This is a genomic window from Enterobacter cloacae complex sp. 2024EL-00227, from assembly GCF_043945315.1.
Classification (GTDB): domain Bacteria; phylum Pseudomonadota; class Gammaproteobacteria; order Enterobacterales; family Enterobacteriaceae; genus Enterobacter; species Enterobacter roggenkampii.
In genome coordinates this window covers 57,672-171,207 of record NZ_JBIMQP010000011.1, presented here as the reverse complement: position 1 = coordinate 171,207, position 113,536 = coordinate 57,672, and the positions used below count along the sequence as shown (strand labels likewise).

Annotated in this window: 107 protein-coding genes and 1 pseudogene (2 of these 108 only partly in view); 52 read left to right on the top strand and 56 right to left on the bottom strand. The window is 58.0% G+C overall.

Annotation, left to right across the window (positions count from 1 at the left end; all coding sequences use genetic code 11):
* Together ACHH0Z_RS18860 and fkpA are read right to left on the bottom strand one after the other, a co-directional pair.
* On the bottom strand, positions 1 to 236 hold the start of the coding sequence (locus ACHH0Z_RS18860) for a transcriptional regulator (protein ID WP_395149558.1). The gene continues 487 nt to the left of window position 1, outside the view; only the first 236 of its 723 coding nucleotides appear in the window; its start codon is at positions 234 to 236; its stop codon lies beyond the left edge, outside the window.
* Between the two features lie 166 nt (positions 237 to 402).
* Complete coding sequence (gene fkpA / locus ACHH0Z_RS18855; protein ID WP_008503008.1) at positions 403 to 1,221, bottom strand: FKBP-type peptidyl-prolyl cis-trans isomerase; 819 nt, start codon at positions 1,219 to 1,221, stop codon at positions 403 to 405.
* 238 nt (positions 1,222 to 1,459) lie between these two features.
* Between fkpA and ACHH0Z_RS18850 the strand changes: the two genes are divergently transcribed.
* Positions 1,460 to 1,678 (top strand): protein SlyX, encoded by a 219-nt coding sequence (locus ACHH0Z_RS18850; RefSeq protein WP_008503009.1) that lies wholly within the window; start codon positions 1,460 to 1,462, stop codon positions 1,676 to 1,678.
* A 51-nt stretch (positions 1,679 to 1,729) separates the two neighbouring features.
* Here the strand turns inward: ACHH0Z_RS18850 and slyD are convergent, their stop codons facing one another.
* From slyD to kefG, 4 genes are all read right to left on the bottom strand, one after another.
* Entirely contained in the window at positions 1,730 to 2,320 is a 591-nt protein-coding gene (slyD, locus tag ACHH0Z_RS18845) for a peptidylprolyl isomerase (protein ID WP_008503010.1), read from the bottom strand.
* A gap of 94 nt (positions 2,321 to 2,414) precedes the next feature.
* Positions 2,415 to 2,615, bottom strand: a complete 201-nt coding sequence (locus ACHH0Z_RS18840) for a YheV family putative zinc ribbon protein (protein WP_008503011.1) — start codon at positions 2,613 to 2,615, stop codon at positions 2,415 to 2,417.
* Between the two features lie 13 nt (positions 2,616 to 2,628).
* Complete coding sequence (gene kefB, locus ACHH0Z_RS18835) at positions 2,629 to 4,434, bottom strand: glutathione-regulated potassium-efflux system protein KefB (RefSeq protein ID WP_045409174.1); 1,806 nt, start codon at positions 4,432 to 4,434, stop codon at positions 2,629 to 2,631.
* Positions 4,434 to 4,988 (bottom strand): glutathione-regulated potassium-efflux system ancillary protein KefG, encoded by a 555-nt coding sequence (gene kefG / locus ACHH0Z_RS18830; RefSeq protein ID WP_065365756.1) that lies wholly within the window; start codon positions 4,986 to 4,988, stop codon positions 4,434 to 4,436. The genes kefB and kefG overlap by 1 nt, the downstream gene beginning before the upstream one ends.
* A gap of 135 nt (positions 4,989 to 5,123) precedes the next feature.
* Between kefG and ACHH0Z_RS18825 the strand changes: the two genes are divergently transcribed.
* Entirely contained in the window at positions 5,124 to 7,028 is a 1,905-nt protein-coding gene (locus ACHH0Z_RS18825; RefSeq protein ID WP_045409173.1) for an ABC transporter ATP-binding protein, read from the top strand.
* Positions 7,029 to 7,041: 13 nt separating this feature from the next.
* Positions 7,042 to 7,974, top strand: coding sequence for a LysR family transcriptional regulator (locus ACHH0Z_RS18820; protein WP_021242218.1), 933 nt, complete (start codon positions 7,042 to 7,044; stop codon positions 7,972 to 7,974).
* Between the two features lie 84 nt (positions 7,975 to 8,058).
* Here the strand turns inward: ACHH0Z_RS18820 and mdcH are convergent, their stop codons facing one another.
* From mdcH to mdcA, 8 genes are all read right to left on the bottom strand, one after another.
* Entirely contained in the window at positions 8,059 to 8,955 is an 897-nt protein-coding gene (gene mdcH / locus ACHH0Z_RS18815; protein WP_045409170.1) for a malonate decarboxylase subunit epsilon, read from the bottom strand.
* Positions 8,955 to 9,572, bottom strand: coding sequence for a malonate decarboxylase holo-ACP synthase (locus ACHH0Z_RS18810; protein WP_045409166.1), 618 nt, complete (start codon positions 9,570 to 9,572; stop codon positions 8,955 to 8,957). The genes mdcH and ACHH0Z_RS18810 overlap by 1 nt, the downstream gene beginning before the upstream one ends.
* A gap of 2 nt (positions 9,573 to 9,574) precedes the next feature.
* Positions 9,575 to 10,534, bottom strand: coding sequence for an AEC family transporter (locus ACHH0Z_RS18805; RefSeq protein WP_023294710.1), 960 nt, complete (start codon positions 10,532 to 10,534; stop codon positions 9,575 to 9,577).
* 122 nt (positions 10,535 to 10,656) lie between these two features.
* Complete coding sequence (gene mdcE / locus ACHH0Z_RS18800; RefSeq protein ID WP_025910348.1) at positions 10,657 to 11,457, bottom strand: biotin-independent malonate decarboxylase subunit gamma; 801 nt, start codon at positions 11,455 to 11,457, stop codon at positions 10,657 to 10,659.
* Positions 11,457 to 12,290, bottom strand: coding sequence for a biotin-independent malonate decarboxylase subunit beta (locus ACHH0Z_RS18795; protein WP_045409163.1), 834 nt, complete (start codon positions 12,288 to 12,290; stop codon positions 11,457 to 11,459). The genes mdcE and ACHH0Z_RS18795 overlap by 1 nt, the downstream gene beginning before the upstream one ends.
* On the bottom strand, positions 12,283 to 12,582 hold the full coding sequence (gene mdcC, locus ACHH0Z_RS18790; RefSeq protein ID WP_023294711.1) for a malonate decarboxylase acyl carrier protein: 300 nt from the start codon (positions 12,580 to 12,582) through the stop codon (positions 12,283 to 12,285). Before mdcC ends, ACHH0Z_RS18795 begins: the two co-directional genes overlap by 8 nt.
* Before the next feature lie 9 nt (positions 12,583 to 12,591).
* On the bottom strand, positions 12,592 to 13,449 hold the full coding sequence (locus ACHH0Z_RS18785; RefSeq protein WP_023326217.1) for a triphosphoribosyl-dephospho-CoA synthase: 858 nt from the start codon (positions 13,447 to 13,449) through the stop codon (positions 12,592 to 12,594).
* The gene (gene mdcA / locus ACHH0Z_RS18780; protein ID WP_021242210.1) at positions 13,449 to 15,104 is read right to left on the bottom strand and encodes a malonate decarboxylase subunit alpha; all 1,656 of its coding nucleotides are present in this window, start codon (positions 15,102 to 15,104) and stop codon (positions 13,449 to 13,451) included. The genes ACHH0Z_RS18785 and mdcA overlap by 1 nt, the downstream gene beginning before the upstream one ends.
* A gap of 228 nt (positions 15,105 to 15,332) precedes the next feature.
* Between mdcA and ACHH0Z_RS18775 the strand changes: the two genes are divergently transcribed.
* Genes ACHH0Z_RS18775 through ACHH0Z_RS18765 form a run of 3 tightly spaced genes read left to right on the top strand, consistent with a single transcriptional unit; the run spans position 15,333 to position 17,470 of the window.
* The gene (locus ACHH0Z_RS18775; protein WP_021242209.1) at positions 15,333 to 16,355 is read left to right on the top strand and encodes a hydrolase; all 1,023 of its coding nucleotides are present in this window, start codon (positions 15,333 to 15,335) and stop codon (positions 16,353 to 16,355) included.
* Positions 16,352 to 16,570, top strand: a complete 219-nt coding sequence (locus tag ACHH0Z_RS18770; protein WP_008503016.1) for a YheU family protein — start codon at positions 16,352 to 16,354, stop codon at positions 16,568 to 16,570. The genes ACHH0Z_RS18775 and ACHH0Z_RS18770 overlap by 4 nt, the downstream gene beginning before the upstream one ends.
* 30 nt (positions 16,571 to 16,600) lie before the next feature.
* Positions 16,601 to 17,470 carry a phosphoribulokinase gene (locus ACHH0Z_RS18765; protein WP_008503017.1) on the top strand — a complete coding sequence of 290 codons (870 nt, stop codon included), beginning with the start codon at positions 16,601 to 16,603 and terminating at the stop codon, positions 17,468 to 17,470.
* An 85-nt stretch (positions 17,471 to 17,555) separates the two neighbouring features.
* On the opposite strand, the gene ACHH0Z_RS18760 is transcribed toward ACHH0Z_RS18765, so the two are convergent.
* The gene (locus ACHH0Z_RS18760) at positions 17,556 to 17,960 is read right to left on the bottom strand and encodes an OsmC family protein (RefSeq protein WP_045409157.1); all 405 of its coding nucleotides are present in this window, start codon (positions 17,958 to 17,960) and stop codon (positions 17,556 to 17,558) included.
* Positions 17,961 to 18,271: 311 nt separating this feature from the next.
* Between ACHH0Z_RS18760 and crp the strand changes: the two genes are divergently transcribed.
* Together crp and ACHH0Z_RS18750 are read left to right on the top strand one after the other, a co-directional pair.
* The gene (gene crp / locus ACHH0Z_RS18755) at positions 18,272 to 18,904 is read left to right on the top strand and encodes a cAMP-activated global transcriptional regulator CRP (RefSeq protein ID WP_000242758.1); all 633 of its coding nucleotides are present in this window, start codon (positions 18,272 to 18,274) and stop codon (positions 18,902 to 18,904) included.
* A 57-nt stretch (positions 18,905 to 18,961) separates the two neighbouring features.
* The gene (locus tag ACHH0Z_RS18750) at positions 18,962 to 21,049 is read left to right on the top strand and encodes a YccS/YhfK family putative transporter (RefSeq protein WP_023345020.1); all 2,088 of its coding nucleotides are present in this window, start codon (positions 18,962 to 18,964) and stop codon (positions 21,047 to 21,049) included.
* On the opposite strand, the gene ACHH0Z_RS18745 is transcribed toward ACHH0Z_RS18750, so the two are convergent.
* The 4 genes from ACHH0Z_RS18745 to ppiA form a co-directional block, all read right to left on the bottom strand.
* On the bottom strand, positions 21,046 to 22,266 hold the full coding sequence (locus ACHH0Z_RS18745; RefSeq protein WP_186436486.1) for an aspartate aminotransferase family protein: 1,221 nt from the start codon (positions 22,264 to 22,266) through the stop codon (positions 21,046 to 21,048). The two genes, ACHH0Z_RS18750 and ACHH0Z_RS18745, sit on opposite strands and share 4 nt — an antisense overlap.
* 86 nt (positions 22,267 to 22,352) lie before the next feature.
* Positions 22,353 to 22,916, bottom strand: a complete 564-nt coding sequence (gene pabA, locus ACHH0Z_RS18740) for an aminodeoxychorismate synthase component 2 (RefSeq protein ID WP_008503021.1) — start codon at positions 22,914 to 22,916, stop codon at positions 22,353 to 22,355.
* 30 nt (positions 22,917 to 22,946) lie between these two features.
* Positions 22,947 to 23,531 carry a putative adenosine monophosphate-protein transferase Fic gene (locus ACHH0Z_RS18735; protein WP_045409151.1) on the bottom strand — a complete coding sequence of 195 codons (585 nt, stop codon included), beginning with the start codon at positions 23,529 to 23,531 and terminating at the stop codon, positions 22,947 to 22,949.
* A 105-nt stretch (positions 23,532 to 23,636) separates the two neighbouring features.
* Positions 23,637 to 24,209 (bottom strand): peptidylprolyl isomerase A, encoded by a 573-nt coding sequence (gene ppiA / locus ACHH0Z_RS18730; protein WP_014885514.1) that lies wholly within the window; start codon positions 24,207 to 24,209, stop codon positions 23,637 to 23,639.
* Between the two features lie 278 nt (positions 24,210 to 24,487).
* Here ppiA and tsgA point away from each other — a divergent pair, with 278 nt between their 5' ends.
* Complete coding sequence (gene tsgA, locus ACHH0Z_RS18725; protein WP_045409149.1) at positions 24,488 to 25,672, top strand: MFS transporter TsgA; 1,185 nt, start codon at positions 24,488 to 24,490, stop codon at positions 25,670 to 25,672.
* A gap of 18 nt (positions 25,673 to 25,690) precedes the next feature.
* On the opposite strand, the gene ACHH0Z_RS18720 is transcribed toward tsgA, so the two are convergent.
* Positions 25,691 to 26,992, bottom strand: a complete 1,302-nt coding sequence (locus ACHH0Z_RS18720) for a cytosine deaminase (RefSeq protein WP_045409176.1) — start codon at positions 26,990 to 26,992, stop codon at positions 25,691 to 25,693.
* Between the two features lie 239 nt (positions 26,993 to 27,231).
* Between ACHH0Z_RS18720 and nirB the strand changes: the two genes are divergently transcribed.
* From nirB to ACHH0Z_RS18700, 4 genes are all read left to right on the top strand, one after another.
* Positions 27,232 to 29,775, top strand: coding sequence for a nitrite reductase large subunit NirB (gene nirB / locus ACHH0Z_RS18715; RefSeq protein ID WP_045409147.1), 2,544 nt, complete (start codon positions 27,232 to 27,234; stop codon positions 29,773 to 29,775).
* The gene (gene nirD, locus ACHH0Z_RS18710) at positions 29,772 to 30,098 is read left to right on the top strand and encodes a nitrite reductase small subunit NirD (protein ID WP_045409145.1); all 327 of its coding nucleotides are present in this window, start codon (positions 29,772 to 29,774) and stop codon (positions 30,096 to 30,098) included. Before nirB ends, nirD begins: the two co-directional genes overlap by 4 nt.
* A 134-nt stretch (positions 30,099 to 30,232) precedes the next feature.
* A complete protein-coding gene (cysG, locus tag ACHH0Z_RS18705; protein ID WP_023326222.1) occupies positions 30,233 to 31,606 on the top strand; it encodes a siroheme synthase CysG in 1,374 nt (457 codons plus the stop codon).
* Between the two features lie 137 nt (positions 31,607 to 31,743).
* A complete protein-coding gene (locus ACHH0Z_RS18700; RefSeq protein WP_008503029.1) occupies positions 31,744 to 31,914 on the top strand; it encodes a YhfL family protein in 171 nt (56 codons plus the stop codon).
* Between the two features lie 143 nt (positions 31,915 to 32,057).
* On the opposite strand, the gene trpS is transcribed toward ACHH0Z_RS18700, so the two are convergent.
* From trpS to pilM, 12 genes are all read right to left on the bottom strand, one after another.
* On the bottom strand, positions 32,058 to 33,062 hold the full coding sequence (gene trpS, locus ACHH0Z_RS18695) for a tryptophan--tRNA ligase (protein ID WP_024907925.1): 1,005 nt from the start codon (positions 33,060 to 33,062) through the stop codon (positions 32,058 to 32,060).
* The gene (gene gph / locus ACHH0Z_RS18690; protein ID WP_045409142.1) at positions 33,055 to 33,816 is read right to left on the bottom strand and encodes a phosphoglycolate phosphatase; all 762 of its coding nucleotides are present in this window, start codon (positions 33,814 to 33,816) and stop codon (positions 33,055 to 33,057) included. Before gph ends, trpS begins: the two co-directional genes overlap by 8 nt.
* Positions 33,809 to 34,486 (bottom strand): ribulose-phosphate 3-epimerase, encoded by a 678-nt coding sequence (rpe, locus tag ACHH0Z_RS18685; RefSeq protein ID WP_008503032.1) that lies wholly within the window; start codon positions 34,484 to 34,486, stop codon positions 33,809 to 33,811. Before rpe ends, gph begins: the two co-directional genes overlap by 8 nt.
* Positions 34,487 to 34,527: 41 nt before the next feature.
* Positions 34,528 to 35,340: an adenine-specific DNA-methyltransferase gene (dam, locus tag ACHH0Z_RS18680; RefSeq protein WP_008503033.1), complete on the bottom strand. Its 813-nt coding sequence runs from the start codon at positions 35,338 to 35,340 to the stop codon at positions 34,528 to 34,530.
* Positions 35,341 to 35,407: 67 nt separating this feature from the next.
* Complete coding sequence (gene damX / locus ACHH0Z_RS18675; protein WP_023294719.1) at positions 35,408 to 36,709, bottom strand: cell division protein DamX; 1,302 nt, start codon at positions 36,707 to 36,709, stop codon at positions 35,408 to 35,410.
* 92 nt (positions 36,710 to 36,801) lie between these two features.
* Positions 36,802 to 37,890 (bottom strand): 3-dehydroquinate synthase, encoded by a 1,089-nt coding sequence (aroB, locus tag ACHH0Z_RS18670; RefSeq protein WP_021242200.1) that lies wholly within the window; start codon positions 37,888 to 37,890, stop codon positions 36,802 to 36,804.
* Positions 37,891 to 37,947: 57 nt separating this feature from the next.
* The gene (gene aroK / locus ACHH0Z_RS18665; RefSeq protein WP_003861630.1) at positions 37,948 to 38,469 is read right to left on the bottom strand and encodes a shikimate kinase AroK; all 522 of its coding nucleotides are present in this window, start codon (positions 38,467 to 38,469) and stop codon (positions 37,948 to 37,950) included.
* Positions 38,470 to 38,755: 286 nt separating this feature from the next.
* Positions 38,756 to 39,994 (bottom strand): DNA uptake porin HofQ, encoded by a 1,239-nt coding sequence (gene hofQ / locus ACHH0Z_RS18660; RefSeq protein ID WP_045409139.1) that lies wholly within the window; start codon positions 39,992 to 39,994, stop codon positions 38,756 to 38,758.
* Entirely contained in the window at positions 39,906 to 40,310 is a 405-nt protein-coding gene (locus ACHH0Z_RS18655) for a HofP DNA utilization family protein (protein ID WP_045409136.1), read from the bottom strand. The genes hofQ and ACHH0Z_RS18655 overlap by 89 nt, the downstream gene beginning before the upstream one ends.
* Positions 40,300 to 40,755: a hypothetical protein gene (locus ACHH0Z_RS18650; protein ID WP_045409133.1), complete on the bottom strand. Its 456-nt coding sequence runs from the start codon at positions 40,753 to 40,755 to the stop codon at positions 40,300 to 40,302. Before ACHH0Z_RS18650 ends, ACHH0Z_RS18655 begins: the two co-directional genes overlap by 11 nt.
* Before the next feature lie 3 nt (positions 40,756 to 40,758).
* A complete protein-coding gene (locus ACHH0Z_RS18645) occupies positions 40,759 to 41,253 on the bottom strand; it encodes a PilN domain-containing protein (RefSeq protein ID WP_045409130.1) in 495 nt (164 codons plus the stop codon).
* Positions 41,250 to 42,026, bottom strand: a complete 777-nt coding sequence (gene pilM / locus ACHH0Z_RS18640) for a pilus assembly protein PilM (protein ID WP_045409128.1) — start codon at positions 42,024 to 42,026, stop codon at positions 41,250 to 41,252. Before pilM ends, ACHH0Z_RS18645 begins: the two co-directional genes overlap by 4 nt.
* Positions 42,027 to 42,146: 120 nt before the next feature.
* On the opposite strand from pilM, the gene mrcA reads away from it, so the two are divergent.
* The gene (gene mrcA, locus ACHH0Z_RS18635) at positions 42,147 to 44,699 is read left to right on the top strand and encodes a peptidoglycan glycosyltransferase/peptidoglycan DD-transpeptidase MrcA (protein WP_023326230.1); all 2,553 of its coding nucleotides are present in this window, start codon (positions 42,147 to 42,149) and stop codon (positions 44,697 to 44,699) included.
* Positions 44,700 to 44,779: 80 nt separating this feature from the next.
* Here mrcA and nudE read toward each other — a convergent pair whose 3' ends face one another.
* A complete protein-coding gene (nudE, locus tag ACHH0Z_RS18630) occupies positions 44,780 to 45,340 on the bottom strand; it encodes an ADP compounds hydrolase NudE (protein WP_008503041.1) in 561 nt (186 codons plus the stop codon).
* 324 nt (positions 45,341 to 45,664) lie between these two features.
* On the opposite strand from nudE, the gene ACHH0Z_RS18625 reads away from it, so the two are divergent.
* From ACHH0Z_RS18625 to pckA, 5 genes are all read left to right on the top strand, one after another.
* Positions 45,665 to 47,800 (top strand): intracellular growth attenuator family protein, encoded by a 2,136-nt coding sequence (locus ACHH0Z_RS18625; protein ID WP_008503042.1) that lies wholly within the window; start codon positions 45,665 to 45,667, stop codon positions 47,798 to 47,800.
* A 68-nt stretch (positions 47,801 to 47,868) separates the two neighbouring features.
* Entirely contained in the window at positions 47,869 to 48,552 is a 684-nt protein-coding gene (gene yrfG, locus ACHH0Z_RS18620; RefSeq protein WP_045409125.1) for a GMP/IMP nucleotidase, read from the top strand.
* Positions 48,549 to 48,950, top strand: a complete 402-nt coding sequence (gene hslR / locus ACHH0Z_RS18615; RefSeq protein WP_008503044.1) for a ribosome-associated heat shock protein Hsp15 — start codon at positions 48,549 to 48,551, stop codon at positions 48,948 to 48,950. Before yrfG ends, hslR begins: the two co-directional genes overlap by 4 nt.
* A gap of 18 nt (positions 48,951 to 48,968) precedes the next feature.
* Positions 48,969 to 49,853 carry an Hsp33 family molecular chaperone HslO gene (gene hslO / locus ACHH0Z_RS18610; protein ID WP_161958630.1) on the top strand — a complete coding sequence of 295 codons (885 nt, stop codon included), beginning with the start codon at positions 48,969 to 48,971 and terminating at the stop codon, positions 49,851 to 49,853.
* Positions 49,854 to 50,204: 351 nt separating this feature from the next.
* Complete coding sequence (pckA, locus tag ACHH0Z_RS18605) at positions 50,205 to 51,824, top strand: phosphoenolpyruvate carboxykinase (ATP) (RefSeq protein WP_021242192.1); 1,620 nt, start codon at positions 50,205 to 50,207, stop codon at positions 51,822 to 51,824.
* A gap of 66 nt (positions 51,825 to 51,890) precedes the next feature.
* On the opposite strand, the gene envZ is transcribed toward pckA, so the two are convergent.
* Together envZ and ompR are read right to left on the bottom strand one after the other, a co-directional pair.
* Entirely contained in the window at positions 51,891 to 53,237 is a 1,347-nt protein-coding gene (envZ, locus tag ACHH0Z_RS18600; RefSeq protein WP_008503047.1) for a two-component system sensor histidine kinase EnvZ, read from the bottom strand.
* On the bottom strand, positions 53,234 to 53,953 hold the full coding sequence (gene ompR, locus ACHH0Z_RS18595) for a two-component system response regulator OmpR (RefSeq protein ID WP_001157751.1): 720 nt from the start codon (positions 53,951 to 53,953) through the stop codon (positions 53,234 to 53,236). Before ompR ends, envZ begins: the two co-directional genes overlap by 4 nt.
* Positions 53,954 to 54,181: 228 nt before the next feature.
* Here ompR and greB point away from each other — a divergent pair, with 228 nt between their 5' ends.
* The 5 genes from greB (at position 54,182) to feoC (ending at position 60,222) form a co-directional block, all read left to right on the top strand.
* Positions 54,182 to 54,655: a transcription elongation factor GreB gene (gene greB, locus ACHH0Z_RS18590; protein WP_008503048.1), complete on the top strand. Its 474-nt coding sequence runs from the start codon at positions 54,182 to 54,184 to the stop codon at positions 54,653 to 54,655.
* A gap of 88 nt (positions 54,656 to 54,743) precedes the next feature.
* Complete coding sequence (locus tag ACHH0Z_RS18585) at positions 54,744 to 57,074, top strand: Tex family protein (protein ID WP_021242190.1); 2,331 nt, start codon at positions 54,744 to 54,746, stop codon at positions 57,072 to 57,074.
* A gap of 319 nt (positions 57,075 to 57,393) precedes the next feature.
* Positions 57,394 to 57,621: a ferrous iron transporter A gene (gene feoA, locus ACHH0Z_RS18580; protein ID WP_008503050.1), complete on the top strand. Its 228-nt coding sequence runs from the start codon at positions 57,394 to 57,396 to the stop codon at positions 57,619 to 57,621.
* A gap of 30 nt (positions 57,622 to 57,651) precedes the next feature.
* A complete protein-coding gene (feoB, locus tag ACHH0Z_RS18575; RefSeq protein ID WP_021242189.1) occupies positions 57,652 to 59,970 on the top strand; it encodes a Fe(2+) transporter permease subunit FeoB in 2,319 nt (772 codons plus the stop codon).
* Between the two features lie 12 nt (positions 59,971 to 59,982).
* Positions 59,983 to 60,222, top strand: a complete 240-nt coding sequence (feoC, locus tag ACHH0Z_RS18570; protein ID WP_008503052.1) for a [Fe-S]-dependent transcriptional repressor FeoC — start codon at positions 59,983 to 59,985, stop codon at positions 60,220 to 60,222.
* Here the strand turns inward: feoC and bioH are convergent.
* Positions 60,194 to 60,976, bottom strand: a complete 783-nt coding sequence (bioH, locus tag ACHH0Z_RS18565) for a pimeloyl-ACP methyl ester esterase BioH (protein ID WP_008503053.1) — start codon at positions 60,974 to 60,976, stop codon at positions 60,194 to 60,196. The two genes, feoC and bioH, sit on opposite strands and share 29 nt — an antisense overlap.
* A gap of 35 nt (positions 60,977 to 61,011) precedes the next feature.
* Between bioH and gntX the strand changes: the two genes are divergently transcribed.
* From gntX to gntT, 3 genes are all read left to right on the top strand, one after another.
* Entirely contained in the window at positions 61,012 to 61,695 is a 684-nt protein-coding gene (gntX, locus tag ACHH0Z_RS18560) for a DNA utilization protein GntX (RefSeq protein ID WP_021242187.1), read from the top strand.
* Between the two features lie 61 nt (positions 61,696 to 61,756).
* Positions 61,757 to 62,332, top strand: a complete 576-nt coding sequence (gene nfuA, locus ACHH0Z_RS18555; RefSeq protein WP_008503055.1) for a Fe-S biogenesis protein NfuA — start codon at positions 61,757 to 61,759, stop codon at positions 62,330 to 62,332.
* Positions 62,333 to 62,648: 316 nt separating this feature from the next.
* Positions 62,649 to 63,965, top strand: coding sequence for a gluconate transporter (gene gntT, locus ACHH0Z_RS18550; protein WP_013099097.1), 1,317 nt, complete (start codon positions 62,649 to 62,651; stop codon positions 63,963 to 63,965).
* Between the two features lie 87 nt (positions 63,966 to 64,052).
* Here the strand turns inward: gntT and malQ are convergent, their stop codons facing one another.
* On the bottom strand, positions 64,053 to 66,131 hold the full coding sequence (gene malQ / locus ACHH0Z_RS18545) for a 4-alpha-glucanotransferase (RefSeq protein WP_008503057.1): 2,079 nt from the start codon (positions 66,129 to 66,131) through the stop codon (positions 64,053 to 64,055).
* Between the two features lie 9 nt (positions 66,132 to 66,140).
* On the bottom strand, positions 66,141 to 68,534 hold the full coding sequence (gene malP / locus ACHH0Z_RS18540; protein WP_045408600.1) for a maltodextrin phosphorylase: 2,394 nt from the start codon (positions 68,532 to 68,534) through the stop codon (positions 66,141 to 66,143).
* A 588-nt stretch (positions 68,535 to 69,122) separates the two neighbouring features.
* Here malP and malT point away from each other — a divergent pair.
* Positions 69,123 to 71,828 carry an HTH-type transcriptional regulator MalT gene (malT, locus tag ACHH0Z_RS18535; protein ID WP_008503059.1) on the top strand — a complete coding sequence of 902 codons (2,706 nt, stop codon included), beginning with the start codon at positions 69,123 to 69,125 and terminating at the stop codon, positions 71,826 to 71,828.
* Positions 71,829 to 71,913: 85 nt separating this feature from the next.
* On the opposite strand, the gene ACHH0Z_RS18530 is transcribed toward malT, so the two are convergent.
* The 3 genes from ACHH0Z_RS18530 to glpE are packed head-to-tail and all read right to left on the bottom strand — an operon-like array spanning position 71,914 to position 73,899.
* The gene (locus ACHH0Z_RS18530; protein ID WP_008503060.1) at positions 71,914 to 72,672 is read right to left on the bottom strand and encodes a DeoR/GlpR family transcriptional regulator; all 759 of its coding nucleotides are present in this window, start codon (positions 72,670 to 72,672) and stop codon (positions 71,914 to 71,916) included.
* 16 nt (positions 72,673 to 72,688) lie between these two features.
* Positions 72,689 to 73,519: a rhomboid family intramembrane serine protease GlpG gene (glpG, locus tag ACHH0Z_RS18525; RefSeq protein ID WP_023345039.1), complete on the bottom strand. Its 831-nt coding sequence runs from the start codon at positions 73,517 to 73,519 to the stop codon at positions 72,689 to 72,691.
* 47 nt (positions 73,520 to 73,566) lie between these two features.
* Positions 73,567 to 73,899 (bottom strand): thiosulfate sulfurtransferase GlpE, encoded by a 333-nt coding sequence (glpE, locus tag ACHH0Z_RS18520; protein WP_008503062.1) that lies wholly within the window; start codon positions 73,897 to 73,899, stop codon positions 73,567 to 73,569.
* Positions 73,900 to 74,087: 188 nt separating this feature from the next.
* Here glpE and glpD point away from each other — a divergent pair, with 188 nt between their 5' ends.
* The gene (glpD, locus tag ACHH0Z_RS18515) at positions 74,088 to 75,596 is read left to right on the top strand and encodes a glycerol-3-phosphate dehydrogenase (RefSeq protein WP_032664751.1); all 1,509 of its coding nucleotides are present in this window, start codon (positions 74,088 to 74,090) and stop codon (positions 75,594 to 75,596) included.
* Positions 75,597 to 75,682: 86 nt separating this feature from the next.
* Here glpD and glgP read toward each other — a convergent pair whose 3' ends face one another.
* The 6 genes from glgP to asd all read right to left on the bottom strand — a co-directional run bounded on the left by glgP (position 75,683) and on the right by asd (position 86,403).
* Complete coding sequence (gene glgP / locus ACHH0Z_RS18510; protein ID WP_008503064.1) at positions 75,683 to 78,130, bottom strand: glycogen phosphorylase; 2,448 nt, start codon at positions 78,128 to 78,130, stop codon at positions 75,683 to 75,685.
* Between the two features lie 18 nt (positions 78,131 to 78,148).
* Positions 78,149 to 79,582, bottom strand: a complete 1,434-nt coding sequence (glgA, locus tag ACHH0Z_RS18505) for a glycogen synthase GlgA (protein WP_008503065.1) — start codon at positions 79,580 to 79,582, stop codon at positions 78,149 to 78,151.
* Positions 79,582 to 80,877 carry a glucose-1-phosphate adenylyltransferase gene (gene glgC / locus ACHH0Z_RS18500; protein WP_008503066.1) on the bottom strand — a complete coding sequence of 432 codons (1,296 nt, stop codon included), beginning with the start codon at positions 80,875 to 80,877 and terminating at the stop codon, positions 79,582 to 79,584. Before glgC ends, glgA begins: the two co-directional genes overlap by 1 nt.
* Positions 80,878 to 80,894: 17 nt before the next feature.
* Complete coding sequence (gene glgX / locus ACHH0Z_RS18495) at positions 80,895 to 82,868, bottom strand: glycogen debranching protein GlgX (protein ID WP_045408607.1); 1,974 nt, start codon at positions 82,866 to 82,868, stop codon at positions 80,895 to 80,897.
* The gene (gene glgB, locus ACHH0Z_RS18490) at positions 82,865 to 85,051 is read right to left on the bottom strand and encodes a 1,4-alpha-glucan branching enzyme (RefSeq protein WP_045408609.1); all 2,187 of its coding nucleotides are present in this window, start codon (positions 85,049 to 85,051) and stop codon (positions 82,865 to 82,867) included. Before glgB ends, glgX begins: the two co-directional genes overlap by 4 nt.
* Before the next feature lie 248 nt (positions 85,052 to 85,299).
* Positions 85,300 to 86,403 (bottom strand): aspartate-semialdehyde dehydrogenase, encoded by a 1,104-nt coding sequence (gene asd / locus ACHH0Z_RS18485; RefSeq protein ID WP_021242179.1) that lies wholly within the window; start codon positions 86,401 to 86,403, stop codon positions 85,300 to 85,302.
* Between the two features lie 177 nt (positions 86,404 to 86,580).
* Here asd and yhgN point away from each other — a divergent pair, with 177 nt between their 5' ends.
* Complete coding sequence (gene yhgN / locus ACHH0Z_RS18480; RefSeq protein WP_003861574.1) at positions 86,581 to 87,174, top strand: NAAT family transporter YhgN; 594 nt, start codon at positions 86,581 to 86,583, stop codon at positions 87,172 to 87,174.
* A 129-nt stretch (positions 87,175 to 87,303) separates the two neighbouring features.
* Here yhgN and ACHH0Z_RS18475 read toward each other — a convergent pair whose 3' ends face one another.
* Both ACHH0Z_RS18475 and tusA read right to left on the bottom strand, forming a co-directional pair.
* Positions 87,304 to 87,564, bottom strand: coding sequence for a hypothetical protein (locus ACHH0Z_RS18475; protein ID WP_045408612.1), 261 nt, complete (start codon positions 87,562 to 87,564; stop codon positions 87,304 to 87,306).
* Between the two features lie 44 nt (positions 87,565 to 87,608).
* On the bottom strand, positions 87,609 to 87,851 hold the full coding sequence (tusA, locus tag ACHH0Z_RS18470; protein ID WP_017693840.1) for a sulfurtransferase TusA: 243 nt from the start codon (positions 87,849 to 87,851) through the stop codon (positions 87,609 to 87,611).
* Positions 87,852 to 88,018: 167 nt separating this feature from the next.
* On the opposite strand from tusA, the gene ACHH0Z_RS18465 reads away from it, so the two are divergent.
* Entirely contained in the window at positions 88,019 to 88,684 is a 666-nt protein-coding gene (locus ACHH0Z_RS18465) for a 7-cyano-7-deazaguanine/7-aminomethyl-7-deazaguanine transporter (RefSeq protein ID WP_008503072.1), read from the top strand.
* A 72-nt stretch (positions 88,685 to 88,756) separates the two neighbouring features.
* Complete coding sequence (locus ACHH0Z_RS18460; RefSeq protein ID WP_008503073.1) at positions 88,757 to 89,314, top strand: DcrB family lipoprotein; 558 nt, start codon at positions 88,757 to 88,759, stop codon at positions 89,312 to 89,314.
* A gap of 4 nt (positions 89,315 to 89,318) precedes the next feature.
* Here the strand turns inward: ACHH0Z_RS18460 and ACHH0Z_RS18455 are convergent, their stop codons facing one another.
* On the bottom strand, positions 89,319 to 90,536 hold the full coding sequence (locus ACHH0Z_RS18455; protein WP_023326240.1) for an MFS transporter: 1,218 nt from the start codon (positions 90,534 to 90,536) through the stop codon (positions 89,319 to 89,321).
* 145 nt (positions 90,537 to 90,681) lie between these two features.
* Here ACHH0Z_RS18455 and ACHH0Z_RS18450 point away from each other — a divergent pair, with 145 nt between their 5' ends.
* The 20 genes and pseudogenes from ACHH0Z_RS18450 (at position 90,682) to acpT (ending at position 107,769) form a co-directional block, all read left to right on the top strand.
* The gene (locus tag ACHH0Z_RS18450; protein WP_008503075.1) at positions 90,682 to 91,731 is read left to right on the top strand and encodes an AI-2E family transporter; all 1,050 of its coding nucleotides are present in this window, start codon (positions 90,682 to 90,684) and stop codon (positions 91,729 to 91,731) included.
* A gap of 336 nt (positions 91,732 to 92,067) precedes the next feature.
* Complete coding sequence (locus ACHH0Z_RS18445) at positions 92,068 to 92,457, top strand: hypothetical protein (RefSeq protein ID WP_008503076.1); 390 nt, start codon at positions 92,068 to 92,070, stop codon at positions 92,455 to 92,457.
* Positions 92,458 to 92,526: 69 nt separating this feature from the next.
* The gene (locus ACHH0Z_RS18440; RefSeq protein ID WP_008503077.1) at positions 92,527 to 93,591 is read left to right on the top strand and encodes a class I SAM-dependent methyltransferase; all 1,065 of its coding nucleotides are present in this window, start codon (positions 92,527 to 92,529) and stop codon (positions 93,589 to 93,591) included.
* A 68-nt stretch (positions 93,592 to 93,659) separates the two neighbouring features.
* Entirely contained in the window at positions 93,660 to 94,382 is a 723-nt protein-coding gene (locus ACHH0Z_RS18435) for a beta-ketoacyl synthase chain length factor (RefSeq protein WP_008503079.1), read from the top strand.
* Positions 94,379 to 95,194 carry a 1-acyl-sn-glycerol-3-phosphate acyltransferase gene (locus ACHH0Z_RS18430; RefSeq protein WP_008503080.1) on the top strand — a complete coding sequence of 272 codons (816 nt, stop codon included), beginning with the start codon at positions 94,379 to 94,381 and terminating at the stop codon, positions 95,192 to 95,194. Before ACHH0Z_RS18435 ends, ACHH0Z_RS18430 begins: the two co-directional genes overlap by 4 nt.
* Positions 95,175 to 95,432 (top strand): phosphopantetheine-binding protein, encoded by a 258-nt coding sequence (locus ACHH0Z_RS18425; protein ID WP_008503081.1) that lies wholly within the window; start codon positions 95,175 to 95,177, stop codon positions 95,430 to 95,432. The genes ACHH0Z_RS18430 and ACHH0Z_RS18425 overlap by 20 nt, the downstream gene beginning before the upstream one ends.
* A 12-nt stretch (positions 95,433 to 95,444) precedes the next feature.
* Positions 95,445 to 95,696: an acyl carrier protein gene (locus ACHH0Z_RS18420; protein ID WP_008503082.1), complete on the top strand. Its 252-nt coding sequence runs from the start codon at positions 95,445 to 95,447 to the stop codon at positions 95,694 to 95,696.
* Positions 95,697 to 95,750: 54 nt separating this feature from the next.
* The gene (locus ACHH0Z_RS18415) at positions 95,751 to 96,290 is read left to right on the top strand and encodes a hypothetical protein (protein ID WP_023294735.1); all 540 of its coding nucleotides are present in this window, start codon (positions 95,751 to 95,753) and stop codon (positions 96,288 to 96,290) included.
* Positions 96,283 to 97,645: pseudogene (locus ACHH0Z_RS18410) on the top strand (AMP-dependent synthetase). The gene ACHH0Z_RS18415 and the pseudogene ACHH0Z_RS18410 overlap by 8 nt, the downstream one beginning before the upstream one ends.
* Positions 97,632 to 97,985 (top strand): hydroxymyristoyl-ACP dehydratase, encoded by a 354-nt coding sequence (locus ACHH0Z_RS18405; protein WP_008503085.1) that lies wholly within the window; start codon positions 97,632 to 97,634, stop codon positions 97,983 to 97,985. The pseudogene ACHH0Z_RS18410 and the gene ACHH0Z_RS18405 overlap by 14 nt, the downstream one beginning before the upstream one ends.
* Positions 97,976 to 99,667 (top strand): glycosyltransferase, encoded by a 1,692-nt coding sequence (locus ACHH0Z_RS18400; protein WP_045408615.1) that lies wholly within the window; start codon positions 97,976 to 97,978, stop codon positions 99,665 to 99,667. The genes ACHH0Z_RS18405 and ACHH0Z_RS18400 overlap by 10 nt, the downstream gene beginning before the upstream one ends.
* Positions 99,668 to 99,670: 3 nt before the next feature.
* A complete protein-coding gene (locus tag ACHH0Z_RS18395; protein ID WP_008503087.1) occupies positions 99,671 to 100,093 on the top strand; it encodes a thioesterase family protein in 423 nt (140 codons plus the stop codon).
* Positions 100,090 to 100,695: an outer membrane lipoprotein carrier protein LolA gene (locus ACHH0Z_RS18390; RefSeq protein WP_045408618.1), complete on the top strand. Its 606-nt coding sequence runs from the start codon at positions 100,090 to 100,092 to the stop codon at positions 100,693 to 100,695. Before ACHH0Z_RS18395 ends, ACHH0Z_RS18390 begins: the two co-directional genes overlap by 4 nt.
* On the top strand, positions 100,664 to 102,988 hold the full coding sequence (locus tag ACHH0Z_RS18385; protein ID WP_045408620.1) for an MMPL family transporter: 2,325 nt from the start codon (positions 100,664 to 100,666) through the stop codon (positions 102,986 to 102,988). The genes ACHH0Z_RS18390 and ACHH0Z_RS18385 overlap by 32 nt, the downstream gene beginning before the upstream one ends.
* Positions 102,985 to 103,563: a DUF3261 domain-containing protein gene (locus ACHH0Z_RS18380; RefSeq protein WP_008503090.1), complete on the top strand. Its 579-nt coding sequence runs from the start codon at positions 102,985 to 102,987 to the stop codon at positions 103,561 to 103,563. The genes ACHH0Z_RS18385 and ACHH0Z_RS18380 overlap by 4 nt, the downstream gene beginning before the upstream one ends.
* A gap of 1 nt (position 103,564) precedes the next feature.
* Entirely contained in the window at positions 103,565 to 104,734 is a 1,170-nt protein-coding gene (locus ACHH0Z_RS18375; RefSeq protein WP_008503091.1) for a beta-ketoacyl-[acyl-carrier-protein] synthase family protein, read from the top strand.
* Positions 104,731 to 105,204, top strand: coding sequence for a 3-hydroxy-fatty acyl-ACP dehydratase (locus ACHH0Z_RS18370; protein WP_008503092.1), 474 nt, complete (start codon positions 104,731 to 104,733; stop codon positions 105,202 to 105,204). Before ACHH0Z_RS18375 ends, ACHH0Z_RS18370 begins: the two co-directional genes overlap by 4 nt.
* Positions 105,201 to 105,932, top strand: a complete 732-nt coding sequence (locus ACHH0Z_RS18365) for a 3-ketoacyl-ACP reductase FabG2 (RefSeq protein ID WP_008503093.1) — start codon at positions 105,201 to 105,203, stop codon at positions 105,930 to 105,932. Before ACHH0Z_RS18370 ends, ACHH0Z_RS18365 begins: the two co-directional genes overlap by 4 nt.
* Positions 105,929 to 107,158, top strand: coding sequence for a beta-ketoacyl-ACP synthase (locus ACHH0Z_RS18360; RefSeq protein ID WP_021242168.1), 1,230 nt, complete (start codon positions 105,929 to 105,931; stop codon positions 107,156 to 107,158). The genes ACHH0Z_RS18365 and ACHH0Z_RS18360 overlap by 4 nt, the downstream gene beginning before the upstream one ends.
* 2 nt (positions 107,159 to 107,160) lie before the next feature.
* A complete protein-coding gene (gene acpT / locus ACHH0Z_RS18355; RefSeq protein ID WP_021242167.1) occupies positions 107,161 to 107,769 on the top strand; it encodes a 4'-phosphopantetheinyl transferase AcpT in 609 nt (202 codons plus the stop codon).
* On the opposite strand, the gene arnF is transcribed toward acpT, so the two are convergent.
* The 6 genes in view from arnF to arnC are tightly spaced (each overlapping or abutting the next) and all read right to left on the bottom strand, a layout consistent with a single transcriptional unit that may run on beyond the window.
* Complete coding sequence (gene arnF, locus ACHH0Z_RS18350; protein ID WP_045408622.1) at positions 107,726 to 108,106, bottom strand: 4-amino-4-deoxy-L-arabinose-phosphoundecaprenol flippase subunit ArnF; 381 nt, start codon at positions 108,104 to 108,106, stop codon at positions 107,726 to 107,728. The two genes, acpT and arnF, sit on opposite strands and share 44 nt — an antisense overlap.
* Positions 108,103 to 108,438: a 4-amino-4-deoxy-L-arabinose-phosphoundecaprenol flippase subunit ArnE gene (arnE, locus tag ACHH0Z_RS18345; protein WP_023326251.1), complete on the bottom strand. Its 336-nt coding sequence runs from the start codon at positions 108,436 to 108,438 to the stop codon at positions 108,103 to 108,105. The genes arnF and arnE overlap by 4 nt, the downstream gene beginning before the upstream one ends.
* Complete coding sequence (gene arnT / locus ACHH0Z_RS18340; protein ID WP_045408624.1) at positions 108,438 to 110,093, bottom strand: lipid IV(A) 4-amino-4-deoxy-L-arabinosyltransferase; 1,656 nt, start codon at positions 110,091 to 110,093, stop codon at positions 108,438 to 108,440. The genes arnE and arnT overlap by 1 nt, the downstream gene beginning before the upstream one ends.
* Positions 110,090 to 110,992, bottom strand: coding sequence for a 4-deoxy-4-formamido-L-arabinose-phosphoundecaprenol deformylase (gene arnD / locus ACHH0Z_RS18335; RefSeq protein ID WP_008503099.1), 903 nt, complete (start codon positions 110,990 to 110,992; stop codon positions 110,090 to 110,092). The genes arnT and arnD overlap by 4 nt, the downstream gene beginning before the upstream one ends.
* Positions 110,989 to 112,971, bottom strand: coding sequence for a bifunctional UDP-4-amino-4-deoxy-L-arabinose formyltransferase/UDP-glucuronic acid oxidase ArnA (arnA, locus tag ACHH0Z_RS18330; protein ID WP_008503100.1), 1,983 nt, complete (start codon positions 112,969 to 112,971; stop codon positions 110,989 to 110,991). Before arnA ends, arnD begins: the two co-directional genes overlap by 4 nt.
* Positions 112,968 to 113,536, bottom strand: partial view of an undecaprenyl-phosphate 4-deoxy-4-formamido-L-arabinose transferase gene (gene arnC, locus ACHH0Z_RS18325; protein ID WP_008503101.1) — the 3' portion only. Its footprint extends 415 nt past the window's final position; only the last 569 of its 984 coding nucleotides appear in the window; its start codon lies off the right edge, out of view; it ends in the stop codon at positions 112,968 to 112,970. Before arnC ends, arnA begins: the two co-directional genes overlap by 4 nt.

Here is a 113,536-nt window from a genome sequence, read left to right as displayed (position 1 = left end):
GTAATTGGCGAGCCAATTTTACGGCCAGTATGCTCACCATTCGCAATGCGGATGGCGGAACACTTCAGATCTTGCAGGGAGTGCAATACGATTTCGCAGTGGGAGCCAATGAGCATCGCTAACCCGTCCACTACCGCTTCATAGGATTTCAGAATATCGAAGTCGGTCTGGTCAAAAGGACGTTGATCCAGCAAATCAAGTTCACTGGTTTCGTTGGTTAAAAGCGACCTGGACATGAAAAAAACACTCCTTTTCAGGAGCCTGTCGTTAGGTTTTCAGGGCAGGCTCATTATCTACACGGACAACTAAATTAATACAGCGTGCCTAACGCTTTCCAGTGTTAATTATATCTGCCCCACAATAAAAAACCGCCGCCTTAAAGGCGGCGGTTTTTTTTCAGCATTACTTCTTAGCAGCAGCGGCTTTATCGTCAGCCGGTGCGTCTGCTTTGGCATCCGCTTTCGGTGCCGGTTTGATGTCCAGCAGCTCTACGTCAAAGACCAGCGTAGAGTTGGCAGGGATCCCCGGAACGCCGGTTTTGCCATAGGCCAGATCCGGTGGGATGACCATCTTGATCTTGCCGCCTTTCTTGATGTTTTTCAGGCCTTCAGTCCAGCCAGGGATCACACCATCCAGACGGAAGGAGAGCGGCTCACCACGGGTGTAAGAGTTATCGAACTCTTTACCGTCGATCAGCGTACCTTTGTAGTTCACGACAACCGTGTCGCTGTCTTTAGGTGCATCGCCGGTGCCTTCTTTCTCAACTTTGTATACCAGGCCAGTCGAAGAGGTTTTCACACCCTTCTCTTTAGCGAAGGCATCGCGGTAGGCTTTGCCTTTCGCTTCGTTGTCTTTAGCGTCCGCGTCCATCTTAGTCTGCGCGGCGCCCTTCACACGCGCTTCGAACGCCTGCAGAGTCTGTTCAATTTCCTGGTCAGACAGCTTGCTCTTATCGGCAAATGCGTCCTGAACGCCTGCGATCAGCTGAGCTTTATCCAGTTTGATGCCCAGTTTCTCTTGTTCTTTCAGAGAGTTTTCCATGTAACGACCCAGAGATGCGCCCAGTGCGTAGGCGGATTTCTGGTCGTCATTTTTGAACGCTGCTTTGCTGTCTGCAGTGGCAGCAGGCTTCGCAGCAGTATCAGCAGCGAATGACAGCGGCGCGTTCAGCGCAACAGCCATCGTCGTCGCCAGCAGCGTTACTTTAAACAGTGATTTCATCCATATCTCCAGGGCCTGGGGACTCTCACCCCAGCGTTAAACGTAAATGAGTGACGTACTATAAAACGTTGCAGAAGAAATCTACAGACAGACACGTCCAATTCTCGCCACTTTTCAGACTATTTTTGTTTAAATAAGTTTCTTGCCAGAGGGATGCGAACTGTACTTAAGGATAAACTCAGTTAAACTGCGCCGCCGCTGGGCCATTATGGCGAATCTGAAATAAACGAGGTGAATGATGAAGGATACAACGATAGAAGCGAGAATGGCTGAGCTGGAAAGCCGCCTGGCTTTTCAGGACATCACCATCGAAGAGCTAAACCAGACCGTGACCGCACATGAGCTCGAAATGGCGAAACTGCGGGATCATATGCGCCTGCTGACGGAAAAGCTGAAGGCTACGCAGCCGTCGAACATCGCCTCTCAGTCAGAAGAGACGCCACCGCCTCATTATTGAGGCGTAAAAAAAGCGGGATAATCCCGCTTTTTTATTTTCCGCATGACGGAATTAGTGGCAGCCGCAGCCGCCGTTACCGCAACCACCTTTACCGTGGCCGTGGTCATGACCATGGTCGTGGCCGTGACCACCGCAGCAGCCGTCGTGGCCGTGATCGTGGTCATGGTCGTGACCGTGCGCACCGTGAACGTGGCCATGAGCCAGCTCTTCTTCGGTCGCCTCGCGGATCGCAACAACTTCTACGTTGAACTTCAGGTTCTGGCCAGCCAGCATGTGGTTGCCGTCAACCACGACGTGGTCATCTTCCACTTCGGTGATTTCAACTGGAACCGGGCCCTGGTCGGTTTCCGCCAGGAAGCGCATGCCAACCTGCAGTTCGTCAACGCCCATGAACACGTCTTTAGGAACGCGCTGAACCAGGTTGTCGTCATACTGACCGTAAGCGTCGTTCGCGCCTACAGCAACGTCAAATTTGTCGCCAACTTCATGACCTTCCAGCGCGTTTTCCAGGCCGGAAATCAGGGAACCGTGACCATGCAGGTAGTCAAGCGGCGCACTCACCGGAGACTCATCAACCAACACACCGTCTTCTGTACGTACCTGATAGGCCAGGCTGACCACCAGGTCTTTTGCTACTTTCATGATATCTCCTGAGCGTGGGAAAATTGCTGGCGCAGATTGTAGCGGAAATCTGCACCCGTGTACCCTTTAGCTTAAAAAAACTCAGGGCATATCGCTAGTCCGGATGAAAAATCCCGATAACTTGCTCTTCTTTGCGAACGTGCTCGCGCGCCTCTTTGTCGGCCTCACGCATCTGGTGACCGCACTTAACACACTCAACAACATCAATATTATTTTCCCGCCACATCGCCAGGGTGTCTTGCGCCTGGCAGGTCGGGCATTTTGCACCCGCGATAAAGCGTTTACGTACAGCCATCTTTCGTTACCCTTTATTCAAATTCATCCCAGCCATCGAGCTGGCGTCGTTCCTGCTGCATCTCGCGCTGGAAGATCTCCTCCAGCTCGCGACGGGCTTCCCGCACGCGGGAGATCTGCGCCGTATCGGTATGGACCGGCATCAGCTCGCGCAGCATCCGCATATCCAGCCGGCGGAAGTGCATCTGGGCGCGCTGCGCCTGATGCGGATGCATGCCAAGCGAGATCAGCGCCTTGCGCCCCAGCTCCAGCGCACTGGAGAACGTCTCACGGGAGAAGTGTTTCACACCCGCCTGCAATAATTCGTGAGCTTCAACACGTCCCCGCGCACGCGCCAGAATATGCAGATGCGGGAAATGCTGCTGGCAGAGATCCACCAGCTTCATCGTGTCTTCCGGGTCGTTACAGGTAATGACGATGGACTCTGCCGCCTCTGCCCCCGCCGAGCGCAGTAGCTCAAGCTGGGTCGCGTCGCCGTAGTAAACCTTGTAGCCATATTTGCGCATCAGGTTGACCGCGCTGATATCCCGCTCCAGCACCGTAATGCGCATTTTGTTCGCCATCAGCAAACGGCCGATTACCTGTCCAAAGCGGCCAAAGCCCACCACGATCACCTGGGGCTTATCGTCTTCCACCCACGGCGCTTCGTCTTCATCGTCTGTCGGGTTCAGGCGGCGCGACAGCAGTCTATCCACCATCTTCATCAGCAGCGGCGTGGTCATCATGGACAGCGTGACCGTTACCAGCAAAAGCGCCATCTGATCGTCTTTAAACAGCTTCTGGGACGAGGCGGTAGAGAACAGCACAAACGCGAACTCGCCTCCCTGGCTCAACACGCTCGCAAACTGCATGCGCTCCGAACTGCGCAGGCCGTAAATGCGCGCCATAACGTACAGCACCAGCGTTTTCACCGCCACCAGGATAGCGACGCTCACCACAACCCACAGGAGATGGGTATAGAGCACGCCAAGGTTGAGCGCCATCCCCACCGAAATAAAGAACAACCCCAACAGCAACCCTTTGAAGGGATCGATGGCAATTTCCAGCTCGTGGCGGTATTCACTTTCCGCCAGCAGTACCCCGGCGATAAAGGTCCCGAGCGCCATCGACAGCCCCAGCGCGTCCATAAACAATGCCGACCCCAGCACCAGCAGCAGCGTCGCGGCGGTAAACACCTCGCGCACGCCGGACGCGGCAATAAAGCGGAATACGGGACGTAACAGGAAACGTCCGCCAATCAGCATCCCCGCGAAGGCCAGCACCTTAATGGCGATTTTCGCCCAGTCAAAGTGGTCGTCGCCGGAGCCCGCCAGCAGCGGCACCAGCGCCAGCGCCGGGATGACCGCCAAATCCTGGAACAGCAGCACCGAAAAACCCAGCTGACCGGCTTCGTTACGGTTCATCCCCTTGTCGCGCATCAGCTGCAGGGCCATCGCCGTCGACGACATCGCAAGGCCTATTCCGCCGATCACCGCCGCCTGCCAGGAGAAATTCGTCAGCATTAACAGGCCACCCAGAATCGCGGCGCTGAGCAACACCTGCGCGGCACCTACGCCAAAGATGGAGCGTCGGAGCTGCCACAATTTTGAAGGGTTCAGCTCAAGGCCAATGATGAACATCAGGAACACCACGCCCAGCTCGGAGAAGTGGAGTATTTCATCCACATCGCTGATGAATCCCAGTCCCCAGGGGCCAATGGCGATCCCCGCCAGCAGATACCCCAGTACCGCACCGATACCAATACGCGCTGCAAGCGGCACCGCGACGACGGCCGCAAATAAAAACAGCACCCCGGCGAGGAGCAAATTCGATCCTTCCATTAACGCCCTCCTGCCGGAATCGGTGACGCCAGCCATTCACCGTAGGCTCTGGCGTGGCTGGCCAGCTCTTTCGGATCCTGACGACGGGCCCAGTAGACAATAATCGGGTTCATCCAGTGCATACGGCACATGGCCGCCGTCAGCTCGAAAGGCCGCAGAATGTCGCTCATCGGATAACGGTTCAGCCCGTCGTGGCGGTAGGCGCTTTCGGGTTCACCGGTCGTAATCACACTACGCCAGTACTTTCCCGCCAGCTGGTTGCCCCCCACCCCGCTGGAGAAGCCCCGACTCAGCACGCGGTCCAGCCACTCTTTGAGCAGCGCCGGACAGCTGTAGGTATAAAGCGGATGCTGGAACACAATCACGTCATGCTGACGCAGCAGTTCCTGCTCATAAGGAATATCAATAAAGAAATCAGGATAGTGCGCGTAGAGATCGTGCACCGTCACGTTGCTGAGCTGAGTAGCCGGCTTAAGCAGCACCCGGTTTGCCACCGAGTCCTGAGATTCCGGATGGGCATACAGCAGCAGCACTTTTGCTGTCTGAGACATCATTCCCCTCCCGGTCTTGTTTCTGTTTTTGTGTATCGTCGCTGTTTTGGGCTACCATGACGGCCCGGTGCGGAAAATGGCCCACACCTTACATTATCATAATGACAAATTAACATAGTCGGAACATACGGCGCTTCTATGATTGTTTTCTCCTCGTTACAAATTCGTCGCGGCGTGCGCGTCCTGCTGGATAACGCCACTGCTACCATCAACCCGGGCCAGAAAGTGGGTCTGGTCGGCAAAAACGGCTGTGGTAAATCCACCCTGCTGGCGCTGCTGAAAAACGAGATTAGCGCGGATGGCGGTAACTTCACCTTCCCGGGGAACTGGCAGCTCGCCTGGGTAAACCAGGAGACGCCCGCGCTGAGCGAACCGGCACTCGACTATGTTATCGACGGCGACCGCGAATACCGCAGGCTCGAAGCGGAGCTCAACGCCGCCAACGAGCGCAACGACGGTCACGCCATCGCCACCGTTCACGGCAAGCTGGACGCCATCGACGCGTGGACCATTCGCTCCCGCGCCTCCAGCCTGCTGCACGGCCTGGGCTTCAGCAATGAGCAGCTGGAACGCCCGGTCAGCGACTTCTCCGGCGGCTGGCGTATGCGCCTCAACCTGGCGCAGGCGCTGATCTGCCGCTCTGACCTGCTGCTGCTCGATGAACCGACTAACCACCTCGATCTCGATGCGGTTATTTGGCTGGAGAAGTGGCTCAAGAGCTATCAGGGCACTCTGATTCTGATCTCCCACGACCGCGACTTCCTCGACCCGGTGGTGGATAAAATCATTCATATCGAACAGCAAACGATGTTCGAGTACACCGGCAACTACAGCTCCTTCGAGCGCCAGCGCGCGACGCGTCTTGCCCAGCAGCAGTCCATGTACGAAAGCCAGCAGCAGCGCGTGGCGCACCTGCAAAGCTTTGTGGATCGCTTCAAGGCCAAGGCGTCAAAGGCGAAGCAGGCCCAGAGTCGCATCAAGATGCTGGAGCGCATGGAGATGATCGCCCCGGCGCACGTCGACAACCCGTTCCACTTCAGCTTCCGGGCCCCGGAAAGCCTGCCAAATCCCCTGCTGAAAATGGAAAAGGTCAGCGCGGGTTATGCCGACCGCATTATTCTCGACTCCATCAAGCTCAACCTGGTGCCGGGTTCACGTATTGGTCTGCTCGGGCGCAACGGTGCCGGTAAATCCACGCTGATCAAACTGCTGGCGGGCGAGCTTAATCCGGTCAAGGGTGAAATCGGCCTGGCGAAGGGCATCAAGCTGGGTTACTTCGCCCAGCATCAGCTGGAATTTTTACGCGCTGATGAATCCCCGATTCAGCACCTCGCGCGTCTGGCGCCGCAGGAGATGGAGCAGAAGCTGCGCGACTATCTCGGCGGCTTCGGCTTCCAGGGCGATAAGGTCACCGAAAACACCGAGCGCTTCTCCGGCGGCGAAAAGGCCCGTCTGGTGCTGGCGCTGATCGTCTGGCAGCGCCCGAACCTGCTGCTGCTCGATGAACCGACCAACCACCTGGATCTCGACATGCGTCAGGCGCTGACCGAAGCGCTGATTGAATTCGAAGGGGCGCTGGTTGTCGTTTCGCACGATCGTCACCTGATCCGCTCCACCACGGACGATCTCTACTTAGTGCACGATGGCAAAGTCGAACCGTTCGACGGCGATCTGGAAGACTACCAGCAGTGGCTGACGGACGTGCAGAAGCAGGAGAACCAGCCGGAAGAATCAGCGAAAGACAACGCCAACAGCGCGCAGGCACGTAAAGACCAGAAGCGCCGTGAAGCGGAGCTGCGCACCCAGACGCAGCCGCTGCGTAAAGAGATTGCCCGTCTCGAAAAAGAGATGGAAAAGCTCAACGCCACCCTTGCTACCGTTGAAGAGAAGCTGGGCGACAGCGGTCTGTATGACCAGAGCCGTAAAGCGGAACTGACGGACTGCCTGCAAACGCAGGCGAAGACCAAATCCAGCCTTGAAGAGTGTGAGATGGCGTGGCTGGATGCGCAGGAACAGCTGGAAGCGATGCTGCAGGCTGACTGATACCGGGAGGGCTATGAGTTTCGATAACACGAGCGAGATTACATTCCGCAAGCTCAGCATCTTCATGACGTTTATGGAGAAGGGGAATATCGCGCGTACCGCCGAAACTCTGGGCCTGAGCGGCGTCAGCGTTCACCGTGCGCTGCACACGCTGGAAGAGAACGTGCGCTGTCCGCTCTTTACCCATAAGGGGCGCAACCTGATTGCTCTCCCTTCCGCCTGGACCTTACTGGAATATTGTCAGGAAGTGATGCAGGTGATGGAGCGCGGGCTGGAAGCGTCGCGCAAAATTGCCGGGATCGGCCAGGGGCGGCTGCGAGTCGGAACGCTCTACTCGCTCACCCTGGAAACCGTGCCGCGTCTGATCATGGGCATGAAGCTACGTCGTCCGGATCTGGAAATGGATCTGACGATGGGCTCCAACGAAACCCTGCTGCACATGCTGGATGAAGGCTCTCTGGACGCCATTCTTATCTCCATTTCCGAGAGCGATATCGACCGTAACAGCCTGGAAGTGCTCCCGCTGTTCCATGACGACATCTTCCTTGCCGCACCGGCCTCCGCGACGCTCAATACCCGCGGCCCGGCCGATCTGCGCGACTATAAAGATCGGAAATTTGTCTCTCTTGCGGAAGGGTTCGCCACCTATGCAGGCTTCCAGGAGGCGTTTCATATCGCCGGGTTCGAGCCGGAGATTGTTACCCGGGTGAATGACATTTTCTCCATGCTCAGTCTGGTGCAGGCGGGAGTGGGCTTTACGCTGATGCCGGGCAGGATGAAAAAGGTCTATGAGAATTCCGTGCAGCTCCTGAAGCTTGCCGAGCCGTACCAGATGCAACAGCTGATCGCCATCGTCTTTGCCCGCAACCGCGAGCAGGATCCAAGCCTGCGGGCGCTGGCCGCCGAAGGGCGGATGTATGCCCGCAGTTTGCAGGATAGTGCCTGATGTTATTGCCCGGTGGCGCTACGCTTACCGGGCCTACAGTCCGTAGTAGGCCCGGTAAGGCGCAGCCGCCACCGGGCTAAACCATCACGCACGGAGTCGCTTCGCCAGATGTACCGCCACGTCCACCCCGCTGCGCTCCAGTGAAATCGTCTCTCCTTCCCACGGCGCCTGACGCGTCAGGCAGGTCAGTACGCCGCCGGGGGGCATCTCGATCGCCAGCCGGGCTTCGCGTTCATTCGCTGAAATCATCGCCTCCTGCCAGCGCACCGTACGCGCCATGTTCATCGCCAGATCGTCGGCGATCTTTTCCGGCTGCCACAACACGCGCCCGGTGCTGCCGCTCAGGTAGGCGCAGCGTGGGCGTGAAAGCGTGACCGATTCAAACGCCGTTGCCAGCTTTTGCGCGGGTGCTGTCAGCAGTTCGCAGTGCGACGGCACGCTGACCGCCAGCCGTTTGGCCTTGCTCGCCCCTTTCGCCAGCGCGCGCGACGCCGCCTCCGCCATCCCTTCATCGGTTCCGGCAATCACGATCTGCGTTTCGGCATTCAGGTTGGCAATGTAGGTCCCGGTGCCCTGGATAAGGTCTTCCACCTGCGGCAGAGTGAGCCCCATAATTGCCGTCAGGCCGTAGCCGTGCGGATACGCCTGCTCCATCAGATCGCCACGCAGCGCCACCAGCTTCAGCGCATCCGTGAAGTCCAGCGCGCCTGCAATGACCGTCGCCGGATAAGCGCCGATGGACAGCCCGCTGACGATATCCGGCGCCACGCCGCGCCGTTCCAGCTCGCGCGCCCAGGCCACGCCTGCAATTAGCAGGCAAAGCTGAACCGCGCGGGTATGGCTTAACGCGTCTGCGCTATCCAGCGTATCCACTTCGGTGCCAAGCACCTCACGCGCCTGAGCCAGTTCCGTTCCCGGCAGGTTTTGCAGCATGCCTTCGTGCTGCGTGCCCTGCCCCGGAAAGGTAAACACTATTTTCATCACTCCTCCCTGCGCCACGGATCCGCCACCAGGCGCGGTCCACGGCGGGTTTTCAGCAGCGTTTTGCCGTCGCGCAGCCACTCCGCCAGCGCGAAACCGCCCTCGGGCGTATCCACCTGCGTATCGGCACGACACAGCGCACGGCTTAGCCGGGACTGCCACGTCGTCAGGGCGTCCGGTGAGATCGGCAGCGGAGCGCGGATAAGCAGATCGAGATCGCTTTCGGCATGAATAACCGGAATACCGGTCGCCAGCGCGTAGCCGGTGCTGCCGGTAATGCCCCACGTCCACGACCACGCCTGCTGAGAAAGCTGAAGCGCCACCTGAACGGGTGGCTGAGTCACAAAGGGCGAGCGCAGCAGTTCGGCCGCAACGCTCAGGTCTTCCGGTGATACCACACGCCGCACGTTTTCGGGCTTCACCCATCCGGCCGCCCGCTGGTCGCGACGTAAACCGCGCACGCCAACGGGGATCCGGCCTTCACTGTCAACATCACGCCGCACCACCACCGGCAGGCCGGTATGCCAGGCGGCCTCCACCCAGGATTCAGTGATGCCTTCCAGCGCGTCTCGCGCAGTAAGCCAGATAAGGTCGTGCGGGCGTAATGTTGTGGTCATGGTTACATTCCTGAAGTCAGCGAGATAAACAGCGGCAGCGACAGGATACACAGTACGGAGCTTAACAGCAGCACGGCTTCAGCATCCGGCGATTGCACGCCAAAGCGGTTACCGAACACCACGCCGAAGAAGCCCGCGGAGAGCGCAATCATGAGGATCGCGGTGATCGCCACGGAGCCATGCAGACCAAAGATCAAGACGATACCCCAGGCGATGGCAGGCTGAATCAGCAGCTTGGCGATGGTGGAGGTGATCACCATGGTATTAATCTGCAGCTTACGGGCAGAGAGGATCACCCCGGTCAGGAACAGCGCCGCAGCGGTCGCGGACAGTCCCAGCGGTTTAATCGCCGCCAGCACCAGCTCCGGCATTTTGATGCCGATGGCGGACAAAATCACACCCAGCAGCGGGCCCATCACGATCGGCTTTTTAATGGAGCGCCACATCAGCACCGGCAGCATGGAAAGCGTTGAACCGGAGTTATTGCCCTCGGCGCGCGCTTTTTCACGCTCAAGAATGAGCAGGCAGAACGGGGTCATCAACACCGAACCGCAGGCGATGGAGACCGCGACGGAGAGCGACGTAGAGGAACCTTCGCCCAGCACGCTGCCCAGAATCGGCAGACCCAGCGCTGCATAGTTGGGCAGCGCGACGGTGAGCGTCAGCACGGCCGCATCCTGTGGCGATTTCTTAAAGACGCCGGTGGCGAGGAAATAGATGACCGCATAGGTGATCCACATCGCCAGCGTCAGCACCAGGATCAGCGGCGACTGGGCAACGATGCCGGTCCACGGGGTTTGCACGGTGGCACTGAACAGCGCGGCAGGGAGTGCAAAATCCATTACGAAGATATTAAGCAGGGAAACATTTTTGTTATCGACCATCTTTGCCTTGCCGGCCCAGAATCCCAGCAGCATGATGACGAAAATCGGTGCAAGAGCATGAACAATTACGTAAGTCATAAATCACCTGTAGTAAAAAAGTTTTAGCACTGGCGCGATGATTATTATTTTCAGGATGCAGGTTCCCGCGTGGGCGCTGTCACGCGCCCACGGGTTGATGCATCTGGCAGGTCTCTTTTTACTTACCAGCTGGCTCGCATACGTTCGCGTACGAGCGCCGAGCTGCGGCGATTGTCAGCACCCAGACGGTTTTTCAACGTGGTGTCCTGACGAGCGTCACTGATGGCCTGTTGCAGGGTGGATTTCACCAGCGTCAGATCGTTATCGGAGGGGGCATCCGGGTTGCTGATATCCAGCAGGTTAGAGAGCAGCCCCAGCGTGGCGTAGTTGCTGATGTCGTACGCCATGGGCGGGATAGTTGCCGCCAGTTTTTCCAGCGCCTCGACGGTACGCAGCGTGATGCGCGCCGCAGACTCTTTGCCCATCGCGTGGATCAGCACGCCTTTGTCGTTAAAGGCGATCAGACGGTTAGCCTGGTAGCCGTGCGCCAGGAACGCGCCGGACATCGCCTTGCCGACGATAAGCCCAATCACCGGGTGACCGGCCAGGCGGGCATTCGCATAGGCTGCTGCCGCACCGGCCAGCGCCTGATGAATCCCAAACGCCTCTTCGCGTCGGCCATAGGCCTGGCTTGGGACGTCGATCACCGCCACAATCGGGCGCTTCACGGGTTTGTCAGCATCCGCCGCGACGGTTTCACTGACCACTTTCGCCAGGGTCCAGCCTTCCAGCAGCCCCACTTCCCCTTTCGCCGCACGCGGGAAGTGGTTGTTGGCATCCGGCACCACGGCAACAAAGCGCACCGCCTCGCCGTTCAGCTCGCCGTCTGCCGCCTGGACGGACGGGCATAGCCCCTCGATACGTTTGGCGTTCGGGGCGAGGATGTCCAGCCAGCGTTCGCCACGGCTTATTGCGTTACTCATCATTTCACCTCCCGGGCAAAAAGCGCGTTAATCTGTTCGGCATCAGCCTGTTTGCGGGTGTCGAAATTCGTCAGACGGTTCAGGTAATCATCGTAGTTATCGGTGCGATGTTTCGCGGGAACGCCTTTAGCAATCGCGTCGTTCATCGCCTGTTTCACCGCGTTGATACCGTCGTCGACGAGCGCATCCACCAGCCCGCTTTGATAGCGCACTTCACCGCCGGTCATGCTCCAGATAAACGGACGATCGCGGGAGTCGTACTCCTCAATGCCCGCCTCCTGTTCGATAACCTGCGGGCCGTTGAGGCCAAGACGCGCTTCGCGGGTCACAATCAGGTAGCTGCACAGCGCCGCGGCGATGGACATCCCACCGAAGCAGCCCACAGTCCCGGCCACAATCCCGATAACGGGCGTGTAGCGACGCAGGTCGACAATCGCAGCGTGGATATCGGCAATCGCCGCCAGGCCGAGGTTCGCCTCCTGCAGACGCACGCCGCCGGTTTCGAGGCACAGCACCGCCTGAGTCGGAATGCCGTTGCGGTTATCCTCCGCCGCCAGCTCCAGCGCCGCCGCCATTTTGGCGCCGGACACTTCGCCCATGCTGCCGCCCTGGAACGCGCCTTCAATCGCCACGACGACGGCAGGCTTGCCGTTGATGGTGCCCTTCGCCACCACCATGCCGTCGTCCGCCTGCGGCACAATGCCCTGTGGCCCAAGCCACGGAGAAATAATACCTTCAAACGGATCCAGCAGTTCGCGGTAGCTGCCCTCGTCGAGCAGGGCCTGCGCGCGCTGGCGCGCTTTCAGTTCGATAAAGCTGCTGTCATCACGCATGGCTCACCCCCTCAAAAACCTGTTCGATGCGAATGCGCGCCACGCCCGGCGTCGCGCCGAAGTCGTGGATGGTCAGCTTCCCTGCGGGCAGGCTGCTGACGGTTTGCAGACGGTTGAACAGCGCCTCCCAGCGCCCCCGGCTGTTGTCCACGGAGGTGGTGATATCAATGGTTAACGTCTGGCCCGGTTCGGCGGTGAAGAGCACCTCCATATCCCCGGAACCGACTACCCCTGCCAGCGCCCTGCCGCTTAACGTGCGGCTGGCTGGCACGGTCAATGTGATTTTTTCCATAACATCCTCTTAATGCTTTGAATTTGGCGTTTCGATGCGGTCGAGAAACAGCGTGGCGGCAAGCAGGTCGGCAGCGCCGCCCGGTGAGGCGTTGAGCGCCAGCATCTGACGGTCTAACCTCGCCAGCGCCTGCTGGCCCGCAGGCGTTGCGCTGCCGCCGGCATTCAGCACCGCACGGGCGCCGTCCTGCATAGCATCAAGCCCTTCCATTCCGGCACGTGACAGCACGCAGGTGTCGGTGAGTGAGGTCATGATGGCCATCAGCGCGTCGAGCCTGGCGTGCGTTTCGCTACTGCCGTTGAGGCGGCTCAGACGAAGCTGCGGCAGCGCGCGCTGCATAACGTGCGGAAACGCCTGCTGCGCCTCTTCACGCGCGCCCGGCACGCGGTAACGGTGCGTGGCGCGCAGGCCTTTACTGAACACCTTCGGCGCCGCGTCGTCCGGCAGTCTCGCCAGCTGTGCGGCGGTGCGGGCGACGTCTTGCGCCCTGGCATCACCGCCGAGCATCGCCACCGCGCTGACCAGCAGCCCCAGCGCCCAAATCGCGCCGCGATGGGTGTTTACGCCACCGGTTGCGGCCATCATCTGCTGCTCGCCTTCGCGACCGAGTCGCCCGACGGTTTGCCGAAGTGCGATATCTGCCGGGCGCTGCCAGCTTTGCAGCGCCAGCGCCTGAAACGTGGAGGTCAGGCTGTGCGCGGAGCGCTCCATCAGCGCAAGGGATAAATCGTGGTGCGCGCCGTTCCCCCGACTGTCCACCAGACCGGGTTTCGGGCTTAAACGTGCTTCGTCAATCAGACACTGCGTGGCGGTTCGCGCCAGCCATTCGGCACCGCCTTCAACCTCAATCTGGGGCAGAAGTTTCATTACCAGCTCCGGAATTTCGCAGGTGGGTTATAGAGACCGCCGGACCATTCCACCAGGTCCGACACGCTGCCTGCGGCCAGCAGAGATCGGGTGGCATCAGTGCGGCGGATCCCCATATCTTCCGGATAGAGCACCTTGCCGCTCTGACGCAGTTCCGCCACGCGTTTGGCATCCACGCCCAGACCGATGTCGGTGATCCCCGCGACGGCGGCGACCATGGCGCGACGCTCTTCCAGATCTTTCGCCCGATAGAGGTAGGCAATCCCCTCTTCCGTCAGCACGTGGGTGACGTCATCGCCGTAGATCATCACCGGCGCCAGCGGCATACCGGAGGCTTTCGCCACGTCAACGGCATCGAGTTTTTCCACGAAGGTCGGCTTCACACCCGCCTGGAAGGTTTCCACCATCTGCACGACCAGTTTTTTGCCGCGCTGCATTGGGTCAGGTTCGGTGATCATGTTCAGCCAGGCGGGCGTGGCGTGGCGACGACCGTGCGGGTCGTGACCCATGTTTGGCGCACCGCCGAAGCCGGACAGACGACCGCGGGTCACGGTTGAGGAGTTGGCGTAGCCGTCCACCTGCAGCGTAGAACCGATGAACATATCCACCGCGTACTGACCCGCCAGCTGGCAGAACGCGCGGTTGGAGCGCATGGAGCCGTCGGCACCGGTAAAGAAGACGTCCGGACGCGCGCGGATGTACTCTTCCATCCCCAGCTCGCCACCGAAGCAGTGCACGCTCTCGACCCAGCCGCTTTCAATAGCCGGGATCAGCGTCGGATGCGGGTTCAGCGTCCAGTGTTTACAGATTTTGCCTTTAAGGCCGAGCTGTTCACCGTAGGTAGGCAGCAGCAGCTCGATCGCCGCAGTGTTAAAGCCGATCCCGTGGTTCAGGGACTGCACCTGGTGTTCAGCATAAATACCCTTGATGGCCATCATCGCCATCAGGATGTGTTCCTGTTTAATCAGGCGCGGGTCGCGGGTAAACAGCGGTTCGATAAAGAACGGCTTATCGGCAACCACCACGAAGTCAATCCACGAGCCCGGAATATCCACGCGCGGCAGGTCACACTCGTCATCCACCAGCTCGTTCACCTGCGCGATGACGATGCCGTCATGGAACGCGGCGGCTTCCACCAGCGCCGGGGTATCTTCGGTGCTCGCCCCGGTATAGAGGTTGCCTTTGCGGTCGGCTTTAAAGCCGGCAATCAGCGCCACGTTGGGCGACAGGTCGACGTAGAGACGGGAGTAGAGTTCGATATAGGTGTGAATCGCGCCGATTTCGAGCTGACCATCCTCCAGCAGCTGGGAGATGCGCAGGCTCTGCGTCCCGGAGAAGGAGAAATCCAGCTTGCGGGCGATGCCTTTCTCAAAGATATCCAGATGTTCGCTGCGGCCAACGCTCGGCATGATCATATGCAGATCGTGGACGATCTGCGGGTTCACTTCGGCCAGCGAGCGGGAAAGGAAATCGGCCTGCTTCTGGTTGTTACCTTCCAGCACGACCTTGTCGCCTGGCGCGATCAGTTTTTCCAGCATGGCGACGAGATCGCCGGTTGGCAGTACCTTGCCCTGCACCGGTACGGAGGCCAGACGACGCGCTTTTTCGCTGCGTCGCGTGTTCCATTGCCGGGTGGGTGTTTGCCCAGATAACATTATTAACCTCCTGATTCAGCTAATCATTTTGATTTTCTTAACGTTGAATAAAGTGTGCGCTCTGGTGAGAAAGGCATCAATTAAGCGTAGAGCTGAATCATTAGCCTGAGAGTAATAATCAAGGTAAATATTTGTGATCGGGATCAGTTCATGTTTCGGAAAACCAGGCTAAACGGGGTACAATTCGGAAAGTATCGTTAATTTCCGACAAGAAACAGCATCGCGCTTATGACCCAAATCATTCCATCAGGCTTCGAGATTGCAGCCGAAGACAGCACTGAGTTCGTGCCTATGCGCGGCGTCGCCAATCGCCATTTGCAGACCATGCTGCCGCGACTGATCCGCCGAAAGGTGCAATTCACCCCACACTGGCAGCGGCTAGACCTGCCAGACGGTGACTTTCTGGATCTCGCCTGGAGCGAAGCGCCGGAACAGGCTCGCCATAAGCCGCGGCTGGTGGTTTTTCACGGTCTGGAAGGCAGCCTTCACAGCCCGTATGCGCACGGGTTAATTGAGGCGGCCAAAGCGCGCGGCTGGCTCGGCGTGGTGATGCATTTTCGCGGCTGCAGCGGCGAACCGAATCGTCAGAAACGCATCTATCACTCGGGTGAAACCGAAGACGGCACGTGGTTTTTACACTGGCTGCGGGACAACTTCGGCACCGTACCCACCGCGGCCGTAGGTTACTCGCTGGGCGGCAATATGCTGGCCTGCCTGCTGGCTAAAGAGGGTGAAAGCGTCCCGCTGGATGCCGCCGTCATCGTCTCCGCCCCGTTCATGCTGGAGCAGTGCAGCTACCACATGGACAAAGGCTTTTCCCGCGTCTATCAGCGCTACCTGCTCAACCTGCTGAAGGCCAACGCGGCGCGTAAGCTGAAAGCCTACCCGGATACTCTCCCGGTAAGCCTGCGCCAGCTGAAAAAAGTGCGCCGCATACGCGAATTCGACGATCTGATCACCGCGAAAATTCACGGTTTCGCCGATGCAATTGACTATTATCGTCAATGCAGCGCCATGCCGCTGCTCAGCAAGATCACGCAGCCGACGCTGATCATTCACGCCAAAGATGACCCTTTTATGGATCATCACTCGATTCCCGCTCAGGAATTCCTGCCCGACAATGTTCACTATCAGTTGACCGAGCACGGCGGCCACGTCGGGTTTATCGGCGGCACGCTGCGCCGCCCGAAAATGTGGCTTGAGGCGCGTATTCCTGACTGGCTAACCCCTTATCTGGACGGTGCAACATGATTATTCCCTGGCAGGATCTGGCTCCCGAAACGCTCGATAATCTGATTGAAAGCTTTGTATTACGCGAAGGCACCGATTATGGTGAACAGGAACGCTCGCTTGAGCAAAAGGTCAACGATGTAAAGCGCCAGCTGAAAAGCGGCGACGTGGTGCTGGTGTGGTCAGAACTGCATGAGACGGTGAATATCATGCCCCGCAACGCGTTTCACGGCTGATCTTCCACCCTTTTCAGTCAGGGAGTTGCTATGTCTGCCAGACATCCGGTTATTGCCGTTACGGGGTCGAGTGGTGCGGGAACCACCACCACCAGCCTCGCATTTCGCAAGATTTTCGCCCAGCTGAATCTCCGTGCGGCGGAGGTCGAAGGCGACAGCTTTCACCGCTACACGCGCCCGGAGATGGACATGGCCATCCGTAAGGCGCGCGATCTGGGTAAACACATCAGCTACTTCGGTCCGGAAGCCAATGACTTCGGCCTGCTGGAACAAACCTTTATTGAGTACGGCCAGAGCGGTAAAGGGCAGTCCCGCAAGTATCTGCATACCTATGATGAAGCCGTTCCCTGGAATCAGGTGCCTGGCACCTTTACCCCCTGGCAGCCCCTGCCGGAACCTACCGACGTGCTGTTCTACGAAGGATTACACGGCGGCGTGGTCACGCCGCAGCACGACGTGGCGCGCCACGTGGATCTGCTGGTTGGCGTGGTGCCTATCGTTAACCTGGAGTGGATCCAGAAGCTGACGCGTGACATGAGCGAGCGCGGCCACTCGCGCGAAGCAGTGATGGATTCGGTGGTGCGCTCCATGGAAGACTACATCAACTTCCTGACGCCGCAGTTTTCCCGCACCCATATCAACTTCCAGCGCGTGCCGACGGTGGACACCTCCAACCCGTTCGCGGCCAAAAGTATCCCATCCCTGGATGAGAGCTTTGTGGTGATCCATTTCCGCAATCTCGAAGGCATTGACTACCCCTGGCTGCTGGCGATGCTGCAGGGCTCGTTTATTTCTCACATGAATACATTAGTTGTACCGGGCGGAAAAATGGGGCTGGCGATGGAGCTCATCATGACGCCGCTGGTGGAGCGATTGATGGAAGGGAAACAGATCGCGTGAGTTTTTTGCCCGGTGGCGCTGCGCTTACCGGGCCTACGGTCGTGCTTTTGTAGGGCGGGTCAGCGAAGCGCCACCCGCCAAAACATTAAGCCTCGATCACTTCATACGAATGGGTGATTTTTACCGCTTTCTCCAGCATTAACGCCACAGAGCAGTACTTCTCCGCAGACAGGTCCACCGCACGTGAAACCGCCGCGTCTTTCAGTTCTTTACCGGTGACCATAAAGTGCAGATTGATGTGGGTGAACAGGCGTGGCGCCTCTTCTCGGCGTTCTGACGTGAGTTTGACCTCACAATCCGTCACGTCATGACGGCCTTTTTGCAGAATCGACACCACGTCAATGGCACTGCATCCCCCTGCCGCCATCAGCACCATTTCCATTGGGCTGGGCGCTTTATCGCCGGAGTTACCATCCATCAAAATCTGATGCCCTGACGCGGACTCGCCCAGGAACGTTAAACCTTCAACCCACTTCACGCGCGCTTGCATATTCTTAAACTCCAACGTTGCATTTTTGGTGACAGATTACGCGTGCGTTACATTTCTCGCAATGGAAGGCGACCTGCATCATGCTGAAGCGAGACACCAGGAGACACGCGGCGAAAGCTATGCTAAAACACTCAGGATGCTACAGTAATACATTGACGTTACACATGTATGCAGAGGACATCAAACTTTACTGGCTGCGAAACGTTACGGTAGCCGACTTCCCAGGGTATGGGTAAGAATTCGATTGCAACCCCAGAGTCCGGATGCATCTGATGACTCTGGTGACAGCTTATAACAGAGGATAACAGCGCATGGTGCTTGGCAAACCGCAAACAGACCCGACTCTCGAATGGTTCTTGTCTCATTGCCACATTCATAAGTACCCATCAAAGAGCACGCTGATTCACCAGGGTGAAAAAGCGGAAACGTTGTATTACATCGTTAAAGGCTCGGTGGCAGTGCTGATCAAAGATGAAGAAGGGAAAGAGATGATCCTTTCTTATCTGAACCAGGGCGATTTCATCGGTGAACTGGGCCTGTTTGAAGAGGGCCAGGAACGTAGCGCCTGGGTTCGTGCAAAGACAGCATGTGAAGTGGCTGAAATTTCTTACAAGAAGTTCCGTCAGCTGATTCAGGTTAACCCTGACATTCTGATGCGTCTCTCTTCCCAGATGGCGCGCCGTCTGCAGGTCACCTCAGAGAAAGTGGGCAACCTCGCCTTCCTGGACGTGACGGGCCGCATCGCACAAACTCTGCTGAACCTGGCGAAACAGCCAGACGCCATGACCCACCCGGACGGCATGCAAATTAAAATTACCCGTCAGGAAATTGGTCAGATCGTCGGTTGCTCCCGTGAAACAGTGGGCCGTATCCTGAAAATGCTGGAAGATCAAAACCTGATCTCCGCCCACGGTAAAACCATCGTGGTCTACGGAACGCGTTAATTCCGCTTAAACGGCGTGCCATCGCAAGGTGTCACGCCGTTTTTGTCTCTACTCCTCATGTGGCGCAGGCTGATCTATCACCCGGAAGTTAACTACGCACTGCGACAAACGCTGGTGTTGTGTCTACCCGTGGCCATCGGCCTGATCCTCGGACACCTTCAGCAAGGCCTGCTCTTTTCCCTCGTGCCCGCCTGCTGCAACATTGCCGGCCTGGACACACCGCATAAGCGCTTTTTCAAACGACTGATCGTGGGCGGCTGCCTGTTTGCTGGCTGTAGCCTTGCCGTACAGCTTTTACTGGCCCGGGATATCCCGCTGCCGCTGATCCTGACGGTGCTGGCGATGACGCTCGGCGTCACGGCGGAAATCAGCTCGCTGCACGCCCGCCTGCTACCCGCCTCGCTGATTGCGGCCATCTTCACGCTGAGCCTCGCCGGGAATATGCCGGTGTGGGAGCCGCTACTGATCTACGCGCTGGGGACACTGTGGTACGGGCTGTTTAACTGGTTCTGGTTCTGGCTGTGGCGGGAACAGCCGCTGCGCGAATCCCTGAGCCTGCTCTATGTGCAGTTGGCGGAATACTGCGAAGCCAAATACACCCTGCTCACCCAGCATACCGATCCGGAAAAAGCCTTACCGCCGCTGCTGACGCGCCAGCAGAAGGTGGTGGATCTGATAAGCCAGTGCTATCAGCAGCTGCATATGCTCGCCGCCAATAAGAACCACGAATACAAACGACTGCTGCGCACCTTCCAGGTAGGCCTGGATCTGCAGGAGCATATCTCCGTTAGCCTGCACCACCCGCAGGAGGTGCAAAAGCTGGTTGAGCGCAGCCACGCCGAAGCGGTGATCCGCTGGAACGCGCAGACCGTCTCGGCACGCCTGCGCGTGCTGGCTGACGATATTCTCTACCACCGCTATCCCACGCGCTTTAATATGGAAAAACAGCTCGGCGCGCTGGAGAAAATCGCCCGTCAGCATCCGGATAACCCGGTCGGCCAGTTTGCCGCCTGGCACTTCAGCCGCATCGCCCGCGTGCTGCGCACCCAGCGCCCGCTTTATTCCCGCGACCTGATGGCGGATAAACAAAAACGGCTTCCCCTGTTGCCCGCGCTCAAAAGCTATCTGTCTCTCAAATCGTCCGCCCTGCGCAATGCCGCACGAATTAGCGTGATGCTCAGTATCGCCAGCCTGATGGGCATGGCGCTGCATCTGCCGAAGCCCTACTGGATCTTAATGACCGTGCTGTTCGTCACCCAGAACGGCTACGGCGCCACGCGGGTGCGTATTCTGCACCGGGCGGGCGGCACCATGGCCGGGCTGATCATTGCAGGCGTAACGCTGCACTTCCACGTGCCGGAAGGCTATACCCTGGCAGGCATGCTGGCGATCACGCTGGTGAGCTACCTGATTATCCGCAAAAATTACGGCTGGGCGATGGTGGGCTTTACGGTGACGGCGGTATACACCCTGCAGCTGCTTACGCTGAACGGCGAACAGTTTATTGTCGCCAGGCTGATTGATACCCTGATCGGCTGCCTGATTGCCTTCGGCGGCATGGTCTGGCTGTGGCCGCAGTGGCAGAGCGGGCTGCTCAGGCAGAACGCCCACGACGCGCTGGAGGCCGACCAGCAGGCCATTCGCCTCATCCTGAGCGACGACCCGCAGCCCTCCCCGCTGGCGTATCAGCGCATGAAGGTCAACCAGGCGCACAACGCCCTGTTTAACTCGCTCAACCAGGCGATGCAGGAGCCGGGCTTTAATTCGCACTATCTGGCGGACATGAAGCTCTGGGTAACGCACAGTCAGTTTATCGTTGAGCACATTAACGCCATGACGACGCTGGCGCGCGAGCATACGATGCTGACGCCGGATCTGGCGCAGCGCTACCTGCAGTCGTGTGAAATTGCGTTGCAGCGCTGCCAGCAGCGTCTGGAGTATGACTCACCGGGCGAGTCGGGGGATTTAAATATTCTGGAAGCGCCGGAGACGTTAACCCACGGGCCAATGAGCACCCTGGAGCAACACTTGCAGCGCGTGCTGGGGCATCTGAACACCATGCACACCATTTCGTCGGTGGCATGGCGTCAGCGTCCGCATCATGGGGTTTGGTTAACGCGCCGGTTGAAACGAACCGAATATTAGCCTTTAACGATCTTTGCAACCGCCGCGGCAAAGCGGGTTAAGCCGTCTTCGATGTCTTTGTCTTCCACCACCAGCGACGGCGCAAAGCGCATCACGTCCGGCCCGGCGTTGAGCACCATCACCCCTTCGCGAGCGGCGGCGTGCAGGAAGTCGCGCGCGCGGCCCTTGTACTGCGGCTTCAGCTCGGCGCCAATCAGCAGCCCCATCCCGCGGATCTCGCTGAACACGTCGTACTGCTCGTCAATCTGCTTCAGGTGCTTCACAAACAGCTCGCGCTTCGCGCTAACGCCGTTTAGCACCTCTGGCGTGTTGATGATGTCGAACGCGGCCCCCGCCACGGCGCTCGCCAGCGGGTTACCGCCATAGGTAGAGCCGTGAGAACCGACGTGAAACGCGGAGGCGATCTCCTGCGTCGTCAGGACCGCACTTACCGGGAAACCGCCGCCGAGCGCTTTCGCGCTGGTCAAAATATCCGGCGTCACGCCGTAGTGCATATAGGCAAACAGGTCCCCGGTACGCCCCATCCCGCACTGCACTTCATCAAACACCAGCAGCGCCTGATGTTCGTCGCACAGCGCGCGCAGCCCTTGCAGGAATTCCGGGGTTGCCGCGGTCACGCCGCCTTCCCCCTGAATAGGCTCGACCACCACCGCGCAGGTGTGGTCGTCCATCACCGCTTTCACCGCGTGCAGATCGTTAAACGGCACGTGGATGATGTCGGCCGGTTTCGGACCAAACCCGTCGGAATACTTCGGCTGGCCGCCAACGGAGACGGTAAAGAAGGAGCGCCCGTGGAAGGCATTGTGGAAGGCGATGATTTTGGTTTTGTACGGGCTGTGGCGCGTGGTCGCGTAGTAGCGCGCCAGCTTAAAGGCGGTTTCGTTGGCTTCGGTGCCGGAGTTCATAAACAGCACGCGCTCGGCAAACGTGGCATCAATGATCTTACGGCCCAGGCGCAGCGCCGGTTCGTTGGTGAACACGTTGCTGGTGTGCCACAGGGTTTCACCCTGGGTTTTCAGCGCCTCCACCAGCGTGGGATGGCAATGACCCAGCGCCGTGACCGCAATACCGCCCGCGAAATCCACATACTCCTTGCCCTGCTGATCCCAGACGCGGCTGCCTTTCCCCTTCACCGGGATAAATTCAGCCGGTGCATAAATCGGCAGAATCACTTCATCGAATGTCGCGCGGGTAATTGCTGGTTGTTCAGTTGCCATGTCATGCCCATCCATTTTATGTCACATTGATTGTGAAAATATAATCACAAAATATGCATAAAAAATCACAGCAAGGCAACAGATATTCAGCGATGGAGGAAATTTGCCAGCAGCGCGTGCCCCTGCTCGCTGAGGATGCTTTCCGGATGGAACTGCACGCCTTCGAGATCCCATTCGCGATGTCGAATCCCCATGATCTCCTGCGTATCGCTCCAGGCGGTCACCTCAAAGCCGTCGGGCAGCGTCGACGGGTCAATGACCAGGGAATGGTAGCGCGTCACGGTTAACGGATTATTGAGCCCCGTGAACACTCCGGTGCCCGTGTGGGTGACCGGCGAGGTTTTGCCGTGCATGACTTTGGCGGCGCGCACGATGGTGGCACCAAAGGCCTGGGCAATCGCCTGATGGCCCAGACAAACGCCGAGGATCGGCAGCTTGCCGGCATAGTGCTGGATAACCTCCAGCGAAATACCTGATTCCGACGGCGTGCAGGGGCCGGGTGAAATCACGATTTTCTGCGGAGCCAGCGTCTCGATATCGGCCAGGCCAATCTCGTCGTTACGACGGACAACCACCTCTGCACCCAGTTCGCAAAAATACTGGTAAAGGTTCCAGGTGAAGGAATCATAGTTATCAATCAGCAGAATCATGGCGGCTCCCGAAAAAAATGCCGCCCTATTCTACTCAGATTCCCGCGCTTCGCTCACTACTTTGGCAAAGATCGCGTTTAGCGCGGTTAAATCCCCCGTTGCGCCGCTGCGGTTAGCGGACACCCACTCCTCGGGATCGATATCGCGCCAGTCCAGTGAATAGCCCGCATGAAGCGCCAGCTGCTCAAAGAAAACGCGCTGAGCAATACCGTTACCACGCGCAAAAGGATGCAGCATGTTGATTTCACAGTAATAATGGCTAATTTTTTCAATGAACGCCGCTTTCTCAAGGCCAGCCAGATACTTTTCACTTTCCAGCGCCGCCATCAGTTCATTACCCATCTTTTCGATGTATTCGAAATGGCAGAAGGGAATATCACCTTTGAAAATATCGTCGGTACGGAACTCACCTGCCCGCTTCATCTCTCTGCGGTAGAGATGGCGGTGAATAAGGCACAGATGGGGTAACCCGGGCGCGGAAGGCCCAAGCGCCAGGCTCTCAATGTCGGGATCCGATGGACCATTACCTTTCTCAAGGAGACAACTGGCCTGAAAGTTGACGCTACGCTGCTGCTCCCAGAGACGGGATTTTTGCTTGTCGGTGAGTTTTTTCACTTAACGCCTCCCTGAATAGTCCGTTTGCCACAAGTATAAGCAGCAAAACGCGCTTTCGCAGGGAGGGGTCACAACACGGGCGAGCATCGCCCGCGTCGAAGAACGTTACGGCAGAACTTTTGCGGAGAGGATCACGACAGGTTTGGACGGCACATTCTGATACGGACCGACGTCATGGGTAGGCACCTGAGAAATCTTATCGGCCACGTCCATCCCTTTCACGATTTTACCGAACACCGCATAGCCGAAGTCGCGCTGGCCGTGGTCGAGGAAGGCGTTATCCGCCACGTTGAGGAAGAACTGGCTGGTCGCGCTATCTTTGTCTGCGGTACGCGCCATAGAGATCGTGCCGCGCTTGTTCAGCAGGCCGTTGTCCGCTTCGTTTTTGATTGGCGGGTTCGGCTGTTTCTGCTGCATCTGCTCGTTGAAGCCGCCACCCTGAATCATGAAGCCCGGGATCACGCGGTGGAAGGTGGTGTTGTTATAGAAACCACTGTTCACATAGTCGAGGAAGTTTTTCACAGAAACCGGAGCTTTCTGGCTATTCAGTTCCAGCTCAATATTCCCGGCGGAGGTGGTCAGCAGAACGTGAGGGTCCCCTTTTGCTGCCAGCGCAGCAGGGGAAACGGCAGAAAGAGCAAACACAGCTGCGACAGCCGCCAGTGTTGATTTGAGCATGAGAATTCCTTAACAAAGCGCAGTATAAAAAGCGAATGGCTTGATTCTAAAGAGCAGTATGAACGTAGACCAGCCTTTTACCTAATTTTACGAAATTGAAACAATTATTACTGCGCAAACGATTGGTTAGACCGTCACTTAATGTGATTTAGATCACATTAAAACCTGCAATGACATAATCATTACCCTTAAAAGATAGGAATGGATCACTTTAGCGACTAAAATCTGCCCGCTCTCAGCGCCCCTTCGGCGCTTTTCTTTTTTTGAACAGGCCAGACATGACTAACAGCAATCGCATCAAGCTCACATGGATCAGCTTCTTCTCCTACGCCCTGACCGGCGCGTTGGTGATCGTCACCGGGATGGTGATGGGGAATATCGCAGACTACTTCCATCTGCCCGTTTCCAGCATGAGTAACACCTTTACCTTCCTCAACGCAGGGATCCTGATCTCTATCTTCCTGAATGCCTGGCTGATGGAAATCGTGCCGCTGAAAACCCAGCTTCGCTTCGGCTTCGTGCTGATGGTCGCCGCCGTGGCGGGTCTGATGCTCAGCCACAGCATCGCCCTGTTCTCAGCCGCCATGTTCGTGCTCGGCCTGGTCAGCGGGATCACCATGTCGATCGGGACGTTCCTGATTACCCATATGTATGAAGGCCGCCAGCGCGGCGCGCGCCTGCTGTTTACCGACTCCTTCTTCAGCATGGCCGGAATGATCTTCCCGATGGTCGCTGCCGTTCTGCTGGCGCGCAGCATTGAGTGGTACTGGGTCTACGCCTGCATCGGTCTGGTCTACGTTGCTATTTTTATTCTGACCTTCGGCTGCGACTTCCCGGTTCTGGGTAAAAAAGCGCAAACCACGGCAGAGCCTGTGGCGAAAGAGAAATGGGGTATCGGCGTGCTGTTCCTCTCCATCGCCGCCCTGTGCTACATCCTGGGCCAGCTGGGCTTTATCTCCTGGGTACCGGAATATGCCAAAGGTCTGGGCATGAGCCTGAACGATGCGGGTAAACTGGTGAGCGATTTCTGGATGTCCTACATGTTCGGCATGTGGGCGTTTAGCTTCATCCTGCGCTTCTTCGACCTGCAGCGCATTCTGACCGTGCTGGCGGGCCTGGCGACCGTTCTGATGTATCTGTTCATCAACGGTTCGCCGGAGCATATGCCGTGGTTCATTCTGACCCTGGGCTTCTTCTCCAGCGCGATTTACACCTCGATCATCACCCTGGGCTCTCTGCAGACCAAAGTGGCCTCGCCGAAGCTGGTTAACTTCGTTCTGACCTGCGGCACCATCGGTACCATGCTGACCTTCGTGGTGACGGGCCCGATCGTTGCCCACAGCGGCCCGCTGGCCGCACTGCACACCGCGAACGGTCTGTACGCCGTGGTGTTCATCATGTGCTTCATCCTGGGCTTTGTGACCCGCCACCGCCAGCACAACGCGGCAGCGGCATCGCACTAAACCCTGCGCCCCTTTGCATTACGCAGAGGGGCTGTTTCTGGCGAAACTGACCTCTTCTCCTCCGGTATCCATCTGGATCCAGGTCTGCGCCAGCTGCGTAGTGGCAATAATCCGCCCCTGACGAATCGACCAGCGCACCGGCACCTGACAGCGCACCGCTTCAAACCCGCTCTCCGCAGGCAGAATAATCAGGTTTGCCGGATTTCCCGTTTCAATACCGTAATCGCTCAGGCCAAAGGTGCGGGCGCTGTTATGGGTAATCAGGTTCAGGCCGCTGTCGATTTGCGGATAGCCCATCATCTGGCAGACATGTAGCCCCATATGCAGCACCTGCAGCATATTGCCGGTGCCGAGCGGGTACCACGGGTCGAAGACGTCGTCATGACCAAAGCAGACGTTAATACCTGCTTCCTGCAGCTCTTTCACCCGGGTGATGCCGCGACGCTTCGGATAGTCATCAAAGCGCCCCTGCAGGTGGATGTTGACCAGCGGGTTCGCGACGAAGTTAATCCCCGACATCTTCAGCAGACGGAAAAGCCGCGAGGTGTAAGCGCCGTTGTAGGAGTGCATGGCGGTGGTGTGGCTGGCCGTCACGCGCGGGCCGATGCCGGCCTCATACGCCAGCGCGGCCACCGTCTCGACAAACCGCGACTGTTCGTCGTCAATTTCATCGCAGTGGATATCCAGCGGGCGGTCATACTTCTTCGCCAGCTCAAAAGCGATATGCAGCGACTGCACGCCATATTCCCGGGTAAATTCGAAGTGCGGGATCGCCCCCACCACGTCGGCCCCCAGTTTTAACGCCTCTTCAAGCAGCGCCGCGCCGTTCGGGTAAGAGAGAATACCTTCCTGCGGAAACGCGACGATTTGCAGCGTTACCCACGGCGCCACCTCCTGCTTCACCTCCAGCATCGCCTTCAGGGCGGTGAGCGTCGGGTCAGAGACATCCACATGGGTGCGGACAAACTGAATGCCGTTAGCGATTTGCCACTTCAGCGTTTTCCAGGCGCGTGCTTTCACATCCTCATGGCTGAGCAGCGCCTTGCGCTCCGCCCAGCGTTCAATGCCTTCGAACAGCGTGCCGGACTGGTTCCAGTTCGGCTCCCCCGCCGTCTGGGTGGTATCAAGATGAATATGCGGCTCGATGAACGGCGGGAGAGCAAGCCCACCGCGCGCGTTCAGTACCTCATAACTTTCGGCGTGGGTGTCGTCCATCGGGGTGATGTCACCAAAACGCCCGTTCTCGATGGCAAGTTGCCACAGCCCTTCCCGACCCGGTAAACGCACATTCTGAACAAGCCATAACGGTGATGTAGACATACCTTTCCCCTCATAAACGCAGCTGATATTCAGGCGTATCGATTTTTGCAAAACCGCCCCTGATTTGTACACAAATTCAACGAACACGAAAAGCCTGCGATTTCCGCCACTTATAAAAATCCTGACAAATCAGTCATATACCACCTAAGGAGTAGGCGAAGGCGTATTTGATTTGCATCAATAAGCGCCCCTGCTGAATCGTTAAGGTAGGCAATAATAGAAAAGAAATCGAGGCAATAATGAGCAAAGTCAGACTCGCTATCATCGGTAACGGCATGGTCGGCCACCGCTTTATTGAGGATCTTCTCGATAAAGCCGATGCTGAGCAGTTCGATATTACCGTGTTCTGTGAAGAACCCCGCAAGGCATACGACCGTGTGCACCTGTCTTCCTACTTCTCCCATCATACCGCCGAAGAGCTCTCTCTGGTGCGTGAAGGTTTCTACGAGAAGCATGGCGTAAAAGTGCTGGTGGGCGAACGCGCTATCACCATCAACCGTCAGGAAAAAGTGATCCACTCCAGCGCCGGCCGTACGGTTTTTTACGATAAGCTGATCATGGCGACTGGCTCGTATCCGTGGATCCCGCCGATTAAAGGCTCGGAAACGCAGGATTGCTTCGTTTACCGTACCATTGAAGACCTCAACGCCATTGAATCCTGTGCGCGTCGAAGCAAACGCGGCGCGGTTGTTGGCGGTGGCCTGCTGGGCCTGGAAGCCGCGGGCGCGCTGAAAAACCTCGGCGTTGAAACCCACGTTATCGAATTTGCGCCAATGCTGATGGCCGAACAGCTCGACCACATGGGTGGCGATCAGCTGCGCCGTAAGATCGAAAGCATGGGCGTGAAGGTTCACACCAGCAAAAACACCAAAGAGATCGTTCAGGAAGGGACTGAAGCACGCAAAACCATGCGCTTTGCCGACGGCAGCAAGCTGGAAGTGGACTTCATCGTCTTCTCCACCGGCATCCGCCCGCGCGACAAGCTGGCAACGCAGTGCGGCCTGGCCGTCGCGCAGCGCGGTGGGATCATGATTAACGACACCTGCCAGACCTCCGACCCGGATATTTACGCCATCGGCGAATGCGCCAGCTGGAACAACCGCGTATTCGGCCTGGTCGCGCCCGGGTACAAAATGGCGCAGGTCGCCGTGGATCATATCCTGGGCAGCGAAAACGCCTTCACCGGCGCAGACATGAGCGCCAAGCTGAAGCTGCTGGGCGTGGACGTAGGCGGTATTGGCGATGCGCATGGCCGCACGCCCGGCGCGCGCAGCTATGTCTATCTCGACGAAAGCAAAGAAGTCTACAAACGTCTCATCGTCAGCCAGGACAACAAAACCCTGCTCGGCGCGGTACTGGTGGGCGACACCAGCGACTTCGGCAACCTGCTCCAGCTGGTGCTGAACGCCATCGAGCTGCCGGAAAACCCGGACGCGCTGATCCTCCCGGCGCACGCCTCCAGCGGCAAGCCGTCCATCGGCGTGGATAAACTGCCGGACAGCGCGCAGATTTGCTCCTGCTTCGACGTCACCAAAGGCATGCTGATCTCCGCGATCAACAAAGGGTGCCACACCGTTGCGGCGCTGAAAGCGGAAACCAAAGCCGGTACCGGCTGCGGCGGTTGTATTCCGCTGGTCACCCAGGTGCTGAACGCCGAGCTGGCGAAACAGGGCATCGAAGTGAACAACAACCTGTGCGAGCACTTCGCTTACTCTCGCCAGGAGCTGTACCATCTGATCCGCGTGGAAGGCATCAAGTCCTTCGACGAACTGCTGGCGAAGCACGGCCAGGGCTACGGCTGTGAAGTGTGTAAACCGACCGTCGGCTCCCTGCTGGCGTCCTGCTGGAATGAGTACGTGCTCAAACCAGAACATACGCCGCTGCAGGACACCAACGACAACTTCCTGGCGAACATTCAGAAAGACGGTACTTACTCCGTCATTCCGCGTTCCGCCGGTGGTGAAATTACGCCGGAAGGGCTGGTCGCGGTGGGCCGTATCGCACGTGAATTTAACCTCTACACCAAAATTACCGGCTCCCAGCGTATCGGCCTGTTTGGCGCGCAGAAGGACGACCTGCCGGAAATCTGGCGTCAGCTGATTGAAGCGGGCTTCGAAACCGGCCACGCGTACGCCAAAGCGCTGCGCATGGCAAAAACCTGCGTGGGCAGCACCTGGTGCCGCTACGGCGTCGGCGACAGCGTGGGCTTCGGCGTTGAGCTGGAAAACCGCTACAAAGGCATCCGTACCCCGCACAAAATGAAGTTCGGCGTCTCCGGCTGTACCCGCGAATGTGCGGAAGCGCAGGGTAAAGACGTGGGTATTATTGCCACCGAGAAAGGCTGGAACCTGTATGTGTGCGGCAACGGCGGGATGAAACCGCGCCATGCGGACCTGCTGGCGGCGGATCTCGATCGCGACACGCTGATTCAGTATCTCGACCGCTTCATGATGTTCTACATCCGTACCGCCGATAAGCTGACCCGTACCGCCTCCTGGCTCGATAACCTCGAGGGCGGCATCGACTACCTGAAATCGGTCATTATCGACGACAAGCTGGGCCTGAACGAACATCTGGAAGCGGAAATGGCGCGCCTGCGCGAGGCGGTGATCTGCGAGTGGACGGAAACCGTCAACACCCCGGCGGCGCAGACGCGCTTCAAACACTTTATCAACAGCACCCAGCGCGACCCGAACGTACAGGTTGTGCCGGAGCGCGAACAGCATCGTCCGGCGACGCCGTATGAACGTATTCCGGTCACGCTGGTGGAGGAAAACGCATGAGCCAGTGGGTAAACATCTGCAATATTAACGACATTCTCCCCGCCACCGGCGTCTGTGCGCTGCTGGGCAACGAGCAGGTGGCGATTTTCCGCCCTCGCCACGATGAACAGATCTTTGCCATCAGCAATATCGACCCGTTCTTTGAGGCCAGCGTGCTCTCCCGCGGACTGATTGCCGAGCATCAGGGTGAACTGTGGGTCGCCAGCCCGTTGAAAAAGCAGCGTTTCCGCTTAACCGACGGACTCTGCATGGAAGATGAAAGCTTCTCGATCAAACACTACGACGTCCGCGTGAAGGACGGCGAGGTGCAGCTGAAAGCGTAACCCCTCGCCTTTTCAATAGGAAAGGCTTATGACCCCTTATGGGTAACGGCAGGAAAAACCGTATGTTCTGTACGATTCCTGCTGTTATCCTGACGTCAATTCTTCCCCCGCCATGAATGCTGTGAGGTAACGTCGTGGATCACCTGCCGATTTTTTGTCAATTACGCAACCGCGACTGCCTGCTCGTGGGCGGCGGCGACGTGGCCGAGCGCAAAGCGCGCCTGCTGCTAGAGGCTGGCGCCCGCCTGACCGTGAATGCCCTGTCCTTCGCCCCCCAGTTTGAGGTTTGGGCCCAGGAAGGGATGCTCACGCTGGAACAGGGTGCGTTTAATGAATCCCTGCTGGACACCTGCTGGCTGACCATTGCCGCGACGGATGACGATGAAGTGAACCAGCGCGTGAGCGACGCCTGCGAAGCGCGCCGTATCTTCTGCAACGTGGTGGATGCGCCGAAAGAGGCCAGCTTTATCATGCCGTCGATTATCGACCGCTCGCCGCTGATGATTGCGGTATCGTCCGGGGGACGTTCGCCGGTTCTCGCGCGTCTGCTGCGGGAAAAACTGGAAGCCCTGTTGCCTCAACACCTTGGCCAGATTGCGCATTATGCCGGTCAGCTGCGTTCACGCGTGAAGCAAACCTTCGCGACCGTGGGCGAGCGCCGTCGCTTCTGGGAAAAATTCTTTGTGAACGACAGGCTGGCGCAGTCGCTGGCGAATCAGGACACCAAAGCCGTTGAAGAGACGACCGAACAGCTGCTGAGCGAACCGCTGGACCATCGCGGCGAAGTGGTGCTGGTAGGCGCAGGCCCCGGAGATGCGGGTTTGCTGACGCTGAAAGGGCTACAGCAGATCCAGCAGGCGGATATCGTGGTGTACGACCGTCTGGTCTCCGATGACATCATGAACCTGGTGCGCCGCGACGCCGACCGCGTTTTCGTGGGCAAGCGCGCGGGCTACCACTGCGTGCCGCAGGAGGAGATTAACCAGATCCTGCTGCGCGAAGCGCAAAAGGGAAAACGCGTGGTCCGCCTGAAGGGGGGCGATCCGTTTATCTTTGGACGCGGCGGCGAGGAGCTGGAAACCCTGTGCGACGCGGGTATTCCGTTCTCCGTGGTGCCCGGCATTACGGCGGCGTCCGGCTGTTCAGCGTACTCTGGCATTCCGCTGACCCACCGCGACTACGCTCAGAGCGTGCGTCTGGTGACGGGCCACCTGAAGACCGGCAGCGAGCTGGACTGGCATAACCTGGCCGCCGAAAAGCAGACGCTGGTGTTCTACATGGGGCTCAATCAGGCCGCCACGATTCAGGCGAAGCTGCTGGAGCACGGTATGAATGCGGATATGCCCGTCGCGCTGGTCGAAAACGGCACCGCCATTACGCAGCGCGTGGTGAATGGCGTGCTGACGCAGTTAGGCGAGCTGGCGCAGCAGGTCGAAAGCCCGGCGCTGATCGTGGTAGGCCGCGTGGTTGAACTGCGCGACAGGCTGAACTGGTTCTCGAATCACTAACGCATATTATCCCTTCCTGGAGTAGTCCTTAAGCGGACTACTCCCCTCTTACCGCTACCGATAACATACCGCCCGCATAGTGGAACTTTTCCATTTATTCCCTCGTATTACATCCATTTTTTAGACAAGGAATGCATATGTTCAAACTGGCAAAAGCCGCCGTTCTGGTTGGCCTGTTATCGACGCTGACGGCCTGCACCGGTCACGTTCAAAACACCAAAAATAACTGCAGCTACGATTACCTGCTGCACCCGGCGATCTCCATTTCGAAGATCATCGGTGGTTGCGGCCCGGCGGCACAGCAGTAAGCGTTTTACAGGCGTAAAAAAACCGGGATATCCCGGTTTTTTAGTTTTGGAGAGTGTGTTTTTTGTCGGGTGGCGCTGACGCTTACCCGACCTACACGGTCCCGTAGGCCGGGTAAGGCGAAGCCGCCACCCGGCACAGCGGCTTAAGGTTTCGCCACAAACCCAATCGCTTCATACACCGCTTTCAGGGTTTCGGACGCGCGCGCGCTGGCTTTTTCCGCCCCCTCTTTCATCACTTTCTGCAGGAACGCTTCGTCGTTACGGTAGCGGTGATAACGCTCCTGCAGCTCGGTCAGCATGCCGGAAACGGCATCTGCCACTTCGCCTTTCAGGTGGCCGTACATCTTGCCTTCGAAGTGTTTTTCCAGCTCAGGGATGCTCTGGCCGGTGACGCCCGAGAGGATATCCAGCAGGTTGGAGACGCCCGCTTTGTTCTGCACGTCGTAGCGCACGACTGGCGGCTCGTCGGAATCGGTCACCGCGCGCTTGAGCTTTTTGACAACCGATTTCGGATCTTCCAGCAGGCCGATAACGTTGTTGCGGTTATCGTCAGACTTGGACATCTTCTTGGTCGGCTCCAGCAGCGACATCACGCGTGCGCCGGACTTCGGAATAAATGGCTCTGGTACTTTAAACACATCGCCGTAGATCGCGTTAAAGCGCTGGGCGATATCGCGGCTCAGCTCCAGGTGCTGCTTCTGGTCTTCGCCGACAGGTACCTGGTTTGTCTGGTACAGCAGGATGTCTGCCGCCATCAGTACCGGATAGTCAAACAGTCCGGCGTTGATGTTTTCAGAGTAGCGCGCGGATTTATCCTTGAACTGCGTCATGCGGCTCAGCTCGCCGAAATAGGTGTAGCAGTTCAGCGCCCAGCCCAGCTGCGCGTGCTCCGGCACGTGAGACTGAACGAAGATGGTGCTCTTCTCTGGATCGATGCCGCAGGCCAGATACAGCGCCAGGGTGTCCAGCGTGGCTTTGCGCAGCTTCTCAGGATCCTGACGGGCGGTAATCGCATGGAGATCGACGATGCAGTAAATGCAATGGTAGTCATCCTGCATGCTGACCCACTGACGTAACGCACCCATGTAGTTACCAATGGTCAATTCACCTGAAGGCTGTGCGCCACTAAAAACGATGGGCTTAGTCATTGTTCAATTCCTGATGTTCACTGTGCGAAAGCCCGAGTGCGGGCAACAAATCTTTGAAGTGGTCGAAAACGACGTCCGGCTCACTCAGCGTGATGGCTTCACCGTAGTTGTAGCCATAGGTTAACCCCACGGAAGGACACCCGGCCGCGCGGGCAGCCAGAATATCATTGCGGGAATCGCCGACAAAGAGCAGCTCCGCAGGCGTTAAGGATAATTTTCCTGCCACCAGCAGCAGCGGTTCCGGATGGGGCTTTTTGTTCTGCACGTCGTCGCCGCCCACAATCACGGAGAAATACTTCGCGATACTGAGCGCTTCCAGCAGCGGTGCGACAAACGGCGTGGGTTTGTTGGTCACCAGACCCAGCGGGATGCCCTTCGCGTGCAGCGCGCTCAGCGTTTCCTGAACGTCCGGGAACAGGAAGCTGCCCTCCTCGACGGTCTCTTCATAGAAACGATCGAACAGTTTGCGCAGAATACGCAGCTGCTCTTCCTGCGGGATGTCCGCGTGATCGACGCTCGGTTTACCCTGGGCGGAACGCTGCGACGCACGCTCCTGACGCGCCCACGTCAACGCGCGCGCCATCAGAACATCGGCGCCGTTGCCAATCCACGTGACGACGCGCTCTTCACCCGCAACGGGGAGTTCAAGTGCATACAGCGCCTGGTCGACGGCGCTCGTTAAGCCCGGCGCGCTGTCAACCAGCGTGCCGTCGAGGTCGAATGCCACACCCCGAATAGCCTGTAATTTATCCATGACTTACCTTCGCCAGCTCGCGGCGCATTTCATCAATGACTTTTTTGTAATCCGGTTGGTCGAAAATGGCAGAACCGGCAACGAACATATCCGCGCCTGCCGCCGCAATTTCACCAATGTTATTCACTTTCACGCCGCCGTCTACTTCCAGACGAATGTCGTAGCCTGACTCGTCGATACGACGGCGGACTTCACGCAGCTTATCCAGCGTGTGAGGAATGAATGACTGGCCGCCAAAACCGGGGTTAACGGACATCAGCAGGATCACGTCCAGCTTGTCCATGACATAGTCGAGATAGCTCAGCGGCGTGGCCGGGTTAAACACCAGACCCGCTTTACAGCCGTTCTCTTTGATCAGCTGCAGCGTGCGATCCACATGTTCAGAGGCTTCCGGATGGAAGGTGATGATGCTGGCACCCGCCGCGGCGAAGTCAGGCACGATGCGATCAACCGGTTTCACCATCAGGTGAACGTCGATCGGGGCGGTAATGCCATAGTTACGCAGCGCCTTGAGCACCATCGGACCGATGGTCAGGTTAGGAACGTAGTGGTTATCCATCACGTCGAAATGGACGACATCCGCGCCAGCCGCCAGTGCGTTGGCGGTATCTTCACCCAGGCGGGCAAAATCGGCCGACAGAATTGAGGGAGCAATCAAAAACTGTTTCATCCGCTTCTCCTTGAAATGTGTTTACCGGCGGGCAAAACGGCTCAGGGGCGATAAAGAGCCAGGAGTTCGTCCACCTTTTTACGTGTGCCGCCGTTGCTGCTAATGCTACGCCGCACCTTAACCTGAAAATGCTTCGCGGCTTTGTACCATTCGCGCGTATCAGGCGTGTCGTGATTCGAAATTAACACCGGAATTCTTTTGCTGACCAGCTTTTCCGCCATCTCCGCCAGACGCGCCTGCTCGGCAGGGCTGAAGCTGTTGGTGTGGTAGGCGGTGAAGTTCGCCGTCGCAGACAGCGGCGCGTATGGGGGGTCACAGTAAACCACCGAATTGACGCCTGCCAGTTCCATACACTCTTCATAGGAGAGGCAATGAAACTCCGCGTTCTGCGCTTTTTCAGCAAAGTGATAAAGCTCGTCCTGTGGGAAATACGGGCGCTTGTAGCGACCAAACGGCACGTTAAATTCCCCGCGCAGGTTATACCGGCACAGGCCGTTGTAACCATGACGATTAAGATAGAGGAACAGCAGAGCTCTGCGGAACGGATCCTGACTCTGGTTAAACTCCGCGCGGAACTGGTAGTAAACGTCCGGATTATTGTTCTCGGGCGTAAACAGCTTGCGCGCCTCTGCGACATACTCATCGGTACGGAGCTTAACGATGTTATAGAGGCTGATAAGGTCGCTGTTGATATCCGCCAGGATATAACGAGAAAAATCGGTGTTGAGGAACACCGATCCCGCACCCACGAAAGGTTCGATAAGACACTCGCCTTCAGGCAGGTGCTTTTTAATATCATCGAGCAGGGGGTATTTCCCCCCTGCCCATTTCAGAAAAGCGCGATTTTTTTTCATGCTGACTAACTGATTACACCTTCTCCGGCTGTGGAGAAAGCTCCGACAGCATCCTGCGCTTTAAACATTACTTCAGATCGGCCTGAACCTGATGAATCGGCTTCGCCCATGGGTTCTTCGCCTGAACGTCAGCTGGCAGCGCCGCTACGGCACGTTTTGCTTCATCTTTTGACGAATAAACACCGCTCACCAGCACATACCACGGCTGACCGTTACGGGTCGTCTGATAAACAACATAGTTTTTCAGATTTGATTTCTTCGCCCAGCTGTTGAGGTTGTCGTAGTTAGACGAACTGCTCAGCTGCAGCGTGTAGTTGCTGGAAGGCGCAGACTTCAGCGAACCGACGTTACCTGCCGTTTTACCTGCCGCGCTGCTGGAGGCGGTTGCCGTCGCGGCTGGTGCCGCTGTGGCAGCCGGTGCCGTGGTGGTCGCCGTGGCTTTCGGCGCAGTCTGCGTGACGGGCGCTTTAGCAGGCTCGCTCACCGCAGCCGTTTCCGTGCGTTTCGGCTGGGCCGGTACGGCTTTCACTTCAGGCGCTTTTACCACTGCCTGAGGTTTGGTTTCACGCTTAGGCTCAATCACTGCCTGCTTACGTTCAGGACGTGTTGTAGTCTGCGTCTGGTGCGGTTTGGTTTCCGTCGCGGCCGTTTGAGGCTGAGCGTTACCGCCGCGAATCGGGGCAACGGTTGCAGGTTCAGTTGGCAGCGTAGAGTTAACCACGACGTTATCAACCTGCTGCTGGTTCTGCGGCTGCGTCAGCGCATTGTTCAGGTCTCCCTGAACTTCCACACGCTGCTGACCTTCTGGCGCAACAGGTGCCTGACCCTGAGCTGGGGTTGAAGAAACGGGCGGCAGAGAAACATCCTGCGGCGCTGTGGTGTTACCGGCGGTCTGCTCTGCGGAAGTAGCACCCGGCGCTGGCTGTGCGCCATTCGCCTGATTGGACGCATCGTTACCGGAAAGGTTGATGCTCTTCTCAGCGGAAGCCGTTTGCTCGGTTGAGTTCGTTGACGGTGCTTTAAGCGCGGAGCCAATGCCGACAATCAGCAGCACAAGCACCAGAACGCCAAGGCCCATCATAATGTACTGGCGGGACGCCGGTTTTGGCGCAGCGGCTTTTTTACGTTTACGCGGGCGACGCTCTACAGGCTGTTCGTCCATTGAATCTTCTTCGGACTCATAATCCTCTTCTGCTCGCTCTTCGTGCGCGTTGCGGCTGCGCGAAGGGCGACGATCGTCTGCATCCAGATCAACATCGTCAAAGTTGATCTGCGGCTCGTTATCACGTTCTGAAGATTGACGAGAACGACCAGTACGACGATCGCTGGGATCGGGTTTCAGCTCGTCTTCTGGTTTGAATTCATCCATTTAACACCCCACTCAAAGGCTTATGCCAACGACTTTGCATTTCACCTGAAGCTAAACGACCACCTGCGACAGTGGCCTGACCTTTCTAGTTGTTACGCCTGCTGACAGTCAGCGATAGCGCCAAGAACGACATCGTGCGGCACTCCGCCGCGCACTTCACTCTTCCCTATTGCAAGCGGGAGTACAAGACGCATCTCACCTGCCAATACTTTTTTATCGCGCATCATGTGGGGTAAATACGCTTGCGCCGACATCTCCTGCGGCCCGTTCACCGGCAAACCTGCACGCTCAAGCAGCGCAATGATACGTGCCGTCTCTTCCGGTTTGAACTGCCCAAGGCGTTCAGAGGTGCGGGCAGCCATCACCATGCCGGCCGCGACGGCTTCACCGTGCAGCCAGTTGCCGTAACCCATTTCGGCTTCAATCGCGTGACCAAACGTATGCCCAAGATTCAGTAAAGCACGTAAGCCCGTTTCACGCTCGTCTGCGGCAACAACTTCTGCTTTCAGCTCACAGCAACGACGAATGCAGTATGCCAGTTTTGCCTCATCGAGGCCCAGCAGCGCATCCATATTCTCTTCAAGCCAGTTAAAGAACTCGCCATCCAGAATAATGCCGTATTTGATCACTTCCGCCAGACCCGAAGCCAGTTCGCGCTTCGGCAGGGTTTTCAGACAGTCGAGATCCACCACCACCGATGCGGGCTGATAGAACGCGCCAATCATGTTTTTGCCGAGCGGATGGTTCACTGCCGTTTTGCCACCGACAGAGGAGTCGACCTGAGACAGCAGCGTGGTTGGGATTTGAATAAAGCGGACACCACGCTGATAGCTTGCGGCCGCAAAGCCGGTCAGATCGCCCACAACACCGCCGCCCAGGGCAAGCAGTGTTGTATCGCGACCATGCGGTTTTTGCAGCAATGCGGTAAAGACGGTATCCAGTACCGTCAGGCTTTTATACTGCTCGCCATCGGGGAGAATCACACTGTCGACTTTTACGCCCGCCTGCTCAAGCAGGTGGCGTACGCGGTCGAGATAAAGCGGAGCCAGCGTCTCGTTGGTGACCAGCATCGCCTGATCACCCGCTTTCAGTGGTAAAAAGGAAGCTGGGTCGTTAAACAAACCAGCCGCGATGGTGATAGGGTAACTACGTTCCCCGAGAGTAACTGTAATCCTCTCCATGACGCGACATCCACCTTTAATGCTTTTACCCGCAGGCGAGTGTATATAAAGCCAGAATCAGTTGCTTTCCAGCATATGAATAATCTGGTTTGCAACCACTTTAGCGCTCTGGTCGTCGGTACGAATGGTCACATCGGCAATCTCTTCATACAGCGGATTGCGTTCATCGGCCAACGCTTCCAGAACTTCGCGTGGTGGCGTTTCAACCTGCAGCAGCGGGCGCTTTTTATCGCGCTGCGTACGTGCCAGCTGTTTCTCAATGGTCGTCTCAAGATAGACCACTACGCCACGGGCGGAGAGACGGTTGCGGGTTTCGCGAGATTTCACAGAGCCGCCGCCTGTTGCCAGAACGATGCCCTGTTTTTCCGTGAGTTCGTTGATCACTTTTTCTTCTCGGTCACGGAAACCTTCTTCGCCTTCTACGTCGAAAACCCAGCCCACATCAGCTCCGGTTCGTTTCTCAATCTCTTGATCAGAATCGTAAAATTCCATATTGAGTTGTTGAGCTAACTGACGCCCAATAGTGCTTTTGCCGGCACCCATAGGCCCAACCAGAAAGATATTGCGTTTCTCTGCCATTTTATCGGTACTACTAAGACTATTCGTTAATGGTAATCCCCGCTTCGCAGACACCCGGCGTAGCAGGACATGAACTGAAACCTCATATGCAATAGAGCGAGAGTCAGACTAAAAATTATCTCAATACTCCGGCTTGTTTGGCAACTGATTAAATCACCGCGCCGGGCGCATAAGGTAATAAGACGTAAGTCCAACTCAAATCGGTACTCCTTGTATGCTAATTCATGCCCCACGTCAAACATCTGCAACAAACTGAATGCAAAATCATTGCGGGGATCGTTACCCGTCAGCGAATACCGACCAGACGTGGTGTAATAAACACCACTAATTCACGCCGTTCGTTGTCTTTCCCGTCATGACGAAAAAGCGATCCAATCCAGGGGATGCTTCCCAGACCGGGTACGCTGTCACTGCCGGTTTTGTTCTTCTGGGAAAAAATTCCGCCCAACGCCAGCGTTTCTCCACTTTTTACCTCCACCTGGGTTTCTATCTCCTGCTTGTCGATAGCCAGCGTTTCGCCATCGGCCTGCTGCAGAACCTGTCCCGGCATATTTTCGCTGATGTGTAGTTTCAGGCGCACGCGTCCCCCCGGCAATACCACCGGTGTGACCTCCATTCCGAGTACCGCCTCTTTAAACTCAACGGAGGTGGCGCCGCTTTCCCCGCTTGAGACCTGATACGGAATTTCGCTGCCCTGCTTAATGCTGGCAGGTTGCATATGCGAGGCCAACAGCCGCGGGCTGGCAATAATATCGACCTGCTGTTTTTGCTCCAGCGCTGAAAGTTCCAGATCAAGCAACCTGCCGTTAATCCGACCGATATTAAACCCCACGTGGCTGGTGGCGCTGGCAACAGAAAGATCGCTGCCCAGCGTCGTCAGTTGTCCCACCTTGCCCGCGTCGGTAGCGTCGGCGAGATTCCACTTCACCCCCAGCTCACGCAGGCTTTTTTCGTTAATGGTCACAATATGCGCCGCCAGTTCGACCTGCTCGACGGGAATATCCATCTCGGCGGCCCAGCGCTGCAGCGTATCCACCGCAGCCTGGTTATCCCGAATCAGCAGACGGTTAGTACGTTTGTCGACGGATAAACTCCCCTTTGGGCTCAGGAGTTTTTCCGCGGCTTTTTGCAGCTCCCCGGCATCCGCATAAGAAAAGGGAATGCCCTGAGTGACCAGCGGGGCATCAAGCTGTCGACGCGCCTGTTCCTGCTCTGAACGCTCCCGCTGCTCACGCTGCCAGGCCGCGGTATGCACATAAAAAATACCGCCCTCCTCGCGCAAGACGAGTCCGGCGCTGGAGACGACCGTTCGTAACGCCTGCCTCCAGGGAACGCGCGTCAGGTTAAGCGAAAGCGTACCGCTGACATCAGGCGATACCACCAGATTACGGTTCTCCTGTGCGACCAGGGCCTGTAACACCTGGACCACAGGCACGTCATCCACCACCAGCGTGACCGGTTTTGGCGCGGCGGCCCACAGCGGTTGGCTGAACGCCAGCAGCCACAGCATTATCCGTAAATTCATTTTTGTCCGTTCCTTCTCGTTGCCACGTCCATTTTCCCGGGTCACAGGTGTCACCCACATCAACCGCCAGCTCCGCTGCATTGACGGCGGTTATCCTCCAGCCAGCCGGGAAGCGCTCATGCATTTTCAGCCGGTACCAGCGCTTTTGCCCATCCTGTAAAATGCCGATAGTCTCCTGCCCTTCCACCATGCCGCGAAAGCGCCACTGCGCCAGCTCGCCAATGGCGCAAGGATCGTCCGGAGGACGAAACGGATCGCGCATACCGGTTAATAGCAGCACTGAGCAAACCAGCAAAAATCGCGCGCTATTTCGCATGTTCCAGCTCCAGCCGCAGGCGTAACGCCGAACCTTGTGGCGAAATCGTGAAAGCCGCGATCTGCACATCCTGCTGTGCCAGCCGGGAAAAAAGCTCAGGAATGGCCTGCCACTCCGCATCCAGCGACAGCTCCCCTCCATTTTGCAGCGGCTTCCAGTGAACCAGCGTCGTGTTATCGCCCTGAAAATTGAGCGGGGAGAACGGCGCCAGCTCCCGAGCCTTCGCAGCGTCCGGACGAAACGACCCCTTTCTGACAACAGGCCATAACGATGCGTTAGTGCTTACATCCTCAATCAGCTGGCGTTGTTGTTCAGCACACTGCTTGTCTATCGGTCTGAGCAACGCGCCCCACGCGACCAGCCCTGCCAGGAGACTCCCCAGGCACCAGCAGAGTACCCGATGCCAGGGACGGCTTTCGCACCAGCGTTCTAACAAGGTATTCACGCGTTACCCCTCGCTTTTGAGATGAAGCGTAAACAGCCAGTGCCCCCGACTATCCTGACGAAGCTCGCCCGGCGTCCCGGGTGTAAAGCCCGCTATTTGGCCAAGCGCATCGCGCAGAGTAGAGAGGGCCGGCAGGGTGATAGCGTAACCGGTCAATATCAGCGCAGGCGGCTGATAGCGCAGCTCTGTCAGCCAGACCTGTGAAGGAATGGCGCGGGAAAGGGAGGCCAGCACCGGTTGCCATGCGCGTCGTTGCCTGGTTTGCACGGGGAGCTGCGCCTGTGCGGCCAGTTTTTGCCGGGCGACAAGCGCGTGCTGCACGGACTGCATTCCCGTCAGATCCGTTTGCAGCGCGCGCAGTTTCACGAACTGGTTCATCCGCAGACAAACAATGACTACGAACATCAACAGTACTGTGCCGATACACATTGCGCCCCAGAAGCGCAGGCATCGCGCGCGCCGCTGCTGTCGCCAGGGCAGAAAATTCAGGATGCTCATCCGGGCACCTCGCTCATGGCCAACGCCAGCGCGACGGTATAATCAGCCCCGCATTCCGGCAGCGGAGCATGGCAGCGTTCCAGGATTTCCCATGGATCACGTCGGCAATCAAACAGCGCGATGTCATCCGGACCAAGCGCCAGCAGCGCCGCCAGCTCGGCCACGTTTTCTGCTTCGGCAGTTAAGCGGCGTCCCCACTGGTGGCGCATCGCCCAGAGCCACTGCCGATCGTCCCGCCAGGCGACGCACTTCGCTGGCGCCACTGCGGGAAGAAGATTCGTCAGCGCGCTGGCATCCGGGGTAATGGTCACCAGCCGCAAACGCAGCGTTTTCGCCAGCGCCAGAAGGGTATCGACCTCGTTGTTTTGTGCGGCCGTCACGTGAAAGGTATTGCTGAAGGTATCCTGCGCGTAATCGAAACAGAGGGTATCGGCAGACATCTCCAGTTCGCGGGCGAGCGCGCTACCCAGCCATGAGAGCTGCTCGCTGTCGCGCAGCGCAACGGTCGGGCGGGGAAGCGACCGCTGCAGAGTGCGTGCTGCCGGGAAAGAGAGGAACACCCGATGGGCGTGCGGCAGCGTTTTTCGCCAGTCGCGCAACGCATCAACCAGCTGTTCTGGCTGGCAAATTTTGCCGTCACGAATGATGCCTTCAGCCAGCGGGATTGCCCACCAGCGCCGCAGACGCCAGCCGGACTTCTCCCGGTCCAGCGCCACGATCAGCACCCTATCCTGTTGAATATGAACGCCCGTTTGCCATGTTTTGAAGGCCATGCTTCACGATCTCCTTATCGCCCGTCGCCCTGACGGCTATATCAATGAATCAGGCTTGCCTTTATACTACCGCGCGATTGTTTAGAAACTGCCCAAGTAAAACCAAATGGGAAATCTCCGGTGAAGTTCGTAAAGTATTTATTCATCCTTGCAGTCTGTTGCATTCTGCTGGGAGCAGGCTCGATTTACGGTTTGTACAAATATATTGAGCCACAGCTACCTGATGTCGCCACGCTTCGCGATGTGCGTCTCCAGATCCCGATGCAGGTCTATAGCGCCGATGGCGAGCTCATGGCGCAGTATGGCGAGAAGCGTCGTATCCCGCTGACCTTAAACCAAATTCCACCCGTGATGGTGAAAGCCTTTATCGCCACGGAGGACAGCCGTTTTTACGAGCACCACGGTGTCGATCCGGTGGGGATTTTCCGTGCCGCGAGCATTGCGTTGTTCTCTGGTCACGCCTCTCAGGGGGCGAGTACCATTACGCAGCAGCTGGCGCGTAACTTCTTCCTCAGCCCTGAAAAGACGCTGACCCGTAAGATCAAAGAGGTGTTCCTGGCGATCCGTATTGAGCAGCTGCTAAGCAAAGACGAGATCCTTGAGCTGTACCTCAATAAAATCTACCTGGGCTACCGTGCCTATGGCGTGGGGGCGGCCGCGCAGGTGTACTTCGGTAAGCCTGTTGAGCAACTCACCTTAAGCGAAATGGCCACCATCGCCGGTCTGCCAAAAGCGCCGTCCACGTTTAACCCGCTCTACTCGCTCGATCGCGCCACCGCACGTCGTAACGTCGTCCTGTCACGTATGCTGAGCGAAGGCTATATCAGCCAGAGCGAGTACGACCAGGCGCGCAACGACGTCATTGACGCTAACTACCACGCCCCGGAGATCGCCTTCTCTGCGCCTTACCTGACCGAAATGGTTCGCCAGGAGATGGTGAACCGTTATGGCGACAAGGCCTATGAAGATGGCTATCGCGTGTACACCACCGTCACCCGTAAAGTGCAGCAGGCGGCGCAGGACGCGGTGCGCAACAACGTGATGGACTACGATATGCGTCACGGCTATCGCGGCCCGTCAAACGTGCTCTGGAAGGTGGGCGAAAGCGCGTGGGACAGCAAGAAAATCATCAGTACGCTGAGAGCACTGCCTACCTACGGGCCGCTCCTTCCTGCCGTGGTGACGCAGGCCGATCCTCAGGAAGCCGTTGCGACGCTGGCGGACGGTACGTCCGTCTCCCTGCGCATGGACGGTATCCGTTGGGCGCGTCCGTACCGCTCGGATACCCTGCAGGGCGCCACGCCGCGTAAAGTGACCGATGCGGTACAGACCGGGCAGCAAATCTGGGTGCGCAAGGTTGGCGAATCCTGGTGGCTGGCGCAGGTGCCGGACGTCAACTCGGCCCTGGTTTCTATCAATCCGCAGAACGGTGCTGTACTGGCCCTGGTCGGCGGGTTCGATTTCAACCAGAGCAAATTTAACCGCGCCACCCAGGCGCTGCGTCAGGTCGGTTCCAATATCAAACCGTTCCTCTACACGGCCGCGATGGATAAGGGCCTGACCCTCGCCAGCATCCTCAACGACGTGCCAATCTCCCGCTGGGATGCGGGGGCGGGTTCCGACTGGCAGCCTAAAAACTCCCCTGCGGAATATGCCGGCCCGATTCGTCTTCGTCAGGGTCTGGGACAGTCGAAAAACGTGGTGATGGTGCGTGCCATGCGCGCCATGGGCGTCGACTATGCCGCAGAGTATCTGCAGCGCTTCGGTTTCCCGGCGCAGAACATCGTTCGCACCGAGTCGCTGGCGTTAGGCTCAGCCTCCTTTACGCCGCTTCAGGTCGCGCGTGGATACTCGGTGATGGCCAACGGCGGCTTCCTGATTGACCCGTACTTCATCAGCAAGATCGAGAACGATCAGGGCGGCGTGCTGTTCGAGGCGAAGCCGAAAATTGCCTGCCCTGACTGCGATATTCCGGTCATTTATGGCAATACGCCGAAATCTGAAGTACTTGAAAACAAGGACATGGAAGACCCTGCCGTGTCGCAGGAGCAGCAGAACGGCGTGGTGCCGCAGCCGCAGCTCGAGCAGGCGAACCAGGCGCTGGTGGCGCAGACCGGCGCGCAGGAATACGCCCCGCATGTGATCAACACGCCGCTGTCTTTCCTGATCAAAAGCGCGCTGAACACCAACATCTTCGGTGAGCCAGGCTGGCAGGGTACCGGCTGGCGCGCAGGACGCGATCTGCAGCGCCATGATATCGGCGGTAAAACGGGGACAACCAACAGCTCGAAAGACGCGTGGTTCTCCGGTTACGGTCCGGGCGTGGTGACCTCAGTCTGGATCGGCTTCGACGATCACCGCCGCGATTTAGGGCGTACCACGGCCTCCGGCGCAATTAAAGATCAGATTTCCGGCTACGAAGGCGGCGCGAAGAGCGCGCAGCCAGCCTGGGACGCCTACATGAAGGCCGTTCTTGAAGGCGTGCCGGAGCAGCCGCTGACGCCACCGCCTGGCGTGGTGACGGTCAATATCGACCGCAGCACGGGCCAGCTCGCCAACGGCGGTAATAGTCGCGAGGAGTATTTCATCGAGGGCACACAGCCAACCACACAGGCGGTGCATGAGGTGGGTACAGAGATTATCGATAACGGCGAAACGCACGAGCTGTTCTAAATGTAAAAATGCCCGGTAAAAACCGGGCAACACAGCGTAGGCCGGGTCAGGCGAAGCCGCCACCCGGCTTTTTTTATGGGCTACAGCCGCCCCTGCCCCTTCAGCCACTCCCGTACCAGGAACAGCGCGCTCACGTTGCGAGCCTCATTAAAGTCAGGGTCTTCCAGGAGGTCCATCAGATGCGCCAGCGGCCAGCGAACCTGCGGCAGCGGCTCCGGCTCATCCCCTTCCAGCGATTCAGGATAGAGATCTTCCGCCACCACGATATTCATTTTGCTGGAAAAATAGGACGGCGCCATGCTCAGTTTTTTCAGGAATGAAAGCTCATTCGCCCCGAACCCCACCTCTTCTTTCAGCTCGCGGTTTGCCGCTTCAAAGACGGTTTCGCCCGGGTCGATCAGCCCTTTCGAGAACCCAAGCTCGTAAGATTCCGTTCCCACAGCGTATTCGCGGATCAAAATCAGATGATCGTCGACAATCGGCACAATCATCACCGCTTCGCGCGACGAGGGGCGCATACGTTCATAAACGCGACGCACACCGTTGCTGAACTCCAGATCCACACTTTCGACATTAAACAGGCGCGATTTGGCGACTGTTTCAACATTCAGAATGGTGGGTTTTTGTAGTGGTTTGCTCATCGTGATGGGTCTTAGCAGTGAGAACTGGCGTTATTGTGCGATACGCCGCACGGTTTCGGCAATGTCAATCGTTCTTTATTTACATTTATGCAACGTAGCAGGGATCAATCCTCAATTCAAAACAAATGTCAAGAGGTTGAAATGTTTCCAGGAATTTGCTGATATCGCGCCATAACAGGCTTTGCTATCATCACCGGTCACTGGGATGCGCTTCAGAATGCTCAAGTTCGACTCCATACTTGCCGATAGCCAGCCACAGACTCTCATTCAATGTAAAGGTGCTACTGACTACACCTGTAAGAAGATAAGTAAGATGGGGAAAGCATGAGCACCATTTTGATTGTTCTCGCTGCTATGCTGGCCGGCGCATTGGTTGCAGGGTGGTTGTACAGGCGCCGCATACAGCGCCGTTATCGCCTGCCTTTTTTAACTGCATTTGCGGGCGCGACCACGCGTAAACTCACGCAAGACGAGCGCGATGCGGTTGAAAACTATCTCGAAATCCTGAACCGTACTCAGCTCACGCCTGGGCCAACGGGTGCCACCGCTGCGCCCGTGGCGTTAAAGCTTAATGCGCAGAGTGATACCGTGCTCTGCGTGACGCGCTCCATCACGCGCTATGGCATCACGACTGATGACCCCAACAAGTGGCGCTATTACCTGGATTCCGTCGAAGTGCATCTCCCTCCGTCCTGGGAGCAATACATTAATGACGAAAACAGCGTTGAGCTGATTCACACCGATTCATTGCCTCTGGTTATCTCGCTTAACGGCCACACGCTGAATGAATATCTTCAGGAAGCCCCGCGTTTTGCGCTGGAGCGCGCCAGTTCGACGCAGGCTTCTATTCGTGGCGAAGAGACAGAGCAGATCGAACTGCTGAACATTCGCCAGGAAACCCATGAAGAATACGCGCTGAGCCGACCGGACGGCATTCGTGAAGCCCTGCTGATCGTCGCCGCCTTCCTGCTCTTTTTTTTCTGCCTGCTGACGCCGGATGTGTTTGTCCCCTGGCTGGCGGGCGGTGCGGTGCTGCTGCTGGCGGGCGGGCTTTGGGGGCTCTTTGCTCCGCCGGCCAAAACCTCGTTGCGCGAGATCCACTGCCTGCGCGGGACGCCAAAGCGCTGGGGTCTGTTCGGTGAAAACGATCAGGAACACCTCAACAATATCTCGCTCGGGATTATTGACCTGATTTACCCGCGCCACTGGCAACCGTGGATCGCGCAGGATTTAGGCCAGAAAACCGATATTGATATCTACCTTGACCGCCACGTTGTGCGTCAGGGGCGCTTCTTATCCCTGCATGATGAAGTGAAAAATTTCCCGCTTCAGCACTGGCTTCGCAGCACGGTCATTGCCGGGGGCGCGGCGCTGGTCTTAGTCATGCTGCTGCTTTTCGTACCGCTGGATATGCCCATCAAATTCACCCTGTCGTGGATCAAAGGGGCGCAAACCATTGAAGCGACCAGCGTCAACAAACTGGATGAAGCCGGTGTGCGCGTGGGGGACACGCTGCGCCTGAAGGGAACCGGGATGTGTAATATTCACACGCCGGGGGCATGGAACACGCGTCAGAACTCGCCGTTCATGCCTTTCGATTGCTCGCAAATTATCTGGAACGACGCACCGCCGCTGCCGCTGCCGGAATCAGAAGTGGTGAATAAAGCCACGGCGCTTACCCAGACGGTTAACCGCCAGCTGCACCCGAAACCGGACGATGATTCGCGCGTCAGCCCTGCGCTGCGTTCGGCCATTCAAAAATCAGGCATGGTTCTGCTGGATGATTTTGGTGACATCGTTCTGAAAACGCAGGATCTCTGTTCTTCGCAGGATGAGTGCATACGTCTTAAAAATGCCCTGGTCAACCTCGGGAACAGTAAAGACTGGGACTCGCTGGTAAAGCGCGCCGAAGCGGGACGACTGGATGGCGTCAACGTGCTGCTGCGTCCGGTGAGTGCTGAATCGCTGGATAACCTGGTCGCCACCTCCACATCACCGTTTATGATGCGCGAAACCACCCGGGCGGCTCAGGCGCTGAACAGCCCGGCACCGGGCGGCTTTGTGATTGCAAGCGATGAGGGCAGCGACCTGGTCGATCAGCCTTACCCGCAGGTTGCGCTTTATGACTACCCGGCGCAGGAGCAGTGGAGCCAGTTCCAGCGCCTGGCGCAGATGCTGATGCAAACGCCGTTCAGCGCAGAAGGGATTGTCACGAGTGTTTATACCGACGCCAACGGCACTCGCCATATCGGCCTGCACCGGATGCCGGATAGCGCAGGTTTATGGCGCTACATCGGCACCTCTCTGCTGATGACCGCGATGCTGATCGCCATTTTCTGGAACGGCTTTATGGCCCTGCGACGCTACCAGCGCTCGCGCACCCGGCTTGCAGAGATCCAGCAATATTATGAAAATTGCCTCAATCCTAAGCTGATCCCCTCCTCTGAGAGCCTGATCTGATAACGTCGTTGCGCGACAAGATGTGCTACCCTGTCGCGCACGTTTCTTCTGGCTGGAGTTCCCCCCCTATGCATCTTGATATCGACTGGCAGCAGGTCGACACCGTTCTGCTGGATATGGACGGCACGCTGCTCGATCTCGCCTTTGACAACTATTTCTGGCAAACGCTGGTGCCGGAAACCTATAGCGAGCAGCAGGGAATCTCCCCGGCAGAAGCGCAGGCATTCATTCGTTCGCAATATAGCGCCGTGCAACATACGCTAAACTGGTACTGTCTGGACTACTGGAGCGAGCGCCTCGGTCTGGATATTTGTGCCATGACCACCGCCCAGGGTCCACGCGCCGTACTGCGCGAGGATACGGTTCCGTTCCTGGATGCGCTGAAAGCAAGCGGCAAACGCCGTATTTTGCTGACCAATGCGCATCCCCATAACCTGGCCGTGAAGCTGGAGCATACGGGTCTGGCATCACACCTTGATTTATTACTTTCTACCCACACATTTGGTTATCCGAAAGAGGATCAGCGGTTGTGGCATGCGGTGAAGGAAGAGACGGGCTTGCAGCCGGAACGTACGCTGTTCATTGACGACAGCGAGCCCATTCTGGATTCCGCGGCAAGGTTTGGCATTCGCTATTGTCTGGGCGTCACCAATCCTGACTCTGGCCTGGCTGAAAAAAGCTATCTGCGCCACCCGGGACTGAACGACTACCGCCAGATGATCCCCTCACTGACCGTGAAGGAGAGGCCATGAAAGAAAAACCCTCTGACGGGGTAAGACTGGATAAATGGCTGTGGGCGGCGCGTTTTTATAAAACGCGCGCCCTTGCCCGCGAAATGATTGACGGCGGAAAGGTGCATTACAACGGCCAGCGCAGCAAACCAAGCAAGCTGGTTGAGCTGAATGCCACCTTAACGCTGCGTCAGGGCAACGATGAACGTACGGTAGTGATTAAAGCCATTACCGAACAACGACGGCCCGCCCCGGAAGCCGTCCTGCTTTATGAAGAGACGGCGGAAAGCATAGAAAAGCGTGAGAAGACCGCGCTGGCGCGCAAAATGAATGCGCTAACCATGCCCCATCCGGACCGGCGACCGGACAAAAAAGAGCGCCGCGATCTGATGAAATTTAAACACGGTGAGAGCGAGTAACCCTCACCCGCACGAGAGATGAAAATGGCCCAACACGACCAATTACACCGCTATCTGTTTGAACAATTCGCCGTGCGCGGCGAACTGGTCACCGTATCCGAAACCTGGAAACAGATTCTGGAAAACCACAACTACCCGCTGCCGGTGAAGACCCTGTTGGGCGAACTGCTGGTTGCCACCAGCCTGCTGACCGCAACGCTGAAGTTTGCCGGCGATATCACCGTGCAGCTGCAGGGTGACGGCCCAATGTCGCTGGCGGTCATCAACGGCAATAACCAGCAGCAGATGCGCGGCGTGGCGCGCGTTCAGGGCGACGTGCCTGAAAATGCTGACCTCAAAACGCTGGTAGGTAATGGCTACCTGGTGATCACCATCTCCCCGGAGGAAGGTGAACGCTATCAGGGCGTGGTGGGTCTGGAAGGCGATACCCTGGCAGCCTGCCTGGAAGATTACTTCATGCGTTCTGAACAGTTGCCTACGCGTCTCTTCATCCGCACCGGTGAAGTGGACGGCCAGCCAGCTGCTGGCGGGATGCTGCTGCAGGTTCTGCCTGCGCAGGACGCGCAGACCAATGATTTCGAGCACCTGGCGACGCTGACCGAAACCATCAAGGCGGAAGAGCTGTTCAACCTGTCGGCGACCGACGTGCTGTGGCGTCTGTACCACGAAGAAGAAGTGACCGTCTACGACCCGCAGTCCGTGGAGTTTAAGTGCACCTGCTCCCGCGAGCGCTGCGCTGGCGCACTGAAAACCCTGCCGGATGAAGAGATCGACAGCATCATGGCGGAAGACGGTGAAATTGATATGCACTGTGACTACTGCGGTACGCACTATGTGTTCAATTCGATGGATATCGCTGAGATCCGCAACAACGCCTCCCCGGCGGATCCGCAGGTTCACTAAACCTCTTTCCCCTCACCCTCTTCCGTTTGGGAAGAGGGCTGGGTTGAGGGATAAAACACCCCCCAAGCTGAATCGTTTTCCCAATGTAACTCTTACGTAATTTTCTTACGTGTATGCGATTACATTCACATTCTTTCCGATAAAATCACCAGCCTTTAACCTTTTCGGAACATTTTCCCCAACAAAAAAGCGATTCCTGCGATAATCCGCCTGCGCTGTGACTGGAGTCGCAGCGTTTTCCGTTAGTAAGGGTTTTGTCCAGATGCGTGAATCTATGAGCCCCGTCGCGGTAAACAACCTCAGAAAAACCCTACAATTTCAGGCAGTACATATTGGCTAAGGAGCAGTGATATGCGTGTTACTGGTTTAACCCCGCAAGATCTCAAGGCTTATGGTATTCACGACGTCCAGGAAGTCGTCTACAACCCCGACTACGATACGCTGTATCAGGAAGAGCTCAATCCAGCACTGGAAGGATACGAGCGCGGTGTGTTGACGAATCTTGGTGCTATCGCCGTCGATACCGGTATTTTTACCGGTCGTTCGCCGAAAGATAAGTATATCGTCCGAGACGAAACCACCCGCGATACGCTGTGGTGGGCTGACAAGGGCAAAGGGAAGAACGACAACAAACCGCTCTCTCCGGAAACCTGGCAGCACCTGAAAGGGCTCGTCACCCATCAACTTTCCGGCAAGCGTTTGTTTATTGTCGACGCTTTCTGCGGCGCTAACGCCGACACCCGTCTCTCCGTACGTTTTATCACCGAAGTGGCCTGGCAGGCGCATTTCGTGAAAAACATGTTTATTCGTCCAACCGACGAAGAGCTGCAGGACTTCACCCCTGATTTCATCGTGATGAACGGCGCGAAATGTACCAACCCACAGTGGAAAGAGCAGGGTCTGAACTCCGAAAACTTTGTTGCCTTCAACCTGACCGAGCGTATCCAGCTGATCGGCGGTACCTGGTACGGCGGCGAAATGAAGAAAGGGATGTTCTCGGTCATGAACTACCTGCTGCCGCTGCGGGGCATCGCCTCCATGCACTGCTCGGCTAACGTCGGTGAAAAAGGCGACGTGGCGGTCTTCTTCGGCCTGTCCGGCACCGGGAAAACCACCCTGTCCACCGATCCAAAACGTCGCCTGATTGGCGATGACGAACACGGCTGGGATGACGACGGCGTATTCAACTTTGAAGGCGGCTGCTACGCGAAGACCATTCGCCTGTCTGAAGAGGCCGAGCCGGATATCTTCCACGCGATCCGTCGCGATGCGCTGCTGGAAAACGTCACCGTGCGTGCCGACGGCTCCATCGACTTCGACGATGCGTCGAAAACGGAAAACACCCGCGTCTCTTACCCCATCTACCACATCGACAATATCGTGAAGCCGGTGTCAAAAGCGGGTCATGCCACGAAGGTCATTTTCCTGACGGCGGATGCGTTCGGCGTGCTGCCTCCGGTGTCTCGCCTGACGGCCAGCCAGACGCAGTACCACTTCCTTTCCGGTTTCACCGCCAAGCTGGCGGGTACCGAGCGCGGCGTGACGGAGCCAACCCCAACCTTCTCCGCCTGTTTCGGCGCAGCCTTCCTGTCGCTGCACCCGACGCAGTACGCTGAAGTGCTGGTGAAACGCATGCAGGCATCCGGCGCGCAGGCATACCTGGTGAACACCGGCTGGAACGGCACCGGCAAACGTATCTCCATCAAAGATACCCGCGCCATTATCGACGCTATTCTGGATGGTTCTCTGGACGACGCCGAAACCTTCACGCTGCCGATGTTTGACCTGGCGATCCCAACGTCGCTGCCGGGTGTGGATACGCATATCCTCGACCCGCGCAATACGTACGGTTCGCCTGAACAGTGGCGCGAGAAAGCGGAATCGCTGGCGAAGCTGTTTATCGAGAACTTCGAGAAGTATACCGATACCCCGGCGGGTGCTGCGCTGGTGAGCGCGGGTCCAAAACTGTAGTCCATGTCGGGTGGCGGCTTCGCCTTACCCTACCTGCAAAAAAGGGTGGCTCATGCCACCCTTTTTTCAACTCTCTTTCACCTGCCCCCGCGTGACCGGAACCGGCAACCAGGCGCGAATGCTCAACCCACCCCGCTCGCTGGTACCAATCTCCAGCAACCCGTTATGGTTATCCACAATACGCTGCACAATCGCCAGGCCTAAGCCCGTACCGCTGGTGCTGCGTGCGCTGTCGCCACGCACAAACGGCTGGAACAGATGCTTACGCTGCTCGGGCTTGATGCCCGGACCGTCGTCTTCCACCTGGAACCAGGCGCGGTTGAGCTCAGACCCGCTGCTGACTTTGATCCAGCCGTTACCGTAGCGCGCCGCGTTGACCACCATGTTCGCTACCGCGCGCTTAATGGAGAGCGGGTGCATACGAACCTGAATTTCACCGGCCTGGAGGTCAGTATCAATTTCACGCTCGTAGCCGCTTTCTGCCGCCACCACTTCACCCAGCACCGCGTTCAGGTCCGCCATTTCCATCGGCATCTCCTGGCCGGTGCGCAGGTAGTCGATGAACTGCTCGATGATGGCGTTGCACTCTTCGATGTCCTTGTTGATGGACTCGGCGAGATAACCGTCCTCTTCTCCCATCATCTCCGTCGCCAGACGAATACGCGTCAGGGGGGTGCGCAGGTCATGGCTCACGCCCGCCATCAGCAGCGTACGGTCATCCGCAAGCTGCTTCACGCCTGCCGCCATATGGTTAAACGCACGCGTCACCGAGCGGACTTCCGAGGCACCATACTCGCGCAGCGGAGGAGGAATAATGCCTTTACCGACCTGCAGCGCAGCGTGCTCCAGGTCGACCAGCGGTCGGTTTTGTATTCGGATAAACAGCCAGGCTCCGCCTATCGCCAGCAGCATAATCGCCAGGGTATAGCGGAACAGCGGCGAGAAATCGCCCTGATGGATTTCGGTCAGCGGGACGCGCACCCAGATGTTGGGTGACAGCCAGGTTTTCAGCCAGACAACGGGCGAGCTTTTGTTGACCTCGACGCGCACTTCCGTCGGGCCACCCAGCTGCTGCGCCATCTGCTGGCTGAGAAATTCGTAGTGCTGCGCCCAGCGCAGACCCGCGTCTTCCGCCGCTTCATTCGAATAGAGCGAGATGCCCAGTTCACGGTAGATTTCACGACGAAACGCCGGGGGAACAACCAGCTGCGTGCCGTCCTCCAGCTGCAGCTTATCGGTCATCAGCATACGCACTTCGTAGGCCAGGACCTTATTAAACTGCTGGAGGCTCGGCAGGATCGCAAAGTTCAGCACCACCAGGTAGGTCGTCACCAGGCTGACGAACAGCAGGGTGACGATCAGTAACAGGGTGCGGGCAAACGAGCTTCGCGGCGAGAAGCGCATTCGCCTCATGCTTTAGAGCCGTCCGGGACGAACACGTAGCCCAGACCCCACACGGTCTGAATATAACGAGGATGCGCCGGATCTTCTTCCACCATGCGGCGCAGACGGGAGATCTGCACGTCGATGGAGCGTTCCATTGCGGAGTATTCGCGACCGCGCGCCAGGTTCATCAGCTTGTCGCGGGAGAGCGGCTCACGCGGGTGGCTAACCAGCGCTTTCAGCACCGCGAACTCGCCGCTGGTGAGCGGCATTGGCTCGTCTTCACGGAACATTTCGCGCGTGCCGAGGTTCAGCTTGAACTTGCCGAAGGCAATAACGGCTTCTTCCTGCGACGGTGCGCCCGGCAGCTCGTTCGCCTGACGGCGCAGCACGGCGCGAATGCGCGCCAGCAGTTCACGCGGGTTAAACGGTTTTGGAATGTAGTCGTCGGCGCCGATTTCGAGGCCCACGATACGGTCAACTTCTTCGCCCTTCGCCGTTACCATAATGATCGGCATCGGGTTGCTCTGGCTGCGCAGACGGCGGCAGATAGAGAGCCCGTCTTCGCCTGGCAGCATCAGGTCGAGAACCATCAGATGGAAAGATTCACGGGTCAACAGACGATCCATTTGCTCAGCGTTCGCGACGCTGCGAACCTGGAAGCCCTGCTCGGTCAGATAACGCTCCAGCAGCGCACGCAGGCGCATGTCGTCATCCACGACCAGAATTTTATAGTTTTCTTGCATTGTGTGTACTCCCAAAGGTTCGGATAGTCTTTGTAACAGCGTATTCTAAAAAAGTGCACGTATTCGACCAGTTAATTCTGGTATAAATTCTAGTCGAAATTGTTACAAAGCATATTTAACAGCAGCTTATCTTTTCATTTCACCACATAAATTATTATTAATCCTGTCTGTTACACTGTGTGGTACGTATTGTGCGCAAAACAGAGAACCGGCAGCAAAGGCAGCACCATGAAAACGCCCCTGATCACCCGCGAAGGGTACGAGAAGCTCAAAAAAGAGATGGATTTCCTCTGGCGCGAAGAGCGTCCTGAGGTGACCAAAAAGGTGACCTGGGCCGCGAGCCTGGGCGATCGCAGCGAAAACGCTGACTACCAGTACAACAAGAAGCGGCTGCGCGAAATTGACCGCCGTGTACGCTATCTGACGAAGTGCCTTGAGAACCTGAAAATCGTCGATTACTCCCCGCAGCAGGAGGGCAAGGTCTTCTTCGGCGCGTGGGTGGAGATTGAAAACGACGACGGTGACACCCTGCGTTTTCGCATCGTCGGCTACGATGAAATTTTTGGTCGTAAGGATTACATCTCCATCGACTCCCCGATGGCCCGCGCGCTGCTGAAAAAGGAAGTGGGCGATCTGGCCGTCGTGCAAACCCCAGCCGGTGAAGCCAGCTGGTACGTTAATGAGATCGTCTACGTAAAATAGTCCGAGAGCGCCCTCCCCGGCTGGCATTTTGCCGTGTCAGCCCGTATAACTATCCCCTGATTTTTTCGACTCAACAGATGATAAAGCCATGATGAAAGATTCGCTCTGCCGCATTATTGCGGGTGAACTTCAGGCCAGAGCCGAACAGGTAGAAGCTGCCGTTCGCCTGCTTGATGAAGGGAACACCGTGCCGTTTATTGCACGCTATCGTAAGGAAGTCACCGGCGGTCTGGACGACACGCAGCTGCGTAACCTGGAGACCCGTCTCGGTTATCTGCGCGAACTGGAAGAACGTCGTCAGGCGATCCTCAAATCTATCGGCGAACAGGGCAAGCTGACCAGCGAGCTGGAAAGCGCCATTAACGGCACCCTGAGCAAAACCGAACTCGAAGACCTCTATCTGCCGTACAAGCCGAAGCGCCGCACGCGCGGACAGATTGCAATTGAAGCGGGTCTTGAGCCGCTGGCCGACCTGTTGTGGAACGAGCCGTCCCACGATCCGGATACCGAAGCGGCGAAATTCATCGACGCCGACAAAGGCGTAGCGGACACCAAGGCCGCCCTCGACGGCGCACGCTACATTCTGATGGAGCGCTTCGCTGAAGATGCCGCCCTCCTCGCTAAAGTGCGTGATTACCTGTGGAAGAACGCCCACATCGTCTCTACCGTCGTCGCGGGTAAAGAGGAAGAAGGCGCGAAATTCCGCGACTACTTCGATCACCACGAACCGATTTCCACCACCCCTTCCCACCGCGCGCTGGCAATGTTCCGCGGCCGCAACGAAGGCGTGCTGCAGCTCTCCCTGAACGCCGACCCGCAGTTTGACGAGCCGCCGAAAGAGAGCCACTGCGAGCAGATCATCATCGACCATCTCGGCCTGCGCCTGAACAACGCCCCGGCTGACAGCTGGCGCAAAGGCGTGGTGAGCTGGACCTGGCGCATCAAGGTGCTGATGCACCTCGAAACCGAGCTGATGGGCACCGTGCGCGAGCGCGCCGAAGATGAAGCCATCAACGTCTTCGCCCGCAACCTGCACGACCTGCTGATGGCCGCCCCTGCTGGTCTGCGCGCGACCATGGGCCTCGATCCGGGTCTGCGTACCGGTGTAAAAGTCGCTGTCGTTGACGGCACCGGCAAGCTGGTCGCCACCGACACCATCTATCCGCACACCGGCCAGGCAGCGAAAGCGGCCGTCGTGGTGGCGGCGCTGTGCGAAAAATACAACGTCGAACTTGTCGCCATCGGCAACGGTACGGCGTCCCGCGAAACCGAGCGTTTCTATCTCGACGTGCAGAAGCAGTTCCCGAAAGTAACAGCACAGAAAGTGATCGTCAGCGAGGCCGGGGCATCCGTCTACTCCGCGTCCGAGCTGGCGGCCCAGGAGTTTCCGGATCTGGACGTTTCCCTGCGCGGTGCGGTCTCGATCGCTCGCCGCCTGCAGGATCCGCTGGCGGAACTGGTGAAGATCGACCCGAAATCGATTGGCGTGGGCCAGTATCAGCATGACGTGAGCCAGACTCAGCTGGCGCGCAAGCTGGATGCGGTGGTGGAAGACTGCGTAAACGCCGTTGGCGTTGACCTGAACACCGCCTCCGTCCCTCTGCTGACCCGCGTAGCGGGCTTAACCCGCATGATGGCGCAAAACATCGTCGCCTGGCGCGATGAGAACGGCCAGTTCCAGAACCGTCAGCAGCTGCTGAAGGTAAGCCGTCTGGGGCCAAAAGCGTTTGAGCAGTGCGCGGGCTTCCTGCGCATCAACCACGGCGATAACCCGCTCGATGCCTCCACCGTTCACCCGGAAGCGTACCCGGTGGTGGAACGCATCCTGGCCGCCACCCAGCAGGCGCTGAAGGATCTCATGGGCGACAGCAGCGCCCTGCGCAACCTGAAAGCCGTTGATTTCACTGACGACAAATTTGGTGTGCCAACCGTTACCGACATTATTAAAGAGCTGGAAAAACCGGGCCGCGATCCGCGTCCTGAGTTCAAAACGGCGACCTTTGCTGACGGTATCGAGACCATGAACGACCTGCTGCCAGGGATGGTGCTGGAAGGTGCGGTGACCAACGTCACCAACTTTGGCGCGTTTGTGGATATCGGCGTGCATCAGGATGGCCTGGTCCATATCTCATCCCTTGCCGACAAGTTCGTTGAAGACCCGCACACCGTGGTCAAAGCGGGCGACATCGTGAAGGTCAAAGTGCTGGAAGTGGATCTGCAGCGCAAGCGTATCGCCCTGACCATGCGTCTGGACGAGCAGCCGGGTGACACCAGCGCGCGCCGCGGCGGCAACGGCGGGGGCCGCGAGCAGCAGCGTCCGGCCGCGAAAGCGGCAAAACCGCGTGGACGTGACGCCCAGCCTGCAGGCAACAGCGCGATGATGGATGCACTGGCGGCCGCGATGGGTAAAAAACGCTAAGGTTGTACATGCCCGGTGGCGCTACGCTTACCGGGCCTACGGTTTTGTAGGCCGGGCAAACGCAGTGCCGCCCGGCAAGCAGGCCGCAGGGAATTAAAATAAATAGCGTGTAGCCATATTTAAACCACGAATTATCACCCCGTTAACAAATACCTCTCTTTTCGTTTTCCCGGCATTTCAGCAAATATTGAGCAAGGTCAAACAGGCCGTAAATTAATACCGTAAACAACATTCCGTCACAGTTTTAATATTGCTGATAAAAACTATTCTCATTATCATCGCATAGTAGATAATTTAACCTTTCGTGGAATCAGGCGTTATGCAATTCACTCCAGACAGTGCATGGAAGATTACCGGTTTTACCCGCGAAATTAGCCCGGCCTATCGGCAAAAGCTGCTGTCGCTTGGCATGCTGCCCGGCTCGTCATTCCAGGTCGTACGCGTGGCGCCGTTAGGCGATCCGGTTCATATCGAAACCCGACGCGTGAATCTGGTCCTGCGTAAAAAAGACCTCGCGTTAATAGAAGTCGAAGCCTTATCCCGATAACAAGCCAGCGGTTTCAGTGAGTCCAGAAAAATGAAAAAGTTAACTATTGGCTTAATTGGCAATCCTAATTCCGGCAAGACTACGCTTTTTAACCAGCTGACCGGGGCTCGCCAGCGCGTGGGCAACTGGGCGGGCGTAACGGTTGAACGTAAAGAGGGCCAGTTCACGACGACAGACAACCAGGTGACGCTGGTTGACCTTCCCGGTACCTACTCCTTAACCACCATTTCGTCGCAAACTTCGCTCGATGAGCAAATCGCCTGTCACTACATTCTTGGCGGCGACGCGGATCTGCTGATCAACGTGGTCGATGCCTCAAACCTCGAGCGTAACCTCTATCTGACGCTGCAGCTGCTGGAGCTGGGTATTCCCTGCATCGTGGCGCTCAACATGCTCGACATCGCAGAGAAACAAAAGCTACGCATCGACGTTGATGCCCTCTCCGCACGCCTCGGGTGCCCGGTCGTTCCGCTGGTCTCGACGCGCGCGCGCGGTATTGATGCGCTGAAGCTGGCGATTGACCGTCACGCGGGAAATCGCGACGTTGAGCTGGTGCATTACGCCCAGCCTCTCCTGCGCGAAGCCAACGTGCTGGCGCAGGAGATGGACAAAGCCATGCCTGCGAAACAGCGCCTGTGGCTTGGCCTGCAGATGCTGGAAGGGGATATTTACAGCCGCGCTTATGCCGGTCATGCGGCCGATAAGCTGGACGTGACGGTGGCCCGTCTTAGCGACGAGCTGGACGACCCGGCGCTGCACATCGCCGATGCCCGTTACCAGGCTATCGCCTCGATCTGCGACGTGGTCAGTAACGCACTGACGGCGGAACCCAGCCGCTTTACGGCGGCGGTGGATAAGATTGTGCTCAACCGCTTCCTCGGTTTGCCGATCTTCCTGCTGGTGATGTACGTGATGTTCCTGCTCGCCATTAACATTGGTGGCGCACTGCAGCCGATTTTTGACGCCGGTTCCGTCGCGGTCTTCGTGCACGGCATTCAGTGGGTGGGCTACACCCTGCACTTCCCGGAATGGCTCACCATCTTCCTCGCGCAGGGGATCGGCGGCGGTATCAATACCGTTCTGCCGCTGGTGCCGCAGATCGGCATGATGTACCTGTTCCTCTCGTTCCTGGAAGATTCCGGCTACATGGCGCGCGCGGCGTTCGTGATGGATCGTCTGATGCAGGCGCTGGGCCTGCCGGGCAAATCCTTCGTCCCGCTGATCGTCGGCTTCGGCTGTAACGTGCCGTCGGTGATGGGCGCGCGCACGCTGGATGCACCGCGCGAGCGTCTGATGACCATCATGATGGCGCCGTTTATGTCCTGCGGTGCCCGACTGGCGATCTTTGCGGTCTTTGCGGCAGCCTTCTTTGGCCAGCAGGGCGCGCTGGCGGTCTTCTCGCTGTACGTCCTGGGCATCGTGATGGCGATCCTGACCGGCTTAATGCTGAAACACACCATCATGCGCGGTGAAGCGTCGCCGTTCGTGATGGAGCTGCCGGTGTACCACGTCCCCCATCTGAAAAGCCTGGCGATCCAGACCTGGCAGCGTCTGAAAGGCTTCGTCCTGCGCGCCGGTAAGGTGATTGTCATCGTCAGCGTTTTCCTGAGCGCGCTGAACAGCTTTACCCTGAGTGGACAGGCAGCGGATAACATTAACGACTCTGCCCTCGCCTCCGTCAGCCGCGTCATCACGCCGGTCTTCAAACCGATTGGCGTGCATGAGGATAACTGGCAGGCAACCGTCGGGCTGTTTACCGGCGCGATGGCAAAAGAGGTGGTTGTCGGTACCCTGAACACGCTCTACACCGCCGAGAACATTCAGGAGCAGGAATTTAACCCGGCGGAGTTTCACCTCGGTGACGAACTGCTGGGTGCCGTAGAGGAAACCTGGCAGAGCCTGAAGGACACCTTCAGCCTGAGCGTGCTGGCGAACCCGATTGAGGCGAGCAAAGGCGACGGCGAGATGGCGACCGGTGCCATGGGCGTGATGGGCGAGAAGTTTGGCAGCGCGTCCGCGGCCTACAGCTACCTCATCTTCGTTCTGCTCTATATTCCATGCATCTCCGTGATGGGGGCGATTGCCCGCGAGTCCAGCCGCGGCTGGATGGGCTTCTCCATCCTGTGGGGATTAAACATCGCGTATTCGCTGGCGACGCTGTTTTATCAAACCGTTAATTTCAGCCAGCACCCGCGCTACAGCCTGGTCTGCATTCTCGCGGTTGTGCTGTTTAACGTGATCGTTCTCGGCCTGCTGCGGCGGGCACGCAGCCGCGTCGACATCGACCTGCTGGCAAACCGTAAAACCGCCGCAACCTGCTGCAACAGCCCGGCAGGCGACTGTCACTAAGGAGCACACCCCATGGCATCGTTGATTCAGGTTCGTGACCTGCTGGCACTGCAGGGGCGAATGGAGGCGAAACAGCTGAGCCTCAGCCTGCATACGCCGCAGCCGATGATCGACGCCATGCTGGAAAGACTGGAAGCCATGGGGAAAGCGGTGCGCATTCAGGAAGAGCCGGACGGTTGTCTGTCCGGCAGCTGTAAACATTGCCCGGAAGGAAAAGCCTGCCTCAGGGAGTGGTGGGCACTGCGCGAATAAAGGCGGACAGCGCCGAACAAAACTCGCCAGGATGTGAAATAAATGGCGCGTGTGCCGCTTTAGCAACCACCATTGATTGGCTTTCCGGCCACAGGTTATCCAGCAGTGGAACCACCTTACGCGGAACCAGTCCGTCCAGATAGCCATACATACGCAGGTGCGGAAGCGCCAGCGACGCCAGCGGTTCACGCAGATCGATCGTCTTGAGTATCTCAAGCCCCCCGTTAAGCACCTCAACGTCAGGCATCGGCAGCGACAGCACGGTCTGCTTCAGCGTGCGCGCGTCCTGACGCGCGGTTTCTGTACCCATCGTCTGCAGCGCGAGAAAACGCTCCACCGTCCGCTGGAAATCGTCGCTTAGCTGCTGCTGGAACCCTGCCAGCACTTCAGGCTTGATCCCCGGCCACGCGTCCTGTGCGCTAAAACAGGGTGACGAGGCAACGGTGACCAGCGCGCTCACGCGCCCGGGGTTATCCAGCGCAATCTTGCTTGCCACCAGCCCGCCCAGGCTCCAGCCCAGCCAGACAGCGTTTTGCGGCGCGGCGTCCAGAACCTGCTGCGCCATCTCATCAAGCGACATCGCGCCAAAGCCGCGACTGCGGCCATAACCCGGCAAATCCACCAGATGCAGCGTAAATTGCGAGGCAAGTTCCTCGCTTACGCAACGCCACACTTCAGCATTCAGTCCCCATCCGTGCAGCAGCACAAGATGGCAATTTCCCGTTCCGACGGTCTGCCACCACAGCGTCTTCATCAGTTACTGTTCTCTTTTTCACATGGAGGTTGCACATGCTAACAGTACCTGGGTTGTGCTGGCTATGCCGAATGCCGCTGGCACTCAGCAGGTGGGGCATCTGCTCCGTCTGTACGCGATCGCTGCAATGGCGTATCGGGAGCTGTCCACAATGTGGTTTACCGGCCACAAATCCCTCTTTGCCCTGTGGCCGGTGCCTGAAAAAATCCCCGCCGTGGAGCGCGCTGGTGGCGGTGGATGATTATGTTCCGCCGCTGAGCAGGCTGATTCACGCGCTGAAGTTTTCCGGTCAAAGTTCCCTGGCACAGCCCCTTGCGCGACTGCTACTGCTGGCGGTTTTGCAGGCGCGGCGCCACCGCGCATTGCCGAAAATCGACAGGTTGGTGAATGTCCCCCTCTACCGACGCCGCCACTGGCGACGCGGTTACAATCAGAGCGACCTGATCTGCCGTCCCCTCGCCCGGTGGCTTGGCTGTCAGTATGATGCCCGCGCGCTGACGCGTGTTCATGCCACCGCCATCCAGCATCAGCTCAGCGCCCGGCTTCGCAAAAGAAACCTCAAAAATGCCTTTCGCCTTGAATTGCCGGTCGACGGTCTCCATATCGCGATTGTGGATGATGTCGTCACCACAGGCAGTACCGTTGCTGAACTTTCCCGACTGCTTTTGCAAAGCGGCGCCGCGTCGGTTCAGGTATGGTGTCTGTGCCGTACCTTGTAGCCCTTCTTCAATGGGCGTATGATTATACCCAGGTAATTTAGTCAACTATTAGGCCAAAGCTATGATCCGTATTTCCGATTCTGCACAAGCGCACTTTGCCAAACTGCTGGCAAATCAGGAAGAAGGGACGCAGATCCGTGTGTTTGTGATCAATCCAGGCACGCCGAATGCAGAATGTGGTGTTTCTTATTGTCCTCCGGACGCCGTGGAAGCCACCGACACTGCCCTTAAATTTGAACAGCTCACCGCCTATGTTGATGAGCTGAGCGCACCGTATCTTGAAGATGCGGAGATCGACTTCGTCACCGATCAGCTGGGTTCTCAGCTGACCCTGAAAGCGCCGAACGCGAAAATGCGTAAAGTGTCTGACGATGCCCCGCTGATGGAGCGCGTTGAGTATCTGCTGCAATCCCAGATTAACCCGCAGCTGGCTGGCCATGGCGGTCGTGTTTCCCTGATGGAAATCACCGACGAAGGTTTTGCCATTCTGCAGTTTGGCGGCGGCTGTAACGGCTGTTCAATGGTCGATGTCACCCTGAAAGAAGGGATCGAGAAGCAGCTGCTGAACGAGTTCCCGGAACTGAAAGGCGTGCGTGACCTGACCGAACACCAGCGCGGCGAGCACTCTTACTACTGATTCATTGCCCGTCTGTATTGCCCGGTGGCGCTGCGCTTACCGGGCCTACAAAACCCTGCTCCCCCTCTTCGCTCCCCTTTATATGTTGACCTGCGTCTCATAATTCACATTTTGCCTTCCAGGGTGATTCTCAATCACGCCATGTTACCCGTATCATTCTCATGGGCACTAAGCACACTCATAACAGCCGACTAAACTTAATCGTTTAAAAGGCATCAGTATTAGTGCCGTTACTTCTCTGTTCCCAGTTGGGACAACCGGAATTTGTCGTTGAAACAATGACGTTACCCATAACAATTCAAAGGCCAGGTAAATCATGCCATTAGTCATCGTTGCTATCGGTGTTGTGTTATTACTGCTCTTGATGATCCGCTTCAAAATGAACGGATTTATCGCTCTGGTTCTGGTGGCACTTGCAGTCGGTCTGATGCAGGGGATGCCGCTGGTAAAAGTTATCAGCTCGATTAAAGCCGGTGTCGGCGGCACGCTCGGCAGCCTGGCGCTGATCATGGGCTTCGGCGCCATGCTCGGTAAAATGCTGGCGGACTGCGGTGGCGCCCAGCGTATTGCCACCACGCTTATCGACAAATTTGGTAAGAAGAACATTCAGTGGGCAGTGGTGTTAACCGGCTTTACCGTTGGTTTCGCGCTGTTCTATGAAGTAGGCTTCGTGCTGATGCTGCCGCTGGTGTTCACCATTGCGGCTGCCGCGAGCATCCCGCTGCTGTATGTCGGTGTGCCAATGGCCGCGGCGCTGTCCGTGACCCACGGCTTCCTGCCGCCGCACCCGGGCCCAACCGCTATCGCGACCATCTTCCACGCCGACATGGGTAAAACCCTGCTGTTCGGTACGATTCTGGCGATCCCAACGGTGATTCTGGCAGGCCCGGTTTATGCCCGCTTCCTGAAAGGCATTGATAAGCCGATTCCGGAAGGTCTGTACAGCGCCAAAACCTTCACCGAAGAAGAGATGCCTGGCTTTGGCGTCAGCGTCTGGACCTCTCTGGTACCGGTGATCCTGATGGCGATGCGCGCCGTGGCAGAGATGGTTCTGCCAAAAGGTCATGCGTTCCTGTCCGTTGCAGAATTCCTGGGTGACCCGGTGATGGCAACGCTGATTGCCGTGCTGATCGCGATGTTCACTTTCGGTCTGAACCGCGGCCGCTCCATGGATCAGATCAACGACACGCTGACCTCTTCCATCAAAATCATTGCCATGATGCTGCTGATCATCGGCGGTGGCGGTGCGTTCAAACAGGTTCTGGTCGACAGCGGCGTGGACAAATACATCGCTGCCATGATGCATGAAACCAACGTGTCGCCGCTCCTGATGGCCTGGTCTATTGCCGCGGTTCTGCGTATTGCGCTGGGTTCTGCGACCGTTGCAGCGATCACCGCAGGCGGCATCGTTGCGCCGCTGATTGCCACCACGGGCGTGAGCCCTGAGCTGATGGTTATCGCTGTCGGTTCCGGTAGCGTGATTTTCTCTCACGTAAACGATCCGGGCTTCTGGCTGTTCAAGGAGTACTTCAACCTGACGATCGGTGAAACCATCAAGTCCTGGTCCGCGCTGGAAACCATTATTTCGGTGTGCGGTCTGGTCGGGGTGCTGCTGCTGAATATGGTGGTCTGATGCCCTAAGTCGGGTGGCGGCTACGCCTTACCCGACCTACATGAGCACCACCTGATAATAAAAAACCCGCCACTGGCGGGGTTTTTATTACTTCTTACCAGCAGCTTTTCGCCGCTTATCCAAATCCTTAATCAGCCTGTTCACCCCGTCATCGGCAAACATCGCCTCAAGCGTGGTGGACAGCTTGCGACGCCAGTTCTTGTACTGATAGCTGGTACCCGGAATGTTCACCGGCTCCGCCATATCAATCCAGTCTTCCGGCTGCAGGCCCAGCAGGGCGCTGTTGCTGTCGGCAATATAGCGCTGCAAACCGCGGTTGAGTGTCGCAGTCATCGCCATCAGCGACGCTTTATGCCCGGCGCGCTTCGGCAGACAGCCATGCTTATGCAGCGCATCCAGCAGCCCCTGCTTGGAGAGCTCGCGATCCTGATACAGGCCGCGTAACACCTCTTCATCAGGATACAGGCCCAGCGTTTTGCCAAGGGTCAGATCGCCGCTTTCCCAATAGCCACGAAGCGTAGGAAGGTCATGCGTCGTCGCGACTGCCATTGACTGTTCAGGGTACGCTTGCGGCGCGCGGAAGGTTTTCTCATGGTCGTTTTCAAAATAGAGCACTTTATAGGAGTAGACGCCGCTGTCGCGGAGCTTGCTGACAATCTCCACCGGCACGGTACCGAGATCCTCACCGATCACCATGCACTGGTGACGCTTGCTTTCCAGGGCCAGGATCGACAGCAGATCGTCAACCGGATACTGCACGTACGCCCCGTGATCCGCCGTTTCACCGTACGGGATCCACCACAGGCGCAGCACGGACATCACGTGGTCGATACGCAGCGCCCCGCAGTTCTGCATGTTGGCGCGCAGCAGGTCGATAAACGGCTCGTAGGCGCGCGCCGCCATGACGTGCGGGTCCATCGGCGGCAAGCCCCAGTTCTGGCCGAGCGGGCCAAGGATATCCGGCGGCGCGCCGACGGAGGCTTTCAGACAGTAAAGCTCGCGGTCACACCAGGTTTCCGCGCCGCCCTCTGCCACGCCGACGGCCAGGTCACGATACAGGCCAATCGGCATCTTGTAGCCCTGGCTCACCTGCCAGCAGGCGGCAAACTGGCTGTACGCCAGCCACTGCAGCCACAGGTAGAAGTCCACTTCATCAGCATATTTTTTACAGAACGCTTTCACTTCCGGCGTGTCGACGGATTGATACGCTTCAGGCCAGACCGGCCAGCCCCAGCGCATTTCGTCCTCTTTCACCTGATACGCGTGCAGCGCATCGAACGCCGCCTGCCAGTACAGGCTCTCGCCCTCCTGCGTCACGAACTGGCGGAACGCCGCCATCTGCTCGTCATCGCGCTGCGAAAAGCCTTTCCACGCCAGACGCAGCGCGGCCATTTTCAGCGCCGTGACGGTGGAGTAATCCACCCAGTCGGCTTCGCGCGCCTGCTTCAGCGCCTGCTGCGTGGTACTGAGTTTCCACCAGGCCTGCGCCTCTTTGCTGTTTTTGAAGTCATCTAAGGCGTTAACGTCGATATAAATCACGTTCAGCCAGCGACGGGAGGACGGGCTGTACGGGCTGGCGCTCTCCGGGTTGGCCGGATAGAGGGCGTGGATCGGGTTGAGGCCGATAAACGCGCCGCCGCGCTCGCCCACGGATGCCAGCATGTTCTTTAGATCGCCAAAATCACCGATCCCCCAGTTGCTGTCGGAGCGCAGCGTGTAGAGCTGCACGCAGGCACCCCACAGCTTTTTCCCTTCGAGCAGCGCCTGCGGCTCGTAGCAGCGTTTTGGCGCGACGATCACCCGGCAGTGGAAACGCCGATCGTCCTGGGTGAGCGTCAGGGTGTGGTAGCCCTCCGGCAGCTTCGCCGGAAGGTTAAGGGTTTTGCCGCCGGTGGCGTGGCCTTTGTGCTGATGCCCCTCTTCGGTCGTGAGCAGCCAGCTAAACTCGCCGCGCCCTTCCACCGCGAGCGGCATCTTTTTACCTGCGGTGAATACCTTCACGTTCGGCACCGGCGCAGCCGACGCTTTCGCGTCGGTTTTGTGCATGGCATCCAGCAAACGTCTTTTGGTGTCGGCGCCAATAGACTGTGGTTTGCCGTGAGCATTAATGTAACTGAGGCTAATTCCCGCCGCCTGCGCGGCACTGTCTAGACGTTTACTCTCCATCGCGCTTCCTTAGCGTTTTGCCTGCCAGATACGGGCCTGATAATCACGGATTGAGCGGTCAGAGCTGAACATGCCGCAGCGGGCGGTGTTCAGGATGCACGCGCGGGTCCACGCTTCCTGGTCGCGATACAGCACGTCGACCTGTTTTTGCGCTTCAACGTAGGCCGTGAAGTCCGCCATCACCAGATACGGGTCACCGCCGTGTTTGTCCATGCTGTGCAGCATCTGGTCAAACGCGTGCTTGTCGCCGTCGCTGTATTTGCCGTTCTCCAGCTCCTTCAGCACCGCGTCCAGCACTTTGTCTTTCTTACGCCATTTCACCGGGTCGTAGCCTTTGGCCTTGATGGCTTTCACCTCTTCCACGGTGTGGCCGAAGATAAAGATATTCTCTTCGCCCACCTTCTCGGCGATTTCGACGTTCGCCCCGTCCAGCGTGCCGACGGTCAGCGCGCCGTTCAGCGCCAGCTTCATGTTGCCGGTACCGGAGGCTTCTTTTCCTGCGGTTGAGATCTGCTCGGAGATATCCGCCGCCGGGATCAGCATTTCAGCCGCCGAGACGCAGTAATCCGGCAGGAATACCACTTTCAGCTTGTCGCCCACGTTCGGATCGCTGTTGATAGCCTCCGCCACTTTATTGATGGCGAGGATAATGTTTTTCGCCAGGTAGTAGCCCGGCGCCGCCTTCGCGCCGAACAGGAACACGCGCGGCACGCGGTCAGCCTGCGGGTTCTCGCGGATCTCTTTGTACAGCGCCAGAATGTGCAGCAGGTTCAGGTGCTGACGTTTGTACTCGTGCAGGCGTTTGATCTGGATATCGAAAATCGCATTCGGGTTGATCTCAATCCCGGTACGCGCTTTCACGAACGCCGCCAGGCGAACTTTGTTCTCCAGCTTAATCGCGCGGTACTGTTCGCGGAATTTCGCGTCGTCAGCGTATTTTTCCAGGTTGATGAGCTGGTCCAGATCGTTGGCCCACTCTTTCTTCAGGGTCTTGTCCAGCAGGCCAGCCAGCAGGGGGTTGCACTGCTTGATCCAGCGACGCGGCGTAATGCCGTTGGTCACGTTGTGGAATTTGGTCGGCCACAGCTGGTGGTATTCCGGGAACAGATCTTTAACCACCAGATCCGAGTGCAGCGCCGCCACGCCGTTCACCGCAAAGCCGCTCACTACGCACATGTTCGCCATGCGTACCTGCTTATCGTGAACCACCGCCAGCTTCGCCCAGACCGCTTTGTTGCCCGGCCAGGTTTTATCCACCAGGGTTTTAAACTGGTCGTTAATCTTGTTGATGATCTGCATGTGGCGCGGCAGCAGCGCTTTCACCAGCTTCTCATCCCAGCACTCAAGCGCTTCTGGCATCAGGGTGTGGTTGGTGTAGGCAAAGGTACGGCTGGTGATGGCCCAGGCGTCGTCCCAGCTCAGCTGATGCTCGTCAATCAGCACGCGCAGCAGTTCCGGGATGGCAATGGTCGGGTGCGTGTCGTTGAGCTGAATGACTTCGAAGTCCGGCAGCTGCGCCAGCTTGCGGCCCGCCAGGTGATGGCGACGCAGAATGTCCGCCACGGAGCAGGCGCACTGGAAGTACTGCTGCATCAGGCGCAGCTTTTTACCGGCCAGGTGGTTGTCGTTCGGGTAGAGGACTTTGGTGAGCTTCTCGGCGTCGATGCCCTGCTGCTCGGCACGCAGGAAATCGCCGTCGTTAAATTTGGTCAGGTTAAACGGATGGGCGTGCTTCGCCTGCCACAGACGCAGCGGCTGCGCCACGCCGTTACGGTAGCCAAGCACCGGCAGATCCCAGGCTTCGCCGGTAATGGTGAACGCAGGTTCCCAGAGGCCTTGTTTCGTCACTTTCCCGCCAATGCCAACCTGCACGTCCAGCTGCGCGTTATGGCGGAACCACGGGTAGGTATTGCGATGCCAGTCGTCCGGCGCTTCCATCTGATGGCCGTCAGCGAAGGACTGACGGAACAGGCCGTACTGGTAGTTCAGACCGTAACCAATCGCCGACTGGCCGACGGTCGCCATGGAATCCAGGAAACAGGCCGCCAGACGCCCCAGGCCACCGTTGCCCAGCGCCGGGTCAATCTCTTCTTCCAGCAGATCGGTCAGGTTAATGTCGTGTTCTTTAAGAACGTCACCAACCTCCTGATACCAGCCGAGGTTCAACAGGTTGTTGCCCGTCAGACGGCCAATCAGGAACTCCATTGAAATGTAGTTTACATGGCGCTGCCCGTTTGCCGGTTTTGCCAGAGGATGAGCATCCAGCTGCTCTGCGAGCGCACCGCTCACTGCCTGCCACCACTGGTGAGGCGTCATCTCGTTTGCAGCATGAAGGCCAAAACGCTGCCACTGACGCGTCAGGGCAGCCTGGAATTGAGCTTTGTTGAAGGTAGGCTGTGACATAGGGGATCGGCATCCTTTAGAAAGAAAACACAAGTTGGCGCTAGTGTGCCTGGCTCATTTCACCTCTTCCTCCTCCCGTAGGGGATTAGACAGGGAGGAGTAGCGGGGATGAGCAGAAAAGTGTGATCAAGGCCACTCTCAGAGCATAGTTCGAGTGTGCCCGGAAGATAAAAAAGTAACCGAGGAGAATGTCAAAGAAATGAAATGCAGTTTCGGATGAAATTAAACCCTGCCGAAATAATTACTTACCTGGAATAATATTTTTGCAACAGGATGTCATGACCAGGAAAGGTATTATTCTCGCTGAACTTTACCCACACTTTATTAAATTTGACGTCACTATCCCTTCCTGAAACCAGTTTCAGCGCAGCCGCAGCACAACCATACAAGCCAGCATTGACGCGGCATTAAAGCCCTTTCCAGAAAGTTCCATCATCTGCCTGAATGTTTTGTGACAGAGTGCAAATTCAGAGCCACCAAATCCAGACATAACTTGCAATAGTTCTCTTTCTGACCGACCTTATATCGTATTAATTACGAAGCGCAAAAAAAATAAAATCTCTCGTTCCCCACAGTGAAGTGAAACCTATGTTGATTCCGTCTAAATTAAGTCGCCCGGTTCGTCTTGACCATACAGTGGTCCGCGAGCGTCTGTTGGCTAAACTTTCCGGCGCGCATAATTTCCGACTGGCGCTGGTTACGAGCCCTGCAGGTTATGGAAAAACAACGCTCATCTCGCAATGGGCCGCAGGTAAGAGCGATCTTGGCTGGTACTCCCTTGATGAGGGCGATAACCAGCAAGAACGTTTTGCCAGCTATCTGATTGCCGCCATACAGCAAGCCACCCATGGACACTGCGTCGCCAGTGAGGTGATGGTGCAAAAGCGCCAGTACGCCAGCCTGTCCTCCCTTTTCTCTCAGCTATTTATCGAACTGGCTGAATGGCATCGCCCGCTTTACGTGGTGATTGATGATTACCATCTCATCACTAACCCGGTGATTCATGAATCGATGCGTTTCTTCCTGCGCCATCAGCCGGAAAACCTGACGTTAGTGGTGCTGTCACGCAACCTGCCGCAGTTGGGTATTGCCAACCTGCGCGTGCGCGATCAGCTTCTGGAAGTGGGTAGCCAACAGCTTGCTTTTACCCACCAGGAAGCGAAACAGTTCTTCGACTGCCGCCTGAACTCACCGATTGAGGCCGCCGAAAGCAGCCGTCTGTGTGATGACGTCGCAGGCTGGGCCACGGCGCTGCAGCTGATTGCCCTCTCTGCCCGGCAAAACAACAGCCCGGCGCACCAGTCAGCGCGCCGTCTGGCCGGCATCAACGCCAGCCACCTCTCTGATTATCTGGTGGATGAGGTGCTGGACAGCGTCGATCCCTCGACGCGTAATTTCCTGCTGAAAAGCTCGCTGCTGCGCTCCATGAACGATGCGCTGATCGTGCGGGTGACGGGCTGTGAAAACGGTCAGCTTCAGCTCGAAGAGATTGAACGTCAGGGCCTTTTCCTGACGCGCATGGACGATCCCGGCGAGTGGTTTAGCTATCATCCGCTGTTTGGTAGCTTCCTGCGCCAGCGCTGTCAATGGGAGCTGGCGGTTGAACTGCCGGAGATCCACCGCGCCGCTGCCGAAAGCTGGATGGCACAGGGCTTCCCGAGCGAGGCCATCCACCACGCGCTCGCCGCCGGTGACGCCAGCATGCTGCGCGATATCCTCCTCAATCACGCGTGGGGCCTGTTTAACCACAGCGAGCTGACCCTGCTGGAAGAGTCCCTGAAAGCCCTGCCGTGGGAAAGCCTGCTGGAGAATCCGCGTCTGGTGCTGCTGCAGGCCTGGCTGATGCAGAGCCAGCATCGCTACAGCGAAGTGAACACCCTGCTGGCGCGCGCCGAGCAGGAGATGGAAAGCGAGATGGATACTACCCTGCACGGCGAGTTCAACGCGCTGCGCGCTCAGGTGGCCATTAACGACGGCGACCCGGACGAAGCGGAACGGCTGGCGATGGTCGCGCTGGATGAACTGCCGCTGGCCAACTTCTACAGCCGCATCGTGGCGACCTCCGTACACGGCGAAGTGCTGCACTGCAAAGGCGATCTCACGCGCTCGCTTTCACTGATGCAGCAAACCGAACAGATGGCGCGTCGTCATGATGTCTGGCACTACGCGCTGTGGAGCCTGATCCAGCAGAGCGAGATTTTATTCGCGCAGGGGTTCCTGCAGGCCGCCTGGGAAAACCAGGAGAAAGCGTTCCAGCTGATTCGCGAGCAGCATCTGGAACAGCTGCCGATGCACGAGTTCCTGTTGCGTATTCGCGCTCAATTACTGTGGGCATGGTCGCGTCTGGATGAAGCAGAAAGCTGCGCCCGCCAGGGTGTGGATGTTCTTTCCAGTTTCCAGCCTCAGCAGCAGCTGCAGTGCCTGGCGCTGCTGGTGCAGTGCTCGCTGGCGCGCGGCGATCTCGATAACGCCCGCAACCATCTTAACCGCCTGGAAAACCTGCTCGGCAACGGCCAGTACCATAGCGACTGGGTGTCAAACGCCGACAAGGTCCGGGTGATTTACTGGCAGATGACCGGCGATAAAAAATCCGCCGCCAACTGGCTGCGTCAGACGCCAAAACCGGAATTTGCCAACAACCACTTCCTGCAGAGCCAGTGGCGCAACATTGCCCGCGCGCAGATCCTGCTCGGTGAATTAGAGCCCGCAGAGATTGTGCTGGAAGAGCTGAACGAGAACGCGCGCAGCCTGCGCCTGATGAGCGACCTGAACCGCAACCTGCTGCTGCAAAATCAGCTCTACTGGCAGGCGGGCCGTAAAAACGATGCCCAGCGCGTGCTGCTGGAGGCGCTACAGCTGGCTAACCGCACCGGGTTTATCAGCCACTTTGTGATTGAAGGGGAAGTGATGGCCCAGCAGCTGCGTCAGCTGATTCAGCTCAACACGCTGCCGGAGCTGGATCAGCATCGCGCCCAGCGCATTCTGCGCGAGATTAACCAGCATCATCGCCACAAGTTTGCGCATTTCGATGAGAACTTCGTTGAACGTCTGCTGAACCACCCGGAAGTGCCGGAGCTTATCCGCACCAGTCCGCTTACCCAGCGCGAATGGCAGGTTCTGGGGCTCATCTATTCAGGCTACAGCAACGAGCAGATTGCCGGCGAGCTGGCGGTGGCGGCGACCACCATCAAAACGCATATCCGCAACCTGTACCAGAAGCTGGGCGTGGCGCATCGACAGGATGCAGTGCAGCATGCGCAGCAGCTGTTGAAGATGATGGGGTACGGCGTTTAGTTTTGTGCGGTCTGATGCCCTCTCCCACAGGGAGAGGGAAAACAATTTGTAGGTCGGGTAAGCGCAGCGCCACCCGACACAACCGTTAGCACAGTTCCAGCTGCAAATTATTATCTTTAATCACCTGCATCACGCCCGCTGGCGGCATCACGTCGGTATAGACCGCATCCACCATGCTGATGCTGCCCATGTTCACCATCGCGTTACGGCCAAACTTCGAGTGATCCACCACCAGCATCACGTGGCGTGAGTTTTCAATGATCGCGCGCTTGGTGCGTACCTCGTGGTAATCAAACTCCAGCAGCGAACCGTCGCTGTCGATGCCGCTGATGCCCAGAATGCCGAAGTCGAGGCGGAACTGAGAGATAAAGTCGAGGGTCGCTTCACCGATAATCCCGCCGTCGCGGCTGCGCAGCTCGCCGCCCGCGAGGATGATGCGGAAATCGTCTTTTTGCATCAGGGTATTGGCGACGTTCAGGTTGTTGGTGACCACGCGCAGGTTCTCGTGATCCAGCAGCGCATGGGCGACCGCTTCCGGCGTGGTGCCGATATCAATAAACAGCGTCGCCCCGTTCGGGATCTGGCTGGCGACCTTGCGGGCAATGCGCTCTTTCTCCGCCGTCTGCGTCGCTTTTCGGTCGTGCCAGGAGGTGTTGACCGAGCTGGACGGCAGCGCCGCGCCGCCGTGGTGGCGAAGGATACGGTTCTGATCGGCCAGGTCGTTCAGGTCACGACGGATGGTTTGTGGGCTGACGGCAAACTGCTCCACCAGCTCTTCAGTGCTGACGTATCCCTGTTTTTTTACCAGTTCGATAATGGCGTCATGACGTTGTGTTTGTTTCATCAATTATCCCTGAGAATTATGTTCGTTTTCGCGCATGGAGCGTGTCGGCAAAGGCCATCGCCAGCCCCACGGCCAGCCCGGCGACGTGCGCACCGTTGGCGATAGACATACCAAACAGATCAAACCATCCGGCAATTAGCCATATTAACGCAAAGGTTATCAATCCGCGTTGCAGATAGATGCCGCTTTGCGGATCGCGCTCCCCGCGAAGCCAGACGTAGCCCATCAGGGCATAGACGACACCCGACAGCCCGCCAAACCACGGGCCGCTGAACTTGTGCTGTACGTAGCCGCTCAACAGCGCGCTGATGATGGTGATAACGATCAGCTTGCCGCTGCCCAGACGCTTTTCAACGGCACCGCCGAGATACCACCACCAGAGCAGGTTGAAGAGGATATGCATCACCGAGAAGTGCATCAGCGCGTGGCTAAAGTAGCGCCATACGTCAAACTCAAGCGACGGATCATAGGGCCACGCCAGGGCAATCATCACGCTCTGGTCGCCGACCACGTTCATGATAATGAAGACAATGATGCAGGCCGCCATCAGCAGCAGCGTAAACGGGCCCGCGCGCTCGCGAAGGGTGGCAAGGAAGGGAAAGCGGCTGTAGTGCAATCCGCTGCCGGTCTGGCCGGATTGCCAGCTGGCCGCGAGATAGCGCGGGTCGCCAGGGTTCTCAAGAAAACGCGCCAGCTCCTCGTTTACCCGCCCGGCCTGGCTCTCATCGGCCAGCCAGACGTCGGTTTGCGTATGTTGCTGAATAGTCAGAATAACGCCCTGCGTCGCCATATAGTCGACAAACGCCTGGGCGACGCGCGGGTTGGTAAAAGAGGTGATCATCAACATGGGCAGCGGTCGCTTATTTCCACACAAAAGGGGACAGTATAGCGGGATCAGCGCTCAAACGCGTATTCCACTTCCGCCGGGAAATGACGATGCCAGGCATCGAAACCGCCGTCGACGCTGTAAACCGCGTCGTAACCCTGCTGAAGCAGATACTGCGCCGCGCCTTTGCTGCTGTTGCCGTGGTAGCACATGACCATCACCGGCGTGTCGAAGTCGTTATCGCGCATAAACGCGCCCAGCGTGTCGTTGGTGAGATGAAACGCGCCCGGCGTATGGCCCATCGCAAAACTCTGCGGATCGCGGATGTCCACCAGCACCGCTTTTCCCTGGTGCATCTTCTGGTGGGCTTCTTCTACGTTAATACATTCAAACTGATCCATGGTGTTCTCTTAACAGTGGTCAACGACAAGATTTTACCCCGTAGTGTACGTCCTGGCGGCGGGTAAACGCCATTATGTTATCCATATCACTCTAAATTGTTTTTTTGATGTTACCAAAAGCGCGTTCTTTTGCTATTATGAGCGATATCGAACATTTCTGAGCTTTAACGAAAGTGCATGAGGGTGTTATGGAAACCAAAGATCTGATTGTGATAGGCGGTGGCATCAACGGTGCCGGTATTGCGGTCGATGCCGCAGGACGCGGTTTATCCGTACTGATGCTGGAAGCTAACGATCTCGCCTGCGCGACGTCGTCCGCCAGCTCCAAACTGATTCACGGTGGCCTGCGCTACCTGGAACACTACGAATTCCGCCTGGTCAGCGAAGCGCTGGCCGAACGTGAAGTGCTGCTGAAAATGGCCCCGCATCTGGCGATTCCGATGCGCTTCCGCCTGCCCCATCGCCCGCATCTGCGTCCGGCGTGGATGATCCGAATTGGTCTGTTTATGTACGATCATCTGGGTAAACGCACCAGCCTCCCGGGTTCGAAAGGGTTGCGTTTTGGCTCAGAATCGGTCCTTAAGCCGGAAATCGTGCGCGGATTCGAATATTCCGACTGCTGGGTGGACGATGCCCGCCTGGTGCTGGCGAACGCGCAGATGGTTGAGAAGAAAGGCGGCGAGGTGAAAACCCGCACTCGCGCGACCTCTGCCCGCCGTGAAAACGGCCTGTGGATTGTCGAGGCGGAAGATATCGATACCGGCGAGAAGTTCAGCTGGAAAGCGCGCGGCCTGGTGAACGCCACCGGCCCGTGGGTGAAACAGTTCTTTGACGAGGGCATGCATCTGCCTTCCCCGTACGGCATCCGCCTGATCAAAGGCAGCCACATTGTGGTGCCGCGCGTGCATACCCAGAAGCAGGCGTACATTCTGCAGAACGAAGACAAGCGCATCGTGTTCGTCATCCCGTGGATGGACGAATTCTCGATCATCGGTACCACCGACGTGGAGTACAAAGGCGATCCGAAGAACGTCGAGATCGACGAGAGCGAAGTGAACTACCTGCTTAAAGTGTATAACGCGCACTTTAAGAAACAGCTGTCGCGCGACGACGTGGTCTGGACCTACTCCGGCGTGCGTCCGCTGTGCGATGACGAGTCTGATTCACCGCAGGCCATTACCCGCGACTATACGCTCGATATTCACGACGTAGACGGTCAGGCGCCGCTGCTGTCCGTGTTTGGCGGCAAGCTCACCACCTACCGCAAGCTGGCCGAGCACGCGCTGGAAAAACTGGCGCCGTACTATAAAGGCATTGGCCCGGCATGGACCAAGGGCGCGGTACTGCCTGGCGGTGATATCGGCGATAACCGCGATGATTACGCCGCGAAGCTGCGCCGTCGCTTCCCGTTCATCACCGAAGGGATGGCGCGCCACTATGCCCGCACCTACGGCAGCAATACCGAGCTGATCCTGGGTGATGCAAAAGAGATTGCCGATCTGGGCGAGCATTTCGGTCACGAGCTGTACGAAGCCGAGCTGCGTTATCTGGTTGAGCACGAGTGGGTGCGTCGTCTGGATGATGCTATCTGGCGCCGTACCAAAGAAGGGATGTGGCTCAACGCCGAACAGCAGTCTCGCGTGGCGCAGTGGTTGCTGCAACATGCGGCGAAACGTGAGCTGTCGCTGGCGTCCTAATACAAAAAAGCCGGGTGGCGGCTCCGCCTTACCCGGCCTACTCGATCCCGTAGGCCCGGTAAGCGCAGCGCCACCGGGCTTTGTTTTTACAACCTCACCGGATCAATATGCCAGATCGTCTCGGCATACTCCTTGATGGTCCTGTCTGACGAGAAATAGCCCATATTGGCGATGTTGTACATCGCGGCGCTGGTCCACTTCTCAGGCTGGCGATACAGTTCGTCCACCTTATCCTGACAGTCGACGTAGCTGCGGTAATCCGCCAGCACCTGATAGTGATCGCCAAAGTTAATCAGCGAATCTACCAGATCGCGGTAGCGGCTCGGTTCATCAGGGCTAAACACGCCGGTTGCAATCTGCGTCAGCACCTGACGCAACTCTTCATCCTCTTCGTAATACTGACGCGGCGAGTAGCCTTTCCTGCGCAGCGCCTCTACCTCTTCCGTCGTATTACCGAAGATAAAGATATTCTCTTCGCCCACGTGCTCCAGCATCTCGACGTTCGCCCCGTCCAGCGTGCCGATGGTCAGCGCGCCGTTAAGGGCAAACTTCATGTTACTGGTGCCGGATGCCTCCGTGCCCGCCGTAGAAATCTGCTCAGAGAGATCCGCCGCCGGGATGATCAGCTGCGCCAGGCTGACGCTGTAGTTCGGAATGAACACCACCTTCAGCTTGTCGCCAATGTCCGGATCCTGGTTAACCACCTTCGCCACGTCGTTGATGAGATGAATAATATGCTTCGCCATGTAGTAGGCCGACGCCGCCTTACCGGCGAAGATCTTCACGCGCGGCACCCATTCGGCCGTCGGGTCGGCCTTAATGCGGTTGTAATGGGTGATCACGTGCAGCACGTTCATCAGCTGACGCTTGTATTCGTGGATGCGTTTGATCTGAACGTCGAACAGCGCTTTCGGGTTTGCCACCACGTTCAGGTGCATCGCCAGCCAGACCGCCAGACGCTTTTTGTTCAGCAGCTTGGCTTCGCGCACGGCTTTGTTCACCGTCGGGAAATCAATATGCTGTTCCAGCTCGCTCAGCTGGCTCAAATCGGTACGCCAGGTGCGGCCGATATTCTCGTCCAGCACCTCCGAGAGCGGCTGGTTAGCCAGCGCCAGCCAGCGGCGCGGGGTGACGCCGTTGGTCACGTTGCAGAACCGCGTCGGGAAGATCTTCGCGAAGTCCGCAAACAGCGACTGCACCATCAGGTTCGAGTGGAGCTCGGACACGCCGTTGACCTTGTGGCTGATGACAACCGCCAGCCAGGCCATGCGCACGCGGCGGCCGTTCGACTCATCAATGATGGACGCGCGGCTCAGCAGGCCGGTATCGTTCGGATACTGCTCCTGCAGCGTCTTGAGGAAGTAGTCGTTAATCTCAAAGATAATCTGCAGATGGCGCGGCAGGATTTTGCCAAGCATGTCCACCGGCCACGTCTCCAGCGCTTCGCTCATCAGCGTGTGGTTGGTGTACGAGAACACCTGGCAGGTCACCTCAAAGGCGTCGTCCCAGCTGAACTTATGCTCGTCGATCAGCAGGCGCATCAGCTCCGGAATGGAGAGCACCGGGTGGGTGTCATTAAGGTGGATCGCGGTTTTCTCCGCCAGGTTGGCGTAGGTTTTGTGCAGCTGATGGTGGCGGCTGAGGATGTCCTGAATGGTCGCCGAAACGAGGAAATACTCCTGACGCAGGCGCAGCTCGCGGCCTGAGTAGGTCGAGTCATCCGGGTACAGCACGCGGGATACGTTCTCGGAGTGGTTTTTATCCTCCACCGCCGCGAAGTAGTCACCCTGGTTAAATTTACCGAGGTTAATTTCGCTACTGGCCTGAGCGCTCCACAGGCGCAGCGTGTTGGTGGCATCGGTGTCGTAGCCGGGGATAATCTGGTCGTAGGCCACGGCCAGGATCTCTTCCGTTTCCACCCAGCGGGATTTTTTTCCTTCCTGCTGAATACGCCCGCCAAAGCGCACCTTGTAGCGCGTGTTGTGGCGCTTGAACTCCCACGGGTTGCCGTACTCCAGCCAGTAGTCCGGGGACTCTTTCTGACGCCCGTCGACGATGTTCTGTTTGAACATACCGTAATCGTAGCGAATACCGTAGCCGCGGCCCGGCAGCGCCAGCGTCGCCAGCGAGTCGAGGAAGCAGGCGGCAAGACGTCCCAGACCGCCGTTACCGAGGCCCGGGTCGTTCTCTTCGTCGATCAGTTCTTCTAAATCTAACCCCATCTCTTCCAGTGCGGTTTTGACGTCGTCATAAATACCGAGCGACAACAGCGCATTGGACAGCGTGCGGCCAATCAAAAATTCCATCGACAGATAGTAAACCTGACGCGTCTCCTGCGAGAGCTGGGCGCGGTTTGAGCGCAGCCAGCGTTCAACTAAGCGGTCGCGCACCGCAAACAGGGTGGCGTTCAGCCACTCGTGCTTGTTGGCAATAACCGGATCTTTCCCGATGGTGAACATCAGCTTGTAGGCGATGGAGTGCTTTAACGCCTCAACGCTGAGCGTGGGTGAAGAGTAGCTAAATGGAGCGTTCATATCAGTAACTTCGCCTCGTTACATCAAGCGTTGATAGAGATCGCGGTATGACTGCGCCGCAACGTGCCAGCTAAAGTCCATGGACATCGCCTGGCGTTGGACGTAGCGCCACAGCGATGGACGGGACCACAAGACGAAAGCACGCCGAATCGCCCGAAGCAGCGACCAGGCATTACTGTCCTCAAAGACAAACCCGCTGGCGATACCGTCCGCCAGGTTTTCCAGTGAGCTATCCGATACCGTATCCGCCAGTCCGCCCGTGCGGCGCACCAGCGGCAGGGTGCCGTATTTCAGGCCGTAAAGCTGCGTCAGGCCGCAGGGTTCGAAACGGCTCGGCACCAGGATGACGTCCGCGCCGCCCATAATGCGGTGCGAAAACGCCTCGTGGTAGCCAATCTGTACGCCCACCTGCCCCGGATGTTCCGCGGCGGCGGCAAGGAAACCTTCCTGCAATACCGGGTCGCCCGCGCCGAGCAGCGCCAGCTGCCCGCCCTGCTCCAGTAAACCGGGCAGCGCCTCCAGCACCAGATCCAGCCCTTTCTGGCTGGTCAGGCGGCTTACGACGGCGAACAGCGGCACTTTGTCGTTAACCTTCAGGCCCATCGCAATCTGCAGCTGGCGTTTGTTTTCCGCTTTGTCTTCCACGGAATCACGGCCATAGCGCGCCGCCAGCAGGAGATCGGTCTCCGGGCTCCAGATCTGTTCATCCACGCCGTTCAGAATGCCCGACAGGCGGCCTTCGCGGTGGCGCTGCTGCAGCAACCCTTCCATGCCGTAGCCAAACGCCGGCTGGGTGATCTCACGCGCGTAGGTTGGGCTCACCGCCGTGATGTGATCGGCGTAGTACAGCCCCGCCTTCAGGAACGAGATCTGCCCGTTAAACTCCAGACCGTGCATGTTAAAGAAAGACCATGGCAGATCGATGTCATTCATGTGATGGGCGTAGTACATCCCCTGATAGGCCAGGTTATGCACGGTAAAGACCGATTTCGCCGGGTGGCCGCGCGCGGCGAGATACGCCGGGGCAAGCCCGGCGTGCCAGTCGTGCGCATGCACCACATCCGGACGCCAGAACGGATCCAGCCCCGTCGCCATTTCTGCTCCAACCCAGCCGAGGAGCGCAAAGCGCAGCACGTTGTCGGTATAGGCGAACAGGTTCGTATCGTGATACGGGCTACCCGGGCGATCGTATAAATGCGGCGCGTCGATCAGGTAAATCCCTACGCCATTGTAATGTCCAAACAGCAGGGTAATGCGTCCGGCAAACGTTTCACGGCGGGTCACCACTTTTGCATCAGGTATACCGCGCCGGATATCCGGAAAGGCGGGCAGCAGGACTCGGGTATCCACGCCTCCGGCGATTTGCGCCGCCGGTAATGCGCCAAGCACATCTGCCAGACCGCCCGTTTTTAATAACGGGAACATCTCAGAACATACGTGTAAAACCTGCATCATCGCTCCTGTTTGATTTGCAGCTTCCGCAACATTTCCCGTGTGACTAACACGATCCCCTCTTCCGAACGGTAGAAACGACGCGCGTCTTCTTCCGCATTCTCCCCAATGACCATCCCTTCAGGGATGACGCAGGCACGGTCGATCACGCAACGACGCAGACGACACGAGCGCCCTACCCAGACGTCCGGCAATAAGACTGCCGAATCGATATTACAGAATGAATTTATCCGCACGCGCGGGAACAGCACCGACTGCACCACGACCGAACCGGAGATGATGCACCCGCCGGACACCAGCGAGTTCAGCGTCATGCCGTGGCTGCCGGAGCGGTCCTGCACGAATTTGGCTGGCGGCAGCGACTCCATATGGGTACGAATCGGCCAGTTCTGGTCGTACATATCCAGTTCAGGCGTGACCGATGCCAGATCGAGGTTCGCTTTCCAGTACGCTTCCAGCGTGCCCACATCGCGCCAGTACGGTTCCGCATTCGGGTCGGACTGCACGCAGGACAGCGGGAAAGGATGTGCATACGCCATGCCAGCTTTCGTGATTTTCGGAATGATGTCTTTACCGAAGTCGTGGCTTGAGTTTTCGTCTTTGTCGTCTTCTTCCAGCAGCTCATAAAGATAATCTGCGTCAAAGACATAGATCCCCATGCTGGCGAGCGATTTGGTGTCATCGCCCGGCATGGTTGGCGGGTTCGCCGGTTTTTCAACGAAGTCGATAATTTTGTCGTCGGCATCCACGTGCATGACGCCAAACGCCGTCGCTTCAGCAACGGGCACGGGCAGACACGCCACGGTGCAGCGGGCCCCTTTTTCGACGTGGTCGATCAGCATGTGGGAGTAATCTTGCTTGTAAATGTGGTCCCCGGCGAGGATCACAATGTATTCCGCGTTATAGCGACGAATGATGTCGAGGTTCTGGGTCACCGCATCCGCTGTCCCGCGATACCAGTTCTCGCCGTGAACGCGCTGCTGCGCAGGAAGGAGATCGACAAATTCGTTCATCTCTTCGCTGAAGAATGACCAGCCGCGCTGAATATGCTGCACCAGGGTGTGCGACTGATACTGCGTGATGACGCCAATGCGGCGAATGCCCGAGTTCAGGCAGTTGGAGAGCGCAAAGTCGATAATACGGAACTTACCACCAAAGTGAACGGCCGGCTTGGCGCGCTTGATGGTCAAATCTTTCAGACGGGTACCACGCCCGCCCGCAAGTATCAGGGCAACCGTTTTTAATGGTAGCTGGCGTGCCAACATTAAGGGATCGTTCTTCTCTAATCTAACCATGACTAACTCCTTTTTTATCATCTTTGGAATACGCACACTCCGTGCGCAGGCCCGTGCCAGACAGCCATTACTACCGGATTATCCGCTCCGGCAAAGGGGGGAACGGCTCGCCACTCCCCGTCAGGTAAAACAATCTCTGCGACGTCATCCGTCGCGTTCAGCGTGACCAGCCATTTATCCGACAGCAGGATTTGCAGGCGTGGTACGCCGTGTTGCCACTCTTGCGCGCTTAACGGTTGCGCGTCTTTATTCAGCCAGCGAACGTTGCCGTCACCCTCTTCCCACCAGCTGTTGGCGGTCAGCGCGGGGATCTGCTGGCGAAGATGGATCAGCGCAGCGGTAAAATGAATCAGCCCGCTGTTGGCTTCACCCCAGTCGAGCCAGGTTAAGGTGTTGTCCTGGCAATAGGCGTTGTTGTTACCGTGCTGGCTGTGACCATGCTCGTCGCCTGCCAGCAGCATCGGCGTGCCCTGCGACAGTAAAAGCGTTGTCAGCAGCGCATGAACGCTGGCGCGTCGCCGCTCTATCACATCCAGACTTCCGCCTAACCCTTCTATACCATGATTAAAGCTATGGTTATTGTTAGTGCCATCGCGATTCTCTTCGCCGTTCGCCTCATTGTGTTTCTGATTGAAACAAACGCAGTCCCTGAGCGTAAAACCGTCGTGCGCCGTCAACAGATTAACGGTGGCCGACGGGCGTTTGCCGTCGCGCTTAAAGAGATCGCTCGACGCGGCAAAGCGCCCGGCAAATTCCCCCAGCGACAGGTTCCGCTCCAGCCAGAAGCGGCGTACGGCGTCGCGGTAGTGGTCGTTCCACTCGGCAAACAGCGGCGGGAAATTCCCGACCTGATAACCGCCTTCACCGATGTCCCACGGCTCGGCAATCAGCTTCACCTGCGAGAGCACCGGACAGTTTTTTATCGCCTCAAACAATGGCGCCTGCTGGCTGAACGCCGGCGTGCGTCCCATCACCGGCGCCAGGTCGAAACGAAAACCGTCGACGTGGAACGTCTGCACCCAGTATTTCAGGCATTCATACGCAAAGTGCGTGACCGCCGAGTGGCTGAGATTGAGCGTGTTACCGCAGCCGGTCCAGTTCTCATAATCGCCATCGTGCCTGATCCAATAATAGCTACGGTTATCAATTCCGCGCATGGAGAGCGTCGGGCCGTCGAGATCGCTTTCTGCGCTGTGGTTCAGCACCACGTCCAGAATGACCTCAATGCCCGCCGCGTGGAGCGCCTTCACCGCATCGCGGAACTCGTCCCGCGCCTTTTCCGGATGGACGGCATAGCGCGGCTCGAGCGCGAACATCGCCAGCGGGTTATAGCCCCAGTAGTTGCTCAGCCCCAGCCGCTGCAGACGCGGCTCGCTGGCAAAATGGGCGACGGGGAGCAGTTCCAGGGCGGTGATGCCGAGGTGTTTCAGGTAGGCGATCATGGTGGGATGCCCGAGCGCCTTGTAAGTGCCGCGCATCTCTTTGGGGATCGACGGATGCAGGTTCGTCAGCCCTTTGACGTGGGCTTCATAAATGACGGTCTTGCCCCACGGCGTCTGCGGCGGGGCATCGTTTTCCCAGTCATAAAGATCGTTCACCACCACGCTTTTTGGCGCGACGGGCGCGCTGTCGCGGTGGTCGGGCTCGCCGTAGCCCACGTGGAAGAGCGGATCATCTTTAAATTCGCCGTCCACGCGGTGCGCGCACGGATCAATCAGCAGCTTCGCCGGGTTGAACCAGTGCCCCTGCGCGGGATCCCACGGACCGTGAACGCGAAAGCCATAGTGCATACCGGGCCGTCCTCCGGCCAGGTAGCCGTGCCAGGTATCCCCCGTGCGCGCGGGTAAATCGTAACGGTGCTCGTTACCTTCCCCGTCAAACACGCACAGTTCAACCCGCTCGGCGTGAGCGGAAAAGAGGGTGAAGTTCACCCCTTTTCCGTCAAAATGCGCCCCGAGCGGTTCGGGTTTACCTGCCGTAAGCTGCGTCATTCGCCCTCCCGCATTAGCCAGATGGTGCCAAGCGGCGGCAGCGTCAGGCTCAGGGAGTTGGGTCGCCCGTGGCTTTCAATGGCGTCGCTCTGTACCAGCCCACCGTTACCGGCGTTGCTGCCGTGGTAGTGCATCGAGTCGGTATTCAGAATTTCGCGCCATTTGCCCGGCTGGTTAATGCCGAAGCGGTAATGTTCGCGCGGCACCGGCGTAAAGTTGCTGGCGACGATGATCTCGTTACCCGCTTTGTCACGACGCACAAAGACAAACACCGAGCGCTCGTGGTCGTCCACCACCAGCCATTCAAAGCCGTACGGATCGAAGTCGAGTTCGTGCAGCGCTTTGTGGTGGCGGTAGGTCAGGTTCAGATCGCGCACCAGACGCTGCACGCCGTGGTGCCAGTTGTCGCCGCCTTCCAGCAGATGCCAGTCGAGGCTGGCGTCGTGGTTCCACTCGCGCCCCTGGGCGAACTCATTGCCCATGAACAGCAGTTTCTTGCCCGGGAAGGCAAACATCCAGCCGTAATAGGCGCGCAGGTTGGCAAACTTCTGCCACGCGTCGCCCGGCATGCGGTCGAGAATCGATTTTTTACCGTGTACCACCTCATCGTGCGACAGCGGCAACATGAAGTTTTCGGTGTAGTTGTAGAGCATCCCGAACGTCAGCTTGTCGTGATGATACTTACGGTAAACCGGATCCAGCTTCATGTAGTCGAGCGTGTCGTGCATCCAGCCCAGGTTCCACTTATACCAGAACCCCAGGCCGCCCAATGACGGCGGACGGGAGACGCCCGCAAAGTCGGTGGACTCTTCCGCCATGGTCACGGCACCATCCACCTGCTCGCCGATAATGCGGTTGGTATTACGCAGGAATTCAATCGCTTCCAGGTTTTCGCGGCCACCAAACTCGTTCGGGATCCACTCCCCCTCTTTGCGGCTGTAGTCGCGGTAGATCATCGACGCCACCGCATCCACGCGCAGGGCATCGATGCCAAACCGCTCGATCCAGTACAGGGCATTCCCGACCAGGTAGTTTGAGACCTCACGGCGACCGTAGTTGTAGATCAGCGTGTTCCAGTCCTGGTGATAGCCTTCGCGCGGATCGCTGTGCTCGTACAGCTTCGTGCCGTCAAACTCTGCCAGCGCAAAATCATCCGCCGGGAAATGGCCCGGCACCCAGTCGAGGATCACGTTCAGCCCGGCGGCGTGCGCGGCATCAATGAAATAGCGGAAGTCGTCGCGGGTGCCGAAGCGGCGGGTCGGCGCATACAGCCCGGTGGGCTGATAGCCCCAGCTGCCGTCGAACGGATGCTCGTTGACCGGCAGCAGCTCAAGGTGGGTAAAGCCCATCCATTTGGCGTATGGCACCAGCTGGTCGGCAAGCTCCCGGTAACTCAGCCAGAAGTTGTTATCGGTATGGCGGCGCCAGGAGCCGAGATGGACTTCATAAACGGATATTGGCGCATCAAAACGGTTGGCCTGTTTACGCTCCTCCGTCTGGACGACCTTCTCCGGCAGGCCGCAGATCAGCGACGCGGTATCCGGGCGCATCTGCGCTTCGAAGGCATACGGGTCGGCTTTAATGCGCAGCTTGCCGTGGGCGTCGATCATCTCGAATTTATAAAGCTGCCCGTGGTGTGCCCCGGGGATAAACAGCTCCCAGATACCGGTTTCCCGACGCAGGCGCATCGGGTGACGGCGGCCGTCCCAGTAGTTGAACTGGCCGACAACGGAGACGCGCTGGGCATTGGGCGCCCACACGGAGAACCGCGTGCCGGTGATGCCGTCCATGGTATCGGCATGGGCGCCCAGCGTTTCATAAGGACGCAGATGGGTCCCCTCGGAGAGCAGCCAGGCATCCATCTCTTTAAGCAGAGGGCCAAAGCTGTAGGGATCGTCAATCAGGTTCTGCTGGCCGTGCCAGAGAACGGCGAGCTGATAGCGAAAAGGGTTTTTACGACGGGGCATCACGCCCGAGAAGAAGCCACGGGAATCGAGGCATTCAAGGTTACCGACTTTGCGGCCGGTTTTGGGTTCAATCACCCAGACTTCTGTGGCATCCGGCAACAGGGCACGAACTTCCAGGCCTGCCTCAGTACGGTGCATCCCAAGCACAGAAAAGGGGTCAGCGAAATGACCCGCAATAAGCGCATTAATCACGTCTCTATCCACACGATCGGACATGGTATTCATCCTGTTTTTATGTCGTCCTTTTTAAGCGCTCCGGGACGACTTTTAATGTGACCTGAACGGGACAGCACAAAAATGTGCATCCATTCTGCTCCGTTCGAACCTCAGGTAAGAAATGACTCTTCCTTAAAGCATAGCCAACGCTCTAAATGACTCCTGATAAAAAATAAGACATACGCGTGTTACTCCATGTAGTACGCAAAAAAAAGGGGTGAAAATCACCCCCGGTATTTAACAAATTATTACGCCAGCTGGCGCAGCATGCGGCGCAGCGGCTCAGCGGCGCCCCACAGGAGCTGGTCACCAACGGTGAACGCGGAGAGATACTCCGGCCCCATGTTCAGCTTACGCAGACGGCCAACCGGCGTGGTCAGCGTGCCGGTCACCGCTGCAGGGGTCAGCTCGCGCATGGTGATATCGCGATCGTTTGGCACCACTTTCGCCCACGGGTTGTGCGCGGCCAGCAGCTCTTCCACGGTCGGAATAGACACATCTTTTTTCAGTTTAATAGTGAAAGCCTGGCTGTGGCAGCGCAGCGCGCCGATACGCACGCACAGACCGTCAACCGGAATGGTGTTCGCGGTATTGAGGATTTTGTTGGTCTCGGCCTGGCCTTTCCACTCTTCGCGGGTCTGGCCGTTATCCAGCTGCTTGTCGATCCACGGGATCAGGCCGCCGGCCAGCGGTACGCCAAAGTTATCCACCGGCAGCTCGCCGCTGCGGGTCAGCTCGGTCACTTTACGCTCGATATCGAGAATAGCCGACGCCGGGTTTGCCAGCTCGGTCGCAACGCTCTGATGCAGCTGGCCCATCTGGGTCAGCAGTTCGCGCATATGACGCGCGCCGCCGCCGGACGCCGCCTGGTAGGTCGCCACGGAGACCCACTCCACCAGATCCTGCGCGAACAGGCCGCCGAGGGACATCAGCATCAGGCTGACGGTGCAGTTACCGCCAACAAAGGTTTTTACGCCGTTGTTCAGGCCATCGGCGATCACGCCCTGGTTAACCGGGTCGAGAATGATGATGGCATCGTCTTTCATGCGCAGCGAAGAGGCCGCGTCAATCCAGTAGCCCTGCCAGCCGCTTTCACGCAGCTTTGGATAGATTTCGTTGGTATAATCGCCGCCCTGGCAGGTCACAATAATGTCGAGTGCCTTCAGCGCTTCCAGATCGTAAGCATCCTGCAACGTGCCTGTGGTACCACCAAAGGACGGAGCAGCCTGGCCGAGCTGGGAAGTGGAGAAGAAGACCGGGCGGATAGCGTCGAAATCGCGCTCTTCAACCATGCGTTGCATGAGTACAGAGCCGACCATACCGCGCCAGCCGATAAAACCAACGTTTTTCATAGCATTTTTTTCCTGCTGAGGGTGTGTGCTGATTGTGCAAGCCAGTATTGAACTGGGATATGCTTCACATTACAAAATGCTGCCAAAGTCGCAAGCGAAATTAATCGATGATTGCCCGGCAATCAGAAATACAGCTAATTATCATAATAACCTTAGAGAAATTCAGGGATAATTTACATGAGTGAAATCATTTCCGCCGCGGTTTTATTGATCCTGATAATGGATCCCCTGGGTAACCTGCCGATCTTCATGTCGGTGTTGAAGCACACCGAGCCGAAGCGCCGCCGGGCGATCATGATCCGCGAGCTGCTCATCGCCCTGCTGGTGATGTTTATCTTCCTGTTTGCGGGTGAAAAAATTCTCGCCTTCCTGAACCTGCGCGCTGAAACCGTGTCGATTTCCGGTGGGATTATTCTGTTCCTGATTGCGATTAAGATGATTTTCCCGAGCGCGGAAGGCAGCAGCAGCGGCCTGCCTGCGGGTGAAGAGCCGTTTATTGTGCCGCTGGCGATCCCCCTCGTCGCGGGCCCGACCATTCTGGCGACGCTGATGCTGCTGTCGCATCAGTATCCGAACCAGATGAGCCATCTGGTGATTGCCCTGCTGATTGCCTGGGGCGGAACGTTTATCATCCTGCTGCAGTCGTCCCTGTTCCTGCGCCTGCTGGGCGAAAAAGGGGTAAACGCGCTGGAGCGCCTGATGGGGCTCATTCTGGTGATGATGGCAACGCAGATGTTCCTGGATGGGATCAGGGCGTGGATGAAGGGATGACGTTCTCCCTCTCCCTGTGGGAGAGGGCATCAGGCGCCGTATTCTTGCCGGGTGGCGGCTTCGCCTTACCCGGCCTACAACGGCTCTAGTCCCGTAGGTCGGGTAAGCGTTAGCGCCACCCGACTTTTTTCACAGTGGCAAGATGCCTTCATTTGTACGCAACCAGCGCGGTGCTTTCAACATACCGCTATACAGCCCAACTAAGCCTTGCAACAAATCTCCAGCCACTCTTTCATCACTCTCTGAAAGTGAACGAGCCAACAGCAACTGTGTTAATAGCTTGCAATAGCTTTCCAACTGATCAACTTCCGGCTCGAAGGCAGGGACGTCCAGAGGCAGGTCATCTACCGTTAAACTCGCTTTTAAATATTCAGGAACAGGTTCAAGCATGGGTGCGGCCTGATACCCTCAACCTCCCCCCAAATAAGTGAGGGCTACCCCTTACGAATCAAATACCGGTACGGCAGCGTCTCCGTCTGCTGCGCCACCAGCTCATGCTCCATAAAGGTACAAAAACCGGGAATGTCGCGCGTGGTGGCAGGGTCGTCGGCAACGATCAGCAGCGTTTCACCGGTCTGCATGTTGCGCACGGTTTTACGTACCATCATTACCGGTTCCGGGCAGCGAAGGCCCTGGGCATCAAGAGTGTGGTCTGGGCTGGAAAACAGGTCGGTCATGATCTTCTCGGTCAGGTAAAAACGGCTGTAGTTTACGCCCCGTTGCGGTCAATGCAAACCAGGTTAACGATTGCGTAAAAACTAACCATTGCAATGTCCCGCCAAAGCAGTATCATGCTGCGGTTTTTATTGGGTTCCCTCACCCCAACGTATAAAAAGGTCACAATATGACGCAGTTTTCTGAATCACAGCGCGTAAAAGCGTTGTTCTGGCTTTCGCTTTTCCATTTGCTGGTGATCACCTCCAGCAACTATCTGGTGCAGCTCCCTATCTCCATCTTTGGTTTTCATACCACCTGGGGCGCGTTCAGTTTTCCGTTTATTTTCCTCGCCACCGATCTGACCGTGCGTATTTTTGGCGCACCGCTGGCTCGCCGCATTATTTTTGCGGTCATGCTCCCGGCGCTGTTCATCTCGTACGGGGTTTCGTCCCTGTTTTATATGGGAAGCTGGCAGGGCTTTGAGGCGTTAACCCACTTCAACCTGTTTGTCGCCCGTATCGCCGCAGCAAGCTTTATGGCCTACGCGCTGGGGCAGATTCTGGACGTGCACGTGTTTAACCGCCTGCGTCAGAATCATCGCTGGTGGATGGCACCCACCGCCTCCACGCTGTTCGGTAACGTGAGCGATACGCTGGCCTTCTTCTTCATCGCCTTCTGGCGTAGCCCGGATGCGTTCATGGCCGAACACTGGATGGAAATCGCGCTGGTGGACTACTGCTTCAAGGTGCTCATCAGCATTGTGTTCTTCCTGCCCATGTACGGCGTGCTGCTGAATATGCTGCTGAAAAGGCTGGCAGATAAATCTGAAATCACGGCATTGCAGGCTGGTTAAGGGTTCGCTTTATCAGTTGTGATAAGATGAGCGAATGAGCCGTTATGGCCGTTTATCGAAAGGAAGAAGTCAATGCGCAATCTGGTTAAATATGTCGGGATTGGCCTGCTGGTTGTGGGTCTTGCAGCCTGTGATAACAGCGACACGAAAACGCCTGCTCAGGGCGCATCCGCAGAAAGCAATGCGACCGGCCAGCCGGTGAATCTGATGGATGGCAAACTCAGCTTCTCTCTGCCAGCCGATATGACTGACCAGAGCGGCAAGCTGGGCACTCAGGCGAATAACATGCACGTTTACTCCGACGCAACCGGGCAGAAAGCGGTCATTGTGATTGTGGGCGACGACACCAGCGAAGATCTGGCGGTCCTGTCCAAACGTCTGGAAGATCAGCAGCGCGGCCGCGACCCGCAGCTGCAGGTCGTGACCAATAAATCCATCGAACTGAAAGGCCATAAGCTGCAGCAGCTGGACAGCATCATCTCTGCGAAAGGCCAGACCGCGTACTCCTCTGTCGTGCTGGGCAAGGTCGATAACAAACTCCTGACCCTGCAGATCACCCTGCCAGCGGAAGATCAGCAGAAAGCGCAGACGGCTGCTGAAAACATCATTAACACCATCGTAATCCAGTAACGTTTCACGATGATGACGTGGCCTCCGGTGCCTGCACCGGGGGCCATTTTTTTAGCCGCCACGTCAGCAGCAATGCCATCATGACCAGACCCGCCGCGGCAAGATAGATCACCGGTACCCCCGCCCGGGCCATTACCAGCCCTGCCAGCGGGCCGGTAATGCCTAACGACATATCCATAAATACCGTATAGGTCGCCAGCGCTGCGCCCTGATTCTGCTGCGGTACCGCTTTTACCGCGACCACGCCCAGCGCCGGGAAGACCAGTGAAAAACCGGCTCCCGCGAGAAATACGCCCATTTTCGCCATCCAGGGCGCGCTGGCTACGCCGGTCAACAGCAGCCCGACAATCTCTACCGCAAAGCAGATCGTCGCCACGTTCAGCCCGCCCAGACGGTTGATGCCGTTAGGGAAAAGCAGGCGCGCACCAACAAACGCACAGCTGAACAGGGTTAACGCAAAGGCCGCGCCGTCCCAGCCTTTGGCGTCATAGAACAGGGTAATGAAGGTGGCGATGACCCCGAAGCCGGTGGTCGCCAGCGCCAGCGCCATCCCGTATGGCCAGACCCGCCCGAGCACCGCCCGGAACGGCAGCGGTTTGCCCTTGCTGGCCTTCACTGTCGGGCGCGGCAGCGCAAACAGAATCGCCACAAGCGCGACCGCCATAATGGTGAGCGACAGTCCATACAGCCCGCCAAACGCATAGCAGGCCACGCCAAGCGGCGCGCCGAGCGCCATCGCGCCGTAGGTGACAATCCCGTTCCAGGAGATCACCCGACCAATGTGTGGCGTCCCGACAACCCCCACGCCCCAGAGCGTCGAGCCGGTTCCCGCCAGGCTTTGCCCAATGCCGAGGATGACGCGGCCCAGGCAGAGCAGCGCCAGGCTGACCAGCGGCCAGTGGCTGGCTGAGGCAGCCAGCAGGTAGCTCAGACCACTGAGGAAGCAGCCGCACAATCCCACCACCACGATGCTTTTTGGACCGAACGTGTCCGCGTAGCGCCCGGCATGCGGGCGGCTCAGGAGCGTGGCGAAATACTGCAGGCTAATCACCAGCCCCGCCCAGAAGGCACTGAAGCCCATGACGTCATGGACATAGCCCGGCAGAACCGCCAGCGGCAGGCCGATGGTGAGATAGCTGGCAAAGTTAAAAATCACAACGGAAACGATGCGCAGATTGAGGCGCAGTCCGCTCAGTGCCGGTTCAGCGGCAGGTTCGGGCATGGGGTTCTACCTGGATTTTTTACAACAGTGTTTCACTATTACCACGCCCCAATAAGAAAATCAGCAGCGACTTTCAGATTAACGGTGCCAGACGAAGCGAGGCTCGGGCACTACACTTACCGGGTCATCACACTAAGGAACGCGCATGATCGCTAACCCGTCCGACAAAGCAGGACTCCACATCTTATTAAAGCTCGCCTGTCTGGTGGTTATCCTTGCGGGTATCCATGCGGCCGCCGACATCATAGTTCAGCTCCTGCTGGCGCTCTTTTTTGCCATTGTGCTTAATCCGCTGGTCACCTGGTTTCTGCGCCGGGGCGTTAGCCGCCCGGTAGCCATCACTATCGTCGTCATCGTGATGCTGATTGCCCTGACGGCGCTCTTCGGCGTGCTGGCGGCCTCGCTGAGTGAATTCTCCACCATGCTGCCGCAGTACAACAAAGAGCTGACGCGGAAGATCGTCGCACTCCAGGAGATGGTGCCTTTCCTTAATCTGCATATCTCACCCGAACGGATGCTGCGCAGGATGGACTCCGAGAAGGTCATGACCTACGCCACCACCTTGATGACGGGGCTTTCCGGCGCGATGGCCAGCATTCTGCTGCTGGTCATGACGGTGGTGTTTATGCTGTTTGAAGTCCGCCACGTCCCGTATAAGCTGCGCTTTGCACTGAATAACCCACAAATTCACATTGCTGGCTTACACCGGGCGCTGAAGGGCGTCTCTAAATATCTGGCGCTGAAAACGCTGCTGAGCGTCTGGACCGGGATCATCGTCTGGCTGGGGCTGATGCTGATGAACGTGCAGTTCGCGCTGATGTGGGGCGTGCTGGCGTTTCTGCTGAACTACGTGCCCAACATTGGCGCGGTGCTTTCCGCCGTGCCGCCGATGATTCAGGCGTTTCTGTTTAACGGATTCTACGAATGTATGCTGGTCGGCGCGTTATTCCTCGTCGTTCACATGGTGCTGGGCAATATTCTCGAACCACGCATGATGGGGCACCGGCTCGGCATGTCGACGCTGGTCGTCTTTTTATCCTTACTGGTTTGGGGATGGCTGCTGGGCCCGGTCGGTATGCTGCTCTCGGTCCCCCTGACCAGCGTGTGTAAGATCTGGATGGAGACCACCAAAGGCGGCAGCAAGCTGGCCATTTTGCTCGGGCCGGGAAGGCCGAAAAGCCGGTTGCCCGGGTAGCTGACCTACCTTTATAGGTAGGTTTAAACCGCCAATAATCCGCCTTAAATTACCGCGTTCATTACCTGACGCGGTATTTTTATTTGCGTTAAGGAAATATTAATTCTGTTTTTGTTTACGTCGGTCGCATTACGTTGAAACGCAAATCATGATTTAACGCAAATTAAAAAAAATGAAATTGTTAATTATTTTCCATGTTATTATGCCCGCCTTCGCGTCAACGTAATGCAAACCTTAATATTGATTAAAAAAACATCTGGCACATAAGAAACGCCGGATAAATATTATTTGTAAAAACCACTACCTTTAATTGTTATTATTGATATGGAGTTGTTGATGAAAAAGATCGTTAAATGGTGTGCTGCCGCCGTATTCGTTGGCGCACTGGCAGGCTGTGCGCGTACTGCCCCAATCGCTCAGGTTCACTCTACTGTGAGCGCGGGTCATACCGCCGACCAGGTAAAAACCGCGATTTTGAAAGCAGGACAAAAACGTGACTGGATCATGACGGAAGCCGGTCCGGGCGTTATCAAAGGTCGTCTGCAGGCGCGCGACCACTCGGTCGACGTTCGTATTCCTTATTCCGCAACAAGCTATTCCATTAACTACGAAAGCAGTATGAACCTGAAAGCGGCTGACGGTAAAATTCACAAAAATTATAACCGTTGGGTGAATAACCTCGACCACGATATTCAGCTGAACCTCTCCGCGGGCGCCGCACTGTAATATTTTTCTAAAGTCGGGCCGCATATGGCCCGATAACCCTTATTTCTTGCCCTGAAAGGTTACGCAGCAATGTACGAAAAGGATACGCTCAGCGCACTGGATGCCATTACCGAAGCGCAACGCATCGCTTTTGCTCCGATGTTATTTCAGACCGCGCTTTGTCTGCGTAACTCAGGCATTCTCGCCTGGCTCGATAAACAAGGTAAAGAGGGTGCCAGCCTCGAGGAAATAACCGAACACAGCACGCTCGGCAGCTATGGCGTCAGCGTACTGCTGGATATGGGATTAAGCGGGCGGATCGTTACCCAACAGCATGGACGTTATTTTCTGGCAAAAGTGGGCCACTTTTTACTGCACGATGAAATGACCCGCGTAAATATGGATTTCACTCAGGACGTTTGTTACAAAGGGCTATTTCACCTGGCGGACGCCCTGAAGGAAGAAAAACCTGCGGGATTAGCGGTGTTTGGCAACTGGCCAACCATCTATCCGGCATTATCCCAATTACCGGCTCAGGCGAAAGAGAGCTGGTTCGCCTTTGATCATTACTATTCCGACGCCGCGTTTGATGCCGCTTTGCCATATATATTCGCAAGCTCGCCGACAAAATTGTACGATGTGGGCGGAAATACGGGTAAATGGGCGTTACGCTGCTGCCGCTATGACGAAAATGTTGCCGTGACGATCCTCGACCTGCCGCAGCAGATAGCGCTGGCGCAGGAAAACATCGCAAAAGCAGGTTTTTCTCATCGTATTGGATTCCATGCTGTCGATATGCTTAGCCCAGCAGCCTTGCCGGGTGAGGCCGACGTCTGGTGGATGAGCCAGTTTCTGGATTGTTTCTCTCCGGATCAGATTGTCGCCATGCTGACGCGCGTCGCACAGGTCATGAAGCCAGGCGCACGTTTGTGCATCATGGAGCTTTTCTGGGATGCCCAGAAGTTTGAAGCGGCCTCTTTCAGCCTGAATGCCACCTCGCTCTATTTCACCTGTATGGCGAATGGCAATAGCCGGTTTTACAGCGTAGAGGCGTTTTATCGTTACCTGGAGAGCGCAGGTTTCAGCGTTGAACAGCGTCTGGATAACCTTGGGGTCGGTCATACCCTGCTGATATGCACCAAACGTGAACAATAGAGCAGCTTAGCTGCCCGGGTGGCCAGGTCTGCCCTTTGAATACGGTTTTTTTTCGCGGACGCGCGTAGATGAAATTTTCACTGAACATTATCGACTGGCAGGCGAGAGCCCCAGGACTCAGCGATGCCACAGAGTGGCAGGCGTGGTCACGCCTGCAGCTGCCCGTCGATCCAGCGGCCCCGCTTCCCCGGCTGACCGCTTTACCCATGATGACCGCGCGCCGCCTCAATTCAGGCAGTAAGCTGGCGGTGGACATTGGTCTCGCTATGCTGCAACACCACGCCATTGATGCCGTCGTCTATTCCAGCCGCCACGGCGAGCTGGAGCGCAACTACCGTATTCTGCATGCTCTGGCGACGGGGCAATCCGTATCGCCTACCGACTTCGCCATGTCCGTGCACAACTCGGCGGTGGGCAATCTCACGATTACCGCACGCCAGGCAATCGTCTCGTCATCCATTTCTGCCGGGCTGGACACCTTCCAGCAGGCATTATGTGAAGTCCTGAGCCTGCTGCAGGCGGGCTACTCCCGCGTCTTGCTGGTCGATTTTGACGGCGCACTGCCGGAATTTTACCACCCGGCGTTACCGCACCAGATGCCCACCTGGCCCTACGCGCTGGCGCTGGTGATTGAATCCGGCAAGGAATTGCAGTGTGAAACCCGCAGCGGCAGCACGGGGGATGAACCCGCCCTTCCGCAAAGCCTGGTCTTCCTGCAACGCTATCTCAGCGAGGCGCGCCAGTTTGTGGTACCCGGCGAACGTTTGCTGTGGCAATGGACGCGCGCATGAACCGCCTGACTGCCCGAATTAACTGGTTATGGCGTCTGGTGATGACCGGATTCTGCTTCGTGCTGTTTGGCGTGGGCGGGCTGCTGCTGTCACTGGTATGGTTCAACCTGCTGCTGATCGTCCAGCGCGACCGCACCAACCGCCGTCGCCTTGCGCGGCGCAGCATTGCGGCCAGCTTCCGCTTCTTCCTGACCGTTGCCCGCGGCCTCGGGGTACTGGACTATCGCATTCACAATCTTGACGCCCTGCGCAACGATCGGGGTTGTCTGGTGGTGGCTAACCACCCCACGTTAATTGACTACGTGATTCTGGCATCGGTGATGCCAGAAACCGACTGTCTGGTGAAAAGCGCGCTGCTGCGCAATCCGTTTGTCAGCGGCGTCATCCGCGCGGCGGATTACCTGATTAACAGCGAAGCCGAGCCTCTGCTGGCTGCAAGCCAGCAGCGTCTGGCTCAGGGCGACACGCTGTTAATCTTCCCGGAAGGCACACGTACCCGGTCTGGCGAAGCTATTTCCCTCCAGCGCGGCGCAGCAAATATCGCCGTGCGCTGTAACAGCGATCTGCGGGTGGTGCTGATCCACTGTAGCGAACATCTGCTGGATAAAAAAAGTCGCTGGTATGATGTGCCGCCAGAAAAACCTGTCTTCACCGTGGATGTCCGCGACCGCGTGAACATCGACGAATTTTACGATGCAAATGAACAAGAACCGGCGCTGGCGGCAAGGCAGTTAAACCGGCATCTACAGCATCGATTAACATCAGGCCTTCAATCTTTGTCAGGAATTAATGATGCAAGCGCTTTATCTTGAAATTAAGAATCTCATTATCACCACGCTGAATCTGGACGAGCTTACCGCAGAGGATATTGATACCGATGCCGCGCTGTTTGGCGATGGGCTGGGTCTCGACTCTATCGACGCGCTGGAACTGGGTCTGGCCGTGAAAAACCAGTATGGCGTGGTGCTTTCTGCTGAAAGCGAAGAGATGCGCCAGCACTTCTTTTCCGTCGCCACGCTGGCGTCCTTTATCAACGCTCAACGCGCCTGAGATGTGATCACGATGACCGAACAAGAAACCATTTATCAGGAAGTCTGTGGCCTTCTGACCCGACTGTTTGAAATCGACCCGCAGGATATTACCCCTGAAGCCCGTCTTTACGAAGACCTGGAGCTGGACAGCATTGATGCGGTGGACATGATTGTTCATCTGCAGAAGAAAACGGGCAAGAAAATCAAGCCGGAAACCTTCAAATCGGTTCGTACCGTTCAGGATGTGGTAGACGCCGTCGAACAGCTTCTGCGCGAAGAGTAAGACGTCGTGCGCGGCGGACGGACATTCCCGATCATCCCACTTCTGACGGGGTTGATGCTGCTGGCGTGGCCCTTCCTGATTGGATTTGGGCTGGCGCATAACAGCCTGCAGTGGCTATTACCCGTGATGGCTCTGGTGTTACTGCTGCGGCTGCGTCAGGCGCAGCGGAACACAAGCCCGATGCGGTATGTGGTGCAGTGCGTGGCGCTGGCGGGGATCGCCCTCTGCACGGCAAGCTACCTGCTGAAAGCCCACCAGTGGCTGCTGCTCTATCCGGTGGTCGTCAACCTTGTCATGCTGGCCGTGTTTGGCGGTTCGCTGTGGACAGCGATGCCGCTTGTCGAACGACTGGCGCGCTTGCGCGAGCCAAACTTGCCCCCGGAGGGCGTGCGCTATACCCGTAAGGTGACCCTCGTCTGGTGCGGTTTTTTCGTCGGCAACGGCACGATGGCGCTGTTTACCGTCCTCCACGGCGACATGCATCTGTGGACGCTATGGAACGGTATGGTGGCTTACATCCTGATGGGGATGCTGATGGCAGCAGAGTGGCTGGTGCGCCAGCGGGTGATAAAAAAAGAGATGCACAATGACTAACCCCCTTCCGCTGGGCCAGTGGTTAAATGCGCCGCGCCCTGACGACACGCCTGTTGCCTGGCTTGACGATCGTACCTGGACGCTGGGCCAGTTGCGCCACGATGTAACCTTACTGGTCGAGACCCTGCGTCAGCAGGAAGGCGAGCGCTGGGCGCTGTGCTTTGAAAACAGCTACCTGTTTATTGTTGCGCTGCTGGCCTCGCTGCACGCCGGTAAAACACCGGTCATTCCCGGCCATAGCCGCGTCTCGCAGCTTGAAGAACAGCAATCTTTGTTTAGCGGCGTTCTGAGCGATCGAACGCTTGGTTTTCATGGGAAACAGATTGTGGTGGCCTCCAGCCACCAGACAGCCAGCCACTGGGTGCCTCTGCCGGCCATTGACGAAAACCGCTTCGTTGAACTGTTCACCTCAGGCTCCACGGGCACGCCGCGCCGGGTGGTTAAGCACATCGTAAGTCTGGATCGCGAAGCCCGCCTGCTGGCTCACCGCTTTGGTGAGCGTTTGGCCGGATGCAGCATTGTGGCCTCGGTCGTACCGCAACATCTGTATGGCCTGACATTCCGTATCGTCTTGCCGATGGCGCTGGGCCTGCCGCTGCATGCCGCGATGCTCTATTACGCAGAACAACTGGCCGCCCTGCCTCCTGACAGGCAATACCTGTTCATCAGCAGCCCGGCGTTCCTGAAGCGCCTGGATACCGAGCTTGCCGCGCCGCCCGTCAGGATGCTGATTTCAGCAGGTGGAATGCTGCCCTGGCGTGACGTCTCGACCACCTCCGGCTGGCTTAACCTTTGGCCGGATGAAATTTATGGCAGTACCGAAACCGGGATCCTCGCCTGGCGCCATCGTCAGGAGGATAACGTGCCCTGGCTACCGTTCCCCGGCGTGATCTTCCATCAGGAAGATGACGCCTGTCGCGTTACGTCGCCACTGATCCATGAGCCAGAAGGGGCTCCAGCTCGACGATATCCTGCACTTCGACAGCGAGGGGCTTTTCAGCATCGCCGGTCGCCGCGGGCGGGTGGTCAAAATTGAAGAAAAACGCATCTCGCTTAACGAGATCGAACGCCGCCTGCTAGAGCTCGACGGTATTTGCGAAGCGGCCGCACTGCCGGTCACGCGCGGGGGTCGTCAGGGGATTGGCGCCCTGCTGGTTCTGGATGAAACGGCCCGTCAGCGCGGGTATGTGCAGGATAAAAAAGCGCAGGAGTTCGCCTGGCGTCGCGCCCTGCTGCCGTGGCTTGAACCTGTCGCGGTGCCGCGCTACTGGCGCATCGTTGATGAAATGCCGGTAAACAGTATGAACAAGCGTGTCTATGCGCAGTTAGAGGAGTTATTTCATGAAAATTCATGAAATTGAGCGCCACCAGACACAGCCGGAGAAGCTGGAGATCGTTTTGCATCTCGACGCAACGCTGTTCTGGTTTCAGGGCCATTTCGCCGTACAACCGCTGCTGCCCGGCGTTGCGCAGCTTGACTGGGTGATGCACTACGCCACGACGTTACTGGCACCGGGCTATCGCTTTCACAGCATTCAAAACGTGAAGTTTCAGGCACCACTGCTGCCGGAAACCACGGTGACGCTGATGCTTGAGTGGCATGCCGAACGTCAGATGCTGACCTTCAGCTATCAACGCCATGCCGGGGCTGAGCGCCACACCGCCAGCAGCGGGAAAATTCGTCTATGTCAGTAATCTTTCGTCCCTGCGTGCTGATCCCGTGCTACAACCACGGCGCGATGATTGCCCGCGTGCTGTCACGTCTCGCGCCGTTCGGCCTGCCGTGCCTGGTGGTGGATGACGGCAGCGACGCAGTCACCCGTCAGGAGCTTGAGCGCCTGGCGGCGGAGCAGCCGCAGATGACGCTGGTTCGTCTGGCGCAAAACGCCGGAAAAGGTGCCGCGGTCATCAGAGGGCTGGAGGAGTGCGCGCGGACGGGCTACACCCACGCCGTGCAGGTGGATGCGGACGGCCAACACGCCATCGAAGATATCCCCAAACTGCTGGCGCTGGCGGAGCGCCACCCGGACGCGCTGATTTCCGGCCAGCCCATTTACGATGACTCTATTCCGCGCTCCCGACTTTACGGGCGCTGGGTAACCCACGTCTGGGTGTGGATTGAAACCTTATCGCTGCAGCTTAAAGACAGCATGTGCGGCTTTCGGGTCTATCCGGTTTCACCCACGCTGCGGCTGGCCGCGCGCGAACCGCTCGGCAAGCGGATGGACTTTGACACCGAAGTGATGGTTCGTCTCTACTGGCAGGGCAACACCAGCGTCTTTCTGCCCACGCGCGTGACCTATCCGCAGGACGGTTTGTCCCACTTCGACGCGCTAAAAGATAACGTGCGGATCTCCCTGATGCATACCCGGCTCTTCTTCGGCATGCTGCCCCGCATGCCCGGCCTGCTTTTCCGTCGACGCCGCCAGCACTGGGCGCAGCAGGACGAGGTCAAGGGTCTGTGGGGGATGCGCCTGATGCTGCGCGTCTGGGAACGGCTGGGTCGGCGGGCCTTTACCGTGCTGTTGTGGCCGGTTATCGGCGTGTACTGGCTTATCGCGCGTCCGGCACGGCAGGCCTCGCGGCAGTGGATGGCGAGAGTGAAGCAAGAACTGCGTCAGCGGAGCATGCCTGTTCCCTCACGGCTTAACAGCTTTTTCCATTTCATGCGCTTCGGCAACGCGATGCTGGATAAAGTCGCCAGCTGGCGCGGCGAACTGAAGCTTCATCGCGATATTGTCTTTGCCCCCGGCGCGAGCGAAGCGTTAAACATCGCGGCTCCGCAGGGCAAACTGCTGCTGGCCTCGCACCTTGGCGACGTAGAGGCCTGCCGGGCCCTGGCTCAGCTGGAAGGCAGTAAAATCATCAACGCCCTGGTTTTCAGCGAGAACGCCCAGCGCTTTAAGCAAATCATGAGCGAAATGGCGCCCGAAGCTGGCGTGAATTTGATGTCGGTCACCGACATCGGCCCGGACACCGCCATTGCCATCAAAGAGAAGCTTGAGCGCGGTGAATGGGTCGCGATTGTGGGGGATCGCATCGCGGTGAATCCGCAGCGCGGCGGCGAATGGCGCGTGATCTGGAGCCGATTCATGGGCCAGCCTGCACCGTTCCCACAGGGGCCGTTTATCCTGGCCTCCATCCTCCGCTGCCCGGTGGTTCTGATTTTCGCCCTGCGCCAGCAGGGTAAGCTCGTCCTGCACTGCGAGCCGTTTGCCGACCCGCTGCGCCTGCCGCGCGGTGAACGCCAGCAGGCACTGCAAGATACCGTCGATCGCTATGCGCAGCGGCTGGAACATTACGCCCTCATGTCGCCGCTCGACTGGTTTAATTTTTTCGATTTCTGGCATCTGCCAGAGTCCAGTGAGAAGGAGTAAAGGGTGCTGACCGATCCCCGCTTTACGACTGAAGTCGAAATCACCGTTCCGTTCCACGACGTCGATATGATGGGCGTGGTCTGGCACGGTAACTATTTCCGCTACTTTGAGATCGCCCGCGAGGCGCTGCTCAATCAGTTTGATTATGGCTATCGCCAGATGAAGGCCTCCGGCTACGTCTGGCCCGTCGTCGACACCCGGGTGAAATACCGCGATGCGGTGACCTTTGAGCAGCGTATTCGCGTCCGCGCGCACATTGAAGAGTATGAAAACCGCCTGCGCATTGCCTATCAAATTTTCGATGCGCAGACCGGCAAACGCACGACCACCGGTTACACCATTCAGGTGGCGGTGGAAGAAGCGACCCGCGAAATGTGCTTTGTGAGCCCGGCAATACTGTTTGAACGTATGGGAGTAACACCATGAAATGGTTGCCTTTACTGGCGCTGATCGTCAGCCCGCTGGTCAGCGCCGTGACGCTGGATGAGCTGCAGCATCGCTTCACCGAGCAGCCCGTGGTGCGCGCGCACTTCGAACAGGTTCGCACGATAAAAGATATGCCGCAGCCGCTGCGCTCGCAGGGCGAAATGCTGATCGCCCGCGACAGCGGCCTGCTGTGGGATCAAAAAGCGCCGTTTCCGATGACGCTCCTGCTGGACGACAAGCGGATGGTTCAGGCGATTAACGGCCAGCCGCCGCAAACCATCACTGCCGACAATAATCCGCAGATGTTCCAGTTCAACCATCTTCTGCGCGCCCTGTTCCAGGCGGACCGCAAGGTGCTGGAAGAGAACTTCCGCATCGATTTTAAAGACCTGGGAGCGGGCCGCTGGTCGCTGGTGCTTACGCCAAAAACGACGCCGCTGGACAAGATTTTCGCCACCCTCGATCTGGGCGGCGCGACCTATCTGGAAACGATTCGCCTCAACGACAAACAGGGCGACCGTACCGATATCGCCCTTTCTCGCCACCAACTGACGCCCGCCAGCCTGACCGATGACGAACGCCAACGCTTTGCCGCACCGTAAATCCCTGCGCCCGGCGCTGCTGTGGGCCACGCTATGCCTGATTCTGCTGGGCGTGTTGCTGTCGCTGCTGCCCGGCGCGCGACTGAACAGCAGCGTGCTGGCCATGCTGCCGAAGCAGACGCTGGGGGCGATCCCGCCGGCGCTCAACGACGGGTTTATGCAGCGTCTCGACCGCCAGCTGGTCTGGCTGGTCAGCCCCGGCAAAGAGCCGGATCCGCGCGTGGCACAGCAGTGGCTGGCGCTGCTGCAAAGCACTGATTCGCTCAGCGAGGTCAAAGGCCCGATGGACGCCGCCGGGCAAAAGGCCTGGGGAGAGTTCTTCTGGCAGCACCGAAATGGCCTGATTGATCCCGCCACCCGCGCCCGCCTGCAAAACGGCGGAGAAGCGCAGGCGCAGTGGATTTTATCTCAGCTCTATTCGGCCTTTTCCGGCGTCAGCGGCAAAGAGCTGCAAAACGATCCCCTGATGCTGATGCGCGGCTCGCAGCTCGCTCTGGCGCAAAACGGCCAGAAGCTGCGGCTGATGGACGGCTGGCTGGTCGCAAAAGATGAGGCGGGAAACTACTGGTATCTGCTCCACGGCGAGCTGGCGGGCTCATCATTTGATATGCAGCAGACCCACCGGCTTGTGACGACGCTTAACGCGCTGCAGGAGACGCTGAAAGCCCGCTACCCTCAGGCACAGCTGCTTTCCCGCGGGACCGTGTTCTACAGCGATTACGCCAGCCAGCAGGCCAAACGTGATGTTTCGACGCTGGGTATCGCCACCCTGCTTGGCGTGTTCCTGCTCATCGTGGCGGTGTTCCGCTCTCTGCGCCCGCTTCTGTTGAGCGTGCTCTCCATTGCCATCGGCGCGCTGGCGGGGACGGTGGTGACGCTGCTGCTCTTTGGCGAGCTGCACCTGATGACGCTGGTGATGAGCATGAGCATCATCGGAATTTCGGCAGATTACACGCTTTACTACCTGACCGAACGGATGGTACACGGCGCGGAGCATTCTCCCTGGCAAAGCCTGGCCAAAGTTCGCAATGCGCTGCTGCTGGCGCTGCTGACGACCGTCGCCGCCTACCTGATTATGATGCTGGCCCCCTTCCCCGGGATCCGCCAGATGGCGGTGTTCGCTGCCGTGGGGCTGAGCGCCTCCTGCCTGACGGTGATTTTCTGGCATCCGTGGTTGTGCCGGGGTTTGCCGGTGCGCCCGGTTCCCTTTATGGTCCTGATGCTGCGCTGGCTGGCCGCCTGGCGACGCAGTAAAAAACTGTCAATTGGTCTTCCCGTCGCGCTGGCGCTGCTCTCCGCCGTGGGAATAAGCACGCTGAAGGTGGACGACGACATCGCCCAGCTGCAGGCGCTGCCGAAAGATATTCTGGCGCAGGAGAAGGCCATTACCGCCCTGACCGGACAGAGCGTGGATCAGAAATGGTTTGTGGTTCATGGCGCTTCGCCTCAGCAAACGCTGGAGCGGCTGGAAGCCTTTACCCCGGCGCTGGCAGAGGCGCAGAAAGCGGGAGAAATTACCCGCTGGCGCACCCTGCCGCTGAACTCGCTGGCCCGCCAGAAAAGCGATCTTACGCTGCTGCAAAACGCCGCGCCTGCGGTAACGAACGTGCTGAAAAGCGCAGGGCTCAACGCCGTCTCCCCGAATCTGGACGCCATGCCGGTCAGCGTGGACGCGTGGCTTAAAAGCCCGGCCAGCGAAGGCTGGCGTCTGCTCTGGCTGACCCTGCCTGACGGTCAAAGCGGCGTGCTCGTACCGGTGGACGGCGCAAAAAACAGCGCGGCCCTCGGCGAGCTGGCCGCGCGCCATGACGGTGTCGTCTGGGTCGATCGCAAAGCCAGTTTTGACACCCTGTTTGCCCTCTACCGCGCGCTGCTGACGGGGCTTCTGTTTGCCGCGCTGGCGGTGATTGCCTGCGGGGCGATGGTGCGCCTCGGCTGGCGTAAGGGGCTGATAAGCCTGGTGCCGTCCGTGCTGTCGCTGAGCTGCGGGCTGGCGGTACTGGCCGCAACGGGCCACCCGGTAAACCTGTTTTCACTGCTGGCGCTGGTGCTGGTGCTCGGCATTGGCATTAACTACACGCTGTTTTTCAGCAACCCGCGCGGCACGCCGCTGACCTCGATGCTGGCGATTACGCTGGCGATGATGACCACGCTGCTGACGCTGGGCATGCTCGTCTTCAGCGCCACGCAGGCCATTAGCAGCTTTGGTATCGTGCTGGTGAGCGGTATTTTTACCGCCTTCCTGCTGGCGCCGCTGGCGATGCCGGATAAGAAAGAGAGAAAACGTAAATGAACGCTTTTTACCGCGCCGTCGCGCTAACCGCGGCGCTGCTGCTGGCAGGCTGCAGCCATTCGACCGATACCCAAGAGACGCGTCCCCAGGCCTGGCTCCAGCCGGGAACCCGCGTTACGCTCCCGCCGCCCGGCATTAGCCCGGCGGTAAGCTCCCAGCAGCTGCTGACCGGCAGCTTTAACGGGCAAACGCAGTCCCTGCTGGTGATGCTCAACGCGGATGCGCATAAAGTGACGCTGGCCGGGCTCTCTTCCGTGGGCATTCGTCTGTTCCTGGCGACGTACGATGAGACCGGTATTCATACCGAGCAGTCGATCGTTGTGCCGCAGTTGCCGCCCGCCAGCCAGGTGCTGGCCGACGTGATGCTCAGCCACTGGCCGATTAGCGCCTGGCAGCCGCAGTTGCCGAAGGGCTGGACGCTGACTGACACGGGCGATCGGCGCGAACTGCGTAACGCCAGCGGCAAGCTGGTGACGGAGATTGTCTACCTGCAGCGTAAAGGCAAGCGCGAGCCGATCAGCATCGAGCAACACGTTTTTAAATACCACATCACCATTCAATATCTGGGTGACTGAGATGATTTATATTTCCGCTGTTGGCATGGTCAACGCGCTGGGCAACTCGCATGATGAAATCGCTGCCAACCTGGTGACGGGCGTAGCGCCGGGTATGCATGCCCGAACCGGCTGGTTACAGGGTTCACCCGACGCCGTGCTGGGCGGTGTGGAAGGCGAACTGCCGCCCATCCCGGAAACGCTGTCCGCACACCGCACCCGCAATAACCAGCTTCTGCTGGCCGCGCTGGCGCAGATTCAGTCGACCGTCGACGAGGCTATCGCCCGCGTCGGCCGCGATCGGGTGGCCGTGGTGCTGGGGACCAGCACCTCTGGGCTGGATGAAGGCGATGAGCACGTGCAGCGCATGACCCATGGCGAAGCGAGCACGCACTGGCAGTACCCGCAGCAGGAGCTCGGCGATCCGTCCCGCTTCCTCGCCAACTGGCTTCAGCTCGAAGGCCCGGCCTATACGATCTCGACAGCCTGCTCTTCCAGCGCGCGAGCGATGATCGGCGGCAAACGTCTGATTGAAGCCGGGCTGGTGGACATCGCGATTGTTGGCGGAGCAGATACCCTGAGCCGGATGCCCGTCAACGGGTTTAACAGCCTTGAATCCTTCTCCCCTACGCTCTGCGAGCCTTTTGGTCGCGACCGTCGGGGGATCACCATCGGTGAAGCCGCTGCGCTGATGGTGCTTAGCCGTGAGCCCGCGGACGTGGCGCTGCTCGGTACGGGGGAATCCAGCGATGCGTACCATATCTCCGCTCCGCATCCGCAGGGCGAAGGGGCGATCAGGGCCATCACGCAGGCGCTCAACGAAGCGGGTATGCAGCCCGGAGATATCGGCTACATCAACCTGCACGGCACGGCCACGCCGCTTAACGATCAGATTGAATCGCAGGTGGTACACGATCTCTTTGGGGAAAGCGTGCCCTGTAGCTCTACTAAACACCTTACCGGCCATACGCTGGGCGCTGCCGGTATCACCGAAGCGGCCCTGAGCTGGCTGATTCTGACGCGCGATCTGCCCTTACCGCCGCAGGACTTCGCCCGCTACGCACCGGACGACACGCTGGCGCCGTGCGGTCTGCTGCACCAGCGCACCGCGCTGACAAAGCCGGTCATTCTGTCTAACTCGTTCGCGTTTGGCGGCAACAACGCCAGCATTCTGCTGGGGAGAGCGTCATGAGCTACTTATCACCCGAAGCCTACTTGCCGCACGATGCGCCCATGATGTTGCTGGAGTCCGTTGAGAATGTGACGGACGACATGGCGGTATGCCGCGTCGCGATAGACAGACAAAGCGTGCTGGCACCATTTCTGAATGCCGATGGCGACCTGCCGGGCTGGTACGCGCTCGAGCTGATGGCGCAGACCGTCGGCGTCTGGTCCGGCTGGCATCGCCAGCAGCAGGGGCAGGAGCATATTGCGCTGGGCATGGTGCTCGGCGCGCGTGAACTGATCTGCGCCAGCGGGCGTTTCGCCGCAGGCTTGACGCTGGACATCACCGTTAAGCTGCTGATGCAGGACGAACGCTTCGGCAGTTTTGAATGCGCAATTTCCGCTAATGAAGAGACGCTGGCCACGGGCCGGGTCAACACCTTCCAGCCAAGCGCAGAAGAATTAACCTCGCTTTTTAATCAGGGATCTAACGCATGAGTCGTTCCGTACTGGTCACCGGGGCCAGCAAAGGCATAGGGCGCGCCATCGCCCGCCAGCTTGCCGCCGACGGGTTTACCGTAGGCGTGCATTACCATCGTGATGCCGCAGGCGCGCAGGAGACGCTGGACGCCATCACGCAGGCGGGCGGCAACGGCCGTTTACTCTCGTTTGATGTGGGCAACCGCGAACAGTGCCGCGAGGTGCTGGAACAGGACATTGAAGCCCATGGCGCATGGTATGGCGTGGTCAGCAACGCGGGTATCACCCGCGATGGCGCCTTTCCGGCATTGAGTGAAGACGACTGGGACAGCGTGATCCACACCAATCTCGACAGTTTTTATAACGTCATTCACCCCTGCATTATGCCGATGATTGGCACCCGTAAAGGGGGACGCATTATCACCCTATCGTCCGTTTCCGGCGTGATGGGTAACCGCGGGCAGGTGAACTACAGCGCGGCAAAAGCGGGCATTATCGGTGCCACCAAAGCGCTGGCGATTGAGCTGGCAAAACGCAAAATCACCGTGAACTGCATTGCGCCGGGGCTGATTGATACCGGAATGATTGAAATGGAAGAGGCCGCGCTGAAAGAAGCGATGTCCATCATTCCAATGAAACGCATGGGCCAGGCTGAGGAGGTCGCCGGGCTGGCAAGCTATCTGATGTCAGATATTGCGGGTTACGTCACCCGCCAGGTCATTTCCATTAACGGAGGAATGCTATGACGCGTCGCGTGGTGATTACGGGCATGGGCGGCGTGACCGCCTTTGGCGAAAACTGGCAATCCGTGTCCAGCAGGCTGCTGGCGTATGAAAACGCGGTGCGTAAAATGCCGGAGTGGCAGGTCTATGATGGCCTGCACACCCTGCTGGGCGCGCCGATTGATGACTTCACGCTGCCGGAACATTATACCCGCAAACGGATCCGCGCCATGGGCCGCGTGTCGTTGATGTCGACCCGCGCCACCGAGCTGGCGCTGGAGCAGGCGGGGCTGATTGGCGAGGCGGTGCTCACCAATGGGCAAACGGGTATCGCGTATGGCTCATCCACAGGCAGTACCGGGCCCGTCAGCGAATTCGCCACTATGCTCACCGAAAAGCACACCAATAACATCACCGGCACAACCTACGTGCAGATGATGCCGCACACCACCGCGGTGAATACCGGACTGTTCTTTGGATTACGTGGCCGCGTCATCCCGACCTCAAGCGCCTGTACGTCCGGCAGCCAGGCAATTGGCTACGCCTGGGAGGCGATTCGCCACGGCTATCAGACCGTTATGGTTGCGGGGGGCGCTGAGGAGCTGTGCCCGTCTGAAGCGGCGGTGTTTGACACGCTGTTTGCCACCAGCCAGCGTAACGATGAACCCAAAACCACCCCTTCGCCGTTTGATACGCAGCGCGATGGTCTGGTGATTGGGGAAGGCGCGGGCACCCTGATACTCGAAGAGCTGGAGCATGCCAAAGCGCGCGGAGCCACTATCTACGGCGAAATCGTGGGCTTTGCCACTAACTGTGATGCGGCCCATATCACCCAGCCTCAGCGTGAAACCATGCAGATTTGTATGGAGCAGTCGCTGGCCATGGCGGGATTAAGCGCCCTGGATATGGGGTATATCTCCGCACACGGTACTGCCACCGATCGCGGTGATATTGCTGAAAGCCAGGCCACTGCCGCTATCTATGGTGACAACGTGCCGATTTCATCGCTGAAGAGCTATTTTGGCCACACGCTCGGAGCCTGCGGCGCGCTGGAAGCGTGGATGAGTTTACAGATGATGCGTGAAGGCTGGTTTGCCCCGACACTCAATTTAAGGCAACCGGATGAGCAATGTGGTGCTTTAGATTATATTATGGGAGAAGCCCGCCAGATCGATTGCGAGTATCTGCAGAGCAATAACTTCGCGTTTGGCGGCATCAACACCTCGATTATCATTAAACGCTGGGCGTAACTATGTACCAGTTTGTACTGGGAAAAATATCCACCCTTTGCGCGGACCCGCTGGCGTCAACGTTCGCAGACAGCGCACCTCAGGGTGCTCGCAATGCCTCATGGCTGGCTGGCAGGATGCTGCTCGCCAGAGCGTTATCCCCTCATCCGCTCCCCGACATTATTTACGGCGAGCAGGGGAAACCGGCCTTTGCGGAGGGCCATCCGCTGTGGTTCAACCTGAGTCACAGCGGTGACGATATCGCCTTGCTGATGAGCGATGAAGGCGAAGTCGGCTGTGATATCGAAGTGATTCGCCCCAGGAAGAACTGGCAGGCGTTAGCGAATGCCGTCTTCAGCATGACGGAGCATGATGAGCTTGAGCGCGAAGCGCCAGAGGAACGGCTTGCCGCCTTCTGGCGTATCTGGACGCGAAAAGAGGCAATCATCAAACAGCGTGGCGGTAGCGCCTGGCAGATTGTCAGCATCGACAGCACGGCACCGTCGCACTCGGTCAGCCAGGTGCAGATCGGCTCACTCAGCCTGGCCGTTTGTACGTCGACCCCTTACACCCTGACCACCGAGTCGATTATCCACGTCGGGGCAGGAAAATCACCAGTACACCCAACATAATAAACACGACGCCGACCAGCCCGTGCCAGGAGAAGCTTTCTCCCCAGCCCGGCAGCAGGATCGCGGCGCCCCACACCAGGATATAGCTAAGACTCAGCAAGGCATACGCTTTGCTGAGCGCCATGCGATGCAGCGCCAGGTACCAGCAGCCCATAGAAGCCACATACCCCATCAACCCCAGCAGCAGCGCGCCCGTGCCGGACGAGACGCGCCACAGCGCGGAAATAAACGTCAGAAGCTCGCTGACCGGAGGCAGAGCCTGCATGGCATCGCGCAGCAACAGCTGCGCGGCGCTGACTAACAGCACGCTGCATAAGGCCCAGAACGCCCCTTTCACAGGCTCCCTCCCAGGATAACAATCCCAATGATGATCAACCCCACCCCCAGCCAGTGATGCGAGGCGACGTTTTCACGCCAGAATACCTTCGCCGCCAGCGTCACCCAGACAAAATTGAGGCTCAGCATAGGGTAGGCAATGCCGACAGGCAGGCGCTGCAGCACCACCAGCCAGACCAGCATCCCGCTGCCCAGCGCCAGCAGAGCCAGGCCAAGCCATAGCGCGATATGCACGCCACGCCGCCCGGCTTTCGCCGGACGGGTAGCCTGTTTCTGGCACAGCTGTCCTGCACAGCTGAGCAGGCTTGCCAGTATCAGCCAGATCCAGGTCATCACTTCGGCAGATACTGCAGGTAGGCCAGACGGCCCTGGATATACAGGCTGTCCGGTTCTGGCAGATTCGCCCGCGAAAGGTCATCGCGTTTTGACAGCAGGATAACCAGCGATACGCGTCCCTCCTGACGGTGCTCTGCCAGCCACTGCGCGAAGTCATCTTTACCGACAAAACGATCTTTCACATCAGGATAATCCAGCCCGTAGCGCAGCTCGCCGCTCTGGCCAAACAGCGTGATGTCATTGCGCTTCAGCTCCCACGCCAGGCCAGCGGCCAGGCCCACGTTATTGGCCAAGACAAATCGGCTGTCCTGAAGCGGCTCGCGCACGGTGTCGACCAGCGACTGCGGCTGTTTGGAATCCACCACCAGGTTAGGAATGGCAAAACCGATCAGCAGCGCCAGGCCCGCAGGGCAGAGCGCCGCAAGCCACCAGCGCTGCTGACTCTGCCTGAACGTAAACCAGCCGACCGCGGCCCAGATGAGGAACGCGACCACCGCGCAGAACACTTTATACAGTTCAACCGAGGACCAGACAGGATGCTTAGCCAGCCCCCACGGAGAGACCACCAGCGCCGCCACCATGCCAATAACGCCAAACGCCAGGTTGATCCCGCCGTTAATGCGTAACGCTCTGGCGCCCTTCTCCGCCGCGAGGCAGGCATAGCGCGCCATCAGGATCGCCAGCGGGGCAAAGCACGGCAGGATATAGGTCGGCAGCTTGCCTTTGGCGATGCTGAAGAACAGCAGCGGCATCACCACCCAACCCAGCAGATAGAACCCACCGCCCGCGTTTTGTCTGTCATGCCAGCCGAGACGAAACGCGCCGGGCAGCAGCGCCAGCCACGGCAGGCTACCCGCGATCAGGAACGGCACGTAGTACCAGAACGGGGCTTTGTGCTGCGCGTCGCTCTGGGCAAAACGCTGAATATGCTCAACCCAGAAGAAGTAACGCCAGAAGTCAGGCTCACGCTGCGCAATCGCCAGCCCCCATGGCAGAACAATCAGCACGCAGCTCAGGATCGCGAGCCAGCCAAAAATCAGCACCTCTTTCCAGCGCTTCTGGACGATCGCCCACGGCAGCACGCCAATCACCGGTACCGCCAGCGCCAGGAAGCCTTTGGTCATCACCCCCATCCCGCAGGCCAGCCCAAGCAGCACATAGCCGCCCGCTTTTCCGGCAACGGTTTGGGCCTGTGACGCCAGCCAGAAGCTGCACATCGCCGCCACCAGCCACAGGGTGATGATGGGATCCAGCACCGCATACGTGCCGATGCCATACACCAGGAACAGGGTCAGGAAGATCAGGCCGGAGAAAATGGCTGTCCGCTTATCCCGCCAGAGACGCCAGGCCATCCAGATGACCAGCAGCGCCGCTAAACCGGTGGAGAAGATAGACCCGGCGCGCACGGCGAGGTTCGTGTGCCCGAACAGCATCTGCCCGATGCTGTTGATCCAGTAGCCAGCAATCGGCTTTTCAAAGTAACGCAGCCCCAAAAAATGCGGGACAACCCAGTCTCCGGAGGCCAGCATTTCGCGGCTGATTTCCGCATAGCGCGTTTCATCAGGCTGCCAAAGCAGGCGAATATCAACCGGGATGAGGTAGTAAACGATAAACAGTGCGAGAAGCGCTAAGCCATAACGGGCTGTTTTCATTGGACCGGACTCACGGTTTGTTGATAGCCAAGCCAGCCTTCCCGGCCAGCCAGTTCATTGCGGACCACTTTGCCCACGGGCAGGGTGCTGAGGTCGTCTGGCAGCAGCTCGCTTAACGGGCAAAACGCAATGCCTTCCTGAGCGGCCATCGTCAGCAGTTCGTCGAAATCATGCTGATACGCAATCCCTTCCACTTCGGCATGGATGGTATACACCGGCGTACCGGCGTCACGATGAATGCGGTCCAGGATGTAGCGATTGAACTCATCAGCTTTGACCTCGCGCCCGACCACTTCATCCCAGGTGGGAAGCGTGACCGGAATTTGCACCGTACCGTAGCGATTTTCGCCCAACAGCGGCAAAAAGGGCCCGGTTCCGCGGCAATCGCTGTTGTAGCGAAACGCAAAGGCTTCTTTGGCCTTCACGACGCGCTGATCCGCACGCCATCCCGCCACGGCGGAGCAGCACACGGGCTGACCGATAATGGCCTCCAGCTCCAGCATCCCACGCTCGACCTCACGGGACAGGCGCGGGATATCCCAGACGCCCGCCCAGGCTTGCCAGGCATGGTGATCCCAGGCGTGCAGACCCACCTCATGATGCTGTGCCGCCTCACGGATAACCGCTTCATTACCCGCGCCGATGCGTCTGCCGGGCCAGGCGGTGCCGGCCAGCAAAATATCCCAGCCGTAGAGGGATGCTGCGCGCGAGCGCAGCATTTTGAACAGAAATGCCGGTTTAACCAGACGCCATAAATGGCGTCCCATGTTGTCAGGCCCCACGCTGAAGAAAATGCTGGAGCGCACGCCGTGCTTGCTCAGCAGTTCCAGCAGTTTGGGTACGCCGTCACGCGTTCCCCTGAAGGTGTCGACATCAATGCGTAAACCGACTTTTTTCATGAGACCTGTTCCGACAGCTCCACGGTGCGCAGGAAGAAATCAAGCGTTTCATCAATGGTCTGTTCCATCTTCACCGTCGGCGTCCAGTTCAGGCAGCGCTTCGCATTGCGAATGCTTGGCTTACGGTGCTCAACGTCCTGATACCCTTTACCGTAGTAGCTGCTGCTTTCCACTTCGCGGAAGCCGGCAAACGGCGGGAATTTATCGCGCAGCGGGTGGCGCTCAAAGCTGGCCAGCAGCATCTCGGCCAGTTCGCGAATGCTCGCTTCGTTGTCCGGGTTGCCGATGTTAATGATTTCACCGTTGCAGCGATTATCTTTGTTTTCGATGATGCGGAACAGCGCTTCGATACCGTCGCTGATATCCGTAAAGCAGCGTTTCTGTTTCCCGCCTTCGATAAGCTTGATTGGCGAGCCTTCCACCAGGTTCAGGATCAGCTGGGTGATCGCACGGGAGCTGCCGATACGCGCTGCGTTCAGGTTATCCAGACGCGGACCCATCCAGTTGAACGGACGGAACAGGGTAAAGCGCAGGCCCTCTTTCTCACCGTAGGCCCAAATCACGCGGTCCAGCAGCTGTTTGGAGACGGAGTAAATCCAGCGCTGCTTGTTGATCGGCCCGACCACCAGGTTGGAGGTGTCTTCATCGAAGTTCTTATCGGTACACATGCCGTACACTTCAGAGGTGGACGGGAAGATGATGCGCTTGTCGTATTTCACGCAGTCGCGGATGATCTTCAGGTTCTCTTCGAAGTCCAGCTCGAACACGCGCAGCGGGTTACGGGTGTACTCGATTGGCGTGGCAATAGCGACCAGCGGCAGCACCACGTCGCATTTTTTAATGTGGTATTCAATCCACTCGGAGTGGATGCTGATATCCCCTTCCACGAAGTGGAAGCGCGGGTTGTCGAGGAAACGGCTGATCGCATCCGCGCCAATATCCAGGCCGTAGATTTCGTAGTTATCGTCTTTGAGCAGACGTTCGGTCAGGTGGTTACCGATAAAACCGTTCACGCCGAGGATCAGCACGCGGGTACGGCGTTTGATGGCCACCACCGGCGCGCTGGTGATCAGCGCCCCGGCCACCAGCCCCAGCGACTGCGCCAGCTGGGTGCCCTGAACGTACAGGCCGTTGTCGGTTTGGCCGGTAACGATCTCCAGCGCCTGCTCGCCGCAGCTCACAATCAGCGGGGAGACGGAGACGACGGTGCCCGGTTTTGCCGCCGGAATGTCGTCACGCACGCGGGATTTCCAGACGATGAACTTGCTGACGCCCGCAAAGCTGTAGGCGCCCGGCCACGGGTCGGTCACGGCGCGCACCAGGTTGTGCAGCTGGCGGGCCGGTTTGTTCCAGTCCAGACGACCATCTTCCGGCGCGCGGCGGCCAAAGCAGCTTGCCTTGCTCTCGTCCTGCGCGGTCTCGCTGAAGGTGCCGTTAAGGATGCCCGGCAGCGCATCGCGCAGCAGCGTCTGTGCCGTCGCGTTCAGCTTTTGATGCAGCTGCAGCGCGGTATCGTCCGCATCAATAGCGACCTTCTGCTGCGCCACGATAGCGCCCGCATCCGCACGGCGTACCATGCGGTGCAGCGTCACGCCCGTTTCCGTTTCACCGTTCACCAGCACCCAGTTCAGCGGGGCGCGGCCACGGTAGGCAGGCAGCAGAGAACCATGAAGATTAAAGGCGCCTTTTGCAGCCAGGCCTAAGATCTCGTCGGAGAGCAGGTTGCGATAGTAAAACGAGAAGATGACGTCAGGCGCGAGGGCGCGGATGCGCTCCACCCACAGCGGGTGGTTGACGTCGTCTGGCGCATAAACCGGAATACCACGCTCGGCGGCGATACGCGCCACGGAGCCGAAAAAGTTATTCTCTCCAGCCGTGTCCGGATGGGTAAAGATTGCCGCAATGTCATAGCCCGCTTCCAGCAGGGCCTGCGTGCCCGTGCACCCCATATCGTGATAGGCAAATACAACAGCTTTCATGGGTGAATTTCCTCTTGAGATGCTTTGTGTTCCTGACGGACAACACGTTGAATAAAGTAGCGCGGACGCGCGCGAACGTCGTTATAGATTCGGCCAATGTATTCACCGAGGAGCCCCATCCCGACAAACTGGGCGCCGATGAACATAAACAGCACGGCAAAGAGCATGAAGACCCCTTCCGCCGCCCACTGCGGGCCAAAGACCAGTCGCAGCACCACCAGCAGAACGGACAGCGCGAAACCGGCCACGGCGATGATGCTGCCGAACACGCTCAGCAGACGCAGCGGCGTGGTGGTCAGGCAGGTGATGAGGTCGTACATCAGGTTGATGAGGCGCATAAAGCTGTACTTCGACTCCCCGTGCTCGCGCTCGGCGTGCAGGACCGGGATTTCCGTTGCCTTACGGGCAAAGGTATTCGCCAGAATCGGAATGAAGGTGCTGCGCTCGTGGCAATGCAGCATGGCGTCGACGATATGGCGGCGGTAGGCGCGCAGCATGCAGCCGTAATCGCCCATCGCTTTACCGGTCGTGCGCTGGATCAGACGGTTGATGGTGCGCGAGGCCA

Coding starts and splice junctions, on each gene's coding strand:
- fkpA (WP_008503008.1), bottom strand. CDS start 1,221: ATGAAATCACTGTTTAAAGTAACGCTGCTGGCGACGACGATGGCTGTT.
- ACHH0Z_RS18850 (WP_008503009.1), top strand. CDS start 1,460: ATGAAGGATACAACGATAGAAGCGAGAATGGCTGAGCTGGAAAGCCGC.
- slyD (WP_008503010.1), bottom strand. CDS start 2,320: ATGAAAGTAGCAAAAGACCTGGTGGTCAGCCTGGCCTATCAGGTACGT.
- ACHH0Z_RS18840 (WP_008503011.1), bottom strand. CDS start 2,615: ATGGCTGTACGTAAACGCTTTATCGCGGGTGCAAAATGCCCGACCTGC.
- kefB (WP_045409174.1), bottom strand. CDS start 4,434: ATGGAAGGATCGAATTTGCTCCTCGCCGGGGTGCTGTTTTTATTTGCG.
- kefG (WP_065365756.1), bottom strand. CDS start 4,988: ATGATGTCTCAGACAGCAAAAGTGCTGCTGCTGTATGCCCATCCGGAA.
- ACHH0Z_RS18825 (WP_045409173.1), top strand. CDS start 5,124: ATGATTGTTTTCTCCTCGTTACAAATTCGTCGCGGCGTGCGCGTCCTG.
- ACHH0Z_RS18820 (WP_021242218.1), top strand. CDS start 7,042: ATGAGTTTCGATAACACGAGCGAGATTACATTCCGCAAGCTCAGCATC.
- mdcH (WP_045409170.1), bottom strand. CDS start 8,955: ATGAAAATAGTGTTTACCTTTCCGGGGCAGGGCACGCAGCACGAAGGC.
- ACHH0Z_RS18810 (WP_045409166.1), bottom strand. CDS start 9,572: ATGACCACAACATTACGCCCGCACGACCTTATCTGGCTTACTGCGCGA.
- ACHH0Z_RS18805 (WP_023294710.1), bottom strand. CDS start 10,534: ATGACTTACGTAATTGTTCATGCTCTTGCACCGATTTTCGTCATCATG.
- mdcE (WP_025910348.1), bottom strand. CDS start 11,457: ATGAGTAACGCAATAAGCCGTGGCGAACGCTGGCTGGACATCCTCGCC.
- ACHH0Z_RS18795 (WP_045409163.1), bottom strand. CDS start 12,290: ATGCGTGATGACAGCAGCTTTATCGAACTGAAAGCGCGCCAGCGCGCG.
- mdcC (WP_023294711.1), bottom strand. CDS start 12,582: ATGGAAAAAATCACATTGACCGTGCCAGCCAGCCGCACGTTAAGCGGC.
- ACHH0Z_RS18785 (WP_023326217.1), bottom strand. CDS start 13,449: ATGAAACTTCTGCCCCAGATTGAGGTTGAAGGCGGTGCCGAATGGCTG.
- mdcA (WP_021242210.1), bottom strand. CDS start 15,104: ATGTTATCTGGGCAAACACCCACCCGGCAATGGAACACGCGACGCAGC.
- ACHH0Z_RS18775 (WP_021242209.1), top strand. CDS start 15,333: ATGACCCAAATCATTCCATCAGGCTTCGAGATTGCAGCCGAAGACAGC.
- ACHH0Z_RS18770 (WP_008503016.1), top strand. CDS start 16,352: ATGATTATTCCCTGGCAGGATCTGGCTCCCGAAACGCTCGATAATCTG.
- ACHH0Z_RS18765 (WP_008503017.1), top strand. CDS start 16,601: ATGTCTGCCAGACATCCGGTTATTGCCGTTACGGGGTCGAGTGGTGCG.
- ACHH0Z_RS18760 (WP_045409157.1), bottom strand. CDS start 17,960: ATGCAAGCGCGCGTGAAGTGGGTTGAAGGTTTAACGTTCCTGGGCGAG.
- crp (WP_000242758.1), top strand. CDS start 18,272: ATGGTGCTTGGCAAACCGCAAACAGACCCGACTCTCGAATGGTTCTTG.
- ACHH0Z_RS18750 (WP_023345020.1), top strand. CDS start 18,962: ATGTGGCGCAGGCTGATCTATCACCCGGAAGTTAACTACGCACTGCGA.
- ACHH0Z_RS18745 (WP_186436486.1), bottom strand. CDS start 22,266: ATGGCAACTGAACAACCAGCAATTACCCGCGCGACATTCGATGAAGTG.
- pabA (WP_008503021.1), bottom strand. CDS start 22,916: ATGATTCTGCTGATTGATAACTATGATTCCTTCACCTGGAACCTTTAC.
- ppiA (WP_014885514.1), bottom strand. CDS start 24,209: ATGCTCAAATCAACACTGGCGGCTGTCGCAGCTGTGTTTGCTCTTTCT.
- tsgA (WP_045409149.1), top strand. CDS start 24,488: ATGACTAACAGCAATCGCATCAAGCTCACATGGATCAGCTTCTTCTCC.
- ACHH0Z_RS18720 (WP_045409176.1), bottom strand. CDS start 26,992: ATGTCTACATCACCGTTATGGCTTGTTCAGAATGTGCGTTTACCGGGT.
- nirB (WP_045409147.1), top strand. CDS start 27,232: ATGAGCAAAGTCAGACTCGCTATCATCGGTAACGGCATGGTCGGCCAC.
- nirD (WP_045409145.1), top strand. CDS start 29,772: ATGAGCCAGTGGGTAAACATCTGCAATATTAACGACATTCTCCCCGCC.
- ACHH0Z_RS18700 (WP_008503029.1), top strand. CDS start 31,744: ATGTTCAAACTGGCAAAAGCCGCCGTTCTGGTTGGCCTGTTATCGACG.
- trpS (WP_024907925.1), bottom strand. CDS start 33,062: ATGACTAAGCCCATCGTTTTTAGTGGCGCACAGCCTTCAGGTGAATTG.
- gph (WP_045409142.1), bottom strand. CDS start 33,816: ATGGATAAATTACAGGCTATTCGGGGTGTGGCATTCGACCTCGACGGC.
- rpe (WP_008503032.1), bottom strand. CDS start 34,486: ATGAAACAGTTTTTGATTGCTCCCTCAATTCTGTCGGCCGATTTTGCC.
- dam (WP_008503033.1), bottom strand. CDS start 35,340: ATGAAAAAAAATCGCGCTTTTCTGAAATGGGCAGGGGGGAAATACCCC.
- damX (WP_023294719.1), bottom strand. CDS start 36,709: ATGGATGAATTCAAACCAGAAGACGAGCTGAAACCCGATCCCAGCGAT.
- aroB (WP_021242200.1), bottom strand. CDS start 37,890: ATGGAGAGGATTACAGTTACTCTCGGGGAACGTAGTTACCCTATCACC.
- aroK (WP_003861630.1), bottom strand. CDS start 38,469: ATGGCAGAGAAACGCAATATCTTTCTGGTTGGGCCTATGGGTGCCGGC.
- hofQ (WP_045409139.1), bottom strand. CDS start 39,994: ATGAATTTACGGATAATGCTGTGGCTGCTGGCGTTCAGCCAACCGCTG.
- ACHH0Z_RS18655 (WP_045409136.1), bottom strand. CDS start 40,310: ATGCGAAATAGCGCGCGATTTTTGCTGGTTTGCTCAGTGCTGCTATTA.
- ACHH0Z_RS18645 (WP_045409130.1), bottom strand. CDS start 41,253: ATGAGCATCCTGAATTTTCTGCCCTGGCGACAGCAGCGGCGCGCGCGA.
- pilM (WP_045409128.1), bottom strand. CDS start 42,026: ATGGCCTTCAAAACATGGCAAACGGGCGTTCATATTCAACAGGATAGG.
- nudE (WP_008503041.1), bottom strand. CDS start 45,340: ATGAGCAAACCACTACAAAAACCCACCATTCTGAATGTTGAAACAGTC.
- ACHH0Z_RS18625 (WP_008503042.1), top strand. CDS start 45,665: ATGAGCACCATTTTGATTGTTCTCGCTGCTATGCTGGCCGGCGCATTG.
- yrfG (WP_045409125.1), top strand. CDS start 47,869: ATGCATCTTGATATCGACTGGCAGCAGGTCGACACCGTTCTGCTGGAT.
- hslR (WP_008503044.1), top strand. CDS start 48,549: ATGAAAGAAAAACCCTCTGACGGGGTAAGACTGGATAAATGGCTGTGG.
- hslO (WP_161958630.1), top strand. CDS start 48,969: ATGAAAATGGCCCAACACGACCAATTACACCGCTATCTGTTTGAACAA.
- pckA (WP_021242192.1), top strand. CDS start 50,205: ATGCGTGTTACTGGTTTAACCCCGCAAGATCTCAAGGCTTATGGTATT.
- envZ (WP_008503047.1), bottom strand. CDS start 53,237: ATGAGGCGAATGCGCTTCTCGCCGCGAAGCTCGTTTGCCCGCACCCTG.
- ompR (WP_001157751.1), bottom strand. CDS start 53,953: ATGCAAGAAAACTATAAAATTCTGGTCGTGGATGACGACATGCGCCTG.
- greB (WP_008503048.1), top strand. CDS start 54,182: ATGAAAACGCCCCTGATCACCCGCGAAGGGTACGAGAAGCTCAAAAAA.
- ACHH0Z_RS18585 (WP_021242190.1), top strand. CDS start 54,744: ATGATGAAAGATTCGCTCTGCCGCATTATTGCGGGTGAACTTCAGGCC.
- feoA (WP_008503050.1), top strand. CDS start 57,394: ATGCAATTCACTCCAGACAGTGCATGGAAGATTACCGGTTTTACCCGC.
- feoB (WP_021242189.1), top strand. CDS start 57,652: ATGAAAAAGTTAACTATTGGCTTAATTGGCAATCCTAATTCCGGCAAG.
- feoC (WP_008503052.1), top strand. CDS start 59,983: ATGGCATCGTTGATTCAGGTTCGTGACCTGCTGGCACTGCAGGGGCGA.
- bioH (WP_008503053.1), bottom strand. CDS start 60,976: ATGAAGACGCTGTGGTGGCAGACCGTCGGAACGGGAAATTGCCATCTT.
- gntX (WP_021242187.1), top strand. CDS start 61,012: ATGCTAACAGTACCTGGGTTGTGCTGGCTATGCCGAATGCCGCTGGCA.
- nfuA (WP_008503055.1), top strand. CDS start 61,757: ATGATCCGTATTTCCGATTCTGCACAAGCGCACTTTGCCAAACTGCTG.
- gntT (WP_013099097.1), top strand. CDS start 62,649: ATGCCATTAGTCATCGTTGCTATCGGTGTTGTGTTATTACTGCTCTTG.
- malQ (WP_008503057.1), bottom strand. CDS start 66,131: ATGGAGAGTAAACGTCTAGACAGTGCCGCGCAGGCGGCGGGAATTAGC.
- malP (WP_045408600.1), bottom strand. CDS start 68,534: ATGTCACAGCCTACCTTCAACAAAGCTCAATTCCAGGCTGCCCTGACG.
- malT (WP_008503059.1), top strand. CDS start 69,123: ATGTTGATTCCGTCTAAATTAAGTCGCCCGGTTCGTCTTGACCATACA.
- ACHH0Z_RS18530 (WP_008503060.1), bottom strand. CDS start 72,672: ATGAAACAAACACAACGTCATGACGCCATTATCGAACTGGTAAAAAAA.
- glpG (WP_023345039.1), bottom strand. CDS start 73,519: ATGTTGATGATCACCTCTTTTACCAACCCGCGCGTCGCCCAGGCGTTT.
- glpE (WP_008503062.1), bottom strand. CDS start 73,899: ATGGATCAGTTTGAATGTATTAACGTAGAAGAAGCCCACCAGAAGATG.
- glpD (WP_032664751.1), top strand. CDS start 74,088: ATGGAAACCAAAGATCTGATTGTGATAGGCGGTGGCATCAACGGTGCC.
- glgP (WP_008503064.1), bottom strand. CDS start 78,130: ATGAACGCTCCATTTAGCTACTCTTCACCCACGCTCAGCGTTGAGGCG.
- glgA (WP_008503065.1), bottom strand. CDS start 79,582: ATGCAGGTTTTACACGTATGTTCTGAGATGTTCCCGTTATTAAAAACG.
- glgC (WP_008503066.1), bottom strand. CDS start 80,877: ATGGTTAGATTAGAGAAGAACGATCCCTTAATGTTGGCACGCCAGCTA.
- glgX (WP_045408607.1), bottom strand. CDS start 82,868: ATGACGCAGCTTACGGCAGGTAAACCCGAACCGCTCGGGGCGCATTTT.
- glgB (WP_045408609.1), bottom strand. CDS start 85,051: ATGTCCGATCGTGTGGATAGAGACGTGATTAATGCGCTTATTGCGGGT.
- asd (WP_021242179.1), bottom strand. CDS start 86,403: ATGAAAAACGTTGGTTTTATCGGCTGGCGCGGTATGGTCGGCTCTGTA.
- yhgN (WP_003861574.1), top strand. CDS start 86,581: ATGAGTGAAATCATTTCCGCCGCGGTTTTATTGATCCTGATAATGGAT.
- ACHH0Z_RS18475 (WP_045408612.1), bottom strand. CDS start 87,564: ATGCTTGAACCTGTTCCTGAATATTTAAAAGCGAGTTTAACGGTAGAT.
- tusA (WP_017693840.1), bottom strand. CDS start 87,851: ATGACCGACCTGTTTTCCAGCCCAGACCACACTCTTGATGCCCAGGGC.
- ACHH0Z_RS18465 (WP_008503072.1), top strand. CDS start 88,019: ATGACGCAGTTTTCTGAATCACAGCGCGTAAAAGCGTTGTTCTGGCTT.
- ACHH0Z_RS18460 (WP_008503073.1), top strand. CDS start 88,757: ATGCGCAATCTGGTTAAATATGTCGGGATTGGCCTGCTGGTTGTGGGT.
- ACHH0Z_RS18455 (WP_023326240.1), bottom strand. CDS start 90,536: ATGCCCGAACCTGCCGCTGAACCGGCACTGAGCGGACTGCGCCTCAAT.
- ACHH0Z_RS18450 (WP_008503075.1), top strand. CDS start 90,682: ATGATCGCTAACCCGTCCGACAAAGCAGGACTCCACATCTTATTAAAG.
- ACHH0Z_RS18445 (WP_008503076.1), top strand. CDS start 92,068: ATGAAAAAGATCGTTAAATGGTGTGCTGCCGCCGTATTCGTTGGCGCA.
- ACHH0Z_RS18440 (WP_008503077.1), top strand. CDS start 92,527: ATGTACGAAAAGGATACGCTCAGCGCACTGGATGCCATTACCGAAGCG.
- ACHH0Z_RS18435 (WP_008503079.1), top strand. CDS start 93,660: ATGAAATTTTCACTGAACATTATCGACTGGCAGGCGAGAGCCCCAGGA.
- ACHH0Z_RS18430 (WP_008503080.1), top strand. CDS start 94,379: ATGAACCGCCTGACTGCCCGAATTAACTGGTTATGGCGTCTGGTGATG.
- ACHH0Z_RS18425 (WP_008503081.1), top strand. CDS start 95,175: ATGCAAGCGCTTTATCTTGAAATTAAGAATCTCATTATCACCACGCTG.
- ACHH0Z_RS18420 (WP_008503082.1), top strand. CDS start 95,445: ATGACCGAACAAGAAACCATTTATCAGGAAGTCTGTGGCCTTCTGACC.
- ACHH0Z_RS18415 (WP_023294735.1), top strand. CDS start 95,751: ATGCTGCTGGCGTGGCCCTTCCTGATTGGATTTGGGCTGGCGCATAAC.
- ACHH0Z_RS18405 (WP_008503085.1), top strand. CDS start 97,632: ATGAAAATTCATGAAATTGAGCGCCACCAGACACAGCCGGAGAAGCTG.
- ACHH0Z_RS18400 (WP_045408615.1), top strand. CDS start 97,976: ATGTCAGTAATCTTTCGTCCCTGCGTGCTGATCCCGTGCTACAACCAC.
- ACHH0Z_RS18390 (WP_045408618.1), top strand. CDS start 100,090: ATGAAATGGTTGCCTTTACTGGCGCTGATCGTCAGCCCGCTGGTCAGC.
- ACHH0Z_RS18385 (WP_045408620.1), top strand. CDS start 100,664: ATGACGAACGCCAACGCTTTGCCGCACCGTAAATCCCTGCGCCCGGCG.
- ACHH0Z_RS18380 (WP_008503090.1), top strand. CDS start 102,985: ATGAACGCTTTTTACCGCGCCGTCGCGCTAACCGCGGCGCTGCTGCTG.
- ACHH0Z_RS18375 (WP_008503091.1), top strand. CDS start 103,565: ATGATTTATATTTCCGCTGTTGGCATGGTCAACGCGCTGGGCAACTCG.
- ACHH0Z_RS18370 (WP_008503092.1), top strand. CDS start 104,731: ATGAGCTACTTATCACCCGAAGCCTACTTGCCGCACGATGCGCCCATG.
- ACHH0Z_RS18365 (WP_008503093.1), top strand. CDS start 105,201: ATGAGTCGTTCCGTACTGGTCACCGGGGCCAGCAAAGGCATAGGGCGC.
- ACHH0Z_RS18360 (WP_021242168.1), top strand. CDS start 105,929: ATGACGCGTCGCGTGGTGATTACGGGCATGGGCGGCGTGACCGCCTTT.
- acpT (WP_021242167.1), top strand. CDS start 107,161: ATGTACCAGTTTGTACTGGGAAAAATATCCACCCTTTGCGCGGACCCG.
- arnE (WP_023326251.1), bottom strand. CDS start 108,438: ATGACCTGGATCTGGCTGATACTGGCAAGCCTGCTCAGCTGTGCAGGA.
- arnT (WP_045408624.1), bottom strand. CDS start 110,093: ATGAAAACAGCCCGTTATGGCTTAGCGCTTCTCGCACTGTTTATCGTT.
- arnD (WP_008503099.1), bottom strand. CDS start 110,992: ATGAAAAAAGTCGGTTTACGCATTGATGTCGACACCTTCAGGGGAACG.
- arnA (WP_008503100.1), bottom strand. CDS start 112,971: ATGAAAGCTGTTGTATTTGCCTATCACGATATGGGGTGCACGGGCACG.